We start from the raw sequence: 114513 nt of genomic DNA on the forward strand, positions 1-114513 counted from the left end.
CGTGGGACCCGGCCAACACCACGATCGGCGACATGGTGCACGGCGGGGCCATCGCGGCGCTGGCCGACGTCACCGTGATGGCCGCGGCGTGGGTGGGCGCCGACGTGCCCGACGATCTGCGCGGGGTGACCACGTCGATGACCGTGCACTATCTCGCGCCGGCGCGGGCCACCGATCTGGTCGGCGTCGGTCGGGTGCTGCGGCGCGGTAAAACCCTCGTCAACTGCGACGTCGACGTGATCACCCCCGACGGCATCGCGGTGGCCAAGGCGATCGCCACCTACAAGGTGGGCTGACGCAGGCTAGGCCGTGACCTCGTTCAGCTTGCCGGTGGCGACGTCGAACACGAAGCCGCGCAACGACTCGTGCTTGGTGACGAAGGGGCTGGCCTCGATGCGGCGGATCGACTGACGCACATCCTCCTCGAGATTCGGGAAGGCCTCGGCGGCCCACTGCGGCTTGATGCCCGTGTCTTCCTGGATCGACCGCTTGAAGTCGTCGTCGGTGAACGTCAGCATGCCGCAGTCGGTGTGGTGGATCAGGATGATCTCGGTGGTGCCGAGCAGGCGCTGGCTGATCGCCAACGAGCGGATCTCGTCGTCGGTGACCACACCGCCGGCGTTGCGGATGACGTGCGCCTCCCCCTCGGCCAGGCCGAGGATCCGGTACACGTCCAGCCTGGCGTCCATGCACGCCACCACGGCGACATGCCGGCTCGGCGGCAGTGGCAGCGGCCCGCTGAAGTCCCTGGCGTAGTCCTCGTTGTTCTTCAGGTACTCGTCGGTCGCGGACATGGGTCCTCCTGCGGTCGCGGTAGCCAAACGCCCAGAAGATAACAACACACCCATGCGCATGACTGCATTGGGAATCAGCACGATTCTGTCTCGCGGAGAAGCGGCGGCCGCCCCGCCCCGGGGGAGGCGAGACGGCCGCCGCGGTCCGCCGGTCAGCGGGTGCGCAGGTCGTAGACCGTCGTCCCGCCGACGTCGCCGGCCGGGAAGTTCTGCTCGACCCACGCCGTGATCTCGGCGGCGCTGCCACCGCGGTGCCGGGGCGGTCCGCCGTGCTCGTCGCTCGCGAGGAAGTAGCCCACCTGACCGTCGGCGACGTACTGCTGAAACTGGGTGAGCGTCGGCGAGTCGTCGGATCCGGAGAACCCGCCGATCGCCATGATCGACGTGCCCGTTTCGAGTTCCAGCCCGCTCACGCTCATCGACCCGATTCCCGCTGCGGCCCAACGGCGGTCGACCGACGTCAGCAGCGACTCGAGCGCTTCGTTGTCGCTCGCCGCACCGGGCGGTGCGCCGCCGGGACCGCGTCCGCCCGGACCGCCGAACCCGCCGTCACGCGCCGGTCCGGACATGGTGCCCGGACCGCTGGACGGATGGGCGACGTTGTAGACCGCGAACGCCGCCGGTGCGGCGAGCGCCGACAACGCCGCCGCCAGCACCACCACCGCGGTGCCGCGCCGCAATCGGTGCACGCGCAGCGCGAGCACCACGGCCGCGGCGACAGCGACGGCGAGCACAGCCCAGCGCAGCGCAGGCACGAAGTCCGGTGTGCGGTCGAGCAGGAAGAACGCCCACACCCCGGTGACAGCCACCATCGCAGCCAGCACGATCCGCGGCAGCAGGTGCGCGCGGTCCCGCCACAGTTCGGCGGCCGAGTGGCCGACCAGCGCGGCGACGGCCGGCGCCAGCGCCACCGTGTAATAGGGGTGGATGGTGCCGTCCATGAAGCTGAACACCGCACCCGTCACCACCAGCCAGCCGCCCCACAGCAGCAGCGCCGCGCGCACTCCGTCGGTGCGCGTTGCGCGGCGGGTGAACCAGATGCCCGCCGCCAGGCCGATCAACGCGGCGGGCAGCAGCCACGACGCCTCGACACCCATGGACGCGCCGAACAACCGGCCGATTCCCGCCTGGCCGCCGAAAAACAGATTGCCGCCTGGACCGCCCGGACCGCCGCCGCCGCCGGGTCCACCGGCGCCCGGCCCCTCGCCGCCGGCGATGCGCTCGATCCCGTTGTAGCCCAATGTCAACTGCAGCAGGCTGTTGTCCGTGGAGCCGCCGATGTAGGGCCGCAAGCCCGTCGGCCACAACTCGACCAGTGCGATGTACCAGCCTGCCGACACGACCATCGACACGGCGCCGACGCACAGCAGGCGGACGCGGTGCCACCACCCCACCGGTGCGGCGAACAGGAAGGCCAGCGCGAGGCCAGGGATGACCAGGAACGCCTGCAGCATCTTGGTCAGAAACGCGAAACCCAGCGCGCACCCGACGAGTACCAGCCAGCGGGTACCAGCGGTCTCGATCGCGCGCACCATGGCATAGGCCGCCGCGACGAGCAGCAGCACCAGCAGTGCGTCGGGATTGTTGAAGCGGAACATCAGCGCGGCGACGGGTGTCACGGCCATCACCGCTGCGGTGATCAGGCCTGCGGCGGGTCCGCTGGTGCGCTTCACGGCGGCGTAGAGCAACGCGACGGTCGCCACGCCCATCAGCGCCTGGGGCAGCAGCATGGTGAATGGGCTGAACCCGAAGAGCCGACCGAACAGCGACATCACCCACAGCGCGGCGGGCGGCTTGTCGACGGTGATGGCGTTGCCCGCGTCCAGCGAGCCGAACAGCCAGGCCGTCCAACTCTGGGTGCCGGCCTGCGCGGCGGCCGCGTAGTAGTGGTTGGCCCAGCCGGACCGGCCCAGGCCCCACAGGTAGAGCACGGCCGTGGCCACCAGAAGTACCGGCAGGGCCGGCCGCTGCCAGCGCGGCTTCTCGGCGGCGGTGATGGAGCCGGTGACCGGCTGGGGTGCGGTGAGTGTCATCGGAAGTCCTCGATCGTGTTCGGAGTCAGCGGGTTCGGCGGGGATGGAAGACCCAGCCGCGCAGCAGCAGGAAGCGCATGACGGTGGCGACCAGGTTGGCCGCGACCAGCACCGCGAGTTCGAGAGCGCGATGCGGCTGCGGAATCAGCCCATGTAGCAGGGCAAGCGATCCACTCGTCACGCCCAACGCGACGGCGAAGACGAGCAGGCCTTGGACGTGGTGGCGGACCATCGAGGCGCGTCCGGCCACCGCGAAGGTGAACCGCCGGTTGGCCGCGGTGTTGCCGATCGCCGTGACCAGCAACGCCACCAGATTGGCCGCCTGCGCGCCGAACACCCCTCGGGTCAGCATGAACAGCGCTAGATAGGCGACGGTCGAGACGACGCCGACCGCACCGAACCTGACCACCTGCCGCAGCAGCGACGTCCGCGGCGCGCACATCCGTGACGAGCCCAGCTGCGCGGCGAGTAGATGTACCGGGATCGAGCCGTCGGCGAAGCCGCGCAACAGCCGGCCGATCCCCCTGAGATCGGCCGCGGCGGTCGCCACGATGTCCACTCGGCTGTCCTCGTCGTCGATCCAGTCGACCGGCACCTCGTGGATGCGTAGACCGCTGCGCTCGGCCAGCACCAGCAGTTCGGTGTCGAAGAACCAGCCGGTGTCGGTGACGTAGGGCAGCAGCTCGTGCGCGACGTCGGCGCGGATCGCCTTGAAACCGCACTGCGCGTCGGAGAATCGCGCCGACAGTGTCGACCTGAGCAGGAAGTTGTAGCAGCGCGAGATGATCTCGCGCTTGGCGCCGCGCACCACCCGGGCACCGCGATTCAGCCGAGTGCCGATCGCGAGATCGGAATGGCCGGAGATGAGCGACGCCGTCAGCGGAGCCAGTGCCGCCAGATCGGTGGACAGGTCAACGTCCATGTACGCCAGCACCTGCGCATCCGACGCCGACCACACCGCGTGCAGAGCCCGCCCGCGGCCCTTCTCCTCGAGGCGCACGACGCGGACATCGCCGAGTTCGGCGGCGAGTTCTGCAGCGATACGCGGCGTTTCGTCGGTGCTCGCGTTGTCGGCGATCGTGATGCGAGCAGGGAACGGGAAGTCCTCCGACAGGTGGCGGTGCAGGCGTCGGATCGAATCCGCCAGTGCCGCTTGCTCATTGAACACCGGAACGACGACGTCGAGCACCGGCACGCCTGCGGCTCGGGCGGCCAGCGCGGCGTTCGGCCTGCAGGCGAAGCGCGTGCTGCGCTCCGCGGCGGGCGTTGCGGCGCGGGTGGCGCCGGGTTCCAGGGCGGTGTCTGTCATGGCTCCATCGTCGGGTCGTGGGGTGTGTTCGATGTGGGCACAACCTGTGCGGCGGCTATGAGTCGGGGGCCGGTGCGTCGAGGTCGTAGACCACGACACCGTCGAGGACCGTCGGGCGGAAATGCGCCGCGACCCACTCGGCGATCAGAGCCGCGTCGCGGCTGCCGCCGTCGCCTCCGGCCTTGGCGCCCGGCATCAGCCGGCCCTCCACGAAGTAGTGGATCCGGTGTTCGGCCACCAACTGCTGAAATTCCGCCACGGTCGGCGCCGGGTCCGTGCCGTTGAACCCACCGACGGCCATCACCGGTGCGCCCGTGGCCAACTGGTACCCGGCGGCGTTGTTCGATCCGGCCACCGCGGCGGCCCAGGTGTAGTGCTGCGCATCGGCGGAAAGCGCGGCGGTCAGCCCCGGTCCCGGCGTCGGGGCGGACAGCAGACCCACCGGCCCGGTGAAACCGTGGCCAGGGCCGACCGGCCCGGCGAATCCGTGCCCACGGCCACCGGGCCCGGCGAATCCGCGGTCGGGGCCGACGGTCGGTATCGCGCCGCGGTGCGGTGTGGCGGCGGTGGCGATCGACCACACCGCGGGCGCGGTCAGGCAGACGGCCACGGCGATGGCCGCCGCCGCCCGCGCGATCCGCTCCGGCAGTCGCCGGTTGACCAGCAGCAAAACCGCGGCCACCACTCCCGCGCCCATCACCACCGTGCGCAGCCACGGCAGGAAGGTGTCCTGGCGGCCGAGGAGCACCGCCGCCACCACCGCCGTGACGAGTACCGTCGCCGACATCACCGCCGCCACTCGCGGATCGGAGCGATTGCGCCACAACAGTATCGAGCCGATGCCGATCGCCGCGCCGATCGCCGGTGCGAGCGCCACGGTGTAGTAGGAGTGCACGATGCCGTGCATGAAGCTGAACACCACCGCCGTCACCACCAGCCAGCCGCCCCAGAGCAGCAGCGCGGCGCGCACATCGCGTCGACGGCTGAGCAGAGCGGCCGCCACCAGGCAGACGATCGCGGCGGGCAGCAGCCAGGCGATGTCGGCACCCATGCCCGCACCGAACAGCCGCCCCCAGCCGACGTCGTGGTTCAGGTTTCCCAGCCCGCCCGTCTCGGCGCCGGTGAGCCTGCCGAAACCGTTGTAGCCCAGTGCCAGTTCGACAATGCTGTTGTGCTGCGAGCCACCGATGTAAGGCCGCTCCGACGCAGGCCACAGCTCGACCAGCAGCAGATACCAGCCGGCGGCGATCACCATCGCCACTCCGGCGCCGAGCAGGTCTGCCGTCCGCCGGCCCAGCGACCGGTGACGCGTGTACAGGTAGGCCGCGGCGAAACCGGGCAGCACCAGCAGCGCCTGCAGCATCTTGGCCAGGAACCCGAAGCCGACGGCGACGCCCGCGGCGATCAGCCACCACCGGCTGCTCTCGGGCTCACACGCGCGCTGCACGCAGTAGGCCGCCGCGACCAGCAGCAGGACGAGCAGGGCGTCGGGGTTGTTGAAGCGAAAGATCAGCGCCGCCACCGGCGTCAGCGCAAGCACGGTGCCGGCGATGAGGGCGGCGCCCGGCCCGCTCACCCGCCGCACCGCCGCGTACAGCAGTGCCACCGCGGCCACCCCCTCGATCGCCTGCGGAGCCAGCACGCTCCACGGATGCAGCCCGAACAGCCGCACCGACAGATCCATCACCCACAGGGCAGCCGGTGTCTTGTCGACGGTGATGGCGTTGGCGGCGTCACTCGAACCGAACAGCATCGCCGTCGCGTCGGAGCCGCCGGCCTGTGCGGCGGCCGAGTAGAAGGCGTTGGCCCATCCGCTGGCGGACAGGTTCCACAGGTAGAGCGCGGCGGTGCCGAGCAGCAGGACCGCGTGCGCGATCCGGTGCGCTGCGGCCCGAGGCGTCCGAGGATCCCGGCTCGGCATGGCTGTCTGGGTCTGCTCGTGGGGAGGTGCCAGGGTCACCCGTCAATCCTGGTGACCCGGACTAGGTGTGCGATGAGGCCGCGCTGTGGGTCGGCTGTGTGGACCCGGGCAGCCGGACGACGAAGCTGGTGCGGCCCGGTTCGCTGTCCATGGCAATGGTGCCGCCGTGCGCGCGGACGACGGCGGCCACGATCGCCAGCCCCAGGCCGGTGCTGCCGCCGCGTCGCGAGCGGGACGAATCGCCGCGCGCAAACCGCTCGAACACCTCGGGCTGCAGCCACTGCGGGATGCCGGGCCCGTCGTCGAGGACGGTGAGCACCGCGTCACCCGCATCGACGGCCAGCGACGCGGTCACCGACGTACCCGGGGGTGTGTGGGTGCGCGCATTCGCCAGCAGGTTCGCCAGCACCTGCTGCAGGCGTGCCTCGTCGCCGGTGACCAGCACCGGCTCGTCGGGCAGGTCGAGTGACCACCGGTGCTCGGGGCCTGCGACATGAGCGTCGCTGACCGCGTCGACGGTCAGCCGCGACAAGTCCACCGGCTCGCGCTCCAGCGGGCGGCCGTCGTCGAGGCGCGCCAGCAGCAGCATGTCCTCGACGAGGCGGGTCATCCGCTGCGTCTCGGACTCGACCCGGTTCATCGCGTGCGCGACGTCGTCGGGTAGTTCGCCGGACTTCCGTTGCGCCAGTTCGGTGTAACCCCGGATGGCGGCCAGCGGGGTACGGAGCTCGTGGCTGGCGTCGGCGACGAACTGGCGCACCCTGGTCTCACTGGCGTGCCGCGCCGACAGCGCATCGAAGATCCGATCGAGCATCCGGTTCAGCGAGGTGCCGAGCTGGCCCACCTCGGTGTGCGCGCTCGCGGGGTCGACTTGGACGATCGGTGTGGGCAGCCGCACCTCGCCGCGGTCGAGTTCCAGATCGGCCACCTCGCGGGCGGCCGTCGACACCCGCGACAGCGGGGCGAGCTGGCGGCGGATGACGACGATGCCCACCACGGTGCCCGCGCCGAGCGCCACCGCGCCGACGACGCCGAAGATCAGCAGCACCGACAGCACGGTGTCGTCGACCGCCGATGTCGGCAGCCCGGCGACGATGACCCCACGCGGGCCGTGGGCGTGGCTGGCGATGACGCGGTAGCTGCCCAGCCCGTCGAGCTCGACGGTGGTCGGGGTCTCATTCGCCGGCACGTCGGCGAGCTGGGCGGCCGCAGCGGGACTGATCTGCGCCGGGGTGCCGTCGGCGGTGATCACCCCGGCGTCGAGCCGGTTGCGGCCGATCACGGCGCCGACCGTCCCGGCGGCCTGCCCTGGTGCGTTCAGGAAGGCCGGGCCGGGGCCGGCTTCGTCTCGGATCATGATGCGCCGCGGGAACGGCGGAGGTGGAGGGAACCCCGGCGGTGGTCGCATGCCCGGCGGAGGGAACCCCGGCGGCGGCGGACCGAACAGGCCGACCGACCGCCGGCCCGCCTCGACCACCTGCGCGTCGAGTTGATTGGACAGGAAGCGCTGCAACACGACGACCGTGCCGATGCCGACAACGGCGCAGACGAGCGCCAGCAGCACCACCTGGGTGACCAGCAGCCGGACGCGAAGCGACCAGGTGCGCGGAGACCAGATGCGGGTGCGGCCGTCGACGCCCGGGTCAGCGAGCGGGCTTGAGGACATAACCTGCGCCGCGCAGCGTGTGGATCATCGGCTCCCGGCCGCTGTCGATCTTCTTGCGCAGGTAGGACACATACAGCTCGACGATGTTGGACCGGCCGCCGAAGTCGTAGCTCCACACGCGGTCGAGGATCTGCGCCTTGGACAGCACCCGCCGGGCGTTGCGCATCATGAAGCGCAGCAGCTCGAACTCCGTCGCGGTGAGTGAGATGACGTCGCCGCCGCGGGTCACCTCATGGCTGTCCTCGTCGAGCACCAGGTCGCCGACGACGATCTGCGCGTCCCCCGACTCGCTGGCCACCCCGGTGCGCCGCAGCAGCGCCCGCAGCCGCAGCACCACCTCCTCGAGGCTGAACGGTTTGGTGACGTAGTCGTCGCCGCCGGCGGTCAGTCCGGCGATGCGGTCCTCGACGGAATCCTTGGCGGTGAGCAGCAGCAGCGGCAGCCCGGGGATCTGTTCGCGCAGACGTTGCAGCACGTCGAGCCCACTCATGTCGGGCAGCATCACGTCGAGCACCACCACGTCGGGCGGATTCTCGCGCGCCAGCCGGATCGCGGTCGCGCCGTCCCCGGCGGTGGCGATGTCCCAGCCCTCGTACCGCAGCGCCATCGTCACCAGCTCGGCGAGGACCGGTTCGTCGTCGACGACCAGCACGCGGATCGGTGCGCCGTCGGCACGGCGCATGACGACCCGCTCGGCGTCGCTCTTGTTCACCACGGACACCAGTATCGACGGTCCCCGTAGGCGAAGGCTGTGTGCTTTCTATGCGCGGGCTGTGAAACCGGGCGCTAGTTCTTGCCCACTGCGGGAGGCGCGCTGCTCGGCGTCACGGCGGGGGCCTCCTCGCTGGCCTGCGTCGTGGTCGTCGACCCTGAGTCCACCGGCCCCGGGGGCTGAGCCGCACTCGTCGTGCTGAAGGCGACGGTCAGACCACCCATGGCGAGCAGCGCACTGGTGCCCACGGCAGCGGACGCGAGTCTGATTCGATTCGACGGCATCGCTCGGTTACTCCGTTCGGTCTGTCGGCCAGTTCGCAGGAGGTCCGATGACCCCTCCGGCAGCGGGGGTAACCGATCGCGCCGGAGCCGAAACGCCGCCCCATCCGGCCTGCTCGGCGCCGCGCGTGGACGCGCCGGGGGCACGGTCATGACGACCTCACCGGCGTGGCTCTTCTACCCTGTGCCCATGCAGCCGAAGGCCGTGGAGGGCATGCGCCGATGACGCGCTTCCTGGCGCGCCGGCTGCTCAACTACCTGATCCTGCTGGCCCTGGCGTCGTTCCTGACGTTCACGCTGACCTCGCTGACCTTCCAGCCGCTGGACAGCCTGCTGGAACGCAGCCCGCGCCCGCCGCAGTCCGCGATCGACGCCAAGGCCGCCGAACTGAACCTCGACGCGCCGATACCGGTCCGCTACGCCGACTGGGTGACCGGCGCGGTGACGGGCGACTTCGGCACCACGGTCACCGGCCAGCCCGTCGGCGAGGAACTGTGGCGCCGCGTCGGGGTGAGTCTGCGGCTGCTGATCGTCGGGTCGGTGCTCGGCGCGCTCATCGGGGTGGTGCTCGGCGCGTGGAGCGCGGTACGCCAGTACCGGCTGTCCGACCGGGTGATCACCGTGGCGTCGCTGCTGCTGCTCAGCGCGCCGACGTTCGTGGTCGCCAACGTGCTGATCCTCGGTGCGCTGCAGGTCAACTCGGTACTCGGCGTGCAGCTGTTCGAGTACACCGGCGAGACGTCCGCCGACGCGGTCGGCGGGGCGTGGAACCAGTTCGTCGACCGGGTGCAGCACCTGGTGCTGCCGACGTTCACCCTCGCGCTCGGATTCGCCGCCAGCTACAGCCGCTATCAGCGCAACGCCATGCTCGACGTGCTCGGCCAGGACTTCATCCGCACCGCACGGGCCAAGGGCCTCACCCGCAGGCAGGCGCTGTTCCGGCACGGCCTGCGCACCGCGCTGATCCCGATGGCGACGCTCTTCGCGTACGGGATGAGCGGCGTCGTCACCGGCGCGGTGTTCATCGAGAAGATCTTCGGCTGGCACGGCATGGGCGAATGGGCGGTGCAGGGCATCGCCACCCAGGACACCAACATCATCGCCGCGGTGTCGGTGTTCACCGGCGCGGTGGTGCTGCTGGCCGGACTGCTCTCCGACGTCATCTACGCCGCACTCGATCCGAGGGTGAGGGTGACATGACGCAACCAGGATTCTCCTCCACCCAGTCCGGCGTCGACGCCGCCTCGTTCGCGTCCCGCCGCACCCTGGTGACCCGGCGGTTCCTGCGCAACCGGCTCGCGGTCCTCTCGCTGGTGCTGCTCGCCGCGCTGTTCGTCGCCTGCTACGCGCTGCCACCGCTGCTGCCCTATGACTACACCGAACTGGACTACTACGCGCTGCAGCAACCGCCCAGTCCCGAGCACTGGTTCGGCACCAACGCGCTCGGCCAGGACCTGCTGGCGCTCACGCTGCGCGGCATGCAGAAGTCGATGCTGATCGGGGTGTGCGTGGCGTTCATCTCCACGTTGATCGCCGCGACGGTCGGCTCCATCGCCGGCTACTTCGGCGGGTTCCGCGACTCGGCGCTGATGTGGATCGTCGACCTGCTGCTCGTGGTGCCCAGCTTCGTCATCATCATGATCGTCACGCCGCGGCTCGACCCCGACGCCCGGGTGTTCTGGCTGATCGTGCTGTTCTCGGTGTTCAGCTGGATGATCAGCTCGCGCATCGTGCGCAGCCTGACGATGAGCCTGCGGACGCGCGAATTCGTCGTCGCCGCCCGCTACATGGGGGTCCGGACCCCACGGATCATCGTCCGCCACGTCCTGCCCAACGTGGCCTCCATCCTGATCATCGACACCGCACTCAACGTCGGCGTCGCGATCCTCGCCGAGACCGGCCTGAGCTTCCTCGGCTTCGGCGTGCAGCCGCCCGACGTGTCGCTGGGCACGCTGATCGCCGACGGCACGAAGTCCGCGATCACGTTCCCCTGGGTGTTCCTGTTCCCGGCCGCCGTGCTGGTGCTGATCGTGTTGTGCGCCAATGCCACCGGCGACGGCCTGCGCGACGCGCTGGACCCCGGCAGCCGTGCGTTGCGACGTGCGCGGCGCACCAGGGGCGGTGCCCGGTGAGCCCGCTGCTGGAGGTCACCGACCTGCACGTGTCCTTTCCCACCGAGCAGGCGTCGGTGCACGCCGTGCGCGGGCTGACCTACCGCGTCGAACCCGGCGAGGTGCTGGCGGTCGTCGGCGAGTCCGGATCCGGCAAGTCGGCCGCGGCGATGGCCGTCGTCGGTCTGCTGCCCGAGTATGCCGAGGTCACCGGGTCGGTGCGACTGCACGGCGAGGAACTCCTCGACCGCGACGACCGGGCCATGTCGGCCGTCCGGGGCGCCCGCATCGGCACGGTGTTCCAGGACCCGATGTCGGCGCTGACGCCGGTCTACACCGTCGGCGACCAGATCGCCGAGGCGCTGCGGATCCATCAGCGCGACCTCGGCCGGGCCGCGGCGCGGCGACGGGCGGTCGAGCTCCTCGAGCTGGTCGGCATCCACCAGCCGGATCGGCGGGCGCGGTCCTTCCCGCACGAGCTGTCCGGCGGTGAACGGCAACGGGTCGTCATCGCCATCGCAATCGCGAACGATCCCGACCTGCTGATCTGTGACGAGCCGACCACCGCGCTCGACGTGACCGTGCAGGCACAGATCCTCGACGTGCTGCGCACCGCCCGCGACGTCACCGGCGCCGGCGTCATCATCATCACCCATGACCTCGGGGTGGTCGCGGAGTTCGCGAACCGGGCGCTGGTCATGTACGCCGGCCGTGCCGTCGAGGTGGCCGACGTCGGGACGCTGTACGCCGACCGCCGGATGCCCTACACCGCAGGGCTGCTCGGCTCGGTCCCGCGCCTCGATGTCGGCCAGGGCACCCGCCTGGTGCCGATCCCGGGTGCGCCGCCGGCACTCGACGCGCTGCCGCCGGGCTGTCCGTTCACGCCACGCTGTCCGCTGGCCATCGACGACTGCAGCGCCGCCGAACCCGACCTGCTGCCCGTCGCGCCGGGCCACACCGCGGCCTGCATTCGCACCGAGGACGTCGCCGGACGTAGCGCCGCCGATCTCTACGGGGTGAGCACCCAACCCGTCCGCGTCGACGATGCGGAACCCGGAGAGGCTGTGGCGCTGCGTGTCCGGGATCTGACGCGCACCTACTCGCTCACCAAGGGCGTCGTGCTTCGCCGCAAGGTGGGCGAAGTGCGCGCCGTCGACGGCATCAGCTTCGACCTGCCCGCCGGGCGCACCCTCGGCATCGTCGGCGAGTCCGGCTCCGGCAAGTCCACGACGCTGCACGAGATCCTCGAACTCGCAGGGCCGCAAGGCGGATCGATCGAGGTACTGGGTCACGACGTGGCCGCGGCGGACAAGGCGACGCGGCGCTCGCTGCGGCGTGAGCTGCAGGTGGTGTTCCAGGATCCCGTCGCCTCCCTCGACCCGAGACTGCCGGTGTACGAGGTGCTGGCCGAACCGTTGTCGGCCAACGGTTTCGGCAAGGCTGACATCGAGGACCGGGTCGCCGACCTGCTGACCACCGTCGGGATGCACCGCTCGGATGCCGCCCGCTTCCCCGCGGAATTCTCCGGCGGCCAGAAGCAACGCGTCGGCATCGCCCGCGCGCTGGCACTGCAGCCGAAGATCCTCGCGCTCGACGAACCGGTGTCGGCCCTCGACGTGTCGATCCAGGCCGGCATCATCAACCTGCTGCTCGACCTGCAGGACCGGTTCGGGCTGTCCTACCTCTTCGTCTCGCACGACCTGTCGGTGGTGAAGCACCTGGCCCACCGGGTGGCCGTGATGCACCGGGGCGCGATCGTGGAGCAAGGCGACGCGGACGCGGTGCTCGGCGAACCGCAGCACGAGTACACCCGCGCGTTGCTGGCGGCGGTGCCCCGACCGCCCGCCGAACTGCACGGCAACCGCTGATCGGTGCGGCGCGCCGCTAGCATCGGTGCGATGACGCACACGTTCGGCGCCCGACGAGCCATCGCCGCCGCGGCCGTACTGGTCCTCACCCTGGCCGGTTGTTCCAGCCGCGACGATTCTGCGCCGTCGCCCGGCGGCAACGCCGAACTCGGCACCACCAGCGACATCAATGCCCAGGACCCGGCGGCACTGCGCGACGGCGGCAACCTCCGTCTCGCGCTCACCGGTTTCCCGCCGAACTTCAACACCCTGCACATTGACGGCAACCTCGGCGAGCTCGGCGGGTTGCTGCGGCCCACCATGCCGCGGTCGTTCATCATCGCCCCCGACGGGCAGACCACCGTCAACACCGACTACTTCACCAATGTCGAACTGACGAAAACCGACCCGCAACAGGTCACCTACACGATCAATCCCAAGGCGACCTGGTCCGACGGCACGCCGATCACGTGGGAGGACATCGCCTCCCAGATCAACGCGACCAGCGGCAAGGACAAGCGCTACCTGATCGCCTCCCCGAACGGCACCGAGCGCGTCGAGTCGGTGACCAAGGGGGTCGACGACCGGCAGGCCGTCGTCACCTTCAAGGCGCACTACGCCGACTGGAAGGGATTCTTCGCAGGCAACACGATGCTCTACCCCAAGAGCACGACCGCCGACCCGGAGGCGTTCAACCGCGGCCAGCTCAACGGTCCGGGTCCGTCGGCAGGCCCGTTCATCGTCTCCACCGTGGACAAGGCCGCGCAGCGAATCATCCTGACCCGCAACCCGAACTGGTGGGGCGCCAAGCCCAGGCTGGACTCGATCACGTTCACGGTGCTCGACGACGCCGCCCGGATTCCCGCCCTGCAGAACAACGCGCTCGACGCGATGGGGCTGGCGACCCGCGACGAGCTGAACATCGCCCGCGGCACGGCGGGCATCTCGATCCGGCGCGCCCCCGCCGCGAGCTGGTACCACTTCACCGTCAACGGCGCACCGGGCTCGATCCTGTCCGACCCGAAGCTGCGGCTCGCCGTCGCCAAGGGCATCGACCGGCAGGCCATCGCGACGGTGTCGCAGAACGGCCTGGTGAACGAGCCGCGTCCGCTGAACAACCACATCTACCTCGCCGGCCAGGATGGCTATCAGGACAACAGCGGGGTGGTGGCCTTCGATCCGGAGAAGGCCAAGGAGGAACTCGACGCGCTGGGCTGGCGGCAGAGCGGCCCGTTCCGGGAGAAGGACGGCAGGCAACTGCGCATCCGCGACGTCTTCTACGACGCGTTGAGCACCCGGCAGATCGCCCAGGTGGCGCAGAACAACCTGGCGCAGATCGGCGTCAACCTGGAGCTGGTGCCCGCCGCGGGCGGCCGGCTGTTCACCGAATTCGTCACGCCCGGCAACTTCGACCTCGTCCAGTTCGCCTACGGCGGCGACGCCTTCCCGCTGTCGAGCCTGACCCAGATCTACGCGTCCACCGGTGAGGGCAACGTCGGCAAGATCGGCAGCCCGCAGATCGATGCGCAGATCGAGAAGACGTTGTCCGAGCTGGATCCCGCGAAGGCTCGAGACAACGCCAACGAGCTCGACAAGATGATCTTCGAGACGGTGCACAGCCTGCCGCTGTTCCAGTCGGCGGGCAACGTCGCGGTGCGCAGCAACCTGGCCAACTACGGCCCGGCGGGCATCGGGGACCTCAACTACACCGCGATCGGCTTCACGCAGTAGCGCGTTCGGTTCCGACTGATCCAAAGCAGTGCCCCCGACCGGCGCCGTCGGTAGAACTACGCCATGACCACAGTTGAGCGCGTCAACCCGCTGCTGCCCGACTCGCCGGAGTTCGCGATCCTGCTGGCACAGATCGCCGCGGGCGCGAAGGACCGCGACCTCGAGGACCAGAATCCCTTCGACCAGGTCGCTGCGCTCAAACGCGCCGGATTCGGTGCGCTGCGCCTGCCTGTCGAACTCGGCGGCGCCGGACTCACGGTGCCGCAACTGTTCTCGGCGGTGATCGACCTGGCGCGCGCCGACCCGATCGTCGCCCACATCTTCCGTACTCACTTCTGGTTCGTCGAGGAGCGGCTGCGCGTGCTGCGCGCCGACCCGGCCGACACGGTGTCGCGGCGGTGGCTCGACGAGGTCGCCGCGGGCAAGGTGTTCGGCAACGCGTTCAGCGAGAAGGGCTCGCTCGCGGTCGGCAGCCTGGTGTTCAAGACACGCCTGACACCCGACGGCGACGGGTACCGGCTCGACGGCGAGAAGTACTACAGCACAGGCACGTTGTTCTCCGATCACCTCACGGTCGCGACCACCACCGACCACGACTCGGTGGCCACCGTCGTGGTGCCCGCTGACCGCGACGGGGTGGGGCTGGTCGACGACTGGGACGGCTTCGGCCAGCGTCGCACCGGCACCGGGACAACGACGTTCACAGCCGTCGCGGTGTCCGCCGACGAGGTGCTCAGCGACACTCCCTATGACGCAGAGCCGACGCCGACGGTGCAGTACGCGGCGCTGCAGCTCTACATCCACGCGGTCGTCGCGGGCGTGCTGGCCAACGTCGTCGACGACGGTGTGGCGCTTCTCGAGTCGCGGGACCGCAACTTCAACCATGCGCTCGCCGAACGGCCGTCCGACGATCCCCTGCTGCAGCGTCAACTCGGCGAACTCGCCAGCACGGCATCCGTCGCGCGAGCCGCCGTGCTCGACGCCGCCGCGGCGATCGATGCGGCCGACGCGTCGGAGATCGACGGCGTGCCCGACGCCCGGCTGGCGACCGAGGCGCAGCTGCGAGCCGCCAAGGTCAAGGTGCACCTGGATCAGGTGGCGCCCGAGGCCGCGACCCGGCTGCTCGAACTCGGCGGGGCCAGCGCCGCGAGCCGGCAGCGCAACCTGGACCGGCACTGGCGCAACATCCGCACCATCACCCTGCACAACCCGGTGGCGTACAAGGCCCGGGTGATCGGCCAGAACCTGTTGCACGGCACGCCCATTCCGGCCAACGCCTACTTCTGACCACGTCACCCCGATGTGATTTCGGCGCGCTCGCGTTCGGTGAGCGATCGTGAGCGCGCCGAAATCACTGGAGAAAGGAGCACTCGTGACTCGTCAACTGCACCTCGGCGGCTTCCAGATCGCGTCGCAGGTCACCCACTCGCACGCCGCGTGGCGACATCCCGCCAGCGACACCCGGTTCACCACGCCGGAGTACTACCACCGCCTCGGCCGGATCCTGGAGCGCGGCAAGTTCGACTTCGTGTTCTTCGCCGACCTGCTGGCCGCGCCGGTGCGGTACGGCGACGGGATCGCCGAGCCGTTACGCCGCGGCACGCAGGCCACCGCGACGCTCGACCCGTCGATCGTGGCGGCCAGTATCGCCGCGGTCACCACGAAGCTCGGAGTCGCGATCACGAAGTCGGCCACGTACTTTCATCCCTACGAGCTGGCCCGGATCTTCGCCAGCCTCGATCACATCACAGGCGGCCGGGTGGCGTGGAACATCGTCACGTCGCTCACCCAGGGCGAGGCGCAGAACTTCGGCCGCGACGAGCACCTCGGCCACGAGTTCCGCTACGAGCGCGCCGACGAGTTCGTCCGCACGGCGCTGGAGTTGTGGGCGAGCTGGGAGCCCGACGCGCTGGTGCTCGACAAGGCCACCGGTGTCTTCGCCGACCCGTCGCGGATCCGGCACGTCGACCACGACGGCGAGTTCTTCCGCACCCGCGGACCGCTCAACGTGCCGCACTCCCCGCAGGGCAGGCCGGTGCTGATCCAGGCGGGCTCGTCGAACACCGGCAGGGACTTCGCCGCCCGCTGGGCCGAGGCGATCTTCGAAATCGACCCGACACCTGAGGGCCGGCGTGCCTACTACGACGACATCAAGTCGCGGGCATCGAATTACGGCCGGAACCCGGATCAGGTGCTCATCTTCCCGGCCTTCATCCCCTTCATCGGCGAGACCGAGTCGATCGCCCGCGAGAAGCAGGCGTTCCACAACGAGCTGGCCGACCCGGTGTCCGGCCTGATCACGCTGTCGGTGCACACCGACCACGACTTCTCGGTGTACGACCTCGACGCGCCGGTGGAGGACGTGCAGGTGTCCGGCACGCAGGGACTGTTCGACACCGCCCGGCGGGTGGCCGACCGCGACAACCTCACGCTGCGCGACATCGGCAGGTGGTACGCCCAGGGTGTGCTGCTGCCCCAGTTCGTGGGAACCGCCGAGCAGGTGGCCGACCAGATCGAGGAGTCGTTCCACGCCGGTGAGGCCGACGGCTTCATGGTGTCGGCGGCGCAGACGCCGGGCACGTTCAACGACTTCGTCGACGCGGTGGTGCCGGAGTTACAGCGGCGCGGGCTGTTCCGCACCGAGTACACGGGCACCACGCTGCGCGACCACCTGGGCCTCGATCCCGCGACGTTCACCGCGGCGCAGCGGCTGAAGTCGGTCAGCTGAGCTTTGCGCGGCTAGGCGTGCGCGGCCAGCACCAGGTCGGCGGCCTTCTCGCCGATCACCACCGACGGCGCGTGGGTGTGGCCGCGGATGATCGCGGGCATCACCGAGGCGTCGGCGACCCGTAGTCCCTCGACACCACGCACCCGCAGGTCCGGGTCGACGACGCTGCCCTCGTCGGTACCCATCCGGCAGGTGCCGACGGGGTGGTACAGCGTCTGGGAGGTCAAGCGCAGCGCCTCCTCGAGCGTCTCCTCGCGGGTGTCCTCGACGTGGAGCGGCCGTGCGACCCTGCCGAGCACGTCGCGCATCGCGGGCGCCTTGGCGATGTCGGCGGTCATCCGCAGGCCGGCCATCATCGCGGCGCGGTCGCGGCCCGCCGGGTCGGACAGGTATCGCGGGTCGATGACCGGTTTGGCGAACGGGTCGGCCGAGGCGAGGGTGACGGTGCCGCGGCTCTCCGGGCGCACGAGGATCGGCCCCATCACGATCGCGTGCCCGTCGTAGGCGTCGCCGAGGCCCTCGTCGAAGAACGGCGCCGGGGCGAACAACAGCTCGAGGTCGGGCAGTTCGAGGTCGGGGCGGCTGCGCACGAAGCCGTACGCCTCGCCGACGTTCGACGTCAGCATGCCGCGCCGGCGCACCAGGTAACGGACGAGTTCCAGCGGCTTCTCAGCGGTGAAGAGGCTGTCATGGCGGACCTCGAAGCCCATCGGCGTGCACAGGTGGTCGGAGAGATTGCGGCCCACCTCGGGCGCATGCGCCACGACGTCGATGCCGTGCTCGGACAACTGGTCGCGGTCGCCGATGCCGGACAGCATCAGCAGCTGCGGGCTGTTGACCGCGCCCGCGCACAGCACCACCTCACGCCGCGCACGGACCTCCTGGCGACCGGAACCCGACTGGTACTCGACGCCGACGGCCCGGCCGCCGTCCACGACCACCCGCGTGGCGTGCGCACCGGTGACCACGGTGAGGTTCTTGCGGCGGGCCGCCGGTTTCAGGTATCCGTCGGCCGTGCTCCACCGGGCGCCGCGGCGCTGGGTGACCAGCGTTTCGCAGAACCCCTCGGGCTGTGGCGCGTTGGGCTTCGCCAGCTTGTGCCCGCACTCCTGCACGGCCGTGAGGTAGGCCGCGGTGGAGCTGCGCGGGCTGCGCTGCCGGCAGACATGCAGCGGCCCGTCGTCGCCGCTGCAACCGCCCTCGACCGCCTGCGCCGCGTCGCTGGTGTTCTCGATGCGACGGAAGTACTCGACCACGTGCGCGTAGTCCCACTGCGAGCCGGCGAGCTCGCCCCACTCGTCGTAGTCGGCGGCGAATCCGCGCACCCACATCATCGCGTTCATCGACGACGACCCGCCCAGCACCTTGCCGCGCGGCCAGTAGATGCGGCGGCCGCCCAGCTCGGGTTGCGGCTCGGTGGAGTAGTCCCAGTCCATCTCGCTGCGGAACAACTTGGAGAACGCCGCCGGGATGTGGACGAATTTGTCCTTGTCCGGCGGGCCGGCCTCGAGTACCACCACCTCGACGCCGGGATCAGCGCTGAGGCGGTTGGCCACGACGGCGCCGGCCGAGCCGGTTCCGATGACGACATAGTCGGCTTCCATCGGCCGAAGTCTAGATTTCCCCTGCGCGAGCAGACGCATAATGCCCCGACACGCCGGGAAAGACTCAGCCGACCAGCTCGATGTGGTGGGCACCGCCGATGGCGGCGTACCGCTGCGGGTCGCAGGTCAGCACGATGACCTGACCGTCGCCGCCCACCACGTCGAACACCGCCCCCATCTTGGCCAGCCGGTCGCGGTCGGTGAAGCCCAGCGCATCGTCGATGAGCAGCGGGACGCCGTCCTCCTTGGCGACCAACACCGCACCGGCCAGCCTCGCCACGATGCCCAGCTGTTCTCGGGCGCCGCCGGACAGCGACTCGTAGGGCACCGTTCGGCCCGCGAGCGTGCGACTGCAGATGCGCAGGTCGGTGTCCACCTCGACCTCGAAGGTGTCGCCGAACACGATGCGGCCCAGCCGTTCCACCTGATTGCGGAACGGGTCGACGTAGCGCGACCGGGTGGCGTCGCGGTGGCGCGCCATCACCGTCCTCAGGAGTTGCGCCGCCCGTGCCCGCCGGTGCACCCGCAGGTACTCCCCCTCGGCGTGCTGGCGCTCGGCCTCCGCGGCGTCCAGGCTGCCCCTGCGGCCCTCGGTGCCGTACACCTTCAGCTGCGTGGTCACCTCACGCAGTTCCTCGGCCAGCTCGTCGTGCCGCCGGCCGAGCGCCTCGGCGCCGCGGGTGGCGTCTGCCAGCGCGGCCGCGACGGCGTCCGGCGCGCTGCGCTCCAGTTCGGCTCGGACGTCGGCGGCGCGCGCGGCGGCGGCCCGGGCCGCGTCACCGTCCGCCTCGGCCGCGACGGCAAGGGTGTCGTCGGCCGCCTGCGCCCGCTGCGCCTCCAGACGCGTGGTCGCCGCCGCGTGTTCGGCCTGGGCGGCGGCCAGCTTCTCTTTCAGCACGGACGCCTGGGTCGCCCTGTCCCCCAGCCGCTTCGACGCCACGATCGCCACCTTGCGGTGCGTCTCGCAGTCCACCACGGCCTGCTGGTGGGCGGCCGCCGCCGCGGCGAGTTCGGCGCGGGCGGCCACCGGGTCGGTGGCATTATCGCCGGTGACGTCGAACAGCCCGTCCTCCGCCGGCTGCGTCGCCAGCAGTTCCGTCAGCCGCGCCCGCAGGTGCTCGACGGTGTCGTCACCGAGCACCGCCTCCAGCGTTGCGGTCAGCCGGTCGTGGGCCGTCGTCAGGTCGCGGCGACGCAGTTCGAGGGCGCGCGCCGCGTCCACATCCTCGGCGCCTGCGGCCGACAGCGCCTCGGCGAGCGCCCGCTGCGCCGCGCCGAGGGTGGCCTGCGTCTGCGCGGCCGGCGTGCCGGGCACCACGCGCAGCGTCAGCACACCCGGCAGTTCGACCGCGGTGTCGGCGGTGGTGTTCACCGCCCATGTCTCGCCGGCCCCCAGCGTCACCGGCTCCCCCGCCACGGACACTGTCACGTCGCCCAGTGCTGCGAGTTCGATTCTGGCCGAAGCCAACTCGGCCTGACCGACGGCCCGTTCAACGGCAAGCACGGCCTGCTCGACCACCCGCATCGTCGCATCGGTGACCGCGATGCCGGCCAGTTCCGCAGCGGTCCGGTCGAGCTCGCGTCGTGCGGCGTCGATCTTCGCCACCCGGCCCGCCAGCCGGTCGGCCTCGTCGCGCTGTGCCAGCCGGTCGACGACCCCGCGGGCCGACTCGACGCGTGCCTGAGTGGCCGTCACCGCCCCCCGGGCTTTCTCGGCGGCGACCTCGGCCGCTTCGTGCACCTCGCGGGCGGTGGACTCGTCTTCGGCGGCCTCGACGACAGAAGCGTGCAGCGCGGTGACCGCCGTCCCGCGCTCCTCGACGTCGGCCCGCAGTCGGCGTCGTTCCGTCAGCGCCGCAAGGGAAGCCGCGTGCGTCTTGCTCGCGGCGTCGGCGATGACGTCGGCCTCGGCGAGCTGCCTGCGCAGCAGCGCCACCGCGTCGGCCGCCGCGCGGGACGCGGTGAGTCGCGCGTGTGCCTGCGCCCGCTGCGCGGCGACCTCGCCGAGTTCAGCGGTGAGCGCGCTGTGCCGGGTGACCGCGTCGTCGACCTCGGCGACCCGCGCCGCGCAACGGGCCACCTCGGCGTCGGCCGCGTTGAGCTGCTTGGTGGCCGTGGCCCACTCCCCGGTGGGCCGTCCGGTGGCGGTGAAGTAGCGGGCGTACTCCTCGTCGATGCGGTCGACCAGCAGGGGTTCGGCGCCCGACAACGTGGCGGCCTCGCCAGCGGCGACGTCCAGCGCGCGGGCCAGCGCGTCCGAGCCGGACAGGTCGACCGCCGCCGTGGACGCCGACTGCAGCACCCGCTGCGCCTGCCACAGCTCGAGGTCGACGGTCTCGGCCAGCATCGACCGGACCCGGTCGTGCGCCTCGTCGCCGGAGAGCTGCTCGCGGCGCGGCGCCAGAACGGTCAACTGGGTCTCGGCCCGCTTGTGAAAGCGCTTGCGGTACACGAAACGGTAAGCGCCGGCGGAGATCTCGGCGGTGATCTCCGCACCGACGTCGGCGTGGGTCGGCTTGACCTGCTTGACCTCTTTCTTGGCGGACCGGTCCTTGGCCTCCAAGAGCAGGTCGAGCGCCTCGATCATCGACGACTTGCCGACCTCGTTCGCGCCGCTGACCACCACCACCCCGTGGTCGGGGAAGTCGATCTCGCGATGGGCGATCCCGCGGTAGTTGGTCAGCACCAACCGATGGAGTTTCACGCCACTCCCCGGTCGGTCAGGCGCAACAGCAGGGCCAGCGCGGCGCGGGCGTCCTCGGCATCCTCGCCGTCGGAGCGCGCCGTGGCCACCAGGTCGTCGACGGCGGCGGCGGCGAATCCGCCGATGCCGAGGTCGGCGAACTCTCCGTCGGCGGGCATCACGGCGATGTCGGTGTTGCGTTCCCACTCCGTCAGCGCCGCGAACCGCCGGCTGTACCGGTCGAGGCACGCGTCGAGCGCGGCCTTGTCGGTGACGGTCAGCGACCCGGTGACGCCCAGCCGCACCACGGTGCGCTCCTTGTCCGGCAACAGGTCGAGGTTGATGTCGAGGTCGGCGATGTCGCGGGTGTCGTCGACCGACCGGTTCAGCGACACGAACCGCCACCGGCCGACCCGGCGGGCGTCGATCCGCACCGGCCGTGCGGGATCCGCCTCGTCGACCTCGACGACGAGCACGTGGCCGGGATCGGGTTCGACGTCGTCGTAGTTGGTGACCTCCGGCGAGCCGGAGTACCAGACCCGCCCGGTGGCGCCGACATCGGTGCGGGAGTGCTTGTCGCCCAACGCCACATAGTGGACGGCGCCGCGGGCCAGGGCGGCCTCCACGGCGGCGAGCCGGATCAGCGACGGCTTGTCGTGCCCGGGGTCGAGGATGTCGACCGCACCGTGGCCCACCACGATGCGGGTGACGCCGTCGGCGGGCAGACCGTCGAGCACGTCGCCGATCAGGTCGGTGGTGGGCCGCTTCGACCGCCACGGCGCGGCGACGATCTCGAGCCCCTGCCGCACCTGGTGCACCCCGGCCCGGTCGAGAACCACGACGTTGTCCGGGCATTCGGCGCGGAACAGGGCGCTGGTGTACACCGACGACGCGTCGAGAGGATCGTGGTTGCCCGGCAGCAGGTACACCGGGATCCCGATGGCGCGCATCGCCTCCAGCGACTGGCTCACCACCTGGGGGGCCAGCTGGTTGTCCTCGAACACGTCACCGGCGACGACCACGAACTCCGCGCCCGCATCGGCGGCGAGCGGGCCGATGGCGGCCACCACGTCGCGGCGCGCGGCCGAATACCGGGGCTGCGCCTCGCCGTTGAGGAAGTGCCGGGTCATCCCGAGCTGCCAGTCGGCGCTGTGCACGAATCGCATGTCGGCCCGTCCTTTCCGGCTCGTGATGGGTCCCCGTTTTCGAAGGCATGGCGAGTGTATGACCGCGCTCCGACAAGTCGGCGGACCTCGACCGGCACGTTGCCCGGTGGCCTACCGTGGGGCGGGTGAGCACCCGCTACCGCACCCTGCTGCTGCTGCGGCACGCCAAGTCGGACTACCCGGCCGGCGTGGCCGACCACGGCCGGCCGCTGGCGCCGCGGGGACGGCGGGAGGCCGGGCTGGCCGGCGACTGGCTGCGCGCACACGCGCCCGCCGTCGACGCGGTGCTGTGCTCGACGGCCACCCGCACCCGCGAGACGTTGCGGCGCACGCTCGTCACCGCACCCGTGCAGTTCTCCGACCGCCTCTACGACGCCACACCCGGCACCGTCATCGACGAGATCAACGGCGTCGGGTCACACTTCGACGTGGACGTCGAGACCCTGCTGGTGATCGGCCACGAACCCGCGATGTCCGCGGTGACGCTCGGACTGTCCAGCACCGAGGGCAGCAACAGCGTTGCCGCGCAGCATGTCTCGGAGAAGTTCCCGACCTCGGCGATCGCCGTCCTGCGCACCGCGCACAGCTGGGATCGACTGGCGCTGCAGGGCGCCACGCTGATCACCTTCCACAAAGCCCGGTAGCGATGGCTACGAGCTGGTGGCCAGTGTCAGCTCCATCAGCTTGATCGCCATCCCGCACGCGTCGATACCGGGTGACTGCGGGTTGACCCACCAGCCCACCGCACCGCCGGCATCGCTGGCCACGCCGCACGCGCCGTTCGGGTCGTTGGGTTTCATCACGATCGACGGCACCCCGGCCACCGAGCGCTCCTCGATGCCGTACTGGAGTTCCTGTGCCGTGCGCCGCTCGTTGTCGAGGTTGCCCTGCTCGAACCAGAACCGGGTGATGTCGACCAGGCCCGCGGGATTGGCGGCCTGCCAGCGGCACACCGCACCGACGAAGGTGCTCTGGATGTCCAGCGGGTCGGCGCCCACCGTCTCGGCGAGGATGTCCTCGGTGAGCACGTCGCACTCCTTGAGCAGGTTGGGGTACTGCCGTTCGGAGTTGTTGTTGCTGGGCCCGCCGCCGGTGCCCTCTTTGGCGGCGGTGCCGTCGACGGTGCGGCTGCAGCCGGTCAGGATCGTCAGCGTGGCCAGCACGGCGCCGGTGCCGGCGAGCACGCGCCTGCCGTGGGGGAAGCGCCTCATTTGGAATTCACAATCGACTGACGGGTGAGCTCGCGGGCCACCTGACACGGATCGGGGAACGGCTTCTGGTCGTAGCTGACCGACCACTCGATGAAGTCGTCGTCGAACTGGATGCCGATCTCGCAGAGATTGATCCCGCCCTCGATCAGGTCCTGACTGCTGGCGATGAAGCCGTCGTGGCCCTCGATGTTGACGTCCTCGACCGTGTCGCGCGAGAGTTCCTCGGTCTTGCGCTCGCGCCCGATCGGGCTGCCGCGGAACCAGGTGAACGAGAAGTGCGGGCCGAGGATGCTTCCGCCGGCCAGCCACTGGCACCCCACCGACGTCTTGGCGGTGTTGACCAGGGTGGGCCGCTCGGTCAGCTGGTTCATCACCTGATCGCTGATCCCGCCGCACTCCGGGAAGAACGGCCCGTGCGAGACGTCCTCCTGCGTCTGGGTGGGCCCGGACTGCTCGGGCGAGGACGGCTCCGGGTCGCTGCATGCCGCGAACAGCGGAATCGTCGCCGCGGCCAATGCGGCCAGCGCCCTGGCAGGGCGGGCGCGTCCCGTCGCGCTCGTGCTGGGGGTCACGCCATGCACTGTAGCGGCAGCGTTCCGCCACAACCACCGACATGCCGGTTGACCTGCAGCTATCACACCGTGTGCGACAGTATCGAAATGCTCTGGGCGCTGCTGCGACGGTTCGTGCGGCCGTACCGGGGGTTGCTCGGGGTGGTCGCGGCCCTGCAGGTGGTCAGCACGCTGGCCTCGCTCTACCTGCCCACCATCAACGCGGCGATCATCGACGACGGCGTGGCGAAGGGCGACACCGCGACCATCGTCGACCTCGGCATGATCATGCTGGCGGTCTGCGCGCTGCAGGTGGCGTGCGCCGTCGGAGCGGTGTACTTCGGTTCGAGGGCCGGGATGGGGTTCGGCCACGACCTGCGCGGCGCGATCTTCCGCCACGTCATCGGGTTCTCCGCCGAGGAGACCGCCCGGTTCGGCGCGCCGTCGCTGCTCACCCGGACCACCAACGACGTCCAGCAGATCCAGGTGCTGGTCCAGGTGACGGCGACGATGCTGATCACCGCGCCGATCATGTCGGTCGGCGGCATCTTCATGGCCGTGCACCAGGACGCCGGCCTCTCGTGGCTGCTGCTGATCAGCGTGCCGGTGCTGGCCGCGGCGAACTACTGGATCGTCACGCGGCTGATGCCGATCTTCCGCAGCATGCAGCGGCTGATCGACAACATCAACCGGGTGATGCGGGACCAGCTGTCGGGCATCCGGGTGATCCGCGCCTTCGCCAGCGAGCCGTTCGAGCGCGAACGCTTCGCCGTGGCGAGCGCGGCGCTGTCGGACACCGCGCTGGCGGCGGGCCGCTGGCAGGCGCTGATGCTGCCGGTCACCACGCTGGTCATCAACATCTCCAGCGTGGCGCTCATCTGGTTCGGCGGACTGCGCATCGACGCCGGGCAGATGCAGGTCGGCTCGCTGATCGCGTTCCTGTCCTACTTCATGCAGATCCTGATGGCCGTGCTGATGGCGACCTTCCTGCTGATCATGTTTCCCCGGGCGTCGGCCTGCGCGGAGCGGATCACCGAGGTGCTGTCCACCACGCCCGGCATCGCCAGCCCTGACGATCCGGCCGGACCCGACACCGTCGCCGGCGAGATCCATTTCGACGCCGCGACATTCACCTACCCCGGTGCCGACCGCCCGGTGCTCCAGGACGTCTCGCTGACCGTGCGGCCGGGCAGCACCACCGCCGTCGTCGGCTCCACCGGCTCCGGCAAGACCACGCTGATCGCGCTGATCTGCCGGCTCTACGACGCCACGGCCGGATCGGTCAGCGTCGACGGCGTCGACGTGCGCGACTGGGATGTCGAACGGCTGTGGTCGGCGATCGGGCTGGTGCCCCAGCGCGGATACCTGTTCTCGGGCACCGTCGCGGACAACCTGCGCTACGGCAAGGCCGATGCCACGGACGCGGAGATGTGGGCGGCGCTGGAGGTGGCGGCCGCCGACGACTTCGTCCGCGCCCACCCCGACGGGCTCGGGATGCGCGTCGCCCAGGCGGGTGTCAACTTCTCCGGCGGCCAGCGGCAACGGCTGGCGATCGCCCGCGCCGTCATCCGCCGGCCCGCGGTGTACCTGTTCGACGACGCGTTCTCGGCGCTCGACGTGCACACCGACGCCCGGGTCCGGACGGCCCTGCGCGAGGTGTCGGCGGGCGCGACGGTGCTGATCGTGTCGCAGCGCATCTCGACGGTCGCCGAGGCCGACCAGGTGATCGTCGTCGAGGACGGCCGGGTGATCGGCGTCGGCACCCATGAATCGCTGCTCGCGGACTGCCCCACCTACGCGGAGTTCGCCGACTCCCAGTCGATCGGTGTGGGGGGCACGCCATGACCGGCCCGCTCGGCCGCCCGTTCCGCGGCGCCATGGCCGCGCCGGCCGAACGCACCCGCGACTTCCGCGGTTCGGCGGTGCGACTCGTCAAACGGCTGACGCCGCAACGCGGGCTGGCCGCGCTGGTGATCGGCCTCGGTGTCGGCGGCATCGCCATCGGGGTCATCGGCCCACGCATCCTCGGCCACGCCACCGACCTGTTGTTCAACGGCGTCATCGGCAGGCAGCTGCCGGCCGGGCTGACCAAGGAGCAGGCCGTCGCGGCGGCCAGAGCGCGCGGCGACGCGACGTTCGCCGACCTGCTCTCCGGGATGGACGTGATCCCCGGCCGCGGTGTCGACTTCGACGCGGTGGCGCGCACCCTGCTCCTCGCGCTCGGGCTGTATCTCGTTGCCGCGCTGATGGTCTGGATGCAGGCCCGCCTGCTCAACGTCACCGTGCAGCGCACCATGGTGGCGCTGCGCTCCGACGTCGAGGACAAGGTGCACCGGCTGCCGCTGTCGTACTTCGACGCCCGCCAGCGCGGCGAGGTGCTCAGCCGGGTCACCAACGACATCGACAACATCTCCACGTCGCTGTCGATGACGATCAGCCAACTGCTCACCTCGGTGCTGACCGTGGTGGCGGTGCTGGTGATGATGCTGACGATCTCGCCGCTGCTCACCCTGCTCACCGTGGTCACGGTGCCGCTGTCGCTGCTGACGATCCGCTGGATCACCCGTCGCTCGCAGCGGATGTTCGTCGCGCAGTGGCGCAACATCGGCCGGCTCAACGCCCACATCGAGGAGACCTACAGCGGTTTCACCGTCGTGAAGACCTTCGGCCATCGCGCCGCCGCGCAGGACCGGTTCGACGAGCTCAACGCCGATGCGTACCACAGCGGGTTCGGCGCGCAGTTCTTCTCCGGCCTGGTGTCACCGGCGACGGTGTTCATCGGCAACATCAGCTATGTCGCGGTCGCGGTGGTCGGCGGCCTGCAGGTCGCCACCGGCCAGATCACCCTCGGCAGCATCCAGGCGTTCATCCAGTACGTCCGTCAGTTCAACCAGCCGCTGACCCAGGTCGCCGGCATGTACAACACGCTGCAGTCCGGCGTGGCCAGCGCGGAGCGGGTCTTCGAACTGCTCGACGCCGACGAGCAGTCCCCCGACGCCGCAGCCGGCCTGCCGGGCCCGGCCGACCGGCCCGGCCGGGTGGAGTTCGAGCACGTCACCTTCGGCTACCGGCCCGACACCCCGGTGATCGAGGACCTGTCGCTGGTCGCCGAACCGGGCAGCACGGTCGCCATCGTCGGGCCCACCGGCGCGGGCAAGACCACACTGGTCAACCTGCTGATGCGGTTCTACGAGGTGCACTCCGGCCGCATCCTGGTCGACGGCGTGGACATCTCGACCGTCAGCAGGCAGTCGCTGCGGTCGCGGGTCGGCATGGTGCTGCAGGACACCTGGCTGTTCGCCGGCACCATCTACGACAACATCGCCTACGGCAGGCCGGGCGCCGGCGAGGACGAGGTGGTCGCCGCGGCGAAGGCCGCGTTCGTCGACCGGTTCGTGCACAGCCTGCCCGACGGGTACCAGACCGTGGTCAGCGACGACGGCGGCTCGATCAGCGCGGGCGAGAAGCAGCTCATCACCATTGCGCGGGCCGTGCTGGCGCGCCCGCAGTTGCTGATCCTGGACGAGGCGACCAGCGCGGTGGACACCCGTACCGAGCAGCAGATCCAGCACGCGATGGCCGAACTCCGGCGCGACCGAACCAGTTTCATCATCGCCCACCGGCTGTCGACGATCCGCGACGCCGACCTGATCCTGGTGATGGAGGCCGGCCGGATCGTCGAACGCGGCACACACGCCGAACTGCTCGCCCGCCACGGCGAGTACTGGGCGATGACCAGGGCCTGAGACTAGGCGTTCCGCTTAACGGTGCCCCAGCCGCGTTACAAACCGTAGGCTCGTCGTAATGAACACGAACACCGTCCACACCTTCTGCAGGTACTGCATGGCGTCCTGCGGGTTGGAGGTGACGGTCGAGGACAACCGCATCCAAAAGATCTCCGCCGACAAGCAGAACCCGCACAGCTGGCACGACTTCTGCGCCAAGGGCCGCACCGCCAACCAACTGGTCGAGCACCCTCGCCGCATCCTGCGGCCGATGCGCCGGGTGGGTGACTCCTACGTCGAGGAGAGCTGGGACGTGGCGATCCGCGACATCGCCGCGCGGATGAACGCACTGATCGACCAGGACGGCCCGGACGCCATCGGCGCGTACTACGGCAACCCGTCGGGACATTCGTCGTCGAACGTGATGTTCATGAACGCCTGGATGGACGCGGTCGGCACCCGCAGCCGCTACGCCGTCGGCTCGGTCGACCAGAACGCCCTGCACGTGGTCGCCGAAGCGATGTACGGATCGTCGCTGATGGTGCCCGTGTCCGACGTCGACAACTGCGACTACTTCCTGCTGATCGGGACCAATCCCGCTGTGAGCGCCTGGAATTGGCTCGAGACGGTGCCGGGCGGCTGGCGCCGGGCGCTGGCCCGCCAGCAGGGCGGCGCGACCATCGTCGTGGTCGACCCGGTGCGTACCGAGACCGCGGAGAAGGCCGATGTGCACCTGGCCGTGCAGCCCGGCCAGGACTGGGCGCTGCTGCTCGCGCTGGTCAAGGTGATCCTCGACGAGGGCCTCGAGCACCGTCGCGACTGCGCCGATCTCGCCACCGGTGTGGACGAGCTGCGCCGCCTGGTGGCCGACGCCGACCTCGATGACCTCGCCATCCGCTGCGGCATCGAACGGTCCCGGATCGTCGGCACGGCACGGGACTTCGCCGCAGCCCGGGGCGCGATGGTGGTCACCCGCACCGGGATATCGCTGCACGCTGCGGGCACCGTGGGCGAATGGCTGGGTCAGGTGCTCAACGTCATCACCGGCCGGATGGACCGACCGGGCGGGCGGCGGTTCGAGCCGGGCTACTTCGACGCGCTGAAACTGGCCGAGTTGGCCAAGACGAAACCCCACACGAGTCGGGTGGCGGGACGGGAGATGGTGGCGGGTGCGCACGGGCTCGCCGAACTGCCTGACGAGATCACCACCCCCGGCCCCGGTCAGATCAAGGCGATGCTGATCAACTGCGGCAACCCGGTGGTGTCGGGCCCCGACGGGGGCAAGCTCGACGAGGCGCTGGCACAACTCGACCTGCTGGTCGTGATCGACCTTGTACAACGCGAAAGCCACCGGCACGCCCACTGGCTGCTCCCGGCCGTGCACTGGCTCGAACGCGACGACCTGCTGGCGTTCACCAGCAACATGCACGACGAACCGTTCGTCCAGTACGGCCGCAAGGTCGTCGAACCGCCGCCGGACACCCGGCAGGAATGGGAGATCTTCGTCGACCTCGCTCTGGCGATGCACCGGCCGTTGTTCGGCGCCAAGGGCCTCAACGGGTTCGTCAAGGCGACCCGCCGGGCGGCGGCGCTGACCCGTCGCCCCGCGGTGGCCTTCGGCCCGCACTGGCTCGACCGTCTCATCGTCCGGATGTCGCGAAAGTTCAACGGCCGCAGGCTGACCTGGCGCGACCTGATGGCCCACCCGCACGGGATGGTGTTGGGACCGCGCGAGTTCGGCCATTTCAGGAGCGCACTGCGCACCGACGACAAGAAGGTGCACGCGGCGCCGCCCCAGTTCACCGCCCGCGCCAGGGAACTACTGGCGGAGCCGATCCGCGTCGCGCCGCAGGAGTTTCCCTTCCAGCTGGGCAACCGGCGCAACCGGCACTCGATGAACTCCTGGCTCAACGAGTTGCCGGGACTGCACCGCTCCGGCAAGGGCAACGACGTGATGATCAACGCCAAGGACGCCGCGACGCTCGGCATCGGCGAAGGCGACCGGGTGCGGGTGTACTCCCCGATCGGCGCCGTGGAACTGGCCGCGACGCTGTCGGACCGGCCGCGGCGCGGGATGGTGATCATCGATCACGGCTGGGGTTCGCGCATCTTCGACCCGCGCGGCGGCGCAGCGCCGGACTCGTTCGGCGTCAACCGCAATCTGCTGGTCGACGGCTCGACCGTGGACCCGCTGTCGCAGACCGCGACGCTGAGTTCCTGCTACGTCGGAGTGGAGCGGCTCTAGACCCCGGGGCCCTCGGCGCGCACGTCGTCGACGGCGGTCATCGCCGCGCGCAACTTGGCCAGCCACTCGTCGGTGTGTTCGCCGACCAGACGCACCGACCAGGCAAGCGCGTCGGACCGCGAGCGCGCCACGCCGGCGTCGACCAGTGTGTCGAGCACCTGGCGTTCGGACTGCCGCAGCCGGGTCATCACTGGAACTGCGATGTGGGTGAACAGGATCCGCTCGGGATCGGCCGGATCCCCCACCTCGACACCCCAGGACACCTTGCGGCCGTACCGGGCCTCGGCCTCGTCGGCGATCCGCATCCGGTCCTGCCGGGTCTCCTCACGGAACCGTGCCGCCCGGCCCGAGGCGTGGGCGTCACTCTCTCCGCCGTCGGGTTCGGGCAGCCGCCCGATGACGGTGATCTCCTCGCGGTCGACGACCACGGTGGGTTCGCCGGCGAACCAGCCTTCCGGCATGCGCCCGGCGAACCAGTCGGAGGCGTCGCCGGCATCGGGTTGTTGTGACTGCTGCCAGCCGCCGGATCGTCCCCGTCGGCCGTGGGTGTGTTGATGTCGCATGATTACATGCTTACACCGTTACAACGGCCCTGCGGCCGCGTTTCTCCGCGGGCGAACACCACCCGGTTCGAACCTGCTTCTACCTGCGCTTGGACACCAGCGAGTACACCGCCGCGCCGCCCGCGAGCACCAGCGCCACCAGCAGCAGCGCGGCCCAGCCTGCGCCCGCCAGCCACCACACCAGACCCAGTGCGACGACGGCCGGGGACACCACGAACAGCACCATGCCCGGGTGCTGCTTGAAAACGGCCATCGCGCCCCTGGCCCGGTCCCGGTCTATTTCCTTGCCCGCCATGGCACAAGGATGCCCTAATGTCGTCACGGTGACTGCGCAATGGCTACCGGACCCCGAAGGCCGCTACCAGTACCGCTGGTTCGACGGACAGAACTGGACCGATCAGGTCTCCCACCAGGGCCAGGTGGGCCGGGCGCCACTCGGCGGCGGCTCCGGCGCGCCACCCGACCAAGGCCAGCAGCCCCAAGCCACCACCCAGGGCGGCCAGCAGTACGGCGGCGCTGCGCAGCAGGCCGGTGACGGCTTCGCGGGTATCACCGGCGATCTGGTCGACGGCCGCTTCAGCGAGAAGGAAGCCAAGCCGATCGGCAACCAGAACGCCAAGCTGCTGAGGGTGCGCCTCGGCGAGCCGTTCATGGCCAGGCAGGGCTCGATGGTCGCCTATCAGGGCAACGTCGACTTCGCGTTTGAGGGCGGCGGCGCGTCGAAGTTCATCAAGAAGGCGTTGACCGGTGAGGGCCTGCCGTTGATGCGCTGCCAGGGCCAGGGCGACGTGTTCCTCGCCGAACGGGCCTACGACGTACACCTGTTGAACCTGAACAACTCCGGGCTGTCGATCAGCGGCAAGAACGTGCTGGCCTTCTCGTCCAGTCTGGACTGGAACATCGAGCGCGTCCGCGGCGGCAGCATCGCCACCGGAGGCCTGTTCAACACCACGCTGCGCGGCACCGGCTGGGTGGCGCTCACCACCGACGGCCCCCCGGTGGTGCTCAACGCCGCCGAGGCGCCGACCTTCGCCGACACCAACGCCGTGGTGGCTTGGTCAGCCAATCTGCAGACGCAGTTGAAGACCAGCTTCAAGGCGGCGGCGCTGATCGGCCGCGGCTCGGGCGAAGCGGTGCAGGTGTCGTTCTACGGCCAAGGCTTCGTGATCGTCCAGCCGTCGGAGGGAATCCAGATCCCGACCCAGGCATGACCGTGCCGTGGGACAGCGACGTGGCGGCCGGCCGCTACGGCGGCCATGACGGATTGATCTACCGCCGGTCACCGTCGACGTTCGGCGAACTCGTCGACGCGACGACGCGCTGGATCGACCGCACCTTCCTGGTGCAGGGTGACCGTCGGATCTCCTTCGAGCAATTCCGCGCCGCCGTGTCCGCATGCCGAGAGACGCTGCGGGACAGCGGGATCAAGCCCGGCGACCGGGTGATGGTCTTCGGTTACAACAGTCCGGAATGGGTGCTGGCGCTGTGGTCGCTGTGGCTGGCGGGTGCGGTGCCGGTGCTGGCCAACCGCTGGTGGAGCGACGGCGAGATCGACCACGCCGTCGGGCTGGTCCGGCCGCGGCACGTCTTCTCGGACACGCCGCTGACGACCGACGTCCCCGGCAGTGCCCTGGCGGAACTCGGTGCGGCGTTCGACGCCACGCCGGTCGCCGAACCCGCGCCCCTCCCCGGAACCGACGAGGACGAGCCCGCCGCGGTGCTGTTCACCTCGGGAAGCTCAGGATTGCCGAAAGCCGTTGAGCTCTCCCGCCGTTCGGTGATCGTGAACCAGCACAACATCCTGGGCCGCACGAATCGTTTCCCGCACCTGCTCGACGCCGACTCACCGCAGGCCGTCAGCCTGGCGTGCACGCCGATGTTCCACATCGGCGGGATGTCCAGCCTGCTCACCCATTTCCTGACCGGCGGCCGGATCATCCTCACCGAGGGCCGCTTCGACCCGAAACAGGTGATGGAGCTCATCGAGCGCGAGCGTGTGCAGATCTGGGGCGCGGTGCCGACCATGGCGGTGAGGGTGCTCGAGCATCCCGACTTCGGCCGTCACGACCTGTCGAGCCTGCGGTCATGGCCCCTCGGCGGCGCGCCGGTCACCACCGAACTCCTCGACCGGATCAGGGAAAGGCTGCCGAATCTGCGGTCGCGGGGGCTGAGCAACACCTGGGGCATGACCGAGGCGGGCGGATTCCTCACCGTCGCCGATGGCCGCGACCTGCTCGACCATCCCGGCACCGTCGGGCGGCCCTACCCGGTGGTCGAGTTGAAGATCGCCGATCCGGACCCCGACGGCACCGGTGAAGTGCTGACCCGCTCTCCCACCGTGATGCGCGGATACCTGCGCGGCGGCTCCGCCGACGCGGGGGGCGACGTGGACGCCGACGGCTGGCTGCACACCGGCGACCTCGGCCACCTGAACCCCGACGGATATCTGTTCATCGACGGCCGCAGCAAGGACGTCGTCATCCGCGGCGGTGAGAACATCGCGTGCCCGCACGTCGAAGCGGCTCTGGCGACGCACCCCGACGTGATCGAGGTCGCCGCGCTCGGAGTGCCCCACCACGAACTGGGCGAGGAGCTGGCCGCGGTGGTGGTGTGCCGGACCGAGGTGCCGCCGCCCACCGAAGAGGAGATGCGTCGCCACCTCGACGGGGTGGTCTCCTACTTCGCGATCCCGACGCGGTGGCGCATCCGCACCGAACCGCTGCCGACCCTCGCCGGCGAGAAGGTCGACAAGAAGACGCTGCTGCAGGAGTTCCTCGCAGGGACGTAGCCCGCTACCCATACCCCCCATGGGTATATACTCGGGTCATGGGTATGACGCTGAACGTCCGCGGGATGAGCTGTGGCCACTGCGTGGCGGCGATCACCTCGGCGGTGTCGTCGCTTCCGGGCGTCACCGACGTCGCGGTCGACCTCGAACGCGGGCTGGTCACGGTGGACGGGACTGCCGACATGGCGTCGGTGGTGGCCGCCATCGAGGACACCGGCTACGACGTGGACCGCGCGGCATGACCGCTGTCACCCTCGCCGTCGGCGGGATGACCTGCGCGTCGTGCGCCGCGCGGGTCGAGAAGCGGCTCAACCGGATCGACGGTGTGTCCGCGACCGTGAACTTCGCCACCGAGCAGGCCACCGTCGAGTATCCGGACACCGTGAGCGCGGACGACCTCGTCGCCGCCGTCGAGGCCACCGGCTACACGGCGAGCCTGCCCCACACCGCCACCGACGACCCGGCGCGCGACGACGAGGCGACCGGGTGGCGCAGGCGCCTGGTCGCGTCCGCCGTGCTGACCGTTCCGGTGGTGCTGCTGTCGATGGTGCCCGCGTGGCAGTTCGACTACTGGCAGTGGCTGGCCCTGGGACTCGCCACCCCGGTCGCGGTATGGGGGGCGTGGCCGTTCCACCGCGCGGCGTTGGCGAATCTCCGGCACCGTGCGGCGACCATGGACACCCTGATCTCGGTCGGGGTGTCCGCGGCCTACGGGTGGTCGGTGTGGGCGCTGCTATTCACCCACGCAGGCACGCCGGGGATGCGGATGTCGTTCGACCTACTGCCGTCGGGCGCCTTCGAACCGCACCTCTATCTCGAGGTCGCGGCGGCGGTGACGACGTTCATCCTGGCAGGCCGCTACGTCGAGGCGCGCGCGAAGAAGCAGTCCGGCGCGGCGTTGCGGGCGCTGCTCGACATGGGCGCCAAGGACGTCGCCGTGCTGCGCGACGGGCAGGAGGTGCGGCTGCCGGTCGACCGTCTGACGGTCGGCGACGAGTTCGTGGTGCGCCCCGGCGAGAAGATCGCCACCGACGGCGTGGTCGTGTCGGGTTCCTCGGCCGTCGACGCCTCGATGCTGACCGGAGAGCCGGTGCCAGTGGAGGTGGCGCCCGGTGACGCGGTGGTCGGGGCGACGGTCAATGCGGGCGGTCGCCTGCAGGTGCGCGCCACCCGGGTCGGCGCGGACACCCAACTGGCGCAGATGGCACGGCTGGTCGCCGAGGCGCAGGGCGGCAAGGCCGACGTACAGCGGCTGGCCGACCGGGTGTCGGCGGTGTTCGTCCCGGTGGTCCTGGCCGTCGCAGCGCTCACGCTGGCCGGCTGGCTGCTCGCCGGCGCCGCCGCGGGAGCGGCGTTCACCGCCGCCGTGGCGGTGCTGATCATCGCCTGCCCGTGCGCGCTCGGCCTGGCGACACCGACCGCGCTGCTGGTCGGAACGGGCCGCGGCGCCCAGCTGGGCATCCTGATCAAGGGCCCGCAGATCCTCGAGTCGACGCGGCGGGTCGACACGGTGGTGCTGGACAAGACCGGCACCGTGACGACCGGCCGGATGGCGGTGGCCGCCGTGCATCCCGCCGACGGTTCGACAGTGTCCGAGCTGATGCGACTCGTCGGCGCGGTGGAGGACGCATCGGAGCATCCGATCGCCCGGGCGGTGGCGGCGACCGCCGCCGAGGCCGGCCCGCTCCCGGCGGTGACGGAGTTCGCGAACCACGGCGGCAGCGGTGTCACCGGTGTCGTCGAAGGCCGGACGGTGGCCGTCGGGCGGCTCGGCTGGTTGGCCGCCGACGCGCCGCCGGCACTCCTCGACGCCGCGGGTGCAGCGGAGGCCGAGGGCCGCACGCCGGTGTGGGCCACGGTCGACGGCCGCGTCGCCGGGGTGGTGGTGGTGTCCGACAGCGTCAAGGACTCAGCGGCGCAGGCGATCTCGCAACTCAAAGACCTGGGTCTGACGCCGGTGCTGCTGACCGGTGACAACAGCCGCGCCGCCGAGGCGGTGGCCGCTCAGGTCGGCATCGACGAGGTGATCGCCGACGTGCTGCCCGCGGACAAGGTGGACGTCGTCAAGCGCCTGCAGGCCGAGGACAGAACGGTGGCCATGGTGGGCGACGGCGTCAACGACGCCGCGGCCCTGGCTCAGGCCGACCTCGGACTGGCCATGGGCACCGGCACCGACGTCGCGATCGAGGCGTCTGACCTCACCCTCGTCACCGGCGACCTGCGTGCCGCAGCCGATGCGATCCGGTTGGCCCGCAGCACCTTACGCACCATCAAGGGCAACCTGTTCTGGGCGTTCGCCTACAACGTGGCCGCGTTGCCGTTGGCCGCGCTCGGCCTGCTCAACCCGCTGATCGCCGGCGCAGCGATGGCGTTCAGCTCGGTGTTCGTGGTGACCAACAGCCTGCGACTGCGGGGCTTCACGCCGCTGCGGTGAGTCCCCGTCACGAGGCATCGCCCGCCGCGCGGCGGGCGCGGAAGAGCTTGACCTCGTCCTTGATGCCCTTGAGATGCCGGCCGCCGGCGAAAGACCAGGCGAACGGCCCGTCGTCGCCGATCGCATCGCGGGTCGACTCCGCGGCCAGCACCGCGCCCGGGCGGGCGGTGCTCGTCACCCGGCTCGCGAGGTTCACCGAACTGCCGAACCAGTCCCCCGCACGGCTGACCGCCGGACCGGTCGCCAGACCGACCCGCAGGGACGGCAGGTCGTCGTCGGATTCGGTGGCGTCGACCAGATCAAGCACCGCATTCAGCAGCGCCGCCGCCGACGTGCTGACCAGCATCACCTCGTCACCGATCGTCTTGATGAACCGCACCGGCGGCACCGCGACGTCGCGGGCGAGGTCGGCCAGCCGGTTCGCCAGCCGCTCGAGGTCCTCGGGTGGCACCGCCTCACCGAGGCGGGTGAAACCGACGAGGTCGGCGAACGCGATCGTGACCACCCGGGCACCGGGCAACGGACGCCCCTCGGCCCGTTCGCTCGCGCTCACACCCTCGGTCTCCATCGTGTGCCGCAGCTGCAGCATCAGCATGTCCTGGATCATCGGCCCGAGCAGCGGTGCCATCTCGCGGGTGAGCGCCTCGGATCCCTTGGCGATGTCCAGTTCCGTCGCACCGGGTTTGAGCACCGCGGCCAGCGCGACCGCCCGCATCACCTCGGCGGCCCGCGACAGTCCCTCTGACAGCTGGCGCACGGTGATGACGATCTGCTCAGGCGTGAGGCCGAGGTCGATGAACTGCTGGGCATGCGCGGCGGCCTCGGCGTCGGCGCGCATGTGCACTGCGGCATCCGGATCGTCGACCCGCGGCAGACTCATCGCGCGCTGCACCTGCTGCAACAGCTCGAGGTCGATCCCGAACTTCTCGCTGGTCTCCCGCGCCGAGACGTACGTGCCGTCGTCGCCGATGAACCGGCGGGACGCCAGCACCGTCGGCGCGGAGGCGTCGGCGATCTCGGCCACCGTGATGCCCCGTTCGAGCAGCCACTCGATCAGTTCCGCGCGTTCGGCCCGGGCCCTGCCCTCCAGGCCGTCGAGCAGCCCCGAGGCTTCGATGTCCACCTCGTCGGTCACCCGGCCAAGGTATACCGCCGGCCCTGGTTGCTATACAGCACACATGACCACACCGGTGTCACACGGCTTCCCGCCGCTGGTCGGAGCGCGCCCGCGGCTACTGGTGCTCGGCAACATGCCGAGCGTGCTGTCGCTCGGCGCGCGGCAGTACTACGCGAATCCGCGCAACGCCTTCTGGCGCATCGCCGGGGACCTCTTCGGATTCGACGCCGACGCCGGATACCACGATCGGGTGGCCGCCCTGCTGGGTCATGGCGTCGCCGTGTGGGACGTGCTGCGCTCCTGCCGCCGGGCGGGCAGCCTGGACTCCGCCGTCGAACGGACGAGCATGGTGGCCAACGACTTCCCGGCGTTCTTCGCTGGGCAGCCGTCGATCGCGCGGGTGGTGTTCAACGGCGCCGCGGCCGAACAGAACTTCCAGCGGCTGGTGTCGGCACCGCCCGACCTGTCCTACGTGCGGGCACCGTCGACCAGTCCTGCGCAGACGATGCGCTACGCCGACAAGCTGGCGGCGTGGCGGCGGGCGGTCGGCTGAGCGGTCATCCGCCGTGCCGTGACGCGTACTCGCCCGGGGTGCAGCCGAGCATCGAGCGGAAGTCGTTGATGAAGTGTGCCTGGTCGTACCACCCGAGCCGGACGGCGAGGTCGGCGAAGTCGACGCCACGCCGGGTCTCGATCTCCAGTGCCGCCTGCTGCAACCGGTACCGGCACAACACCCACTTCACCGGGACCCCGACGTAACGGCGGAACACCCGCTGCGTGGTCCTGGCGCTCCACGGCGACACCGCCATCACCTGCTCGACGCGATGCAGCGCGGCGTCGTCACGGATCCTGTCCACCAGGTCGCACAGCGCGACGAACGTCGGATCCACCGGGCCGGGATCGGCGGCGATCACCTCGTCGAGCAGCCGGCCCGACTCCGCCACGTCGTCCACGAGATCGAGTGCGGCACCCGATAACTCGCGCACCGGCCGAACGCGGCCGGTGAGTGCCGCGGCGTCGCCGCCGAACCGGGCGACGAAGCCACCCGGGCGGAACCGCGCCCCCACCACCGCACCCGACTCGGCGATCGTCACCTGGAACACGCGGTCCACCACGCCGTGCAGAAGCACGGCAGGCAGCGGGTGCCCGTGCCGGGCGCCGTCGGTGCCCCACTCGCGGGTGAGGTGCATCGACGGGAAGGTGATCACCGTGCTGTCGAAGGACGGGCGACCGCGCAGGTCCCAGGTGACCGACCAGAAGTGCTCGACGAACCGGGCGGCGCCGTCTGACGGGGCCCAGCGGTGCAGGTCGAACGCCGCCGCGGACGCGGCCCGCCCGACCAACCCGCGGATCGGGGTCGCTGGCGTGTTTTTCCAAGCGCCCATGCCCACCAACCTACGAAACTCGAAGCCATGAGCGTCCAACCCATTCCGGAGGGCTACACCAGCCTGACCCCGTTCCTGGTGATCGACGGCGCCGCGAAGGCGATCGACTTCTACGTCGAGGTGTTCGGCGCCGCGATCGTCGAGAAGATGGACGGCCCCGACGGCACCGTCCCGCACGCCGAGCTGGACTTCGGCAACGGCCGGCTGCAGCTGGGCGACCCGAACACCGATTACCAGCTCCAGGCGCCGCCGCGTTCGGAGTCCGTCACCCATTCACTGGTGCTGTACTGCCCCGACGCCGACGCGGTCGTCGCGCGGGCCGAGGCCGCAGGCGCGACGATCCGCGAACCGATCCAGACCTTCGTGACCGGGGACCGCTTCGCGTCCATCCTCGATCCGTTCGGTCAGCGGTGGGCGGTGATGACCCGCGTCGAGGACGTCTCGGCCGAAGAGCGCGACCGGCGGCTGGCCGAGTGGGCGAAGGGCAACATCTGACGGTCCCCCGCTAGCGTGGCGGGATGTCCTGTGTGTTCTGCGCCATCGTGGCCGGCGAGGCCCCCGCCATCCGCATCTACGAGGACGACGACTACCTGGCGATCCTCGACATCCGCCCGTTCACCCGCGGTCACACCCTGGTGTTTCCGAAGCGCCACCTGGTGGACCTGACCGACACGCCGCCGCAGACCGTCGCCGACATGGCGACCATCGGTCAGCGCATCGCCAGGGCGGCGCGCGCCTCCGGACTGCACGCCGACGGCAACAACATCGCCATCAACGACGGCAAGGCCGCCTTCCAGAGCGTGTTCCACATCCACCTGCACGTGCTGCCCCGCCGCGACGGCGACAAGCTGTCGTTCGCCAAGGGCATGCTGCTGCGCCGCGACCCGGACCGGGAAGAGAGCGGCCGTCTTCTGCGCGAAGCGCTGGAACAACTCGACTCGGCGGGGCAGGATTGAGCCATGGGCATGCCGTGGTGGGAAAAGAACATCGGATACCGCCTACTGCTGCTGCACGACAAGCTCTACAAGGCCACCAACGGCCGCGTCGGGCACACCATCCCGGGTGGCCCGTCGAACCTGCTGTTGCACACCATCGGCGCGAAGACCGGCCAGCAGCGGGCCAACACCCTGAGCTACGCACGCGACGGTGACGACTACCTGGTGGTCGCGTCGATGGGTGGCGAACCACGGGCGCCGGGCTGGTACCACAACCTCAAGGCGAACCCCGACGTCGAGATCAACGTCGGACCCAAGCGAATTCCGGCGACCGCCCGCGCCGTCTTCCCCGACGATCCCGAGTTCACCCGGCTGTGGCCGATCGTCAACAACATGAAGGGCAACAAGGACCGCTACATCGGCTACCAGAAGCGGACCACCCGGCCGATCCCGGTGGTCGTGCTGACGCCGCGCGGCTAGAAGAGTTCCTTCGCGAGCAGTTCGAGCGTCGTGTCCCGGCCCGGCGCGCTCGCGGGGTCGGTGCCGCGACGAGCCGAGGCCACCGGGTTGACCATCACCTCGTCGACGCCGAACTCCTCGGCCAGCGCGCGGACCTGATCGGCCGCTTCGGTGGGTGACCCCACCACCGCGCGGGCCAGTCCGTGATCCACCACGGCCTGCTCGCGGGGGCCGAACCGGATCTGCTCGGCGTCCTCGACCAGTTCCAGCGGACCCAGCGGTTGCCCGGTGCGCAGCCGCGCCATCATGTGCAGGTTCGGCAGCAGCAGCGCCATCGCCTCGTCGCGGGTCTCGGCGACCGAGGCGTTGACGGTCAGGAACGTCACCGGTTCGGCCGCCAGCTCGCTGGGCCGGAACTCTGAACGGTAGGCGGCCAGCGCCTCCCTGGTCCCCTGGCCGGAGAAATGGTGGGCGAACACGTAGGGCAGGCCCTTGGCCGCCGCCAGGTGCGCCGAGTACATCGACGAGCCGAGCAGCCACAGCCGCGGCTCGCTGGCAGCTGCAGGCGTCGCCTTGAGCACGTAGTTCTCCCGCATCAGGTCACGCGGCAGCGGAACCCGCACGCCGCGCGCACCCATCAGCGCGACGACGTCGTCGAGGTACTGCGGGAACGCCTCGATGTCGCGGTCGTCCCGCCCGGCGGCGCCGCGCAGCGCCATCGACGTCACCGGATCGGATCCCGGCGCCCGCCCGATGCCCAGGTCGATGCGGCCGGGGTGGGCCGCTTCGAGGAGCGCGAACTGCTCGGCCACCGCCAGTGGCGCATGGTTGGGCAGCATCACCCCGCCCGAGCCCAGCCGGACCCGCTGGGTCAGGGCGGCGAGGTGCGCGATCACCACCGGCGGGCTGGTGGCCGCGACGGCGGGCATGTTGTGGTGCTCGGCGATCCAGTAGCGGGTGTATCCGAGCTGGTCGGCGGTCTGCGCGAGGTGGGTGGTGGCCGCGAGCGCGTCCGACGTGGTCTGGTCGGTGCGCACCGGTACGAGGTCGAGTACGGAGAGCTGCACACGAAGTTCAACGCGCCGCGACACCGGGATAGTCCTTCGGTGTGAACGAATTGATGACCGGATAGAACCGCTCCCACCACGTGGCGTCGTCGCTGCTGTCCTCGAACGCCAGTGCCTGGGTGTCCAGCACGTGCCTGCGCAGCGTCGACTCGTAGCCGGCGAAGGCGCGCTCGTGATCGCCGTCGGCCACCGACAGTTCCCCGGCCAGCACGTACGCCCCGAGCAGCGCCAGGCTGGTGCCCTGGCCGGACAGCGGCGACGCGCAGTGCGCGGCGTCGCCGACGAGCGTGACCCGCCCGCGCGACCAGGTGTCCATGACGATCTGCGCCGACTCGTCGCAATAGAAGTCGGCGGCGCCGCGGGTTTCGTCGAGCAGGCGGTCGGCGAAGGCGCCGCTGCCGGCGAACCGCCGTTCGATCTCGGCGCGCTGCGCGGCGGCGTCGCGGTAGTCCAGTTCGAGGTCGTGGTCGAGGAAGCCGAACATCACCCGGGCCTCGGTGTCGTCGCGCACGCTGTAGAGGCCGCAGAACAGCACCGGTTCCCGCATCGAGTACCAGGTCTGCCAGCGGGACAGTCCGAGGAAGTTGCCGGTGGTGCAGATGGCGAGGTACGCCCCCATCCGCCTGAGGAACCCCGCCTCCGGCCCGAAGACGAGCCTGCGAACACCCGAGTGCAGCCCGTCGGCGCCGACGACGAGGTCGAACGTGCGTGGTGGGCCGTCGGCGAACTCGACGGCGACCGCATCGCCGTGGTCGTCGACGGCGGTGATGCTGTCACCGAAGACGTACTCGACGTCCGGCGTCGCGGCATGGATCAGCTCGACCAGGTCGTCGCGCAGCATCTCGATGTCGGCGTTGCCGATCACCCCGCCGGTGGCCGTCTTCTCGGTGTCCCGGGAGATCTCCGCTCCGGCGGCGTCGACGGCCGACATGCCGCGGAAGTCGGTGGCGCGCGACCGTGCATCGGCCAGCAAGCCCATCCGGTCGAGCACCGTGAGGGCGGGACCGCGGACGTCGATCGCCTGCCCACCAGGTCGCAGCGCCGGGTGCCGCTCGACGACGGTGACCGCATGGCCGTTGTGGTGCAGCCAGTACGCGACCGCGGTGCCGGCCACGCTCGCCCCGGACACCAGCACGTGCGCCATCTACAGTCCCGCCTCCCGTTTCGCCAGAATGAAAACGTCGTCCATCATGGCCGGAGTGAGCCTGCCGGTAAACGTATTTTGCTGGCTGGGGTGATAGCAGCCGATGAGCGCGAGCGGGCCGTGCGGGGTAGTCAGCCGGGCGGTGACGGCGTGCCCGAACACCGGCGCGGGGGTGGCGACGGTGCCGCCGCCGGTGCGCACCATCTGCAGCGCCGCCCGCCACGCGAACCCGCCGAGCGCGACGACGACGCGGACGTCGGCGCTCACCAGCCGCCACTCGGCGTCCAGCCACGGCGCACACGCCGACCGTTCCGCGGGAGTCGGCGCGTTGCCGGGCGGGGCGCAGCGCACCGCGGCCGCCATCCGGGTGTGCAGGAGCGTCAGCCCGTCGGCGGCGTCCACCGACGTCGCCTGGTTGGCCAGGCCGGTGCGGTGCAGCGAGGCGAACAGGAAGTCACCGGACCGGTCCCCGGTGAACACCCGGCCGGTGCGGTTGCCGCCCTGTGCGGCGGGGGCCAGGCCGACGACCATGATCGCAGGCCGCGCCGCACCCCAGCCGGTGATCGGCCTGCCCCAGTACGGCTCGCCGGCGAACGACTTGCGCTTGGTGACGGCCACCTCCTCGCGCCATTCGACGAGCCGCGGGCAGGCCCGGCACACCGACACGACGGCGTCGAGCTCGTCGAGCGTCCCGGTCGCCGCGGCCATCGACACCACCTGCGCCGGGGACGACGCCACCGCGGTGTGCGTGGTCGCCGGGTCACCGGGCCAACCCGAGCCGGGTGGCACCGGGGAGTCGAAGAGCGCTCCGGTACGTGGATGGGGCAGTGGCACGACTCCACTGTGCCCGAGCCGGAAAACCCGTCGCCGCGGCGGTGCCCGCGCTGCTAGATTCGGCCGCGATACCCCATGATCACCACTTCGCGCGGTCCGCTCCACCTCATCCTGTTCGCGGCGCTGACCGCCGGTGCGGGCAACGGCATCTCGATGGTCGCCTTCCCGTGGCTGGTGTTGCAGCGCAACGGTTCTGCCGTGGACGCCTCGATCGTCGCGATGGCGGGGACGCTGCCGTTGCTGGTGGCCACGCTGCTCGCGGGCGCCGCGGTGGACTACCTCGGCCGGCGCAGGGTGTCGATGATCTCCGATGCGCTGTCGGCGATCTCGGTCGCCGCCGTGCCGGTACTCGCCCTGTCGTTCGGCGTCGAGGTGATCAACGTCGGCGTGCTGGCGGGCCTTGCCGCCCTCGGGGCGTTCTTCGACCCCGCAGGCATGACCGCCCGCGAGACGATGCTGCCCGAGGCCGCACACCGGGCGGGCTGGACGCTGGACCGCGCCAACAGTGTCTACGAAGCGGCGTTCAACCTTGCCTACATCGTCGGCCCGGGCATCGGCGGACTGTTGATCGCCACACTCGGCGGGGTCAACACCATGTGGGTGACGGCGGGGGCGTTCCTGCTGTCGATCGCCGCGATCACGGTGTTGCGGCTCGAAGGTGCGGGCACGCCCGACCGGGCAGAGCTGCCCGAGGGGGTGTGGGCGGGAATCGTCGAGGGACTCAGATTCGTATGGCACACACCGGTGCTGCGCACGCTGGCGTTCGTCGACCTCGCCGCGACCGGGCTGTACATGCCGATGGAGAGCGTGCTGTTCCCCAAGTACTTCACCGATCGCGATGAGCCGGCCCAGCTGGGCTGGGTGCTGATGGCGTTGAGCATCGGCGGGCTGATCGGCGCGCTGGGCTACGCGGTGCTGTCCCGGCACATGTCCCGGCGCGCGGTGATGCTCACCGCGCTGCTCACGCTCGGCGTGGCGATGACGGTGATCGCCTTCCTGCCGCCGTTGCCGATCATCCTGGTGCTGTCGGCGATCGTCGGTTTCGTCTACGGGCCGATCGCCCCGATCTACAACTACGTCATGCAGACCAAGGCGCCGCAGCACCTGCGCGGCCGGGTGGTCGGCGTGATGGGCTCGCTGGCCTATGCCGCAGGACCGCTCGGACTGATCCTGGCCGGACCGCTCGCCGACTCGGCGGGCCTGCACGTCACGTTCCTGGCGCTGTCGGTGCCGATGCTGCTGCTGGGCGTCGTGACCGTGTTCCTGCCCGCACTACGCGAGCTGGACCGGGCGCCGGTTGCCGAACGCGGCTAGACCCGCTGCGGCAGCAGCAGTTTGGCGAACCGGCGGACCGCGGCGGGCTCTCCGCCGACGTGCAGGCGGCCCGCCGACATCAGCCCGGGCACCTGGTCTGGGTCCAGTGCGGCGCCCAGCACCTCGATGTCTCCGGTCAGCATGACGTCGGCGACGGTGTCGTCGGGTTCCTCCTCGACCGTCTCGGCGGTGATGCGCATCGTGGTGCCGCCCTGGGGCGTGGCGAGACGCACGACGAGGTCGGGGCCGCCGCGGTCCGGCCGCAGGTAGGCGCGCAGCGCGCGGGCCAGCCACTGCGGGCGCACCACCGCTCTCGGTTCGCGGGTGGCGAGCAGCGGGCGGCCCCACCGCGCCAGCGCGTCGATCACGTCTTCGAGTGCCCGCCCGTGGTCGGTGAGTTCGTACACGCTGCCCGACGCCGGCTTCGGCAGTTCCCGCTTGAACACCAGCCCGTGCCGTTCGAGATCGCGCAGCCGCCCGGCCAGCATGTCGGTGGCGATCGGCGCCAGCCCGCTGAGCAGATCGCCGTAACGCTGTGGGCGGTCGAGGAGTTCGCGCACGATCAGTAGCGTCCAGCGGTCGCCGACGACGTCGAGGCTTTTTGCCACGGCGCAGTGCTGGCCGTAGGAGCGATTGGGCACCCGGCCATCCTAGCCGCAACTTGACTTGTCCAAGCGCATACTTGTTATTTCCAAGCAAAGTGGTTACGTTGCAGAAATGCCCTCATTGCTCCCCCTCGCCGACGCCGTCACCGCAGAGGCGCTCGCCTTCGCCGACCGGTTGGACACCGTGCATCCCGACGGACGAGGCGCACCCACGCCGTGCGCCGACTGGACGATCGACGACCTCGCCACCCATGTCGCGGTCGGTATCGTTCGTGACGCCGAGGCGTTCCACCGGGCCCGCTTCGGCGTCCCGTCACCGCCGGGCGACGTCGACCTCGACGGCACCGATCGCGCCGGCGTCGTCCGCACCGCCGTCGAGCACCTCGTCGGCGCGATCACCCGGGGCCCGCAGACGTGGCCGACCATCCCGCTGCCCTTCGGTCCCTATCCCGTCACCGCCGCGCTGAAGAGCCTGATCGTCGAATTCGGGGTGCACCGCAACGATCTCGAGGTCGCGACAGGGCGGGGCATCGTGCCGTTCTCCGACGCCACGCGCACTGCGCTGTTCGGCTTCGGCGAGCACTACCTGCTGCGACAGGCGGAACCGCTCGAGGCGTCGGCGTGTGCCTTCACGCTGGCCGCACCGTCGGCGACGCTGTCCGTCACCTGGACCGGCGACCGCTGGATCCGCGGGGCCGACGCCGCAAGGGAGTGCCGCATCGCCGGGTCCGACGACGCCGTCGCCCGCTTGATGCTGCGCCGTCTCGACATCACCGATCCGCGCATCGACTTCCTCGACCCGCACCACCTGGCACCGCTGTTCCCCTCCGCCATCCGACCCCTGTGACGAAAGGCCCGCCATGACAACCGCTCTCACCGACATCGGCATCGCCCCGACGCTGGAACACCTGCTGGACATCCGGATCGAATTCGATCCCGTCCAGATCTTCGACACACCGGTCGGCACCCGCTTCACCTACGTGGTCCGGCACGGCCGCTGCGAAGGCCCACGCATCGCCGGCGACATCCTGCCCGGTGGCGGCGACTGGATCCTCTTCGGCAGCGACCGTGTCGCCCGCCTCGACGTGCGCGCGACCATGCGCACCGACGACGGTGCGCTCATCCACCTCACCTGCACCGGACGGGTGCAGATGCCGCCCGAGGCCGCGACGAGATTCGCCGCGGGCGAACTGATCCGGCACGACGAGATGGTGGCGCACTCGACCCCGCTGTTCGACACCGACGACGAGCGCTACCGGTGGATCAACGCCGTCCACACGGTCGCGATCAACCAGGCCTCTCTCAGCGAGGTGCACTACCGGGTGTTCGAGGTCCGATGAGCGCGCCACAGTCACTCGCCGAGCTGTACGACCGGTACGTCGCCGCATGGGCCGGCCGCGACCCAGACGCCATCGTGGCGCTGCACGCCGAGCAGACCCGGTTCTGGCTGCACCACGGCAGGCCCGCGGTCGACGGACGCCCCGCGGTGCGGGACGCGTTCGCGGACATGTTCGCCGCGCTGCCCGACTTCGGCTTCGTCGTGCACCGCACCGAATTCGGCCCGCGGCATTGGATGCTGGACTGGACGTTGACGTGTACGGGACCTGACGGCCGCCCGGCCCGCTGGGACTGCATGGACCTCGTCACCGTCACCGACGACTGGCGGGTCGCCCGCAAGGACACCTTCGTCGACGGCGTGCAGTTCGCCGCGGCCCTGGCCGGCTGAATTGCGTTTACCGTGACCGCCGAAGCGGGTAGCCACCCGGGGTTGTGACCCACACCACACCCCGAGGTGAGCCGTGTATCAGCAGGTTCTCGATCCAGTCGCCGGTTCCCTTGCGTGGAGCGCCGTCGTGGCGGCGATACCTCTGCTGCTGTTGTTCGTCCTGCTCGGCGCCTTGAAGATGACCGCGTGGAAGGCGTCGCTGATCTCGCTGGCGGTCAGCATCGCGATCGCGGTCTTCGTCTACGGCATGCCGGTCGGCCAGACCCTGCTCGCCGGTAGCGAGGGCGCGGCATTCGGCTTCTTCCCCATCCTGTGGATCGTCATCAATGCGATCTGGGTGTATCAGATGACGGTCGAGACAGGGCATTTCGACGTGCTGCGGCGGTCGTTCAGCTCGGTCAGCGACGACCAGCGGATCCAGGCCATCATCATCGCGTTCTCGTTCGGCGCGTTGATCGAGGCGCTCGCCGGCTTCGGCACCCCGGTCGCGGTGACGTCGGTGATGCTGATGGCGCTCGGCTTCCGGCCCCTGAAGGCGGCCGTGCTGGCGCTGGTCGCCAACACCGCGCCCGTGGCATTCGGCGCCATGGCCACGCCGATCATCACACTGGGCAAGGTCACCGAGCTGGACGTCGACACGCTCGGCGCGATGGTCGGCAGACAGACGCCGCTCCTGGCGCTGTTCGTGCCGCTCGCCCTGGTGGCAATCGTGGACGGCAGGCGCGGCATGCGCGAGACATGGCCTGCCGCAGTGGTGTGCGGCCTGGTGTTCGCCGTCGCGCAGTATGCGACGTCGAACTTCGTCTCGGTGCCGCTGGCCGACGTCGTGGCCGCGCTGCTCTCGGCGGCCGCGGTGGTCGTGCTGGTACGGGTGTGGCGGCCGCGGCACGCCTACACCGAGCCCGCGGAGACTCCGGTGACCGCAGGCGCGACCGGCCCCGGTGAGCCGCCCCCCGCGGCGGGCATCGGCGATGACGCCGACCATGACGTGAACGACTCCCGCGCCGACGTCGTCAAGGCCTACGCGCCGTACGGGATCATCATCGGGGTCTTCGTGATCTGCCAGATCCCCGCGGTGAAGAGCCTGCTCGACTCGGCGACCTTCGCCTTCACCTGGCCCGGCCTCAACGTGGTCGACGCCGACGGCGACCCGTCCAGCCTGACGAAGTTCAACCTCAACCTGCTCACCACCCCGGGCACGCAGATGCTGATCGCGGGCGTGCTCACCATGGTGGCGCTGAAGCTCTCGGCGGCACGGGCGCTGAAGGCCTACGGGGTGACGCTGCATCAACTCCGCTGGGCCATCGTCACCGTGATGACGGTGCTCGCCCTGGCGTTCGTGATGAACCTGTCCGGACAGACCATCACCCTCGGCACCTTGCTGGCCGGCACGGGTGGCGCGTTCGCGCTGCTGTCGCCGATCCTGGGCTGGCTCGGTGTCGCGGTCACCGGATCGGACACTTCGGCCAACTCGCTGTTCGGCGCGCTGCAGGTGACGGCCGCGAACCAAGCCGGCTTGTCCGACGTGCTGATGGCCGCATCGAACAGTTCCGGCGGCGTGCTCGGCAAGATGATCTCCCCGCAGAACCTGGCGATCGCCGCGGCGGCGGTGGGCCTCGACGGCAAGGAGGGCGACATCTTCCGGCGGGTCGTCCTGTGGAGCCTGGGCTTCCTGGTGCTGCTGTGTGCGCTGTCGGCGCTGCAGGCCTCGCCGGTGTTGTCCTGGATGGTGCCCTCATGACGACTCGTAGCATCTCTCCCATGACCGATCAGCGGGTTGCCGAACTGGTCGACGAACTGCCCGACGGCGTCGTCGTCACCGATCCCGACGTCGTCGCCGCCTACCGTCACGACCGCGCCGCCGACCCCGCAGCGGGCACCGCGCTGGCGGTGGTCCGGCCGCGCCGCACCGAGGAGGTGCAGGCGGTGTTGCGGTGGGCCAGCACGCACGGCGTGCCGGTGGTGCCGCGCGGCATGGGCACCGGACTGTCGGGCGGGGCGACCGCGCTCGACGGCGGCATCGTGCTGTCCACCGAGAAGATGCGCGACATCACCGTCGACCCCGTCACCCGCACCGCCGTCGTGCAACCCGGCCTGCTCAACGCCGAGGTGAAGAAGACGGTGGCCGAGTACGACCTCTGGTACCCGCCGGACCCGTCGTCCTACGAGATCTGCAGCATCGGTGGGAACATCGCGACCAACGCGGGCGGGCTGTGCTGCGTGAAGTACGGCGTCACCACCGACTACGTGCTCGGCCTGCAGGTGGTGCTGGCCGACGGCACCGCGGTGCGGCTCGGCGGTCCGCGGCTCAAGGACGTCGCCGGCCTCAGCCTGACGAAGCTGTTCGTCGGCAGCGAGGGCACGCTCGGCGTGATCACCGAGGTCACCCTGAAGTTGCTGCCGCCTCAGAAGGTGGCCAGCACGGTGGTCGCCTCGTTCAACTCCGTGGCGGCCGCTGCCGACGCGGTCGTCGAGATCACCGGGAAGATCCGACCGTCGATGCTCGAGTTCATGGATGCCGTCGCCGTCAATGCCGTCGAGGACAAGCTCAAGATGGGCCTTGACCGCAACGCCGCGGCGATGATGGTCGCGGCGTCCGACGACCGCGGCGCGGCAGGCACCGAGGACGCCGAGTACATGGCCCGGGTGTTCACCGAACACGGTGCGACGGAGGTGTTCTCGACCGCCGACCCGGACGAGGGTGAGGCCTTCGTCGCGGCGCGGCGCTTCGCCATCCCGGCCGTCGAGGCCAAGGGGTCGCTGCTGCTGGAGGATGTCGGGGTGCCGCTGCCCGCGCTGGCCGACCTGGTCGCCGGAGTCGAGAAGCTCGCCGCCCAGCACGACGTGATGATCTCGGTGATCGCGCACGCCGGCGACGGCAACACCCACCCGCTGATCGTGTTCGACCCCGCCGACGCCGACATGGCGCAGCGGGCCCAGACCGCCTTCGGCGAGATCATGGACCTGGCGATCAGCCTGGGCGGCACGATCACCGGCGAGCATGGCGTCGGCAGGCTCAAGCGGCCGTGGCTGGCGGGTCAGGTGGGGCCCGACGTGATGGCGCTCAATCAGCGCATCAAGGCGGCGCTCGATCCGGCCAACATCCTCAACCCCGGCGCAGCCTTCTAGCTCTCTCGTTTCGGCGACGGTCGTGGCCAAGAATGGGTCAGGCGTCGGCGCGTCCCAGTCCGGCGAGGCGGACAAGCGCGGCGAACCCGTCCTCGCTGCCGGGCCAGTGCGCCCGGACGGCATCGATCCCGGCGCGGCGCACGACGCTGCGCAGCACCGCGGCGACGATGATCGCGTCGTCGGCATATCCGAGTACCGGGATGAAGTCAGGGATCAGGTCGAACGGCAGCGCGAGGTAGATCAGCAGCAGCGCCAGCCGCACCCGTACGCCGCGAGGCAGTGTTTCGTCTGCGGCGAGGCGGCGGATGAGCCGCAGCGCGTCGGGCAGTATGCGCAGCGCCTCGCGCAGCAGCCCGCCGCGGGGCCGCACGACCATCAGGGCGATGACGAGTGCGAGCCACGCCAGCACCAGTGCCCCGGCGAGACCGATCGCCAGGTCCCACCACAGCGAGCCGGTCATGACTACTGACTACTCTCCGCAGCGAATACCTCATCGAGCAGGTCCAGTACCGCCTGCCACGCTCGCCTCGACGACGGAGCGTGGTGTCCTACGCCGGGCACCGTGGGAGCAGATGAGTCGACAAGTTGGTGGGGGTCGGCCCAGAAAGCGTGCTCGGCTCCGCCGTAGATGTTCACGCGCCAGTCAACCCCGGCGTTCTGAAGTCCACTCGCGAACTCCATGAGTTGAGCGGGCGTGCACAGTGGGTCTTCAGAACCTGTGCAGAGCAGGAAGGCGCCGCCCACGTCGGGCCACACCTCGGCACGGGCAGCGGGCAAGCCTGGATGGATCGCGGCCAATGCCTTGAAAGAAACCCCGGCCTTGGCGAGCTCCAGCACGATGGAGCCGCCCGCGCCGTAGCCGAGCGCGGCGAGCCGGTCGTGGTCGACGCCGGGTACATCGAGGAGGACGTCGAGCGCGGCACGGCCGATCGCGTGCATACGGGTCGGGTCGGCCAGCAATGGCATGACACGAGCCAGCATCCCTTGCGGGTCGCCGAAGTACGTCTGGCCGGCGTGGTAGTCCATCGCGAGGGCGATGAAACCGTGCTCGGCGAGAATGTCGGCGCGGCTGCGTTGATAGTCCTCGAGTCCGATCCCGTCATGTCCGATGAGCACAGCCGGCGAGGGGCCCGTGCCAGACGGCTGCGCCAAGTGCGCGATCATCGTCAATCCGTCGGCCTCATAGGTGATTTCGCGTGTGACGATCATTCGATGACAGTACCGAAGCACGGTGCGAGCTCAGCCCGTGTTCGCCCGTAGCTGACCGGCCGGGCCGAAGTGCGCGGGAACGGTAGTACAGCACCGCGGTGGCGGCGATGACCTCGACCGCCGCGAGTGCGGTAGCCAGGGTCATGACCGTCGAATGGTGCACTGAAGCAACCGCGTTGACACCGCCCCCGTGGTGATGCGTCGCTGACACAGGGGCGTGGCCGGCGATCATGGCGAGGTTCATCAGCGCAACCAGGACCCAGGCCCGCAGCGTGCCGCGCGTCCACAGGTCACGCGCGCAGAGCAAGCACGCAACGAGCATCACCACGATCAGCGCGGTCGCAGAGACGCTCGTCGCGTGCCTGAGCGCAACGCCGTGCAGTACAGCCGAACACGCTGCCAGTACTGCACACGCTCTGCGCCCGAAGGCGGCGGCGCTGTCGATCACGTGGCGACGGCCTTCGGATCTGTGCGCAGCATGGCCTGTGCTGCAGCCGACCGTTGCTTCCATTCCTCGGACGACGAGGCGGGGTCACCGTATTCGTCGTGCCAGTTCCACCACTCATAGGGCGGGGTCTGCGGGTAGCCGTCGGGTGAGTCTTCCCAATTCTCCTGGCGCCCGAGGGCGGTGATGTCGAGGTAGCTCCACGTGCTGCCCAAGGACTCGTCGCCGCGGTTGTTGACGAAGTAGGTGCGGAACACGGTGTCGCCATCGCGGACGAACGCGTTGGTTCCGTGCCATTGGTCCACCCCGAAGTCGACGTCGAAGTCGTCGGTGAGCGTGTACCACGGCATCCGCCAGCCCATCCTCGCCTTCACCCGCTCGATGTCGGCCTGCGGTGCGCGTGAAACCAGCACGAGCGTGGTGTTGCGGGCGTTCAGGTGGGCGACGTGACCGATGTTGTCGGCGACCATGGAGCAGCCGCGGCAGGCATGGTCGGGCCATCCGTGCACGCCGGGTTCGAAGAAGGCGCGGTAGACGATGAGTTGACGGCGTCCGTCGAACAGGTCGTGCAGAGTGGCCCGGCCGTTGGGCCCGTCGAATTCGTAGTGCTTGTCCACGGGCAGCCATGGCATCCGTCGACGCGAGGCGGCCAGCGCGTCTCGGGCGCGCAGGATCTCCTTCTCCTTGACGAGCAGCTGCTGGTGTGCAGCCTCCCACTCCTGCGCCGACACGATCGGTGGTGTGTTCATTGCGTTTTCTGCCTTTCGAGTCTCATGAATTCGCCTATCTGTATTGACTGCGGCCGAGCCGAGAACTGGGCGCTGGAGGTAGGGCCGACTTTCGCAGTCTGGCCTCTGATCACGACGTGACTGGCTGTGCGTTGTGGAGTGCCGCGAATTGACGCTCGAGCGCTTTGGCCGCGCTGCTGCGCCAGCTCTCGGCCATTGACTGCGACATCGGATCGGGGAAGATGTCTTCCTCCCCGATATGCAGGCCATCCAAGATGGCGCGTGCAACGGACTCCGGGGAAGCCTTCGGTATGTCGAGGTCTCGGGACATGTCCGTGTCCACCGGGCCGGCCAGAACGGCGTGGACGCTCACGCCCTGTCCGGCCAAGAGAGCGCGCAGCGATTGCGTCAGGTTGAAGACGGCTGCTTTGGAGATCGAGTAGGCCGGTATGACCGGCAGCGCGGCCAGCGCCGTCACCGATCCCACGTTGACGATCGCTCCGCGGGAACGAGTGAGCATCGGCAGAAAGGCCCGGGTCACGCCGTACGTGCCGAAGAGATTGACGGCGAGTTGCTGTTCGAGCGCGGTGGGATCGCTCAGGTCGTCGTACAGCGCCAGGCCGGCGTTGTTGATGAGGACGTCGAGAGATTCGACGTCATCGACAGCCCTCCGAATCTGCGCGGCGTTGGTCACGTCGAGGGTCAGGGTGTGACGCGTCGATCAGGGTGCGTCATCGGCGCACGCGCGGCGGCGTACACCCGTTTCACGTCTCTCGCCAGGGCTTCCTCGATGAGTGCCCGTCCGATTCCGCGATTGGCCCCGGTCACCAGAACCGCCTTGTCTGAGATGGTCATGCGTCCTCCTACTGAGCGATTTCGAACTGTCGAAGATGTAGGCGCAGCGACACTGAGAAACTGGGCGCGGATTGTGCGCCCAGTTGGCGGCCAGGCCGGCGTCGATGCTTGTGTAGGTGCAATCAGAGGGAGTGCCGTGACGCGAGGGCGAAGTGGTGACGCGGGGTGACGACCGAGCTGATCACCAGGGCGCGGGCCGGAGACGGCGATGCGTTTCAGACGCTGACCGAGCCGTACCGCCGAGAGTTGCTGGTGCACTGCTACCGGATGCTCGGTTCTTTCCAGGACGCCGAGGATGCCCTGCAGGACACGTTGCTGTCCGCCTGGCAGGGAATCGAACGGTTCGAGGGACGCGCCTCGATCCGCACCTGGCTCTACCGAATCGCCACCAACCGGTGTCTTGACGCGCTTCGCTCGGCCAAACGCCGGCCGGCAAAGGAGTGGAACATCTCCGAGATCCAACTGCCAGAGCCGAGTCGGCTCGGCGAAATCGTCTGGCTGGAGCCCTTTCCCGACGCTCTCCTCGAGGGTGCGGCCGACACGCAGCCGGGTCCGGAGGCTCGCTACGAGCAGACCGAAGCCATTTCTCTTGCCTACGTGACCGCGCTGCAAGTCCTGCCGGCCCGCCAGCGGGCGGTGCTCGTCCTGCGCGAGGTGCTCGGATACCACGCCGACGAGGTAGCCGACATGCTGGGCGCGACCGTCGACTCGGTCAACAGCGCGCTCAAACGAGCCCGTAGCACGCTGCAGCGGCGCCTACCGCCGAGAGGCGAGGACACCCCGCCACCCGCTCCCGACTCCCCCGCCGAGCGGGAGCTGGTGGCGAAGTTCGTGCGCGCGTACGAGTCTGGTGACGTCAATGAGCTGGTCGCCATGCTCACCGCCGACGTCTCCGTGTCCATGCCACCGATTCCGCTCGAGTACCACGGCCGCGACGTCGTGGCACGCTTCTACGCCAGCATCTTCGGCCGTGGGCCGAGATATGACCTCATGCCGACGCGGGCCAATGGCCAGTTGGCATTCGGGGCCTACCTCCGCACCCCCGTCGGCGGCATCCGCCACGGGGCGGGCCTGCTCGTCCTCACTGTCTCGGGCGACCGGATCTGCGCGTTGACCCGCTTCGACAACGACGTGCTGCCATCGTTCGGGCTGCCACGATCGCTCCCCGGCTGAGGGATCGCGGCAGAGCACATCCAGCGACGCGACCCTTGACATCGCCGCTCAACTGTCGTAGGCATGAGACATGACAGCGACTTTGTCTCATGAGTCGTCGGCGCAGTTCCAGCTCGCCGATGCCGAGACCTGGCCGGACCCGTGGTCGATGTACCGCGCGCTGCGGGACCACGACCCGGTGCATCACGTGGTCCCCCGCAGCCAGCCCGACCACGACTATTACGTGCTCTCCCGGCATGCCGACATCTTCACCGCGGCCCGCGATCACGAGACCTTCTCGTCCGCCCAGGGCCTGACCGTGAATTACGGCGAGCTCGAAATGATCGGCCTGCAGGACAATCCGCCGATGGTCATGCAGGACCCGCCCGTGCACACCGAGTTCCGCAGACTGGTGTCACGTGGCTTCACCCCGCGGCAGGTCGAGGCCGTCGAGCCGAAGGTCCGCGAGTTCGTCGTGGAGCGCATCGAGGGGTTGCGCTCCAACGGCGGCGGGGACATCGTCGCCGAACTCTTCAAACCGTTGCCGTCGATGGTCGTCGCGCACTACCTCGGGGTGCCCGACGCCGACCGCCACCAGTTTGATGGATGGACCGACGCGATCGTCGCCGCCAACACCGCCGAGGGCGGGCTCGGCGGCGCGCTGGAGACCCTCGGCGACTCCCTCGGCGCGATGATGGCCTACTTCACGGCGCTGATCGAACGCAGGCGCGTCGAGCCGGAGGACGACACCGTGTCCCATCTCGTCGCCGCTGGCGTCGGCGCCGACGGTGACATCGCCGGGGTGCTGTCCGTCCTCGCCTTCACCTTCACGATGGTCACCGGCGGCAACGACACCACTACCGGAATGCTCGGCGGCGCAGTGCAACTCCTGCACCAGCGGCCCGACCAGCGCAGGCTGCTCGCCGAGAACCCCGAATTGATCCCGGAGTCCGTCGACGAGTTCCTGCGGCTCACCTCACCCGTACAGATGCTGGGCCGCACTGTGACCCGCGACGTGACGATCGGTGACACCACCATTCCCGAGGGCCGCCGGGCGATGTTGCTCTACGGGTCCGGCAACCGCGACGAACGCCAGTACGGCGACGACGCAGGCGAACTGGACGTGACGCGCCGGCCGCGCAACATCCTGACCTTCAGCCACGGCGCACATCACTGCCTCGGCGCCGCGGCCGCCCGCATGCAGTCGCGGGTGACACTCGAGGAATTGCTCACCCGCACCCCCGAATTCGAGGTGGACGAGGCAGGCGTCGTGTGGGCCGGCGGCAGCTACGTCCGGCGGCCGCTGTCCGTGCCGTTCACCGTCACCGCCTGATGCCGGGCGACTGGCTGGCCGACCGGCGCACCGAGGTCGCCGCCGACCGCATCCTCGACGCCGCGGAGCAGCTGTTCATCGAACGCGACGCCGCCACCGTCGGCATGCACGACATCGCCAAAGCCGCGGGATGTTCGAGGGCCACGCTGTACCGGTATTTCGAGAACCGCGACGCGCTGCACGCCGCCTATGTGCACCGCGAGGCCCAGCGGCTCTACCAGGAGTTGGCGCGCCGGGTGGCCGGACTGACCGACCCGGCGGAGCGGTTGGTCGAAGGGGTGCTGACCGCGGTCGCCAGCGTCCGGGACAGCCCGGCGATGTCGTCGTGGTTCGCCTCGACGGAGCGGCCGATCGGCGGCCAGATGGCCGAGCAGTCGGACGTGATCAAGGCACTCGTCGAGTCGTTCGTCAGGGCGCTGGGCGTCGACGACGATGACGACGTCGAGCGGCGGGCACGCTGGCTGGTGCGTGTGCTGACGTCACTGCTGATGTTCCCCGGCCGCGACGAAGCCGACGAACGGGCGATGCTGACCCAGTTCGTGGTCCCGACGGTGGTGCCGGTGAACGAAGCGACGCGCTGACTACTGCCGTGCCATTGCCACCCGGAACCGCTCCTCCGGGTCGATGTAGTGGTCCGCGTCCTTCGAGTCATCCCCGAGATCGATGCGCACCCAGCCGATCGTGCCGCTGAACGCGCTGGTGTGGGCGGTGTACTCCGGGCTGACCGTGGTGCCGGACTCGTAGCCGACATCGGTGGTCTCGTCGGCGGAGAAGATGAAGCCCTGCGTCTGGTCGACGCGTCCACTGCCCACCTCGTTGCCGTCGTAGTAGAGCGTGACGTCGCCGCCCTTGCCCATCCCGCCACCGTCGTAGGCGAACTCCATCCGGACCTGGGTGGTACCGGACGGAACAGGTTCGGACGCTTCGACGTCGAATGATCTGATGCCGAGCACGTTGTAATGGAACTTGGCGCGGCCGTCCACGGCGTAGACGCTCCAGCCACCGAATCGTCCGCCCTGGGCGATGATCACACCACTGGCGCCGCCGTCGGGGACCTCCACTTCGGAGGTGACGGCGAACGACTTGTTCTTGATGTCGACGACACTGTTCTCCGACAACCGGCCCATGCCCGGAAAGAGCATCTGACTGTTGCCTTTGATCAGGGAGGGTCTACCGGCCGATGTGGGGTTGATGCGTTCGATCTGGCGATCGTCGAGCGGCAGCACGTTGTACTTGACCGCCTCGATCAACCAGAGACGTTGCAGCTCGTGCAGTTTCGCCGGGTTCTGCTCCGACAGGTCGTTTGCCTGTGTCCAGTCGACGTTGCCGTCGTAGAGCTCCCACACGTCGTCATCGAAGGCGGGCATGACGGCCCCGCCCATCGCCCACGGCGTGCGATGTTTGGTCACCGCGCTCCAGCCCTTGTGATAGATGCCGCGGTTGCAGAACATCTCGAAGTACTGCGTCTGATGTCGCTCGGGCGCATCGGCCTCGTTGAAGCTGTACACCATGCTGGTGCCCTCGTACGGACTCTGCAGGACACCGTTGACCATCGTCGGCGCCGGGATCCCCGCCGCTTCGAGCACTGTGGGCGCGAAGTCGATGACGTGGCTGAACTGGTTGCGGTGTCCACCCTTGTCCTCGATCCCCTTCGGCCAGTGCACGATGGTGCCGTTGCGGGTGCCGCCCCAGTGCGACGCCACCTGCTTGGTCCACTGATACGGCGTGTCCATCGCCCACGCCCAGCCGACGGCGTAATGCCCGTAGGAGCCCTCGCCGCCGAACTCGTCGATCTTCGACATCAGGAACTCGGGGGTCTCGATCGCCGCCATGCCGTTGAAGTTGGCCATCTCGTTGAACGAGCCCTGCAGCGTGCCTTCGGCCGACGCGCCGTTGTCGCCGATGATCAGGTAGACCAGTGTGTCCTCGAGGACTGGACCCAGCGAGTCGAGCAGCCGGCCGACGTGGTGATCGGTGTGCTCCAGGAAGGCGGCGTACACCTCCATCTCCCGCTCGAGAGCGGGTTTGAGCGCCGGATCCATCTCGTCCCATGCCGGGATCTCTGGATCGCGTGGGGTGAGCACGGCTTCCGGCGGGATGACCCCGAGTTCCTTCTGCCGGTCGAAGGTGATCTCCCGCTGGCGATCCCAGCCGTGGGCGAACTTGCCCCGGTACCGTTCTATCCACTCGGCAGGCACATGGTGTGGGGCATGGGTGGCGCCCGGTGCGAAGTACATGAAGAACGGCTTGTCCGGAAGCAGGGCCTTCTGCTGACGCGCCCAGTTGATGGCCTTGTCGGTCAGGTCTTCGGTGAGGTGATAGCCCTCGGCCGCGGTCTTCGGCGGCTCGATCGGCGTGGTGCCCTGGTACAGCGCGGGATCCCACTGATTGTTCTCGCCACCGATGAAGCCGTAGAAATACTCGAATCCGCCACCGCCCGTCGGCCATGCGGTGAACGGACCGGCGGGACTGGTCTGCCAGACCGGAACCTCGTGACACTTGCCGAACTGGGCGGTCGAGTACCCATTGAGCTTGAGGGTCAACGGCAGCGGCGCCTTGGTGTTGGGCAGCACCGAGGTGTAACCCGGGGCGGCAGTGGCCGTCTCGGTGATGTTGCCCATGCCGACCGAATGGTGGTTGCGTCCGGTCAGCAGCGCCTGGCGGGTCGGCGAGCACAGTGCGGTGGTGTGAAACCTGTTGTATCGCAGACCGGCCGAGGCGAGCTTCTCGAAATTCGGTGTTTGGCAGGGCCCGCCGAACGCGCTGCTGGCGCCGAAGCCGACGTCATCGATCAGGATGACCAGCACGTTGGGCGCACCTTCGGGCGGCCGCACATCGGTGATCGGCGGGTAGCTGGTGTCAGGGTCCTTGGCGTCGTAGGTGGTGAGACCGACGTGGGCGACGTCAGGGATCGGCAGGATGTCGCGCCGAAGGTCAGGGTTCATGAGTGTCCGATCGACGCAGGCACCACCGCGGGGTGGCACGGACCACGTGGCTGTAGCCCGAGGTGACCCAGCCTATGTCCGGATGAATGCCACCGCGCCGTCTTGGCCCGACCGGATAACTGCTCGCCGTCAGGCCACCCAGTAGGCCTGGGCCTTGATCGACTTGCGCGGAATCCGGTACTCCTCGCGCAGCACCTTGGCCACCGCGCGGGTGGTCCGGTTGTCGCTGGCGACCCAGCCGAAGTGGTCGGTGGCGTCGAACGCCGAGGAGGTCACCGCATCGACCAGTCCGGCGCCGGCGTTCTTCCGGTCCACCCAGGTGATGTCGACGTCGCGCGCCACCGGCAGTTCTTTGTCGTCGGCGTGGCCGGCCTCGAGGAACACCCGCGCCGGCGCGTCGCCGATGGCGTCGAGCAGCGAGTTGATCGCCGGCAGCGACGCGGTGTCACCGACGATGACGTAGCCGGCGGGTCGTGGTTCGGGCAGGGCGAAATTGCTGCCCAGCACCGTCACCTCGAGGGTGTCGCCCGGCTCGGCGTCTTCGGCCCACTGCGACGCGATGCCCTCGTGCAACGCGAATTCGACGTCGACGGTGTCGGCTTCCGGGTCGGGTTCGACAAGCGTGTAGCCGCGCTGATGCAGCTTGTCGCCGTCGGCGAACCACATCCGCACCCACTGCGTCGGATGTGTCGGCCGCCCGGCCAGCATGCCGCCGGCGGTGAAGCTGACACGCAGATAGTGCGGGCCGACCTGCCGCTTGCCGGTCACGGTGAACTCGTAGTCACCCGCGCGGAACAGCTTCAGCACCGTGCCCTGCCAGCCGCGCGTCGCCTTCTGATCGCCCATACAAGTAAGGGTACCCTTACTCGGCATGAGATTGGCTCGTCCGTCAGCGCGCGGGGCGCACGCGGGTGCAGCGGTGCAGCAGCCACGCCAGTGGGATGGTCACCACCAGCGTGCCGACGGACAGCGCCGCCATCGACCCGGTGTATATCGGGAAGCCCAAGATCTCGACCATCACCAATTCCATGGTGACGAGATGGATCAGGAAGATCTCATAGGAGATCTCGCCGAGGAACACCATCGGTCTGCTGGCGAGGAATCGCGAGTACAGCCCGCGGTCGCCGAGTGCCACCGGCGCCACGATGAGCGTCGCGATCGCGGCGTAGAAGGCCGCCTTCCACATCGCCGGCGCCAAGGCGTAGGGCGACGTCGTCGGTTCTCCCGCAAGCGGTGTCGAGGCGATGAAGTAACTCACCACCGCGATGGGCAGCACTGCGAAGGCGTAGCAGCGGACACCCATCACGGCGAGGACCGCGAGCAGCATGCCACCGACGAACCAGACCAGATAGGTCGGCAACCACAGACGCGCCCCGTCGGGCAACCCGTCGACGGTGTGCACGAAGATCAACCATCCGGGCGTCACAGCGGCCAACAGCACCAGGCCGCCGAGGAGCAGCCACGGCCGCCACCGGCGGCGGCACAGCACCGCCAACAACAGCCACGCCAGCAGCGGCAACACCACGTAGAACGCGGCTTCCACGGCCAGGCTCCACATCTGGGTGAGGCCTTGGTGCAGAAAGGAATACATGTACTGGTCGGTGTAGATCTGCGTCAGGGTGAGGTTGCGGAAGAGCCCCTCCCAGGTGTGCCCGGGATTCGGCCCGGCCGAGCGCCAGTGGTAGAGGAGGTACGCCGCGATCACCGTCACCGCGTAGGCCGGCATGATCCGTCGGACGCGGTGCCACGCGTACCGGCGCACCGACGGCCAATCCGTCTCCGTTGCCGTCGCCTTCACCCACGGCCGGAAGAGCAAGAACCCCGACAGCACGAAGAAGACCGGGACGCCGATCTCCATGCGGGCGTAGACGAGCCCCTCGTACCCGTGGGTGTACTTGCCGGTGGTGTAGGCGGCATGGGTGAGCACGACCAGCACGGCGGCGACGGCCCGCACACCGGTCAGCGCGGCGACCCGCTCGGCGGCGCTGACGGACTCGAGCCCGCCTTGGGCGTCGTTCTGCTGCCCGGTGTCCTGAACGCCTCGCGGTGCGGTCACTTGCCCTTGCGGTGCGCCTTGGGCCCGCTGTCGGGTTCGAGGTGGATGAGCTGACCCTGAATGCGGGTCTTCTCCAGGGCCTTCAACGTCTGTGCCGACAGGTTCGCCGGCAGCTCGACCAACGAGTGGTCCGGTTTGATGGTGATGTGGCCGAAGTCGCTGCGGTTCAGCCCACCCTCGTTGGCGATGGCGCCGACGATCGCACCGGGCATCACCTTGTGCCGCTTGCCCACTGCGATGCGGTACAGCGCGAGATCGCTGCGCCGTTCGCGCGGCCTGCCCTCACCGCGTTCCTTGCGGGGACGCTCGTCGCGGTCCCGCTTCTTCTCCGGCGGCGGCTCGACCATCAGGAACTCCGCACCGTCGCGGGCCTGCACCGCGAGCGCCGCCGCGATGTCGGCCAGCGGGACGTTGTTGTCCCGCTCATAGTCCTCGATGAGGCGGCGGAACAGGCTGAGCTCGGGAGCATTGAGCGATTCGCTGATGGAGTCCCGGAACTTCTCCACGCGTTGGGCATTGACGTCGTCGACCGACGGCAGCGGGGACTCGACGAGCTTCTGCCGCGTGACGCGTTCGATCGAGCTGAGCAGGTGGCGCTCGCGCGGGGTGACGAACAACAGCGCTGTGCCCGAGCGGCCCGCCCGGCCGGTGCGGCCGATGCGGTGCACATAGGACTCGGGGTCGTGCGGGATGTCGTAGTTCAACACATGTGAGATGCGTTCGACGTCGAGGCCGCGGGCGGCGACGTCGGTGGCGATGAGGATGTCGAGCTTGCCGTCCTTGAGCGAGGCGATGGTGCGCTCGCGCTGGGCCTGCGCGATGTCGCCGTTGATGGCCATCGCGGAGAACCCGCGGGCGCGCAGTTTCTCCGCGACCTCCTCGGTGGCCTGCTTGGTCCGGACGAAAACGATCATCGCCTCGAACGGTTCGACCTCGAGCAACCGGGTGAGCGCGTCCATCTTGCGATGTCCGGAGACCTGGATGTAGCGCTGGGTGATGTTGTCGGCGGTCGCGGTCTTGGATTCGACCTTCACCTGAACCGGGTCGTGCAGGTACTTGTTGGTGATCTTGCGGATGGCAGGCGGCATGGTGGCCGAGAACAGCGCCACCTGCTTGTACTCCGGGGTGTCGGAGAGGATCCGTTCGACGTCCTCGGCGAAGCCCATCTGCAGCATCTCGTCGGCCTCGTCGAGGACCAGGTAGTCGAGGTGTGAGAGGTCAAGACTGCGCTTCTCGAGGTGGTCGATGACCCGGCCCGGCGTTCCGACGACGACCTGGGCGCCGCGTTTGAGCCCGGCCATCTGGGGACCGTAGGGCGAGCCGCCGTAGATCGGCAGAACGTTGACCTTCAGGTGAGCGCCGTACCGGCTGAACGCCTCGGCGACCTGCAGTGCGAGCTCTCGCGTCGGCGCCAGCACCAGCGCCTGCGTGATCCGGCTCGAGGTGTCGATCTTCGACAGGATCGGAATGGCGAACGCCGCCGTCTTGCCGGTGCCCGTCTGCGCCAGGCCGACGACGTCGGACCCCGCCAGCATGGCCGGGATCGTGGCGGCTTGGATGGGCGACGGCGTCTCATAGCCGACGTCAGCGACTGCCCGCAGCACCTCAGGGTGAATGTGCAGGTCAGCGAAGGAAGGTTCGGCTCCGGATTCTTCCGGCTCAGGCGGCGTCATAGCGAGGCAAGTCTAGTGCGCCGAAGCACGCCGGTCGCCCAGCGCGCCTGATCAATGCCCGCGCGCGACGACGGTACGGTGCGGACCTGTGAAAGGGGACGCGAAAGCGGTCGTGAAACGGTTCGCCGGCGCCTCGGCTGGTTGCCTGGCTCTCGTGATGCTCGTCGGGTGCGGATCGGGCGATTCGACGGCGTCCAAGACACCCGAGGCCGCAACAGCGGCACCGAGTGCAGCACCGCCGCCGGCCGTCCGGCCCACCGTCGGCCCGTCGACCGCCGCCACAGCGGGCCCCGTCGACCCGTGCGCGGTCAACCTCGCAGCGCCCGAGATCGCCAAGGCGGTGTCCGAACTGCCCCGCGACCCGCGCAGCAATCAGGCCTGGAGTCCGGAGCCGGTGGCCGGGAACTACAACGAGTGCGCCCAGCTGTCCGCGGTGATCGTGCGGGCCAACACCAACGCCGAAGGTCCGAACACCCGCGCGGTGATGTTCCACCAGGGCAAGTTCATCCCGACCGGGGTGCCCGACACCTACGGGTTCAACGGGATCGAGGACTCCGCGTCGACCGGGGACACCGTCGCGCTGCGGTACTCCGGCGGCATCGAGGGCCTCGACAGCGTGGTGCGCTTCCGCTGGAACGGCAACGGGGTCGAGCTGATCGGCAACACCGGCTGACCAGCCATAACACGTGTGTGGTTTACATCACACCCGCTCGGGTATGACGCCGGTGTCAATAGTTCGGGGACTCCGGTGAAGGGATAGGTCCAATGGAGGACGCACTCCGAGACATGTGGCGGTCGGTGGCCACATTCGCGCCCAAACTGCTGGCGTTCATCGTCATCCTCATCGTCGGCTGGCTGGTGGCGAAGCTCATCGCCAAGGCCATCGACAAAGTGCTCGAGCGGGTCGGATTCGACCGGGCCGTCGAGCGCGGCGGCATCAGGAAGGCGCTGCAGCAGAGCAACTACGACGCCTCGACCATCGTCAGCAAGATCGTCTACTACGCACTGCTGCTGTTCGTCCTGCAGCTGGCCTTCGGCGTGTTCGGCTCCAACCCGATCAGCGACCTGCTGGCGGGCGTCATCGCCTTCCTGCCGAAGCTGCTGGTCGCGCTCATCATCGTCGTCGTGGCCGCCGCGATCGCCGCGGCCGTGCGCGACATCGTGTCCAACGCGCTCGGCGGCCTGTCCTACGGGCGGATGCTCGCCAACATCGCCAGCGTCTTCATCCTCGGGCTCGGGATCATCGCGGCGCTGAACCAGGTCGGCATCGCGCTCACCGTGACGCTGCCCGTGCTCGTCGCGATCCTCGGCACCATCGGCGGGATCCTGGTGGTCGGCGTCGGAGGTGGCCTGATCAAGCCCATGCAGCAGCGCTGGGAGGACTACCTCGACAAGGCCGAGCGCGAGGGCCGCAACATGCGCGAGCACCTGGACCGGCGCTCGTCGGGCGGTTCGGCAGGCGTCCAGCAGCCGACCCAGCAGCTGCCCGCCTACAGCGCTGCGCCTTCGGGCCCGGCGCCCACCGGTCCCACGCCGACGGCCCCGGGGCAGCAGTCCTACCCGCAGGGTCAGGGCGGCGCGTCCTATCCCCCGCCGCCGCAGCACCAGGCGCCGCCCCAGGGCTACGGCGACTACCCGCAGCAGGGCTACGGCCGCGGCCCGCAGAGGTAACCCCGGAATATCCCCGGCCGCGACACTGCGGTGAGATCGCCGATCCGATGCGTGACGCGATCTCACCGCAGTCCCGGCGTGAGGTGGGCTGTCGGCCCGCTCCCCTAGCATTGCCCTCGTGTTCGTCATCGACGACGGCCCGGGCCACACGTCCGACCCCCTGGTCGTCTACAGCGCCTCCGATCTCGCCGCGGCCGCCCGCTGTGAGTACGCGCTGCTGCGCTCGTTCGACGCCCGGTTGGGCCGCGGGCCCGCCGTCGCCGCCGAAGACGAATTGCTGGCGCGCACAGCGCAACTCGGTGACGACCACGAACAGCGGCACCTCGATGCCATCCGCGCGACCGCCGACGCGACGGTCACCGTCATCGGCCGTCCGCGGTACACCCTGGCCGGGCTGACGGCCGCGGCCGAGGCCACCCGCAGCGCGGTCGAGCGGCGGGCGCCGGTCATCTACCAGGCCGCCATGTTCGACGGCCGCTTCGCGGGGTTCGCCGACTTCCTGCTCCTCGACGACGACGGCCGCTACCGGCTGCGGGACACGAAGCTGGCCCGCTCGGTGAAGGTCGAGGCCTTGCTGCAGTTGGCCGCCTACGCCGAGACGCTCACCGCCGCGGGCATCGAGGTGGCGCCCGAGGTCGAACTGGTGCTCGGCGACGGTGCCGTGGCCCGGTACGCGGTCGACGAACTGCTGCCGGTGTACCGGCCGCGACGCGCCGCGCTGCAGCGCCTGCTCGACCGCCATCTCGCCGGTGACGCCGCCGTGTCGTGGGAGGACACCGAGGTGCGGGCCTGCTTCCGCTGCCCCGAGTGCACCGCCCAGGTGCGGGCGCACGACGACCTGCTGCTGGTCGCCGGGATGCGGGTCAGCCAGCGCGCCCGCCTGATCGACGCAGGCATCACCACCGTCGCCGAGCTGGCCGGCCATCACGGTCCGGTGCCGGAGCTCCCGGCCCGCGCCGTCACCGCGCTGAGTGCGCAGGCGCGGTTGCAGACCACCGCCCGGATCGACGGCAAGCCGCCCTACGAGATCGCCGATCCGCAGCCGCTGATGGCGCTGCCCGAACCCGACCGCGGCGACCTGTTCTTCGACTTCGAGGGCGATCCGCTCTGGACGGCCGACGGCCGCGAATGGGGTATCGAGTACCTCTTCGGCGTCCTCGACACCGCCGACACGTTCACCCCGCTGTGGGCGCACGACCGCGGGCAGGAGCGCCGGGCGCTGCTGGACTTCCTCGCGATGGTGCGCAAGCGCCGCAAGCGCCACCCCGGGATGCACGTCTACCACTACGCCGCCTACGAGAAGACGGCGCTGCTGCGGCTGGCCGGCCGCTACGGCGTCGGCGAGGACGAGGTGGACGACCTGTTGCGCAGCGGCGTGCTCGTCGACCTCTACCCATTGGTGCGCAAGAGCATCCGGGTGGGCACCGAGAACTACAGCCTCAAGTCGCTGGAGCCGCTGTACATGGGCGCCCAGCTGCGCAGCGGTGACGTCACCACCGCGACCGACTCCATCACGCAGTACGCCCGCTACTGCGAGCTGGGCGCCGAAGGGCGCGACGACGAGGCCGCGGTGGTGCTCAAGGAGATCGAGGAATACAACCGCTACGACTGCACGTCCACCCGCAAGCTGCGGGACTGGCTGATCTGCCGTGCCATCGACTGTGCGGTACCGCCGCGCGGGCCCCAGCCCGTCACCGACGGCGCGACGGTGGACCCCGATGACCACCTGGCCCGCCGACTGGCCCGATTCGTCGGCGACGACGCCGCTCTGCGCACCCCCGAGCAGTCCGCGGTCGCGATGGTCGCCGCCGCCCGCGGATACCACCGCCGGGAGGACAAGCCGTACTGGTGGGCGCATTTCGACCGGCTCAACAACCCGGTCGACGAGTGGGCCGACACCACCGACGTCTTCCTCGCCGAGCACGCCGAGGTGCACACCGACTGGCACACCCCGCCGCGGGCGCGAAAGCCGCAGCGCTGGGTGACGCTGACCGGGTCGGTCGCCGCAGGCGGGCTCGGCCGCGAGATGTACGCCCTCTACGAACCGCCCGCGCCCGCCGGCCTGTCCGACGATCCCGACCGGCGGGCGTTCGCCCCGGTGCGGGTGGAGGCGTGCGACGACCCCGAGGCGCCGACCGAGGTGCTGGTCATCGAGCGGGAACCCAAGGGCGGCGGCACGTTCGACGCACTGCCCTTCGCGTTGACCCCCGGCCCGCCCATCCGCAAGACAGCGCTGCAGGATTCGATCGAGACCACGGCGACGGCACTGGCCGCCGGGCTGCCGCGGCTGCCGGTCAACGCCGTCGTCGACATCCTGCTACGCAGGCCGCCGCGCACCCGCTCCGGAGATCCGCTGCCCGGCACCGACGCCGGCGCCGCCGAGGCGATCACCGCCGCGCTGCTCGACCTGGACTCGTCGTATCTGGCCGTGCACGGTCCGCCGGGTACCGGCAAGACGTTCACCGCGGCCGCGATCGTCTCGCGGCTGGTCAACGACCACCGCTGGCGCGTCGGTGTGGTGGCGCAGTCGCACGCCGTGGTGGAGAACCTGTTCCGCGACGTGCTGGCCGCGGGTGTGGATGCCGCCCACGTCGCCAAGAAGAAGGGCGGCGCCGACCCCGGCTGGACGGTGCTCGACGAAGCCAAGTTCCCCGCATTCCTCGCCGAGCACGCCGCCGCCCGCACCGGTTGCGTGATCGGCGGCACCGCGTGGGATTTCGCCAACGACTCCCGGGTTCCCCGCGGCTGCCTCGACCTGCTGGTGATCGAGGAGGCCGGCCAGTTCTGCCTGGCCAACACCATCGCGGTGGCGCCTGCCGCCGCGAATCTGCTGCTGCTGGGCGATCCGCAGCAGCTGCCGCAGGTCAGTGCCGGCACCCACCCCGAGCCCGTCGACTGCTCGGCCCTGGGCTGGCTGGTCGCCGACGCGCACACGCTGCCCGCCGAGCTCGGCTACTTCCTCGACCGGTCGTACCGCATGCATCCCGACGTGTGCACGGCGGTGTCGCGGCTTTCCTACGACGGGCGGCTGCGTTCGTTCGAGTCCGTGACCGCCGCCCGTCGGCTCGAAGGCCTGGCACCGGGCGTGCGGGTGCTGCCCGTGCGCCACGACGGCAACGCGACCGAGAGTCCGGAGGAAGCCGCGGCGATCCTCACGGAGATCCGGCGACTGATCGGCTCAGCGTGGTCCGACGAGGACGGCACCCGCCCGCTGAACCAGCACGACGTGCTGATCGTCACGCCCTACAACGCGCAGGTGACGCTGCTGCGCAGGCACCTCGACGCCGCGGGCCTCGACGGCGTGCGGGCAGGCACCGTCGACAAGTTCCAGGGCCAGCAGGCGCCGGTGGTGTTCGTGTCGATGGTGGCCTCATCCATCGACGACGTTCCGCGCGGGATCTCGTTCCTGCTCAACAGGAACCGGCTCAACGTGGCGATCAGCCGGGCCAAGTACGCGGCGTTCGTCGTGCGGGCGGAGACCCTCACCGAGTACCTGCCCGCCACCCCCGACCGGCTCGTCGAGCTGGGCGCGTTCCTCACCGTGGCATCGCAGTGACCGGCTCGCTGCCTCGCACGCTGTCCGGGGTCGTCGGCGCGGCGTACGTCAGCACCGACGCCGACCTGCTGGCCGGGCGCAGCGTCGACTACACGGGCAGATACCGCGGCCGGGCGGCGGCGCTGGTCCGCCCAGGCGACGCGGCGCAGGTGGCACAGGTGCTGCGGGAGTGCCGCGACGCCGGCGCCCACGTCACCGTGCAGGGCGGCCGGACGTCACTGGTCGCGGGCACCGTGCCCGAACACGACGACGTGCTGCTGTCCACCGAACGGCTCACGCAGACAAGCGAACTCGATGTCGCGGACCGACGGCTCCGGGTGGGTGCGGGCGTGACGCTGGGCGCCGTGCAGCAGGCCGCCGTGTCCGCGGGTCTGGTGTTCGGGGTCGATCTGGCGGCCCGCGATTCGGCGACCGTCGGCGGGATGGCCTCGACGAACGCCGGCGGGCTGCGCACGGTGCGCTACGGCAACATGGGCGAGCAGGTGCTCGGGCTGGAGGTCGCGCTGCCCGACGGCACGCTGCTGCGCCGGTTCAGCCGGGTCCGCAGCGACAACACCGGATACGACCTGGCGTCGCTCTTCGTCGGAGCGGAGGGCACCCTGGGTGTGCTCACCGAACTGGAGCTGCGGCTGTATCCGACACCAGCACAACGCATCACCGCCGTCTGCGGGTTCGCCGACTTGACGTCGCTCGTCGCCGCAGGCCGCCTGTTCCGCGACCTCGACGGGATCGCGGCGCTCGAGATGATCGACGGGCGCGCCTGCGCGGTGACCGCCGAGCAGATGGGCGTCGCCGCGCCGGTGGAAGCGCCGTGGCTGCTGCTGGTCGAACTCGCAGGCACCGACGATCCTGGCGAGCGGCTCGCCGCAGCGTTCGACGACATCGACGTCAGCGGGGAACCCGCCGTCGGTGTGGACGTCGCTGCGCAGCAACGGCTCTGGCGGGTCCGCGAGGCAGTGCTGGAGATACTCGGCGTGTACGGCCCGCCGCTGAAGTTCGACGTCTCACTGCCGCTCGAATCGGTCGCCGGGTTCGCCGCGGCCTCGGCCGACCTGGTGAGCACGCACGCTCCCGACGCGATACCGGTGTTGTTCGGCCACATCGGCGAGGGCAATCTGCACCTCAATGTGCTGCGGGTGGACACCGCCGCCGAGCAGCACCTGTACGCGGCGATGATGACGCTGATCGCCGACCACGGCGGCAACGTCAGCTCCGAACACGGCGTGGGCTCACGCAAGCGCGACTACCTGACGATGTCGCGCACCGAGGACGACGTCTCCACGATGCGGGCGCTGAAGACGGCGCTCGATCCGACCGGCTACCTGAACGCGGCGGTGCTGTTCCGCTGAGGCGCCCGGTGCCGCATCACGGCCGGGAGTGACGGCCGCGTGGGGCCGCGTCGTGGTCGTCGTGCTCGGCGCGGTAGTGCCGCCCGTTGCCGGCGGACCCGTTCGATCGCGGCGCCTCGACGTGTCGGTCGCGAGGGTGACCGTTGGTCTGGAACGGGTCGCGCGGCGGCGCAGGCGGCTCGACGGGCGGCGGCTCGACCTGCGGCAGCAGTTGCAGCCGCTGCTCCTCGTCGACATGGAATCCGTTGTGCGCGCGCCCGTTGGCCTCGCCCGACGGCTTCGACGGAGCGTCGGCCATCAACGCCTCCAGGATGTTGCGCCAGGGGTCGGGCTCTGATTCGGCTCGCATCGGGATGGAAGCGGGCTCCGGAACGGGATCCGTGTCGGCGGGCGCGTCGGCCGGTTCGTCGGCCGGTTCGTCGGCGGCGAGCAGGCTGTGCCACGACTCGACCGGATCGCTGTGCCACACCTCGGCGGGGGCGGGCAGCGGATGCTCGACGCGCGACGCCAGCGGCTCGGTCACCGCATCGTCGGCGTCCGCGACGGGTGCGGGCCGCGCGGGCGCGGGCGGCGGGTCGTCCCACTCGACGGTGTACTCGAGGTAATCGTCGTCGTCGAAGTCGTAGGCGTCGTACATGTCGTCGGCGTGCGCGGCCGCGTGCATCACGTCGGTGCGCGCCTCGGGATCCACCTCGCCTGCCGCGCCGGACGTCCGCCCCGACCGCTCGCCGAAGCCCAGCAGGAACAGCGCGGCCACCACCCCGAAGAGCGCCACGAACGCGGGCAGCAGGATCGACTGGGACATCGCCGCGGCGAACGGCTCGTGCAGGAACGCCGGCAGCGCCGTGACGGCCCCCTCCCCGACCGGCGCCGACCCGCCTCCCGGCATCTCCGCGCCGATCCGCGACGTCATGAACGCCGCCATCCCCGCGCTGCCCAGCACCGAGCCGACCTGGCGGGTGGCGTTGTAGACCCCCGACCCCGCACCGGCGAGCGTCGGCGGCAGGTTGCGGGTGGCGGTGGCGGCCAGCGGTGACCAGATGAAGGCCATGCCGATGCCCATCAGCATGATCGGCAGAACCAGCCGCCAGATCGGCGTCGACGGCGTCATGTCGATCGACAGCCAGGTCAGCGCAATGGCCAGGGCGGAGAACCCGAACCCGACCACTGGCCGGGGGTGCGAACGGTCCACGATGCGCCCGACGATCGGCGCCAGCACCCCGGTCGCGATCGCCATCGGGGCGGTGAGCAGTGCCGCCCGGGTGGGTGACAGCCCGCAGACGGCCTGCGCGTAGAACATCAGCGGCAGGATCATCCCGGTGACGACGAAGCCGATCGTGGCGATGCCGAGGTTGGACAGGCTGAAGTCGCGGTCCCGGAAGATTTGCAGCGGGATCAGCGGCTCGTGCGGGGTCACCGACTGCCAGTAGACGAACCCGGCCATCGCGCCGATTCCGAGCGCGACGCAACCCCAGATCCACGCCGCCCAGCTGTGCGACTGGCCCTCCTGCAGGGCGAAGACGATGAGGAACATGCCCAGCCCGGAGAGCAGCACACCGGGGATGTCGAAGCCGTTCTTTCGGGTGGGCAGCGCAGGCACGAACCGGGCGGCCAGCAGCAGGCCGGCCACGCCGACGGGCACGTTGACGATGAAGATCCACTGCCAGCCGAGGGTGTCCACCAGCACGCCGCCTGCCAGCGGACCCACCAGCGTCGCGACGCCGGCGGTGGCTCCCCACACGCTCATCGCCACACCGCGCCGCTCGGGCGGAAAGATGCGGGTGATCGTCGAGAGGGTCTGCGGGGTCAGCAGCGCCGCGCCGACACCCTGGACCACCCGTGCGGCGATCAGCATCTCGATGTTGCCCGCCAGGCCGCACCCCAACGAGGCGACGGTGAACACCGCCAATCCGGCCAGGTAGATGTTTCGCGGACCGAACCGGTCGCCCAGCCGGCCCGCGAGCAGCAGGGGCACGGCGTAGGCCAGCAGGTAGGCACTGGTCACCCAGATCACCGCGTCGTAGTCGGTGCGCAGGCTCTGCATGATCGACGGATTGGCGACGGCCACGATGGTGGCGTCGACGAGGATCATGAAGAAGCCGATCATCATCGCCCACAGGGCATGCCACGGGTTGGCCGCCGGCTCGTCCGGGGTCACGGCATCGCCCGGTCGCGGCTTGGCCGCACCGTCACGTCCCGGCCTCCGGGCAGCAGGTGAAGAGAACATATGGCGTCGACTCGCTAACCAACGATCCACCGACGCTACGTACCCGCTGCAGGCACGACAAGTCGGGGTCGGCGCCGCGCCGCCGGTCACACGGCTTCGGCGACCGCCTCACGCTCGGCGTCGGCCTCGTCGTCGGAAGCCGGTGCGCCCACTGCGAGCAGGGCGAACAGGGCGATCACCATGCCCGCCGTCATCACCACGGCCAGCGCGAACTCGCCGTTGCCGAGCACACCGACCAGCGGTGCGACGGCGGCGCCGAGCCCGAACTGGGCGGCGCCCAGCAACGCGGCGGCGGTGCCCGCGGCCTCGGAGTGCCGCGACAGCGCCACGGCGGGCGCGTTCGGGATCACCAGTCCCATGGCGGCGAGGATCGCCCACACCGGCACCAGGAAGCCGAACAGTCCGCCGACCTGGGCGACGGTGATACCGACGAACACCGCTCCGGCCAGGGACGCCGCGGACAGCGCCCACACGACGATGGTCTGCGGCGTGAACCGGCGCAGCAGCACGACGTTGAACTGTGTCGCCCCGATCAGCGCGACCGCGCCCGCGGCGAACAGCAGCGCGAAGTCCTGCTGGTCCACGCCGTAGCGGCCCTGCAGCACGAACGGAGCGGCGGCGATGTAGGCGAACAGCCCCGACATCCCGAGCGCGGCGACGAGCACCAGGATCACGAACCGGGCGTCCCGCAGCAGGCCCGCGTAGGTGGCGGCGATGCCGCGCACCCGCAGCGGCCGCCGGTGTGCGACCGGCAGCGTCTCGGGCAGCGCCAGCGCGGCGAGAAGCAGCAGCAGACCGGCCAGCAGGACCAGCGCAAGGAACACCCAGTGCCAGGAGGCGTGCAGCAGCACGGCGGCGCCCAATGAGGGCGCCAGCACCGGCGCCACGCCGAGCACGAGCATCAGCCGCGACATCACGGTGGCGGCTGCCGAACCGGAGAACAGGTCACCCACGACGGCGATCGCCACCACCGCGGCGGCCGCGGCGCCCATCCCCTGCAGGCCGCGGGCCACCCCGAGGACGGCGATGTTCGGCGCCAGCACGCACAGCACCGACGCCAGCATGTGCAGCACGATGCCGACCATCAGCGGTCGGCGGCGGCCCAGCGAGTCCGACAGCGGGCCGACGATGAGCTGGCCCAGCGCCAGGCCGGCGAGCGTGCCGGTCAGGGTCAGCTGGGCGACCGACGACGACACCCCGAGCTCGTCGCCGATGCTGGGCAGGGCGGGCAGGTACATGTCGATGGTGAGCGGACCGAGCGCGACCAGCGCGCCGAGCACGAGGATCATCTTCACCCGCCGCGGCGAAGGGGCGTCACGCCGCGAGGCGCGGGTTGCTGGCACAGGCGGGCTCACGCGTGGGGATGATGCCATGCAATTGGTTAGCACCGCATATCAATATTTTCTTCCCGGCCGTGACCGCGATCACCGCCGGGCACCCGCGCCGGTCGCCGCTCGTTGTCGACCCGATAGCCTGAACGATTACGGCTCACGCACTGTTCGCACACGGGGAGGCCCGGAATGAGCGCTCGGTCCCGCAAGACCAAGCTGCCTGCGACCACGGACGGCTCGGCCGAGAGTCCCGGCACCGCCGCGCGGGTGCTGTCGCAGATCATCGAGGGCAGTACGCGGGTGCAGGCGCCTGCGGTGCGCGCCTACGTCGACCGGTTGCGCAAGGCCCGTCCGGACGCCGGACCGGCCGAGATCATCACCTCGCTGGAGAAGCACTACGTGGGCGCGGTGATGGCCAGCGGCGCAGCCGTCGGATCCGCCGCGGCGTTCCCCGGCATCGGCACGCTCACCGCGATGTCGGCGGTGGCAGGCGAGACCGTGCTGTTCCTCGAGGCGACGTCGGTGTTCGTGCTCGCGGTGGCCGAGGTGCACGGCATCCCCGCCGAGCACCGCGAGCGCCGCCGCGCGCTGGTGCTCTCGGTCCTCGTCGGCGAGGACAGCAAGCACGCCCTCGCCGACCTGATCGGACCCGGCCGCACCAGCGGCGGATGGATCAGCGACGGCGCGGCGACGCTCCCGCTGCCCGCCGTGACACAACTCAACTCGCGGCTGCTCAAGTACTTCGTCAAGCGCTACACCCTCAAGCGCGGTGCGCTCGCGTTCGGCAAGATTTTGCCGGTCGGCATCGGCGCGGTCGTCGGTGGTGTGGGCAACCGCATGATGGGCCGCAAGATCATCGACAACGCCCGCAAGGCGTTCGGTGCGCCGCCGCCGCGGTGGCCGTCGACGCTGCACGTACTGCCGTCCGCGCAGCCCTGAATCGGCGCTGATCGATGCGCCCCGCGAGACCACTAAGACCATAAGTGCATCGACGTGGTCCGGCCGATGCCGGAGCGCTAGCCTTTAGGCGGCGGACGAGCGGGTAACCGCAACGTAGGCCGCGAACACGAGGACGCTAAACCAGGACACGAAAGCGGCGAGCACCTTGCCAATGCTTGCCCGAGGCGACGGAATCGAGGCGAGTAGCTGCCGTGAGCAGTTCACCTTCACCATTCGGACAGAACGAGTGGTTGGTCGAGGAGATGTACCGCAAGTTCCGCGAGGATCCCTCGTCGGTCGACCCCAGCTGGCACGAATTCCTGGTCGACTACAACCCCGAGCCGACCGGGGACTCGTCGACGGCCAGGGCCGGTAACGGCCAACCGGCCCGCAGCGGTGCGCCGAAGTCGCCACCGGAACCCGCCCCCGCGCCGCCGCCGCAGGCGAAGTCGGCTGACACATCAGCTGACAAGGCCGCCGCCAACGGCACGGCGAAATCGGGATCGGCACCCGCCAAGGATGACAAGCCGGCACCGGCCAAGCCCGCCGAGAAGTCCTCGGAGAAGCCTGCGGACAAGTCCTCCGAGAAGCCTGCCGAGAAGTCCTCCCAGAAGCCTGCCGCCAAGAACGACAAGCCCGCCGAGAAGAGCGACAAGAACGACGACAAGAACGACAAGGCGCCGGCCGCCAAGCCGAAGGCCGCCTCGGGTGACGCCGACTCCGACGAGAACCAGGTGCTGCGCGGCGCCGCCGCGGCCGTCGCCAAGAACATGTCCGCCTCGCTGGAGGTGCCGACCGCCACCAGCGTGCGCGCCATCCCCGCGAAGCTGATGATCGACAACCGCGTCGTCATCAACAACCACCTCAAGCGCACCCGCGGCGGCAAGATCTCGTTCACCCACCTGATCGGGTACGCGATCGTGCAGGCCGTCAACAAGTTCCCGAGCATGAACCGGCACTTCGCCGAGGTCGACGGCAAGCCCAACGCGGTCACGCCCGCCCACACCAACCTCGGTCTGGCGATCGACCTGCCCGGCAAGGACGGCAACCGTCAGCTCGTGGTCGCGGCGATCAAGAAGGCCGAGTCGCTGGCGTTCGGCCAGTTCATCGCCGCCTACGAGGACATCGTGCGGCGCGCCCGCGACGGCAAGCTGACCGCCGAGGACTTCTCCGGCGTCACGATCTCGCTGACCAATCCGGGCACCATCGGCACCGTGCACTCGGTGCCGCGGCTGATGCGCAACCAGGGCGCCATCATCGGCGTCGGCGCGATGGAGTACCCCGCCGAGTTCCAGGGCGCCAGCGAGGAACGCATCAACGACATGGGCGTCGGCAAGCTCATCACGCTGACGTCCACCTACGACCACCGCATCATCCAGGGCGCGGAGTCCGGCGACTTCCTGCGTACGGTGCACCAGCTGCTGCTGTCCGACGAGTTCTTCGACGAGATCTTCCGCGAGCTCGGCATCCCGTACGAGCCGGTGCGCTGGCGCATCGACAACCCCGACCCGATCGAGGACAAGAACGCCAGGGTCATCGAGCTGATCGCGGCGTACCGCAACCGCGGTCACCTGATGGCCGACATCGACCCGCTGCGGCTGGACAAGAACCGGTTCCGCAGCCATCCGGACCTCGACGTCAACAGCCACGGCCTGACGCTGTGGGACCTCGACCGCGAGTTCAAGGTCGGCGGCTTCGCCGGCGCCGAGCGCAAGAAGCTGCGCGACGTGCTCGGCCTGCTGCGGGACTCCTACTGCCGCCACGTCGGCGTCGAGTACACCCACATCCTCGAGCCCGAGCAGCAGACGTGGATCCAGGAGCGCGTCGAGGTCAAGCACGAGAAGCCGACCGTCGCCGAGCAGAAGTACATCCTGAGCAAGCTCAACGCGGCCGAGGCCTTCGAGACCTTCCTGCAGACCAAGTACGTCGGGCAGAAGCGGTTCTCACTGGAGGGCGCCGAGACCGTCATCCCGATGATGGACGCCGCCATCGACCAGTGCGCCGAGCACGGCCTCGACGAGGTCGTCATCGGCATGCCGCACCGCGGCAGGCTCAACGTGCTGGCCAACATCGTCGGCAAGCCCTACTCGCAGATCTTCAGCGAGTTCGAGGGCAACCTGAACCCGTCACAGGCGCACGGCTCCGGCGACGTCAAGTACCACCTCGGCTCGACCGGGATCTACCTGCAGATGTTCGGCGACAACGACATCGCGGTGTCGCTGACGGCGAACCCGTCACACCTGGAGGCCGTCGACCCGGTGCTCGAGGGCCTGGTGCGCGCCAAGCAGGACCTGCTCGACAAGGGTGACGGCGACGACGCGTTCACCGTCGTGCCGATGATGCTGCACGGCGACGCGGCATTCGCCGGCCAGGGTGTGGTCGCGGAGACGCTGAACCTGGCGCTGCTGCGCGGCTACCGCACCGGCGGCACGATCCACATCATCGTCAACAACCAGATCGGGTTCACCACCTCACCGCACGACTCGAAGTCGTCGGAGTACTGCACCGACGTGGCGAAGATGATCGGCGCGCCCATCTTCCACGTCAACGGCGACGATCCCGAGGCCGCCGCGTGGGTGGCCAAGCTCGCCGTCGACTTCCGGCAGAAGTTCAAGAAGGACGTCGTGATCGACATGCTGTGCTACCGCCGCCGCGGGCACAACGAGGGCGACGACCCATCGATGACGCAGCCCGGCATGTACGACGTGATCGACACCAAGCGCGGGGTCCGCAAGACCTACACCGAGGCGCTGATCGGCCGCGGCGACATCTCGATGAAGGAAGCCGAGGACGCCCTGCGCGATTACCAGGGCCAGCTCGAGCGGGTGTTCAACGAGGTCCGCGAACTCGAGAAGCACGACATCGCGCCCAGTGAGTCCGTCGAGGCCGACCAGGTGCTGCCCGCGAAGCTGGCGACCGCGGTCGACAAGGCGGAGCTGGCCCGCATCGGCGACGCGTTCCTCAACGTCCCCGACGGCTTCACCGTGCACCCACGGGTCAAGCCGGTGCTGGAGAAGCGCCGCGAGATGGCCTACGAGGGCAAGGTCGACTGGGCCTTCGCCGAACTGCTCGCGCTCGGCTCGATGATCGCCGAGGGCAAGCTGGTGCGGCTGTCCGGTCAGGACACCCGGCGGGGCACGTTCACCCAGCGCCACTCGGTGATCATCGACCGCAAGACCGGGCAGGAGTACACGCCGCTGCAGATGCTGGCGACCAACCCGGACGGCACGCCCACCGGCGGCAAGTTCCTGGTGTACGACTCGGCGCTGTCGGAGTTCGCGGCGGTCGGCTTCGAGTACGGCTACTCGGTCGGCAACCCCGACGCGATGGTGCTGTGGGAGGCGCAGTTCGGCGACTTCGTCAACGGCGCGCAGTCGATCATCGACGAGTTCATCAGCTCCGGTGAGGCCAAGTGGGGCCAGCTCTCCGATGTGGTGCTGCTGCTGCCGCACGGCCACGAGGGGCAGGGTCCCGACCACACGTCGGGCCGCATCGAGCGGTTCCTGCAGCTGTGGGCGGAGGGCTCGATGACCATCGCCGTGCCGTCGACCCCGGCGAGCTACTTCCACCTGCTGCGCAGGCACGGCATGGACGGCATCCAGCGGCCGCTGATCGTCTTCACGCCGAAGTCGATGCTGCGCAACAAGGCCGCGGTCAGCGATCTGCGCGAGTTCACCGAGGGCAAGTTCCGCTCGGTGTTGGAGGAGCCGACCTACACCGACGGTGACGGCGACCGGTCGAAGGTCAAGCGGGTGCTGCTGACCAGCGGCAAGATCTACTACGAGCTGGCGGCCCGCAAGGCCAAGGAGAACCGCGACGACGTCGCGATCGTGCGCGTCGAGCAGTTGGCGCCGCTGCCGCGGCGGCGACTCGCCGAGACGCTCGACATGTACCCGAACGTCGAGGAGAAGTTCTGGGTGCAGGAGGAGCCGGCCAACCAGGGCGCGTGGCCGTCGTTCGGGCTGATCCTGCCCGAGTTGCTGCCGGACCACTTCACCGGCATCAAGCGGGTGTCACGGCGGGCCATGTCGGCGCCGTCGTCCGGGTCGTCGAAGGTGCACGCGGTCGAGCAGCAGGAGATCCTCGACGAGGCCTTCGCCCCGTAGCCGTCCGTCCACCAGACAGCAGTCAGGGTCGTGATCCGTAGCGGATCACGACCCTGACTTCGCTTTCGAGACTTCAGAAGCCCATCATCGGCAGCGGGAACGGCGTCTGGCCGTTGGCCAGCGACGCCATCGCGCCCGGGCAGAACGCCGAGATCGCCAGGCCGGTGAACATCGTGGCAGGGCCGAGCGGGCGGCCGAGCGCGTCGGACACCTCGCCGGCGACGTTGGCCGCATTCTGGCCGGGCTCGACGAGCATCGGGCAGATCTGCTGGCCTACCTGAGTCGCGGTCGCCGGGTCGATCCCCGAGAGCCCCGGACCGCCGAGGCTGTCGAGGAACACATCGGTGGCGGGATCGGCCTGGGCGGGAGCCGCCCCGACCGACAGGGCGGCGCCGAAGACGCCTGCCGTCACGGCGAGCGCGGCGGCTGCCACGCGGTGGTTGCGCTTGTTTCGCTGCATGACTTGGCATCGCGGCCGGCGGCGGCGCCGTTACGCCTCGCCCCCGCGGGAGTGGTACCGCGGGTACCGACTAACCTCGTCCCGAGGCAACGACAAGAGGAGTGCACACATGGACGGCTTCGCCGGAAAGGTCGCCGTGGTGACCGGAGCTGGATCGGGCATCGGCCAGGCGTTGGCCATCGAACTGGCCCGCTCGGGAGCCAAGCTGGCGATCAGCGACGTCGACACCGAGGGGCTGGCCGCCACCGAGGAGCGGCTGAAGGCCATCGGGGCACCGGTGAAGGCCGACCGCCTCAACGTCACCGAGCGCGAGGCGTTCCACCTCTACGCCGACGAGGTCAAGAACCACTTCGGCAAGGTCAACCAGATCTACAACAACGCCGGGATCGCCTTCACCGGCGACGTCTTGGTCAGCCAGTACAAGGACATCGAGCGGGTGATGGACGTCGATTTCTGGGGCGTCGTGAACGGCACCAAGGCGTTCCTGCCGCATCTCATCGAATCCGGTGACGGCCACGTGGTGAACGTCTCGAGCGTGTTCGGGCTGTTCTCGGTGCCCGGCCAGGCCGCTTACAACGCCGCCAAGTTCGCGGTGCGCGGGTTCACCGAGGCGCTGCGGCAGGAGATGATCCTGGCCCAGCATCCGGTCAAGGTGACGACCGTGCATCCCGGCGGCATCAAGACCGCGATCGCGCGCAATGCCACCGCGGCCGAAGGACTCGACGCCGAGCAGTTGGCGAACGTGTTCGACAAGAAGCTGGCGTCGATGTCGCCGCGCCGTGCTGCCGTGGTCATCCTCGACGGCGTGCGCAAGAACAAGGCCCGCGTCCTGATCGGCAACGACGCCAAGGTGCTCGACGCGATCGTCCGCATCACCGGGCCGCATTACCAGCGGCTGTTCGCGTCCTTCACGTCGCGGATGATGCCACCGCCGAAGTAGTCGCACGCCCGGCAGGCACGGGCGCGCGGACGTCAGTCGCGCAGCGGGTGGGCGGACAGCCAGTCGTCGGCCACCCGCCCCGGGTCGGCCCCGTCGTCCACCGCCTGCTGCATCTCCGCCAGCGCCGCGGTGTCGAGCACCCCGGCGACCTCGTTGAGCCCGAGCACCTGCGACTCGTCGAGTTCGTTGCGCCGGTACAGCGGCACCACGTTCTCGGCCCGGATCAGCGCGGAGCGGTCGGCCAGCACCACGATGTCGTCCGGGATCGCGGCTGCGGCGGTGGTGGTCCACGCGGCGTTCACCCGGCCACCCCGCAGCGCCGTCCACAGCGCGGCCTCGTCGGGGAACTGGCGCGGCGCAGGCAGCCGGCAGGTGCCCACCACCGACGGTGTCTGCACCCCGGCCACCTTCCCCGGGCGGACCTCGGCGCAGCGGCCGGTGAGCGCGGACAGCCGCTCCCCCTGCGCCTCGGCGGTCGCCTCGGTGACCGCGAGCGCGGGCCGGTCCTGCGCCGACATCGCGTAGTCGCCTGCGGCCACCCCCTCGGGCAGCGCCCCCAGCAGCTGCCGGTACACCTGCTCGCCCGCGCGGGCGGTGGCGCCGGGTTCGAAGCGCTGCAGCAGCCGGCCGGTCAGCCCGGGTACCACCTTGACCTCACCGGCGTCCAGCGCGGTCAGCGGATCGTCCGACGGCAGCACCACGGTGGCCGTGCCGTAGTTGCGCAGCGCCGCCGCGTAGAGGTGCGCGATCACCACCGACTCGGTGTCGGGGTAGGAGCCGATCGTGATCAGGGGCGGCGCGGGCGGACCGCCGCAGCCGCTGAGCACGAGTGCGACGAGCGCCAACGCCAGCCGGCGCATCGTCGGCTCAGGCCTGCGACGCCGCGGCCACCGCTTCGGCCACCGCGGGCCCGACCCGCGGGTCGAGCGCGCTCGGGACGATGTGGTCGACGGCCAGGTCGTCGCCCACCACGGAGAAGATGGCCTCGGCCGCGGCGACCTTCATCTTCTCGGTGATGCGGCGGGCGCCGGCGTCGAGCGCACCGCGGAACACACCGGGGAACGCCAGCACGTTGTTGATCTGGTTCGGGAAGTCGCTGCGCCCCGTCGCCACCACCGCGGCGTGCCTGCGGGCGGCGTCGGGGTGGATCTCCGGATCCGGGTTCGACAGGGCGAACACGATGCCCTTGGGCGCCATCGTGGCGATGATCTCCTCGGGCACCACCCCGGCCGACAGGCCGAGGAACATGTCGGCCCCGTTGACGGCCTCGGCGATGCCGCCGGTCAGATTCCGCGGGTTGGTGCTCGCGGCGAGTTCGGCCTTGAAGGTGTTGAGGTCGTCGCGCCCACTGTGCACGATGCCCTTGGAGTCCAGCACGACGATGTCGCGGATGCCCGCGGCGATCAGGATGTTCGCGCAGGCCACCCCCGCGGCGCCGGCTCCGGAGATGACCACCTTGAGGGCGTGCATGTCGCGGCCGAGCACCTGGACCGCGCCGAAGAGCGCGCCCAGCACCACGATGGCGGTGCCGTGCTGGTCGTCGTGCATGACCGGGCAGTCCAGCGCCTCGATCACCCGGCGCTCGATCTCGAAGCAGCGCGGGGCGGAGATGTCCTCGAGGTTGACCGCGCCGAATGTCGGGCGCAGCCGGATCAGGGTCTCGACGATCTCGTCGGGATCCTTGGTGGCCAGCACGATCGGGATCGAGTCGAGCCCGCCGAACGTCTTGAACAGTGCGCTCTTGCCTTCCATCACCGGCAGCGACGCGGCGGGGCCGATGTCGCCGAGGCCGAGCACCGCGCTGCCGTCGCTGACGACGGCGACCAGCCTGCTGGCCCACGTGTACTTCGCGGCGAGGGTGTGGTCGGCGGCGATCGCGCGGCTGACCTGAGCCACCCCCGGCGTGTAGGCGATCGACAGCGCGCGCTGGGTGTCGAGCGGCGAATTCATGCCGACCGAGAGTTTTCCGCCCTCGTGCGCCGCGAAGATCTCGGCGTCGTCGATGACGACCTGTGGGGTGCGCGCCTGCGACTCACGGTCAGGCGAGGAGGCGACGATGCTTTCCGACACTGCGCAAGGGTATCGGACCGCGAAATCTCACAGTGCCCCATTCCCCCCGCGTGAGTACCGCGGCGCGCAGGTGGGCCCCAGCTTCGGCGCGTAGCATCTGTACGGCCCGAACAGGGGTTTCGACCGTGTCGCAGGAGGTGGGCCCATGCCGTCGTTCCGCGCCCTGCCGCCGTCGATGGTGCGAACCTCCACCCGCAACAGGTCCATGCATCCCGACGCGTCGACCATCCACGTCCCCGTCGCGCGGGCGATGGTGGACTGCGGGGTGTACTGCGAGGGCAGGCGGCTGCCGGGCAAGTTCACCCACGCCGCGGCGCTCGCCCGGGTGCGCGAACTGGAGGCCGACGGCCGCCCCGCGTTCGTGTGGATCGGGCTGCACGAGCCGGACGAGCACCAGATGCAGGCTGTCGCAGAGGTTTTCGGTCTGCACGAACTGGCCGTCGAGGACGCGGTGCACGCCCACCAGCGACCGAAGCTGGAGCGTTACGACGACACCCTGTTCCTGGTGCTCAAGACCATCAACTACGTCGAGCACTCGTCGATCGACAACGCGCGGGAGATCGTCGAGACCGGCGAGATCATGGTGTTCGTCGGCGCGGACTTCGTGGTGACGGTCCGCCACGGCGACTTCAGCGGGCTGGCCGGGGTGCGAAAGCGGATGGACGCCAACCCCACCAACTGCGCGTTGGGTCCGTACGCGGTGATGCACGCGATCGCCGACCACGTCGTGGACGGCTACCTCGACGTCACCGACCTCGTCGAGACCGACATCGACGCGATGGAGGAGAACATCTTCTCCCCCGCCAGCACCACCGACATCGAACACATCTACCTCCTCAAGCGTGAAGTGGTGGAGATGCGCCGCGCGGTCACCCCGCTGACGCTGGCGTTGCAGCGGATCGGCACCGACCACAACGACCTCATCTCCAAGGAGGTCCGGCGCTACATGCGCGACGTGCTCGACCACAACACCCAGGCCGCCGACCGGATCGCCAGCTACGACGAGGTGCTCAGCTCACTGGTGCAGGCGGCGGTGGGCAAGGTGTCGATGCAGCAGAACACCGACATGCGCAAGATCTCGGCGTACGTGGCGATCGCGGCGGTGCCGACCGCGATGGCGGGCATCTACGGGATGAACTTCGACAACATGCCCGAACTGCACTGGACGTACGGCTACCCGGCGGTGCTGGTGGTGATGGTGACGGTGTGCTTCCTGCTGTACCGCACGTTCCGCCGCAACCACTGGCTCTAAACGGGGCGCGCCGCAGGCCTGTCCGGGTCCAGGATGTCGACCCCGTCGGCGGTCCAGGCGTCCCGCATCGCGTCGGCGCCCTTGAGTCGCACCCACGCCGCCTCGGTGGGAGTGATGGGTGTCGCCGTCAGCACGGCCACCGGGGCGATCGGCCCGGGCAGCGCGATCTCGCCGATCTCGCTGTCGCTCAGCAGGAATGCGGTGAACGGCGCCCGGTCGAACAGCGGCTCGCCGAGGTCGACGAGTGCGCCGGGTTCGAGCACCAGCCCTTCGACGGCGGGTGCGGCGGCCAGTACCGCCACCGAACGGGCGAGGCCCTTCGGGGTGGCGCCGCGCAGGGCGACGGTCACCTCGGCGCGGGGGCCGTGGATGGCGTCGGTCACGAGTTCGGTCGGATCGAACATCGGGTGTCGCGAACAGCCAAGGGAGACGAAGTGATTGACGTCCTCCATGCCCGGCCGTCCGTCCGGCCCGAAGCGCAGCACGTCGATGCGCTCGGTGCCCAGGAACGTGATGCTGGCCGCGGCGGGGTCCGCGACGATCCCGGCCCGAGCGAAGTGCTCGCCCAGCCGGGCGCGGACCACGGCCAGGACGTCGGTCACTCGGCAGGTGGTTTGGTCGGCTGGTCGGCGTCGCGCTCCTCGGCAGCGTCGGCAGGCGCCTTGTCGTGCTTGTCGTGCGCCCTTTCGGCGGATGTCTCGGCGGGCGCTTCGGCGGGCTTCTCGGCAGCGGGCTTCTCGGCGGTCGAGACCTCCGCAGCGGGCTTCTCGGCGGCGGCCGCGGGTTCCGTGCGCTCCCCCGCAGGCGGGATGGACAGGTTCGCACCGGTGTCCGCGTCGAAGATCACCAGCTTCGACGTGTCGAAGGCCAGCTGCAGCTTCTGGCCCGGTGCGACCTTGGACTCCGTGGAAACCCTTGCCACGAACTCGTTCTCACCGGCTCCAGACTCGGCCGCGAGCTCGGCCAGCTGAGCGGACTGCGCGCCCGCTCCTTCGGACCTGAAGTGCACGTACTTGTCGGCGCCAAGCGACTCCACGATGTCGACCTCGACGTCGAAGGTCAACGCGCGGATGCGGGCGTAGCCGTCGAGCAGGGCCGCGTCCTCGAGGTGTTCGGGACGGATCCCGACGATGATGTTGGCCGGCCTGGGGTGGCGGGCGAGCATGTCGTGCACGTGCTGGGTGAGGGTGATGTCGCCGAACGGCAACCGCACCCCGACGTCGGTCATCGTCGCCGGGAAGAAGTTCATCGCCGGGGAGCCGATGAAGCCCGCGACGAACAGGTTGGCCGGCCGGTTGTAGAGCTCCTCGGGAGTGCCGATCTGCTGGGCCACACCCGCGAGCATCACCACCACCCGGTCACCCAGGGTCATCGCCTCGGTCTGGTCGTGCGTGACGTAGACCGTGGTGGTGCCCAACCGGCTCTGCAGACGCGAGATCTCCGAACGCATCTGGACCCGCAGCTTGGCGTCGAGGTTGCTCAGCGGCTCGTCCATCAGGAAGGCCTTGGGGTCGCGCACGATCGCGCGTCCCATCGCGACCCGCTGCCGCTGCCCGCCCGACAGCTGACCCGGCTTGCGGTCGAGGAGTTCGGTGAGGTCGAGGATCTTGGCGGTCTCGGCCACCTTCGAGGCGATCTCGTCCTTCTTGACCTTCGCCAGGCTCAGCGGGAAGGCGATGTTCTGCCGCACCGTCATGTGCGGGTACAGCGCATAGGACTGGAACACCATCGCGATGTCGCGGTCCTTGGGTGCCTTCTCGTTGACGCGCTCGCCGCCGATGCGGAGTTCACCCGACGAGATCTCCTCCAGCCCGGCGATCATGTTGAGCGTGGTGGACTTTCCGCACCCGGACGGGCCGACCAGGATGATGAACTCGCCGTCGGCGATGGAGATCGACAGGTCCTTGACCGCCGTCGCGCCGTTCGGGTAACTCTTCGTCACCCCGTCCAACACTATTTCGGCCATCGACTACCCCTTCACCGCACCGGACGTCAGGCCAGCGACGATCCGTCGCTGGAAGATGAGAACAAAGATAATGATCGGGATGGTGATCACCATCGCCCCCGCCGCGATCGACCCGGTGGGCTCCTCGAACTGCGAGCTGCCGGTGAAGTTCGCGATCGCCACGGGCGCGGTGATGGCCCGCTGAGTGGCGGTCAGCGACAACGCGAGCAGCAGGTCGTTCCAGGCGAAGATGAACACCAGGATCGCGGCGGTGACGATGCCCGGCGCCGCCAGCGGCGCGATCACCTTGCGGAACGCCTGGGCAGGTGTGGCGCCGTCCATCTTCGCCGCCTTCTCCAGGTCCCAGGGGATCTCCCGGAAGAACGCCGACAGCGTGTAGATCGCCAGCGGCAGCGCGAAGGTGATGTAGGGGATGATCAGGCCGGGCCAGGTGTCGAACAAGCCGATGCGGCGCTCGATGTTGAACAGCGGGGTCACCAGCGAGATCTGCGGGAACATCGCGATCAGCAGCGCGACGCCGACGAGCAACTTCTTGCCCGGGAACACCAGCCGCGCAACCGCGTAGGCCGCCATGCCGCCGACGAGCACGGCGATCGCCGTGGTGATCAGGCCGATGCCGATCGAGTTGATCAGGGCCGAGGAGAAGGCGTCGCCGGAGAAGATGCCCTTGTAGTTCTCGAAGGTGATCTCGGACGGAATCAGCTTGCCGTCCTTGACCGTTGACGTCGGCTTCAGGGACAGGCTCAAGATCCACAACACCGGCACCAGGGCGTAGATCACCACGAGGACGTTCGCGACGGCCCACCCGGCGCCGCGTCCGGGACCAATCCGCTCGGCCACGTCAGCGCCTCTCCTCGTCGGATCCGGGCGCGGACGCCCCGAAGAGCTTGATGTAGATGAACGCGATCAGCGCCACGCACAGGAAGATCAGCACACTGATCGCCGAACCGAGCCCGATGTTGAAGGCCTTGAACAGGTTGTCGTAGCCGAGAATCGACACCGAACCGGTGTTGTTGGCGCCCTGGGTCAGTACGTAGATGTTGTCGAAGATCCGGAACGCGTCGAGCGTGCGGAACAGCAGGGCCACCAGGATCGCCGGTTTGATCAGCGGCAGAATGACTTTGATCAACCGCTTCCAGGCGCCCGCTCCGTCCATCTGCGCGGCGCTGAGCAGATCCTGGGGCACCAGCGCGAGCCCGGCGAGCAGCAGCAGCGCCATGAACGGGGTGGTCTTCCACACCTCGGCCAGCACGACGATCGCCAGCGACGGCAGTTGTTCGGTCAGCGGTGCGCTGCCCTCGGGCAACAGGTTCGCCAGATAGCCGGTGCCCGGCGTCCACGCGTAGTACCAGCTGTAGGACGCCGCGACGGTGACGATGCCGTACGGGACGAGGACAGCGGTGCGCACCACGCCCTTGCCGAAGATGGTGCGATGCATGACCAGGGCGAGCGCCATGCCGAGCGCGAACTCGATCGCGACCGACACCACGGTGATCGCCAGGGTCACCAGCAGTGCCGTCCACCAGTAGCCGTCGGTGAGGACCGTGACGTAGTTCGACAATCCGACGAACTCGGTGTCGTCGGGGGTGGCGAGGTTGTAGCGCTGCAGGCTCAGCCACACCGCGTACCCGATCGGGTAGGCGGTGACGGCGAGCATCAGGAGCACGGCCGGGGCGATCAGCAGGAACGCGAGCCGACGCTCCGATCTGGTGTCGTCGGTACCGGCTGTCGCCACGGAGTCCACTCCGGCCGTCACGGGATGAGTCCCTTCCCGTCGATCGCCTTCTGAACCTGTTCGGCGAGTTCGTCGGCGGTGCGTTCAGGATCGATCGCGGTGATCGGCGCGAGGGTGACCGAGATCCGGGTGGACACCGCTTGATACTGCGGGCTGGCTGGTCGGACCGCGGCGTCGGTGAGTTGTTGACGAATGATCTCGTACTGCGGGTAGCGGGCCTGGAAGGCCGGGTCGTCGTAGAGCGAGGCCCGGACCGCGGGCAGGCCGCCCTCGACCGACGTGTACCGCTGGTTCTCCGGGCTGCGTAGGCAGCGGACCACCTCGAACGCCTCCGCCTTGTGCCGGCTGGTCTTGGCAACGGCGAGGTTGAGCCCACCGAGGGTGACCTTCGCGGGTCGGCTCGGGTCGACTCTCGGGAAGGGCGCGAACCCGAACACCTCGCGGCTGGCGTCATAGGCGGTGCGGAACTGATCGTCGCTGGGCGAGAAGGTTCCCTCCTCGTTGATGGCGCCCGTCAGGTCCGGTCGCTTGTCCAGCGGGAGGAAACCAACGCCGCCCTTGACCGCGTTCTCCAGCATCGACGGCAGCACGAAGGGCCAGTTCACCTCCAGTGCGGCTTTGCCTTGCTCGAGCGCCAGGCGGGCGGTGCTCTCGTCGGTCTGGGTGATCGACGGATCGGCACCCGGTGCGGTGGCAACCGACTTGATGGTCTGCAACGCCTTGACGGTCGCAGCCCTGTGCTCCGGCGTGTCGGTGAGCGTGACCGTCTTGCCGTCGTCGGAAAGCACCTGTCCGCCCGCGCTTTCCAGGAGCGTGTTGAACCACACGACCAGACCTTCGTACTGCTTGCCCTGCACGGCAATCCAGCTCGGCTGACCGGCCGCCTTCAGCCGGCCCGCCTCCGCGACCATCGCGTCCCACGTCGGGGGTGGCTCGGGCATGAGATCGGCGCGATACCAGAGCACCTGGGTGTTCGTGGTGACCGGCGCCGCGTACAGCTCGTCGTCCCACGTCGCCGTCTCCAGGGGCCCGGGCAGCGTGTCGGTGGTGGCATCGGTTTTCGCCAGCCCGGCGGGGTCATCGGAGAGTGGGACGATCCAGCCGGCTTCGGCGAACTCGGGAGTCCACACCACGTCCATCGCCATCATGTCGAGCGTCTTGTCGTTACCGGTCAATCGGCGGGCGAGTTGCAACCGCTGCTCGTCGGCGCTCTTGGGCAAACTGATCTGCCGGATGGAGAAGCCGTTGTCCAGCTGCTCCTCGCACCGCTTGGCCAGCGCGGAGAACGTCGCGAGTTCGTTAGCCGAGGTGTACAGATTGATGACGTTGCCGCCGCCATCCGATCCGCACGCCGACACCACCGACGCCGTCGACAACACGGCGACTGCTGCAGCACATAGCCGCCGAGCGCGCACCACCGGTCTCCCGTCCACATCCGATGTCACCGCCGAGGCGGCTCCGCTGCGGGAACCTCCCGCGCGCAAACCGTAGAGCGATTCGCGCGTGATGTGCAACACTTTCGGCGCGTGCCGGGATATCGACGGGCAATCGTGACCTGCGGACGCCTCCGCGCCCGGCCGTTTCCTGGGCGGGCCCACGGGTCCCCCGGGGGCGGGCCACGGGTCCCCCGGGGGCGGGCCACGGGTCCCCCGGGGACGTCAGATGGTCAAGCGGGCCAACAAATCCCGGCCCCGCTCGGCGCCCTGCGGATCGCACAGCACGTCGTAGCGTCCGGCGACGAGCTGCATGGTCGAGCTGAAATCTCTTGTGCCGCGCGCCATCGCGTAGGGAATGGCCGAGGTGATCAGCCCGAAGAACACGCCGGCGATCAGGCCGGTCAGCAGCGCTCCCCAGGGGCTGGGGCTGAAGAAGCCCAGGATCAGACCGATGAACAGGCCGAGCCAGGCACCGGAGAGCACCCCGCCGCCGAGCACCTTGGGCCAGCTGAGTCGGCCGGTGACCCGCTCCACCTGCATCAGGTCGACCCCGACGATGGTCACCTGCTGCACCGGGAACTCCTGGTCGGACAGGTAGTCCACGGCGCGCTGCGCCTCGGCGTAGGTGGGGTACGAGCCGATCGGCCACCCCTTCGGCGGGGTGGGCAGCGCGGCCGGCCCGCCGCGCACCGGCGATGGGTTGGCGGGCGTCGCGCCGGGCGTCTGGCCGGCGGAAAAGGGGCTCGTCATCGGTGGTCATTCTCCTCTATGAAGGCCTCCGTCGCAGCCTTCTCACACCTGTTCAACGCCCCTGCGGCCGACTTGGTGCCCGCCGCGCACATGATCACGGGCGATGGGCGTGTTGCGCTAGGTTGAAACCCATGACCAATCCGGACGGGAACGCAGGCGAGACGTCATCATCCGAGTCCTCCTCCGGGTCCGCCGAGCCGGCCTCGGGCGGCTACGAGGCGCCCGGGACCAGCGGGTACGAGGCGCCGCCGATCGAGCAGTCCGCCCAGGCCGACGTGGCTCCCTCGTCGGCCGGGCCCACCGATCTGCCGCCCGCGTACGCCGCTCCCCCGAGCTATCCGCCGCCGGGCTTCTCGCCGCCGGACTACTCGCCGCCGCCGGCCTACCCGGGTTCTTCCTACCCGCCGCCGTCCTACCCGGATCCGTCGTACCAGGGTCAGGGCGGCGGCTACCCGCCCCCGCAGTACGGCGCCGGCGGCTACACCGCGCCCGGTGGCGGCTACGGCACCCCGGGCAACTATCCGCCGCCTGCGGGCTATCCGCCGCCCGCCGGCTACCCGCCGCCCTCGGGGTACCCGTCGCAGCAGGGCTACCCGGCGCAGCCCGGATATCCGCCACCGGCCGGCTTCGGCTCGCCCGCCGGCTACCCCCCGCCCGACTACTACGGCGCCTATGGCACGCCGGGCAAGACGAACGGTCTGGCGATCGGCTCACTGGTGGCATCGGCCGTCGGGTTGCTGTGCTTCATCGGTTCGATCATCGGCATCGTGCTCGGCATCGTCGCGCTGAACCAGATCAAGCAGAACCAGGAGGGCGGTAAGGGCCTCGCCATCGCGGGCATCGCGGTCGGCGGAGTCACGCTGTTCCTGAGTCTGATCGTCTGGGGCGCGATGATGAGTTCGGCGTGACCGGCGACCCGGAACCGCACTCGCGCGGCGTCGAGTACCCGTCGCTGGAGAACTCGCCGCGTCCACCCGAAGCGCCATGGCCCGGCCAGTGGGCCGCGACTCCGAATCATCTGTCGGGCTACCCCGGTCATGCCGGGTATGCGCCGCCGCCCGGTGGGTACGGCCGTCCGCCGGGCACCAACACCAATGCGATCATCGCGCTGGTCGCCTCGGCGGTGGGCCTCGTGCTGTGCGGCGCACCGGCGATCGTCGGGGTGGTCCTCGGCGTCATCGCGATGCGCGACACCCGCCGCACCGGCCAGGAGGGTCACGGGCTGGCACTGACGGCGGTGATCCTCGGCGCCGTGGTGCTGGCGTTCTACGCGATCTACCTGATCGTCATCGCGGGCCTGGTGTTCATGAGCCCGCAGTGGGCGCCGTAGCGCTTCCTGCCTGAGCGGGCGGCTCGAACCGCTCGCCGGTGCGGCTCATCCCGGCGGCACGGCCCTTGGCGGCGATCACCAGCGCCATCTTCCGGCTCGCCTCGTCGAGCATCTCCTCGCCGAGCATCACCGCGCCGCGCGCACCGCCCGCGCGCGACGTGTGCCACTCGTAGGCCTCGAGGATCAGCTCGGCGTGGTCGTAGTCGTCCTGCCGCGGGCTGAAGATCTCGTTGCCCGCCGCGATCTGCTCGGGGTGCAGCACCCACTTGCCGTCGTAGCCCAGCGCTGCCGACCGGCCGGCGACCCGGCGGAACGCGTCGACGTCGCGCACCTTGAGGAACGGTCCGTCGATCGCCGCCACCCCGTGTGTGCGCGCGGCGATCAGGATGCGCATCAGCACATGGTGATACGCGTCGCCCACGTCGTAACCCTCGGGCTGTTCACCGACCACCAGCGTGCGCATGTTGAGACTGGCCATCATGTCGGCCGGGCCGAGTACCAGCGCCTGCACCCGCGGGCCGGCGGCGATCGCGTCGATGTTGGTCAGTCCCTGGGCATTCTCGATCTGCGGCTCGATGCCGATTCCGCCGATCTCGAGGCCGTGCATCGTCTCCAGCTGCGTCAGCAGCAGATCGAGCGCCTGAACGTGCGACACGTCGGTGACCTTGGGCAGCACGATGAGATCCAGCGTCCCGCCGGCTTCGGCGACGGAGGTGACCACCTCGATCACGTCGGCGTGGGTCCACGGCGTGGTCCAGTCGTTGACCCGGACACCGCGCAGCTGACCCGACCACTCCGGGCCGGCCAGGGCGGCCGCCACCTGCCGCCGGGCGTCGGCCTTGGCGTCGGCGGCCACCGCGTCCTCGAGGTCGAGGAACACCTCGTCGGCGGGCAGGCCCTTGGCTTTCTCGATCATCTTGGCGCTGCTACCGGGAACGGACAGGCAGGTTCGGCGGGGTCGATATGCGTTGTGCACGGGTCCACTCTTTACCCTTTGAGGCATGGCGTCGGTGAACAGGGTCTATGCGGCACGGCTGGCGGGCATGGCCGTGCTCGGTCCCGACGGCGAATCGATCGGCCGGGTGCGCGACGTCGTGATCAGCATCAGCATCGTCAGGCATCAGCCTCGCGTTCTGGGTTTCGTGGTCGAACTGCTCACCCGCAGAAGGATTTTCGTGCCGATCCTGCGGGTGACGGCGATCGAGCCGAGCGCGGCGACGCTCAACACCGCGAACGTGTCGCTGCGCAAGTTCTCGCAGCGGCCCGGTGAGGTGCTGGTGCTCGGGCAGGTGCTCGAGACCCGGGTCAGAGTCGACGATCCCGATCTGCCGCAGCTCGCCGGAATCGACGTCGTGGTGGTCGATCTCGGCATCGAGCAGACCAGGACGAGGGACTGGAAGGTCACCCGCGTCGCGGTGCGCCCGCAGCGAAGACTCGGCAGGCGCAGCAATATCCACATCGTCGACTGGCAGAACGTGCACGGCTTGACGCCGTCCGGATTGGCCATGCCCGACCAGGGAGTGGCCTCGCTGCTCGAGCAGTTCGAGGGCCAGCGGCCCATCGAGGTTGCCGATGCGATCCGCGAGCTGCCCGCCAAGCGGCGCTACGAACTCGTCGCCGCCCTCGACGACGAACGCCTCGCCGACGTGTTGCAGGAGTTGCCCGAGGACGACCAGGCCGACGTGCTGAATCATCTGAAGACCGACCGCGCCGCCGACGTGCTCGAGGCGATGGACCCCGACGACGCCGCCGACCTGCTGGGCACCATGACGCCGGCCGACGCCGAGGCGCTGCTGCGGCGGATGGATCCCGAGGATTCGGAGGACGTCCGACGCCTGCTCAGCCATTCACCCGACACGGCGGGCGGTCTGATGACCTCCGAACCGGTGGTGCTGGCCCCCGACAACACCGTCGCCGAGGCACTCGCGCGGGTGCGCGACCCCGACCTGACGCCGGCGGTGGCGTCGCTGGCGTTCGTCGCCCGGCCACCCACCGCCACCCCGACCGGCCAGTACCTCGGCTGCGTGCACCTGCAGCGGCTGCTGCGGGAGCCGCCGGCCGCGCTCGTCAGCGGCATCCTCGACTCCGACCTGCCGAGCCTGGCGCCCGAGGACTCCCTGGCCGCCGTCACCCGCTACTTCGCCGCCTACAACCTGGTCTGCGGTCCGGTGGTCGACGAGGAGAACCATCTGGTCGGCGCGGTGTCGGTCGACGACGTGCTCGACCACCTGCTGCCCGACGACTGGCGCGAGCGTGCCGACGAACCGGAGCTCTCCGGCACCGAGGGATCGGCATGAGCGACTCGTCGGCGCGCAGCCGGCTCGACACCCCGCGGTCGTCGCGGCGGCGCTTCTCCGTCAACTTCGACCGCGAGGTCGTCGGGCAGTACGGCGAGAAGCTCGCGCGCTTCCTCGGCACCGGCCGATACCTGGCGGTGCAGACGATGATCGTGATCGTCTGGATCGCGCTGAACCTGTTCGCGGTCGGCCTGCGGTGGGACCCCTACCCGTTCATCCTGCTGAACCTGGCGTTCTCCACCCAGGCGGCCTACGCCGCGCCGCTGATCCTGCTGGCCCAGAACCGGCAGGAGAACCGCGACCGGGTGTCGCTCGAAGAGGACCGGCGCCGCGCCACCCAGACCAAGGCGGACACCGAGTACCTGGCCCGTGAGCTGGCGGCGTTGCGACTGGCCGTCGGCGAAGTGGTCACCCGCGACTACATGAGGCGCGAGCTCGAGGAGATCCGCGAAATGATCGCCGCGCTCGAACCGGCCGGGGATGCAGCGACAAGGGACGCGAGGCCCGACGGGAGCGAACGGCGGGGCAAGCGGTCCAGTTAACGCATCAGTGGACCAATGCGATAACACGCGTAACAAGAGATGGGTATGGTGACTTGGTTCACACGTCACCGCGGACCGAGGACGGTTGAGTGCGCATAGGGGGAGGGGCGGCCGTCGCGGCCGCACGACGTCACGCAGGGCGGGCCTTGGGCTCGCCCGCGTTCGGTATCGCCGTGCTGATACCCGTCATTCTCGTCGGCGCCGTCGGCGCCTCCGCACCCGATGCGAGCATCACCACGCGGGACTCGGCGGTGACTCCGCTGGCCGCCGTCGAGCCTTCTCCCCGGGACCGGTTGGGCCCCAACGTGATCGCGGTCAAGATGGCGCCGAGGGATTACCGGATCGCCGCCTCGTCGGCGTCCGCCCCGCCGCCGGCCGCGGTCGTCAACGCGCCGGGCAGCCTCGGCATCCCGGCCATGGCCCTGAGCGCGTACCGCAATGCCGAACGGATGATGGCGAAGTCGTACCCCGGGTGCGGTGTGAGTTGGAACCTGCTGGCGGGAATCGGACGCATCGAGTCCATGCACGCCAACGGCGGCGCCACCGACGCCCGCGGCACCGCACGGCAGCCGATCCTGGGTCCGGCACTGGACGGCACCCTTGCGGGCAACGAGGTCATCGTCCAGAGCCGCACGGCCGACCGGGTGACGTACGCCAGGGCGCAGGGTCCGATGCAGTTCCTGCCCGGCACGTGGGCCCGCTACAAGTCCGACGGCGACGGCGACGGCAAGGCCGAGGTGCAGAACCTGTTCGACGCGACGCTGGGCGCCGCACGCTACCTCTGCAGCGGCGGGCTCAACCTGCGCGACCAGTCCCAGGTGATGACGGCGATCCTGCGCTACAACAACTCCGTCGCCTATGCCCGCAACGTACTGAGCTGGGCCGCCGGGTACGCGACCGGCGTCATGCCGGTGAACCTGCCGCCGATCACCGGGAGCGCGCCGGTACTCGGCCCGCTGGATGCCGGTCACCTCGCCGCCTACCAGGGGCTGGGCCCGGGGATGCCGCGCGACGCGTCAGGCCTGCCCGCCGACGACCCGCTCGCTCTGATGCCGCTCATGGGCCGCGCCGGCGCCCCTCCCGGAGACGTCCCCGGCTTCGCGCCCGGCCAGTCACTCGGCCCGCTGCCCGGACCGGCACCGGCACCCGTCGCTTCCGCACCCCCTGCGCCGGTTCCGCCGCCGTGGACACCGCCGTGGATGCAGCCACCGCCGGCACCGCGTTGCGTGGTGTTCTGCCTCGACGGGAACGCCACTCCCGCATCGGCTCCCGCTCCCGGTCCCGGCGCCCCGGCATCGGGTCCGGCGCCCGGCCCCGGTGTTCCGGCATCGGCTCCCGCGCCCGGCCCCGTCGCTCCCCCGGTTGCGGCCCCCGGACCGGCGGCCGGCGCGGCAGCTCCGCCGGCGCCCGGCCCGGCACCGGGTCCGGCGCCCGGCCCTCCCGCCTGACCGGCCGCGGTCACGACGGACCGCAGCAGCGGCCTACACTCGCGGGTGATGTCTTCTTCTTCCTCTGAGCTCGAGAGTGCGGTGCGCGCCGCGCTGACCAAGGTCGTCGACCCCGAGTTGCGGCGGCCGATCACCGAGGTCGGCATGGTCAAGAACGTGACGATCGAGGCCGACTCGAGCGTCCACGTCGAGATCTACCTGACCACCTCCGCGTGTCCGAAGAAGACCGAGATCTCCGAACGCGTGCAGCAGGCGGTCGCCGACGTGCCCGGCACCGGCGCCGTCAAGGTCAGCCTCGACGTGATGAACGACGAGCAGCGGGCCGAACTGCGCGTACTGCTGCGCGGCGACTCCCGCGAACCGGTGATCCCGTTCGCCCAACCCAATTCGCTGACCCGCGTGTACGCGGTGGCCTCCGGCAAAGGCGGAGTCGGTAAGTCCAGCGTCACGGTGAACCTGGCCGCCGCTATGGCCGCGCGCGGACTCGCCGTCGGCGTGCTCGATGCCGACATCTACGGCCATTCGGTGCCCAGGATGATGGGCACGACCGACCGGCCCACCCAGGTCGACTCGATGATCCTGCCGCCGATCGCCCACGAGGTGAAGGTCATCTCGATCTCGATGTTCACCCAGGGCAACACCCCGGTCGTGTGGCGCGGGCCGATGCTGCACCGCGCGTTGCAGCAGTTCCTCGCCGACGTGTACTGGGGCGATCTCGACGTGCTGCTGCTCGACCTGCCGCCCGGCACCGGCGACATCGCGATCTCGGTGGCACAGCTGATCCCGGGCGCGGAGATCCTGGTGGTGACGACGCCGCAGGCGGCCGCCGCCGAGGTAGCCGAGCGGGCCGGCGCGATCGCCCTGCAGACCCGTCAGCGAATCGTCGGCGTGGTGGAGAACATGTCGGGACTGCTGCTGCCCGACGGGTCGACCCTGCAGCTGTTCGGCGAGGGCGGTGGCCGCCAGGTGGCCGAGAGTCTGTCCCGTTCCGTGGGCGCCGACGTGCCGCTGCTCGGTCAGGTGCCGATCGACAAGGCGCTCGTCGACGCGGGCGACTCGGGCGTTCCGCTGGTGCTCAGCGCCCCGGATTCGCCGGCGGGCAAGGAGCTTCGCGGCGTCGCCGACGCTCTGTCGGCACGCAAGCGCGGGCTGGCAGGCATGTCGCTCGGCCTCGATCCCGCCGGCCGCTGAGGGTCGATTTTCTTACCATCAACACCAACAGCCCCACACCACGCGACCCGCGACACTAGAGTGCTGACTCGTGACTAGCGCACCTTCCGCCAACGGCCGCGGCCGGTTGCTGGCGCTGGTGGGTTCCGTTGTCATCTCGGCAGCGCTGCTCTACGTGCAGGCCGCCAAGCCGCCGACCGCCGAGTCACCCCCAGAGACGGCCAACCAGCAGGCCATCGTGCCCCCCGGGCCGCCGCCTGCCGGCAATCCCGCGCCGGTCGCCGAGTTGCTGGCGGCACAGGCGCCGGTCGCCACCACCCCCACCTTGTTCGAGCTGCCGCGCGGCATCGCCCCGGAATCCGGTCTGCAGGTGAACACCATCCGCGCCGCGCGTGCCATCAGTGCGCTGTTCCCGGAGATCAAGACCATCGGCGGATACCGGCAGGACGCGCTGAAATGGCACCCCAACGGTCTGGCGATCGACGTGATGATCCCGAACCACGGCAGCGAGGAAGGCATCGCGCTCGGCAACCAGATCGCCGGCTATGCCCTCGCGAACGCCAAGCGCTGGGGCGTCATCCACGTCATCTGGCGGCAGGGCTTCTATCCGGGCGTCGGTGCCCCCAGCTGGACCGCGGACTACGGCAACGAGACGCTCAACCACTTCGACCACGTCCACATCGCCACCAACGGCGGCGGCTACCCGAGCGGGGACGAGAAGTACTTCGTCTGATGCCGCGGCTGTGCCGGCCCGGATCGACGGGCGCTGATCAGGTGGCGTCGGTGTCGAACCGCGTTGTCGCCGGCGTACTCGGGCTCGGCGGCTCGGCCGCGGCCTGCGGCGGGACCGGCGGAGTCGGTGCGCTCACCGGTTTCTCGGTCGGCTTGTCGAACGCGGTGAAGATCGAGTCGTCGCCGTCGAGCAGGTGTTTGGTCAGCGCGGCCCGCGGCGTCATCCCGCGCAGCTTCTGCAGCTCGCTGAGCGGCTCGCGCAGGTCGTCGAACTCCGGTCCGAGATCCTGGCGCAACTGGGTGGTGGCGCCGCTGACGTAGTCGCGGGCCTGGCGCAGTGCCCCCGACGTCCACCGGATGGCGCCGGGCAGCCGCTCCGGGCCGAGGATCACCAGACCCGCGATCACCAGGAGCAGCATCTCGCCCCAGCCGATGTTGGCGAACATGGTCAGACGGTGTTGTCGGGCGTCGGGGTCACCGTCAGCGTCACCGGACGGCCTTCGCGCATCACCTCGATCGGCGCGGGCTCGCCGATCTTGAGCTGCCGCACCGCGACGACGAACTCGTCGGCGTCGGCCACTTCCCGCGACCCGACCTTGACGACGACGTCGTTCTCCAGGATGCCGGCCTGCTCCGCGGCACTGCCGGCCTTCACGTTGGCGACCTGGGCGCCGGACGCGACGTCGTTGCTGACCGACCGCGCGGTGAGGCCGAGTGTCGGATGGGAGATCCGGCCGTCCTTGATCAACGCGTCCATCACCATCTTGACCTCGTTGACCGGGATCGCGAAGCCGAGGCCGCTGGCGCTGTCGGAGAGTGACTTGCCCGCGGTGTTGATGCCGATGACGTTGGCGTTCATGTCGATCAGCGGTCCGCCGGAGTTGCCGTGGTTGATCGACGCGTCGGTCTGGACACCGTCGATCACGGTGTCGGTGTCTGAGCCGTCACCCGACAGCGGCACCGGCCGGTGCAGCGCGCTGATGATGCCCTGGGTGACCGTGCTACGCAGGCCGAGTGGCGCGCCCGCGGCGATCACCTCTTCGCCCACCCGCAGCTTGTCGGAGTCCCCGAGCTTCGCGACGCTCAGGTCGTCGACGTTGTCGACCTTCAGCACGGCGAGGTCGGTCTTGGGGTCGCGGCCCACCAGGTTGGCCGGAACCTCCTTGCCGTCGTTGAACACGACCTTGATCTTCGAATCGGCCGGTTTGGTGGCCGCCTCGGAGATGACGTGATTGTTGGTCACGACGTAGCCGCGGGGGTCGACCACCACCCCGGAACCCTGGGAGCCCTCCTTGCCGACGGTCGCCTCGATGGTGACCACCGCGTCGGCGACCTCGGCGGCCACCTTCATGAACCGGCCCTCGGGCGGGTCGTCGGCGTCGGCGGTGTCGAGCGTCGCCTCGGAGGTGGTGAATGCCGACACCGGATCGGCCGTCAGGTAGCCGATCCAACCGCCGAGCACGCCGACGACGAGGGCGATCACGCCCACGATCGCGAGTGCCACGAACGACACCCGCCGACCGAAGACCACGTCGCGGACGCCGAGCCGGCCGACAGGGGCGGCAGCGTGCGTCGCCGTGGACTGCGGCATGGCGGGAGTGCCCAACGACGCAGCGGATGCGGGATTGCGCCAGGGGTCGTCGGTCTCGTCGGCGAGTCCGGCGTCGCGTTCGGCATCCAGTGCGCCGGCATCCGCAGGGTGGCGCTGCAGGGAATCGCCGCCTGCCCGCGGCCGCCCGAACGCCTCGGCCAGCACGGGGTCGGCGGCCTTGTCCCTCGGCGTGTACTCGCCGCGGTCGCGGAATTCGGCCTCGGCGACGAAGGAGCCGCGGAACCCGTCGGGGCGGCCGAACGCGCGCTGGGCGGCGGGGTCGACTGCGGGGCGGTCGACAGGGCGCGGGTCCAGACGCTGGCTGTCGCCGGACGGGTCCTGATTGCTCACGCGTCATTCACCTTCTGCTGGGAGCGCCCGCCGTCGCCGGCGCAGGTCGAGCTGACTCGCATCTAGCCTACCGGCGCTTGCGACGGGCCCGGGTCGGGTCATCAGCAAACTGCGGCTGTGCCGGCTCTTCGGCCGGCTGAGGCGGGGTGCAGTGCGGGATCTGCGACAACATCCCGAGCAGTGAGGTCGGCACGGCGATCGGACGCGAATCCCGCAACGCCGAGCGGGCCTGGCCCTGCGCCTCCACCTCGGCCGCGCACTGTGCGCACAGCGAGAGATGCGACGCGGCGCGCAGGTGGGCGTTCATGCCGAGTTCGCCGTCGACGAACGCCGCCACCGCCTCGATCGAGAGGTGCTCGGTGGAGCCGAACTGCCGCGGCGCTCCGACCGGCGCGTCGTTCTGCGACGCGAAGGGGGTGGGTAACCAGGAGAAAGCGCGACGGAACACATGTCCCGGGTCGACCATCACCCAGCTCCTCTCCACTCATTCGGCGCGCGGTGCTCACTTCGAATGTAGCGCGAGACGTCCCGCCGGACACCTGTGACGGTCAGGCGGATCTGGCCGTTTCCGACGAGTGGCGGGCCAAGTGGTCACGCAGCGCCTGCCTGCCGCGGTGGATGCGGCTGCGCACGGTGCCCAGCTTCACTCCGAGCGTGGCGCCGATCTCCTCGTACGACAGACCCTCGATGTCACACAGCACGACCGCGGCGCGGAACTCCGGCGGCAGCGAGTCGAGGGCGGCCTGCAGGTCGGGGCCGAGACGCGAGTCGTGGTAGATCTGCTCTGGGTTGGGGTCGTCGGCCGGGACGCGGTCATAGTCCTCGGGCAGCGCCTCCATGCGGATGCGGCCGCGCCGCCGGACCATGTCCAGGAACAGGTTGGTGGTGATGCGGTGCAGCCAGCCCTCGAAGGTGCCGGGCTGGTAGTTCTGCACCGACCGGAACACGCGGATGAACGTCTCCTGCGTGAGGTCCTCTGCGTCGTGCTGGTTGCCCGACAGGCGGTAGGCCAACCGATACACCCGATCTGCATGCTGACGGACGAGCTCGTCCCAGGACGGCATCGACGACTTGTCGCCGGTGGCGTCGAAGACCGCGGTGCCGGTCAGCTCGTCGGTCGTCTCCACCCAGTCCGAGTCGGCGTACTGCTCGAGGTGCGCCATCGTGACGGGAGCCGGTTGTGCAGCGGTGGTGGTCGTCAGATCCTCCAGGTCAGGGCCGTCGTCAGACGACGACTGCTCGATGTTCGCGGCAACGCGACCGTCCAGGTCGTTATTCCCGAAGCGCCAGCGTCCGCCGTTCTCCATGCCGATACCGTTCCTCATCGCAGTGTGCAGCGCGTATGAGCACACTGAAGTTTCCCTGAGAAACGTGTCTACCCCTAGTCCAACCAGGGAAAACCCGGCATTTACGACGCAAATCACACGTTGCCGCGCGGGCGTGTCGACGCTTTCGCCGCGGGACGCGCGATCTACGCTGCGGGCATGGCCAGCACCGACGACCCGACCGCGCAGCCGTCCAGCCGGGCCGCGGCGATCGTCAACCATGCCGAGCAGTCCATCTCGGAGGACTCCATCGTCGCTGCCGCCCGTGAGCGCGCGGTCGACATCGGCGCCGGCGCGGTCACGCCTGCGGTGGGCGCGCTGCTCAGCGTGCTCGCCCGCCTGACGGGCGCGCGAGCGGTCGTCGAGGTCGGCACCGGCGCCGGGGTGAGCGGCCTGTGGCTGCTGTCGGGCATGCGCGAGGACGGCGTGCTCACCACCATCGACGTCGAGCCCGAGCACCAGCGGATCGCCAAGCAGGCATTCGGCGAAGCCGGAATCGGGCCGGGCCGCAGCCGGCTGATCAGCGGCCGCGCCCAGGATGTGCTGACCCGCCTCGCCGACGAGTCCTACGACCTGGTGTTCATCGACGCCGACCCGATCGACCAGCCGCAGTTCGTCGTCGAAGGCGTCCGGCTGCTGCGCTCCGGCGGCGCGATCGTGGTGCACCGGGCCGCACTCGGCGGCCGTGCCGGCGATGCGTCGGCGCACGACGCCGAGGTCAGCGCAGTGCGTGAGGCGGCCCGGCTGATCGCCGAGGACGAACGGTTCACCCCCGTTCTGGTGCCGCTGGGTGACGGCCTGTTGGCCGCCGCCCGCGACTGACACCTCCGCACACCCCTGATCTCTGCGAGCAGTCAGCTCTTGACCGCGGGCTGAACGCGCGTTTAGTCTACTGAACATGCGTTCAGCACCGGAGGACAGGACGGCCATCGCGCGCATCCGCGACGCGGCGATCGACCAGTTCGGCCAGAACGGCTTCACGGTGGGACTGCGCGCGATCGCCGACGCCGCGGGGGTGAGCGCCGCGCTGGTGATCCACCACTTCGGCTCCAAGGACGGGTTGCGCAAAGTCTGCGACGAGTACATCGCCGAACAGATCCGCAGCACCAAGTCCGCATCGATCCAGAGCAACGACCCCTCGACGTGGTTCGCCCAGATGGCCGAGATCGAGTCCTACGCGCCGATGATGGCCTACCTGGTGCGCAGCATGCAGTCCGGCGGTGAGCTGGCGAAAGCGTTCTGGCACAACATGATCGACAATGTCGAGCAGTACATGGAGGAAGGTGTGCGCGCCGGCACGATCAAGCCCAGCCGGGATCCCAAGGCGCGGGCCAAATATCTTGCGATGACCAACGGCGGCAGCTTCCTGCTGTACCTGCAGATGCACTCCGACCCGACCGATCTGCGCGCCGTGCTGCGCGATTACGCCCAGGACATGGTCATCCCCGCGCTCGAGGTGTACTCCCACGGCCTGATGGCCGACTCGACGATGTACGACGCTTTCGTCGCCCAACAGGCGACGGGTGAGCCCATCCCCACGTCGAAGGAGAAGTGATGGCCACGACACCCGGCACCCAACCCATCGAGATCCACGGCCTGGTCAAGAGATTCGGCGCAGCGCACGCGCTCGACGGACTCGAGTTGTCCGTCGCCGAAGGCGAGGTGCACGGCTTCCTCGGCCCCAACGGCGCGGGCAAGTCGACGACCATCCGCATCCTGCTCGGCCTGGTGCGCGCCGACGGCGGCACCGTGCGACTGCTCGGTGGCGACCCGTGGACCCACGCGGTCGACCTGCACCGGCAGATCGCCTACGTGCCCGGCGACGTGACGCTGTGGCCGTCGCTGACGGGCGGCGAGACCATCGACCTGCTGGCCCGGATGCGCGGCGGTCTCGACGAGACGCGCCGCCGGGAGCTCGTCGAGCGGTTCGACCTCGACCCGTCGAAAAAGGCCAGAACGTACTCGAAGGGCAACCGGCAGAAGGTCTCGCTCATCTCCGCGTTCTCCTCACGCGCCCGCCTGCTGCTCCTCGACGAGCCGAGCACAGGACTCGATCCGTTGATGGAGAACGTCTTCCAGCAGTGCGTCGCCGAGGCGCGCGACCGTGGCGCCACAGTGCTGCTGTCGAGCCACATCCTCGCCGAGACCGAGGCGCTCTGTGAGCGGGTGACCATCATCCGCGCGGGCCGCACTGTCGAATCCGGCACGCTGGAGTCGATGCGGCACCTCTCCAGGACGTCGATCAAGGCCGAGATGGTCGGCGACGCAGGTCAGCTCGAGCGCCTCCTGGGCATGGACGGCGTGGCCGACGTCTCGGTCGACGGGCACACGCTGCGCGCGCAGGTCGACGCCGAACGGCTCGGTGAGGTGATCAAGGCGATCGGCGACGCAGGGGTGCGCAGCCTGGTCAGCCAGCCGCCGACGCTGGAGGACCTGTTCCTGCGGCACTACGACACCAGCGACACCTCCGACGACGAGCCCGAGAAGGTGACGGCGTGAGCACCACCCTGGACCGCCCGCACCACCAGCCCGCCCATCAGGCCCCGCCACGGGGCTCCCATTTCTCGGGAACCGCTGGGCTGCTTCGTCTCTACCTCCGTCGCGACCGCATCGTGGTGCCGCTGTGGGTGCTGCTGCTGTCGGTCCCGCTGGCCACCGTGTACGTCGGCAGCACCGAGGCCGTCTACCCGACGCAGGCCGACCGCGCGTCGCTGGCCGCGACCATCATGGCCAGCCCGGCCCAACGGGCGCTCTACGGCCAGGTCTACAACGACAGCCTCGGTGCCGTCGGCATCTGGAAGGCCGGCATGTTCCACGTGCTCATCGCCGTGGCGGTGATCCTGACCGTCATCCGGCACACCCGCGCCGACGAGGAGACCGGCCGCACCGAACTCCTCGACTCGACCGCTGTCGGACGGTACGCGAGCCTCACCGCGGCGCTGCTGCTGTCGGCCGGTGCGTCGGTGCTCACCGGGGTCATCGGCTTCGCGGGCCTGGCCACCCTCGACATCCCCGTCACCGGCTCACTCGCCTTCGCACTGGCGCTGGCGTGTTCGGGCCTGGTCTTCACCGCCGTCGCGGCCGTGGCGGCCCAGCTCTCGCCGAGCGCCCGCTTCGCCCGTGGCGCCGCATTCGGTGTGCTGGGTGCGGCGTTCACCCTGCGCGCCGTCGGCGACGCCGGACCTCGCGCGGAATTCCTCACGTGGCTGTCTCCGCTGGGCTGGTCGCTGCAGGTGCGCCCGTTCGCAGGCGACCGGTTCGCGGTGCTGGCGCTGCACGTGCTGCTCACCGCGATCCTGGCGGTCGTCGCCTACCGGCTGCTGTCCGGTCGCGACGTCGGCGCCGGACTGATCGCCGAGCGGCCCGGCGCACCTCGCGCGGGTGGCGGCCTGCGCGGCGCGACGTCGCTGGCATGGCGCCTCAACCGCGGGTCGATGCTGGTCTGGACGGTCGGCCTCTGTCTGTACGGACTGCTGATCGGCAGCATCGTCAACGGCATCGGCGAGGAGATCGGCAACAGCGAGATCTCCCGTGACATCGTGAGCCGTCTCGGCGGCAGCGACGTCATGGAACAGGCGTTCATCGCGGTGGCATTCAACATGCTCGGCATGGTGACCGCGGCGTTCGCGATCTCGCTGACCCTGCGGCTGCACCAGGAGGAGAGCAGCGCGCGGGCGGAGACTATGCTCGCCGGCGCCGTTGCCCGAACCCGTTGGCTGGCAAGTCATCTCGTGTTCCCCATCGTGGGATCGGCAGTCGCACTGCTGCTGTCGGGCGCGGTCACCGGCCTGGCCTACGGCGCGAGTGCGGGAGACGTCTCCGGCACGCTGCCCACGGTGCTGGGCACCGCCGCGGTGCAGCTGCCCGCCGTGTGGCTGCTGGCGGCGGTGACCATGGCGATCTTCGGGATCGCGCCGCGGTTCACGCCGGTCGCGTGGGGTGTCCTGGTCGTCTTCATCGCGGTGTTCCTGCTGGGATCGCTGGGCAATTCACCGCAGTGGCTGATCGATCTCGAACCGTTCGTGCACATCCCGCATGTCGGCACCGGTGGGTTCACCGCGACGCCGCTACTGTGGTTGCTGACGATCGACGCCGCATTGATCGCTGCGGGCGTCCTCGCCTTCCGCCGCCGCGACGTGCGCTGAGGAGCACCGTGAAGATCGCACTGCAGACTTTCGGATCGGCACTGTTCTCCTTCGTCTTCTTCGGGCTGGCACTGTTCGTGCCCGCCGGAACCGTTGACTACTGGCAGGCGTGGGTGTTCATCGCCGTGTTCGTGGTGTCGACGATCGGGCCGAGTCTGTACCTGGCGATCCGCGATCCCGCCGCCATGCAGCGCCGGATGAACGCAGGCCCGACCGCCGAAGCGCGTCCGGTGCAGCGATTCGTCGTCGCCGGCGTCGTGCTGCTGGTCGTCGCGATGCTCGTGGTCAGCGCCCTCGATCACCGGTTCGGCTGGTCTTCGGTGCCGGGGCCCGTCGTCGTCATCGGCTACGTGCTGGTCGCGGTGGGCCTGTTGGTCGCCCAGCTGGTGGTGATTCAGAACCGCTACGCCGCAGCGACGGTGACCGTCGAGGCGGACCAGCCGCTGGCGTCCACCGGCCTGTACGGCATCGTGCGGCACCCGATGTACACCGGCGCGGTCGTCATGCTCCTCGGCACCCCGCCGGCCCTGGACTCCTACTGGGGTCTCGTCGCGATCGTGCCGGGACTGGCGCTTCTCGCCCTGCGGATCATCGACGAGGAGAAGCTGCTGGTCGAACAACTCGCCGGGTACCGCGAATACACCGGCCAGGTGCGCTTCAGGTTGCTGCCCTTCGTGTGGTGACGCGCTCATAATGGCTCAGTGGAGCTGCTGACCGGCCTCGGCCTGGCGACCGCCGCGGGACTGAACGCCTACATCCCGCTGCTCGCTCTCGGGCTGCTGGCCCGGTTCACCGACCTGGTGTCGCTGCCACACACCTGGTCCTGGCTGGAGAACGGCTGGGTGATGGCGATCGTCGCGGTGCTGCTCGCCGTCGAGGTGGTGGCGGACAAGATCCCGGCGCTCGACACCGTCAACGACATGATCCAGACGTTCGTGCGGCCCACCGCAGGCGGCATCGTCTTCGGCTCCGGCACCGCGGCGCAGACCGGTGCGGTCACCGACCCCGGCGCATTCGCCGAGTCCGGTCAGTGGGTGCCGGTCGCGATCGGCGTCGTCACCGCGCTCGCCGTGTCGCTGACCAAGTCGGCTGTGCGGCCGGCGGCCAACGTCGCCACCGCCGGTGTCGCCGCGCCGGTGCTCTCCACACTCGAGGACGTCACCAGCATCGGCCTGGTGTTCGTGGCGGTGTTGCTGCCCGTGCTGGTGCTGGTCGCACTGGTGCTGCTGGCGTGGATCGCGGTCGCGCTGCTGCGTCGCCGGCGACGGCGCCGCAGAACCGAGACGGCAGGCACGGCGCTCGAGCCGCCCACCTGAGCGCCGGGAACGCCGTTCCGCGGCGGGTGACGAGCTAGATCCAGACGCCCTTACCGACGGCGACCACTCCGCCGGCGCTGATCGCGAAGCGTTCGCGGTCCTTCTCCAGGTCGACGCCGACCATCTCCCCCGGCCCGACGACGACGTTCTTGTCCAGGATCGCGTGGCGCACCACCGCTCCGCGGCCGACGCGGGCGCCCGGCATGATGACGCTGCCCTCGACGATCGCGCCGTCGTCGATGACGACGTTGCTGGACAGCACCGAGTTGCGCACCGACGCAGCGGAGATGATGCTTCCGGCGCCGACCACCGACTCCTGCGCGGAACCGCCGTTGACGAACTTCGCAGGCGCCAGGTTCCCGGACTCCCCGCGGATCGGCCAGCGCTTGTTGTAGAGGTTGAACACCGGGTGCACCGACACCAGGTCCATGTGTGCGTCGTAGAACGCGTCGAGGGTTCCCACGTCGCGCCAGTACCCGTGGTCGCGTTCGGTGGCGCCGGGCACCTCGTTGTTGGAGAAGTCGTAGACGGCGGCCATGCCGTCGGACACCAGCCGCGGGATGATGTCGCCGCCCATGTCGTGGTCGGAATGGTCTTCGTCGGCATCGGCGCGGATGGCGTCGATGAGCACCTTGGTGGTGAAGATGTAGTTGCCCATCGAGACGAACGCCTCGTCGGGATTGTCCGGCGTACCCGGCGGATCGGCGGGCTTCTCGATGAAGCTGCGGATCCGTCCGGACTCGTCGGCGTCGATGACCCCGAACGCACTCGCTTCGGCACGGGGCACCCGGATACCGGCCACGGTCGCCCCGGCACCGCTCTCGATGTGGAACTGGACCATCTGCTCGGGGTCCATCCGGTACACGTGGTCGGCGCCGAACACGACGATGTAGTCGGGATCCTCGTCGTAGATCAGGTTCATCGACTGGTAGATCGCGTCGGCCGACCCGGTGTACCAGCGCGGCCCGAGCCGCTGCTGGGCGGGCACCGGGGTGATGTACTCGCCGGCCAGGCCGCTCAGCCGCCAGTTTTGCGAGATGTGCCGGTCCAGTGAATGCGACTTGTATTGCGTGAGAACGCAGATCCGCAGATACCGGGCGTTGACCAGGTTCGACAGCACGAAGTCGATGAGCCGGTAGGCGCCGCCGAAGGGAACCGCGGGCTTCGCCCGGTCGGCCGTCAGCGGGTAGAGCCGCTTGCCTTCCCCGCCGGCCAGGACGATGCCCAGCACATGTGGCAATTCCCTCATGATCCAAACCTATCCGCCGGTACCCACCAGGGCCAGCCATTGACCGTTTTGAAGGCCGGTCTGTCAAGGCGTTTGGCACCGCAACGCCATATGCGTACCCGGCCCACGGCAGCTTCAAAACAAGCCTGCGGCGGCGCGTCGCGACAACTACCGTCGTAGGCATGCGGGTGGCGATGATGACGCGGGAGTACCCACCCGAGGTGTACGGCGGGGCCGGCGTGCACGTGACCGAACTCGTCGCGCAGCTACGCAAGCTGTGCGACGTCGACGTGCACTGCATGGGCGCCGATCGCCCAGGCGCGTTCGTCGCGCAGCCCGATCCCGCGCTCAAGGGCGCCAATCCCGCGTTGTCCACCCTGTCGGCCGATCTCAACATGGTCAACGGCGCCGGCCAGGCCGACGTGGTGCATTCACACACCTGGTACGCCGGGCTGGCCGGTCACCTCGCGGCGCTGCTCTACGGCGTTCCGCACGTGCTGACGGCGCACTCGCTGGAGCCGATGCGGCCCTGGAAGGCCGAGCAGCTCGGCGGCGGCTACCGGGTCTCGTCCTGGGTGGAGCGCACCGCGGTCGAGGCCGCCGACGCCGTGATCGCGGTCAGCGCCGGGATGCGCGCCGATGTGCTGCGCACCTACCCGGCGTTGAGTCCCGCTCGGGTGCACGTCGTGCGCAACGGGATCGACACCGAGGTGTGGTACCCCGCCGAGCCGCAGCGCGGTGAATCGGTGCTGGCCGAACTGGGCGTCGACCCGAGCCGGCCGATCGTGGCGTTCGTCGGTCGGATCACCCGCCAGAAGGGCGTGGCCCATCTGGTCGCCGCCGCCCACGGGTTCGCCCCCGAGGTCCAGCTGGTGCTGTGCGCAGGCGCCCCGGACACACCGGAGATCGCCGCCGAGGTGACCGCCGCCGTGCAGGAGCTGGCGCGGGCGCGCACGGGCGTGTTCTGGGTGCGCGAGATGCTGCCGATCGGCAAGATCCGCGAGATTCTCTCTGCCGCGACGGTTTTCGTGTGTCCCTCGGTGTACGAACCGCTCGGCATCGTCAACCTCGAGGCGATGGCGTGCTCGACGCCGGTGGTGGCCTCCGACGTCGGAGGCATCCCCGAGGTGGTGGCCGACCACCAGACCGGGCTACTGGTGCACTACGACCCCACCGACACGGCGTTCTTCGAGACCAGGCTGGCCGACGCGGTCAACTCCCTGGTCGCCGAGCCGGCCAAGGCCCGCGAATACGGTCAGGCCGGCAGGCAGCGCTGCATCGAGGAGTTCTCGTGGGCACACATCGCCGAGCAGACCCTGCAGATCTACCGCGACGTCTGCCCGTAGCGGCCGAAGTCGCTGACCGACTAGCTGGTGACGCCCTTGAGTTCGTCGCCCAAGGCGGCCGCCTCATCGGGTGTGAGTTCGACGACGAGTCGACCACCGCCTTCAAGTGGTACCCGCATCACGATGCCGCGCCCCTCCTTGGTTGCTTCCAGAGGACCGTCGCCGGTCCGGGGCTTCATCGCCGCCATCGAGTGCTCCCTCCACCATGAACCATCCCGCCGGGTGCGGCTGCGCCACACCTGGTCGGCCGGGCTGCCCACTCGTCGGCAGCACCCGGAGCTGAACTGCTACGACCTCTATTGTTCCCTATCCACCGGGGTGGATGTGCAAGACCCGTCGATGACGCGCCCGGGACGCCGCCAAGATCAGTCCGACGCGGCGCCCGCGCGACGCCCGGCGGCGACCGGAACCCAGCAGTCCGCGACGTGGTCGTCGACCATCCCGGTGGCCTGCATCAACGCATACGCCGTTGTGGGACCGACGAACCGGAACCCGCGCCGCTTGAGGTCCTTGGCCATCGCGGTGGACTCGGGCGTGACGGCAGGCACCTGCGAAAGGTCGGCGGGGCGCGGCCGGGCCGCGGGCGCGAACGACCACAACAGTTCGCCGAGGTCCACTCCCGCGTCGGTGAGGTCGGCGACCGCGCGGGCGTTGGCGATGGTGGCGTCGATCTTCGCGCGGTTGCGCACGATGCCGGTGTCGGCAAGCAGGCGTCCGACGTCGCGGTCGGTGAAGCGGGCGACCTTCTCGGCGTCGAACCCGGCGAAGGCGCGCCGGAAGTTGTCCCGCTTGCGCAGGATGATCAGCCAGGACAGCCCGCTCTGGAACGCCTCGAGGCTGATGCGCTCGAATAGTGCGCCGGCATCGTGCAGCGGCCTGCCCCACTCGGTGTCGTGATAGTCGCGGTAGAGCACGAAATCCGGCGGCGCCAGCCGGCCCTGGTCGATCCAGCCGCACCGCGTCCGGCCGTCGACCGCGGTGGGGACGGTCACGGCTGTTCCGGCTCGCCCGAAGGTGCGGCGTGCGCGCCGGCCTCGGCGGGATCCCGTCGGGCGCCGGTGACCGCGTCGAGGCCGTGCGCACCGCGGACCGCGGCGAGTTCACCGCGAAGCTGGTCGAGTTCCTGGCCGAGCCGGTCGAGCACCCAGTCGACCTCGCCGGCCTTGTAACCACGCAGGGTCTGGGTGAACTTGAGCGCGTCGACGTCGGCGCCGGTGACGCCTGAGGCCGGCAGCACCGTGGCCGTGGTGTCGCGGGGCAGGGGTGGCAGCGACTCCCCGCGGCCGAACAGCGCGCTGCCCACGGCGAACAGCACGATGGCCACCAGTACCAGCACCACCAGGTACAGCAGGATCAGGGTCACGTCCTCGATACTGCCTGACCGGTGTGACAGCCCGCAGGAGGGTCAGCGGGGGCGCAGTGTCACCATCGGTGGCCGGTCCTCCAGCGACACGCCGGACGAGCGCGGGGTGTAACCGTCGCCGTCGGCGAAGAACTGGGTGAGCCCGACCCCGGAGTCGGTGATGCCGCACCGGGTCAGCAGGGTGGCGATCACCTGACGGCTCATCGACGCCAGTTCGGTGAGCGGGCGGTTCCGGTGCACCCGAACGCCGAGGTTCACCTGGGCCAGCGCGTCGAGGCCGAGCCGGTCGTAGGCGTCGACCAGCAGGCCGATCTCCACCCCGTAGCCCGGGGCGAACGGCACCGCGGTGAGGAGTTCGCGGGTGCCCGCGTACTCGCCGCCCAGTGGCTGCAGCACACAGGTCAGTTCGGGGCGCAGCGCGGCCAGAAGGGGACGCGCCACCAATTCGGTGACCCGGCCGCCGCCGTTGGCGTCCTCGCTGCCGCTGACCTTCAGCGGACGCCGGTAGAAGCCCTTGACCAGGTGCACGCCGTCGCAGGTCAGCAGCGGCCCGAGCAGCTTCGGCACGAACATCGGATCGGGGTCGATCAGGTCGGAGTCGACGAAGGCGATCACGTCACCGGTGGTGGCCGCCAGGGACCGCCACAGCACCTCGCCCTTGCCCGGTTGCGGCGCCACCTCGGGCAGCGCCGCCTCGCGGCTGATCACCCGGGCGCCTGCGGCCATCGCGCGGATGGCGGTGTCGTCGGTGGATCCCGAGTCCAGCACGATCAGTTCGTCGACCAGCCCGCCGAGCAGTGGCGTGATGGTCTCCACCACGCTCGCCACGGTGGCCTCTTCGTTCAGTGCCGGCAGCACCACCGAGACGGTGCGGCCGGCCTTGGCGGCCTCGAGTTCGGCGACGGTCCACGACGGTCGGTTCCAGCTGTGGTCGGCGAGCCACCGGTGTCGTGCGATCGCCTCGGCGGCTGTCAGATCGGATATCGCAGTCATGCCAGTCCCCTCACCGTGCGCGTCGGTGGACGCACGCCCTGTATCGACGCGACCATCTCCAGTACACGTCGAGTGGGTCCGACCTCGTGCACTCGGAACATCGCCGCTCCTGCCGCCGCCGCGAGTGCGGTGGCGGCGAGCGTGCCCTCCAGGCGTTCGGTCAGACCCACACCGAGAGTCTCCCCGACGAAGTCCTTGTTGCTCAGGGCCATCAGGACCGGCCATCCAGTTTTTACAAGGTCTTCCACGTGACGCAACAAAGTAAGACCGTGGTAAGTGTTCTTGCCGAAATCGTGCGTCGGGTCGATCAGGACGCGGTCTTTCGGCACTCCGGCGGCGACGGCCCGCTCGGCGGACTGCGTCACCTCGGCGATGACGTCGTCGACCACGCCGCGCTCGGAGATGCCGTAGCGCACCCGGAACGGCCGGGTCCGCGGGACGGCGCCGCCGGTGTGCGAGCACACCAGCCCCGCGCCGAACTCGGCGGCCACCTCGGGCAGATCCCGGTCGTGGCCGCCCCAGGTGTCGTTGATCAGGTCGGCGCCCGCCGCGCACGCCGCCTTGGCCACCTCGGCGCGCCAGGTGTCGACACTGATCACCACGTCGGGGTACGTGCCCCGCAGCCACTCGATGAACGGGACGACGCGGGCGATCTCCTCGGCCGCGTCGACCACCGTTCCCGGCCCTGCCTTGACCCCGCCGATGTCCACCACGTCGGCGCCGTCGGCGACCACGCGGTGCGCGGCTGCCTTGGCGGCGTCGTCGCTGAACGTGGCGCCGCGGTCGTAGAACGAGTCCGGCGTGCGGTTCACGATCGCCATGATCAGCGCCCGGTCACCGGTGACCGGGCGGCCGAGGAATGTCGCCGCCACCCGTCCAGGCTATCGACGCCGGCGATGTCGGCGCGGTTACGTTCGCTCAGCGAACGAAACCGCGCCCAAATCACCCCCGGTTACTTCGGCTTCTTGCCGTCCTTCACCTCACCGAGGTACTCGTCGTAGTACTCGACGTATCCCTCGTCCTTGCCGGACAGCACGTAGATCGGGTCCTCGATGTCGTTCGCCTCTTCGTCGCCTTCGCCGGAGTTGCCGCCGTAGCCCTCCTTGCGCAGGTCGACCTTCTGACTCTTGAAGGTCGACGTGTGCGCGAGTTCCTCGACCACCCGGACGAACAGCGGCACCGCGTAGATCGGCAGCTTGTCGAAGGCCGCCTTCGCCAGCGCCTTCCCGTCGAACTCCTTGCCGTCCTTGAGCTGGATGGCGACCATGCCCGCCTTGCCGCCGGTGTCGGGCACCTCGACGCCGAACACCGTGCACTCCTCGACCTGGGGGTCGCTGGAGACCGCGGCCTCGACCTCGGTGGTGGCGACGTTCTCGCCCTTCCAGCGGAACGTGTCGCCGAGGCGGTCGGTGAACGCGGCGTGCCCGAAGCCCTGCGAGCGCATCAGGTCGCCGGTGTTGAACCACACGTCGCCCTTCTTGAACGCGTCGCGGACGAGCTTCTTCTCCGACTCTTTCTCGTCGGTGTAGCCGTCGAACGGCTGGAAGTTGCTCACCTTGGACAGCAGCAGGCCGGGCTCGCCGTTCTTGACCTTCTTCACCCGGCCCTTGTCGTCGCGCACCGGGTCGCCGGATTCCTCGTCGTACTCGACGAACGCCACCGGCGTCGGGCAGATGCCGGTGGTCTTGTCGACGTTGAAGAAGTTGACGAAGGCGGTGTTGCCCTCGCTGGCCGCGTAGAACTCACACACCCGGTCGATACCGAAGCGCTCGGTGAAGTCGTCCCAGATGGCCGGCCGCAACCCGTTGCCGCCGATCACCCGCACCCGGTGCTTCCGGTCGGTGTCCTTCTCGGGCTGGTTGAGCAGGTAGGTGCAGATCTCGCCGATGTAGACGAACGCGGTCGCGTCGTACCGGATGACGTCGTCCCAGAACTTCGACGCGGAGAACGACTTGCCGAGCGCCAGGGTCGCGCCGGAGTTCAGCACCGACGACAGCGCCACCGTCAGCGCGTTGTTGTGGTAGAGCGGCAGGCAGCAGTACAGGATGTCGTCGCTGTTGAGCCGCATGCCGAGGCCGCCGAACCCGGCCAGCGCGCGCAGCCAGCGGTAGTGGGTCATCACGCTCGCCTTGGGCATCCCGGTGGTGCCGGAGGTGAAGATGTAGAACGCCTTGTCCTTGGCCAGCACCGCGGAGGCGGTCGCGGGATTCTCCGTCGGCGCCTCCTCGGCGAGACGCTTGAGCTCGTCGAGCGTGAGCAGCGCGTCGGTGTCCGCGCCGCTCTCCTTGATCGGGTCGACGAAGTCCGGGTCGGCGACGACGACGGTCGCCGAGAGCAGGCCCAGGCTGTGCTCGAGCACGTCGCCGCGCTGGTTGTAGTTCAGCATTCCCGAGATGGCGCCGCACTTGACCGCGGCCAGCATGATGAGCACCGGTTCCGGCGAGTTCTTCAGCATGATGCCGACGACGTCGCCGTGGCCGACGCCACGGGCCGCGAGCACCGCCGCGTACCGGTTGACGGTCTCGTTCGCCTCGCGGTAGGTCAGCTCCTGATCCTCGAACTTCAGGAACACGTTGTCGCCGTAGCGGGCCGCCCGGTCCTGGAAGACCTTTCCGATCGACGTCTTGGCCGACGGGCGGGCACCGAATCCGGTAACCACGCCTCGCACGATGGTCGGCACGTCCATGATCAGGCCCGGCACGCGGCTGGCGATGTCGAGCAGCCCCACGCTGCTGCGGGTGCCGGATTTCTCGTCGGTCATGCGGTGCGTCCCCTCCGATGGTCGTATGTGCGCAACACCCTATCCCCGCGTGTGACCGCCATCACCCGACCGGTGCGCATACCGCCATGGCGGCGTCGACGTCGTCGACGACAACCAGCCGGTCGAGCGCCCCGGGAGAGACATAGCCGCTGTCGACCAGGCCGTGCAACCACACCATCAGGCCGGCGTAGTGCCCGAACGGGTCGAGCATGACCAGGGGTTTGCTATGCATACCCAAATAACCGGCGGTCCAGGCTTCGAAGAATTCCTCGAGCGTCCCGATCCCGCCGGGCAGCGCGATGAAGGCGTCGGCGCGGTCCTCCATGACCTGCTTGCGCTCCCGCATGGTGTCGGTGACGACGAGTTCGTCGGCCTCGACGTCGGCCAGCTCGCGGTGCACCAGCGCCTTGGGGATGACGCCGATGGTCCGGCCGCCGCGTGAGCGCGCGCCGTCGGCGACCGCTCCCATCGCCGAGACGTTGCCGCCGCCGGACACCAGCGTCCAGCCGCGGTCAGCGATCGCCGCCCCCACCCGGGTGGCGAGATCCAACAGTTCGGGGTGCGTCGGACCCGACGCGCAGTAGACGCACACCGCCCGTTGGCGGTCGGCGACGGGATCGGCTGGGGAGGACATTCCGCCAACCTAGACGAGCCGCACCGACCCGGACGCACGGCCGGCATCGGGAATCCGCGGTCGCTGTTGAGCTGCTGGCCATAGGATCCGGCGGTGCCTGTCGACTGGGTTACCGCTGACCACGAACCGGCGCTGCGAGCACTCGAGGCGGGGGTGCGAGACCGCGGCGGGGCGGTGCTGGTCGGTCCGGCCGGGGTCGGCAAGACCACGCTGGCGCGGCAGACCGTCGAGCACCTCGGGCCCGCCGACTGGGTGATCGCGACGGCGCCGGCGAGGGCGGTGCCGTTCGGGGCGTTCCGCGACGTCGTCGACATCCCGGCGCACGGCAAGACGGCGGCGGTGTTGCGGGCCGCCGAGGCGGCGCTCGCCGGGCGGCTGATCGTGGTCGACGACGCGCATCTGCTCGACCGGCTGTCGGCGACGCTGCTGTACCGGCTCGCCCTGCGTGGGACGACCCGGCTGGTCGTCACCGTCGGCGGCCCGGCGCCCGACGAGGTGTCCGCGCTGTGGAAAGACGACCTGCTGGCCCGGGTGGACGTCGATCCCGCGGCTCACGACGACGCCCGGCTGGAGACCCAGGTGGCCGAGTTCCTCGCCGACCTGCCTGCCGCCACCCGCAGGGCGGTGCACTACCTGGTGGTCACCGACCCGGTGCCGCTGCCGGTTCTGCGGGCGCTCGTCGGCGACGACGCGGTCGCCGACGCGCAGCGCCACGGCCTGATCGCCGTCGACGACGAACTGGTGCGAGCCGGACACCCGCTCTTCGTCGACGCGGCCCGTGACGAACTCGGCGGACCCGACCTGCGCCGGATGCGCACCGAGCTCGTGGAGAAGCTGGCCGCGGCGGGGCCGGGTGGGGTGGTCGACCGGTTGTGGCTGGCCGTCATCGCCGCCGAGAGCGATTACGCACTCCCGGCGGATGTGATGGCCGATGCGGCCGCCGAGGCACTGCGGCTGGGCGACCTGCACCTCAGCGAGCAGTTGGGCCGTGCGGCCGTCACCCCGGCGAGTGGATTGGCCACCCGGCTCCCGCTGGCCTACGCGCTGGCGTGGCAGGGGCGCGGCCGCGACGCCGACGCCGTGCTCGCCGCGGTCGACCCCACCGATCTCAGCGAGGACGACCTGATGGAGTGGGCGCTGCCGCGGGCGGCGAACCAGTTCTGGATGTTGTCGGAGCCGGAGCGCGCGACGGCATTCCTGCGGACGGTGCGGGCCCGGGTGTCCGCACCGGGCGCCCGCGCGACGGTCGACGCGCTGTCGGCGACGTTCGCGATGAACGCCGGGACGCCGGCACGGGCGGTCGAGATCGCCACCGAGGTGCTGGCCACTCCCGAGGCCGACGGTACGGCGGTGGGCTGGGCCGCCTCGGCCGCCGCACTCAGCTGTGCCCGGCTCGGCCGGTTCGACGAGGTGAACGCGTTGGCCGAGCGGGCGCAGGCCGCTGACCACCCGGGGTTGCTGCGATTCACCAGTGGCTTCGGCCAGACCACCGCGCTGCTGATGGCCGGTGAGCTGCAGCGGGCGTTGGAGCTGGCCCGGCAACTGGCCGACGTCACGCAGCTGCAGCAGCCGGGCCAGGCGATCGGCGAGGTGGTGGTCGCCGACGTGCTGATCGCCCGGGGTGAACTGGCGGCTGCCACCGAACTGCTACGCCGGGCGACGGCGGAGTTGACGCCGACCGGCTACTCCTGGGCGTCGCTGGCGTGGATGTTGTTGACGCAGGCGCTCGGTCAGCAGGGCGCCACGGTGGAGGCGGGAAAGGCGTTGGCGCGCGCGGAGTCCCGGCACGGCCTCAAGTCGATGCTGTTCGCTCCGGAGCTTGGCCTGGCCAGGGCGTGGACGCATCACGCGCGCCGGGACGTGCACGCCGCGGTGGCGGCCGCGAGAGATGCCGCCAAGACGGCCGAGCGGGGCGGGCAGACGGCGCTGGCGCTGCGGG

Annotated in this window: 105 protein-coding genes (2 of these 105 only partly in view); 51 read left to right on the forward strand and 54 right to left on the reverse strand. The window is 69.8% G+C overall.

Going from position 1 to position 114513, the window contains the following annotated elements; all coding sequences use genetic code 11:
- Positions 1-296, forward strand: partial view of a PaaI family thioesterase gene (locus AB0K11_RS06905; RefSeq protein ID WP_364976627.1) — the 3' portion only. It extends 94 nt beyond the left edge of the window; the window shows 296 of its 390 coding nt (coding positions 95-390); its start codon lies off the left edge, out of view; the stop codon is at positions 294-296.
- Between the two features lie 6 nt (positions 297-302).
- Here AB0K11_RS06905 and AB0K11_RS06910 read toward each other — a convergent pair whose 3' ends face one another.
- From AB0K11_RS06910 to AB0K11_RS06940, 7 genes are all read right to left on the reverse strand, one after another.
- Positions 303-794, reverse strand: coding sequence for a carbonic anhydrase (locus AB0K11_RS06910; protein WP_364973978.1), 492 nt, complete (start codon positions 792-794; stop codon positions 303-305).
- A gap of 152 nt (positions 795-946) precedes the next feature.
- Positions 947-2827: a glycosyltransferase family 39 protein gene (locus AB0K11_RS06915; RefSeq protein WP_364973979.1), complete on the reverse strand. Its 1881-nt coding sequence runs from the start codon at positions 2825-2827 to the stop codon at positions 947-949.
- A 25-nt stretch (positions 2828-2852) separates the two neighbouring features.
- Positions 2853-4136, reverse strand: coding sequence for a bifunctional glycosyltransferase family 2/GtrA family protein (locus AB0K11_RS06920; RefSeq protein ID WP_364973980.1), 1284 nt, complete (start codon positions 4134-4136; stop codon positions 2853-2855).
- Positions 4137-4191: 55 nt separating this feature from the next.
- Complete coding sequence (locus AB0K11_RS06925; RefSeq protein ID WP_364976631.1) at positions 4192-6057, reverse strand: glycosyltransferase family 39 protein; 1866 nt, start codon at positions 6055-6057, stop codon at positions 4192-4194.
- A 61-nt stretch (positions 6058-6118) separates the two neighbouring features.
- Positions 6119-7723 carry a HAMP domain-containing sensor histidine kinase gene (locus tag AB0K11_RS06930; protein ID WP_364973982.1) on the reverse strand — a complete coding sequence of 535 codons (1605 nt, stop codon included), beginning with the start codon at positions 7721-7723 and terminating at the stop codon, positions 6119-6121.
- Complete coding sequence (locus AB0K11_RS06935; protein WP_364976634.1) at positions 7701-8405, reverse strand: response regulator transcription factor; 705 nt, start codon at positions 8403-8405, stop codon at positions 7701-7703. The genes AB0K11_RS06930 and AB0K11_RS06935 overlap by 23 nt, the downstream gene beginning before the upstream one ends.
- A gap of 104 nt (positions 8406-8509) precedes the next feature.
- The gene (locus AB0K11_RS06940; RefSeq protein WP_364973985.1) at positions 8510-8683 is read right to left on the reverse strand and encodes a hypothetical protein; all 174 of its coding nucleotides are present in this window, start codon (positions 8681-8683) and stop codon (positions 8510-8512) included.
- Between the two features lie 255 nt (positions 8684-8938).
- On the opposite strand from AB0K11_RS06940, the gene AB0K11_RS06945 reads away from it, so the two are divergent.
- The 6 genes from AB0K11_RS06945 to AB0K11_RS06970 all read left to right on the forward strand — a co-directional run bounded on the left by AB0K11_RS06945 (position 8939) and on the right by AB0K11_RS06970 (position 17133).
- Complete coding sequence (locus tag AB0K11_RS06945; protein WP_364973987.1) at positions 8939-9916, forward strand: ABC transporter permease; 978 nt, start codon at positions 8939-8941, stop codon at positions 9914-9916.
- Positions 9913-10848, forward strand: a complete 936-nt coding sequence (locus tag AB0K11_RS06950; RefSeq protein ID WP_364973989.1) for an ABC transporter permease — start codon at positions 9913-9915, stop codon at positions 10846-10848. Before AB0K11_RS06945 ends, AB0K11_RS06950 begins: the two co-directional genes overlap by 4 nt.
- Positions 10845-12695, forward strand: a complete 1851-nt coding sequence (locus AB0K11_RS06955; RefSeq protein WP_364973991.1) for an ABC transporter ATP-binding protein — start codon at positions 10845-10847, stop codon at positions 12693-12695. Before AB0K11_RS06950 ends, AB0K11_RS06955 begins: the two co-directional genes overlap by 4 nt.
- Positions 12696-12725: 30 nt before the next feature.
- On the forward strand, positions 12726-14405 hold the full coding sequence (locus AB0K11_RS06960) for an ABC transporter family substrate-binding protein (protein ID WP_364973993.1): 1680 nt from the start codon (positions 12726-12728) through the stop codon (positions 14403-14405).
- Positions 14406-14468: 63 nt separating this feature from the next.
- The gene (locus AB0K11_RS06965) at positions 14469-15692 is read left to right on the forward strand and encodes an acyl-CoA dehydrogenase family protein (protein WP_364973995.1); all 1224 of its coding nucleotides are present in this window, start codon (positions 14469-14471) and stop codon (positions 15690-15692) included.
- An 85-nt stretch (positions 15693-15777) separates the two neighbouring features.
- Entirely contained in the window at positions 15778-17133 is a 1356-nt protein-coding gene (locus AB0K11_RS06970) for an LLM class flavin-dependent oxidoreductase (protein WP_364973997.1), read from the forward strand.
- An 11-nt stretch (positions 17134-17144) separates the two neighbouring features.
- Here AB0K11_RS06970 and AB0K11_RS06975 read toward each other — a convergent pair whose 3' ends face one another.
- The 3 genes from AB0K11_RS06975 to AB0K11_RS06985 form a co-directional block, all read right to left on the reverse strand.
- Positions 17145-18737: a GMC family oxidoreductase N-terminal domain-containing protein gene (locus AB0K11_RS06975; protein ID WP_364974000.1), complete on the reverse strand. Its 1593-nt coding sequence runs from the start codon at positions 18735-18737 to the stop codon at positions 17145-17147.
- A gap of 64 nt (positions 18738-18801) precedes the next feature.
- Positions 18802-21441, reverse strand: a complete 2640-nt coding sequence (locus AB0K11_RS06980) for an AAA family ATPase (RefSeq protein ID WP_364974002.1) — start codon at positions 21439-21441, stop codon at positions 18802-18804.
- The gene (locus AB0K11_RS06985) at positions 21438-22586 is read right to left on the reverse strand and encodes an exonuclease SbcCD subunit D (RefSeq protein WP_364974005.1); all 1149 of its coding nucleotides are present in this window, start codon (positions 22584-22586) and stop codon (positions 21438-21440) included. The genes AB0K11_RS06980 and AB0K11_RS06985 overlap by 4 nt, the downstream gene beginning before the upstream one ends.
- Positions 22587-22711: 125 nt before the next feature.
- On the opposite strand from AB0K11_RS06985, the gene AB0K11_RS06990 reads away from it, so the two are divergent.
- Positions 22712-23230 carry a histidine phosphatase family protein gene (locus AB0K11_RS06990; protein WP_364974007.1) on the forward strand — a complete coding sequence of 173 codons (519 nt, stop codon included), beginning with the start codon at positions 22712-22714 and terminating at the stop codon, positions 23228-23230.
- Between the two features lie 6 nt (positions 23231-23236).
- Here AB0K11_RS06990 and AB0K11_RS06995 read toward each other — a convergent pair whose 3' ends face one another.
- Positions 23237-23797 (reverse strand): DUF3558 domain-containing protein, encoded by a 561-nt coding sequence (locus tag AB0K11_RS06995; protein WP_364974009.1) that lies wholly within the window; start codon positions 23795-23797, stop codon positions 23237-23239.
- Positions 23794-24378, reverse strand: a complete 585-nt coding sequence (locus AB0K11_RS07000) for a DUF3558 domain-containing protein (protein ID WP_364974012.1) — start codon at positions 24376-24378, stop codon at positions 23794-23796. Before AB0K11_RS07000 ends, AB0K11_RS06995 begins: the two co-directional genes overlap by 4 nt.
- A gap of 78 nt (positions 24379-24456) precedes the next feature.
- Between AB0K11_RS07000 and AB0K11_RS07005 the strand changes: the two genes are divergently transcribed.
- The 3 genes from AB0K11_RS07005 to AB0K11_RS07015 are packed head-to-tail and all read left to right on the forward strand — an operon-like array spanning position 24457 to position 30318.
- Positions 24457-26193 carry an ABC transporter ATP-binding protein gene (locus tag AB0K11_RS07005; protein ID WP_364974014.1) on the forward strand — a complete coding sequence of 579 codons (1737 nt, stop codon included), beginning with the start codon at positions 24457-24459 and terminating at the stop codon, positions 26191-26193.
- A complete protein-coding gene (locus AB0K11_RS07010) occupies positions 26190-28094 on the forward strand; it encodes an ABC transporter ATP-binding protein (RefSeq protein ID WP_364974016.1) in 1905 nt (634 codons plus the stop codon). The genes AB0K11_RS07005 and AB0K11_RS07010 overlap by 4 nt, the downstream gene beginning before the upstream one ends.
- Positions 28095-28152: 58 nt before the next feature.
- A complete protein-coding gene (locus AB0K11_RS07015; protein ID WP_364974018.1) occupies positions 28153-30318 on the forward strand; it encodes a molybdopterin-dependent oxidoreductase in 2166 nt (721 codons plus the stop codon).
- Here the strand turns inward: AB0K11_RS07015 and AB0K11_RS07020 are convergent.
- The gene (locus AB0K11_RS07020) at positions 30315-30881 is read right to left on the reverse strand and encodes a hypothetical protein (RefSeq protein ID WP_364974020.1); all 567 of its coding nucleotides are present in this window, start codon (positions 30879-30881) and stop codon (positions 30315-30317) included. The two genes, AB0K11_RS07015 and AB0K11_RS07020, sit on opposite strands and share 4 nt — an antisense overlap.
- Positions 30882-30960: 79 nt before the next feature.
- On the reverse strand, positions 30961-31176 hold the full coding sequence (locus AB0K11_RS07025) for a hypothetical protein (protein ID WP_364974022.1): 216 nt from the start codon (positions 31174-31176) through the stop codon (positions 30961-30963).
- Between the two features lie 28 nt (positions 31177-31204).
- On the opposite strand from AB0K11_RS07025, the gene AB0K11_RS07030 reads away from it, so the two are divergent.
- From AB0K11_RS07030 to AB0K11_RS07045, 4 genes are read left to right on the forward strand one after another with little or no spacing between them, the layout of a single operon-like run.
- A complete protein-coding gene (locus AB0K11_RS07030) occupies positions 31205-32092 on the forward strand; it encodes an AIM24 family protein (protein WP_364974025.1) in 888 nt (295 codons plus the stop codon).
- On the forward strand, positions 32089-33669 hold the full coding sequence (locus AB0K11_RS07035) for a class I adenylate-forming enzyme family protein (protein WP_364974028.1): 1581 nt from the start codon (positions 32089-32091) through the stop codon (positions 33667-33669). Before AB0K11_RS07030 ends, AB0K11_RS07035 begins: the two co-directional genes overlap by 4 nt.
- A 38-nt stretch (positions 33670-33707) precedes the next feature.
- On the forward strand, positions 33708-33911 hold the full coding sequence (locus AB0K11_RS07040) for a cation transporter (RefSeq protein ID WP_364974030.1): 204 nt from the start codon (positions 33708-33710) through the stop codon (positions 33909-33911).
- Positions 33908-36103, forward strand: a complete 2196-nt coding sequence (locus AB0K11_RS07045; protein WP_364974032.1) for a heavy metal translocating P-type ATPase — start codon at positions 33908-33910, stop codon at positions 36101-36103. Before AB0K11_RS07040 ends, AB0K11_RS07045 begins: the two co-directional genes overlap by 4 nt.
- A 7-nt stretch (positions 36104-36110) precedes the next feature.
- Here the strand turns inward: AB0K11_RS07045 and AB0K11_RS07050 are convergent, their stop codons facing one another.
- On the reverse strand, positions 36111-37238 hold the full coding sequence (locus tag AB0K11_RS07050) for an adenylate/guanylate cyclase domain-containing protein (RefSeq protein WP_364974034.1): 1128 nt from the start codon (positions 37236-37238) through the stop codon (positions 36111-36113).
- Between the two features lie 43 nt (positions 37239-37281).
- Between AB0K11_RS07050 and AB0K11_RS07055 the strand changes: the two genes are divergently transcribed.
- Positions 37282-37773, forward strand: a complete 492-nt coding sequence (locus AB0K11_RS07055) for a DNA-deoxyinosine glycosylase (RefSeq protein ID WP_364974036.1) — start codon at positions 37282-37284, stop codon at positions 37771-37773.
- 4 nt (positions 37774-37777) lie between these two features.
- Here the strand turns inward: AB0K11_RS07055 and AB0K11_RS07060 are convergent, their stop codons facing one another.
- Entirely contained in the window at positions 37778-38605 is an 828-nt protein-coding gene (locus AB0K11_RS07060) for a helix-turn-helix domain-containing protein (RefSeq protein ID WP_364974038.1), read from the reverse strand.
- Positions 38606-38632: 27 nt separating this feature from the next.
- On the opposite strand from AB0K11_RS07060, the gene AB0K11_RS07065 reads away from it, so the two are divergent.
- Genes AB0K11_RS07065 through AB0K11_RS07075 form a run of 3 tightly spaced genes read left to right on the forward strand, consistent with a single transcriptional unit; the run spans position 38633 to position 40020 of the window.
- Positions 38633-39100: a VOC family protein gene (locus AB0K11_RS07065; RefSeq protein WP_364974040.1), complete on the forward strand. Its 468-nt coding sequence runs from the start codon at positions 38633-38635 to the stop codon at positions 39098-39100.
- 23 nt (positions 39101-39123) lie between these two features.
- Positions 39124-39561, forward strand: a complete 438-nt coding sequence (locus tag AB0K11_RS07070) for an HIT family protein (protein ID WP_364974042.1) — start codon at positions 39124-39126, stop codon at positions 39559-39561.
- 3 nt (positions 39562-39564) lie between these two features.
- The gene (locus tag AB0K11_RS07075) at positions 39565-40020 is read left to right on the forward strand and encodes a nitroreductase family deazaflavin-dependent oxidoreductase (RefSeq protein WP_364974044.1); all 456 of its coding nucleotides are present in this window, start codon (positions 39565-39567) and stop codon (positions 40018-40020) included.
- On the opposite strand, the gene AB0K11_RS07080 is transcribed toward AB0K11_RS07075, so the two are convergent.
- From AB0K11_RS07080 to AB0K11_RS07090, 3 genes are read right to left on the reverse strand one after another with little or no spacing between them, the layout of a single operon-like run.
- Positions 40017-41066, reverse strand: a complete 1050-nt coding sequence (locus AB0K11_RS07080) for an LLM class flavin-dependent oxidoreductase (RefSeq protein ID WP_364976637.1) — start codon at positions 41064-41066, stop codon at positions 40017-40019. The genes AB0K11_RS07075 and AB0K11_RS07080 overlap by 4 nt on opposite strands.
- 7 nt (positions 41067-41073) lie before the next feature.
- On the reverse strand, positions 41074-42210 hold the full coding sequence (locus AB0K11_RS07085; protein ID WP_364974047.1) for an FAD-dependent monooxygenase: 1137 nt from the start codon (positions 42208-42210) through the stop codon (positions 41074-41076).
- Positions 42211-43044, reverse strand: a complete 834-nt coding sequence (locus tag AB0K11_RS07090; protein WP_364974049.1) for a uracil-DNA glycosylase — start codon at positions 43042-43044, stop codon at positions 42211-42213. It abuts the gene before it with no gap.
- A 75-nt stretch (positions 43045-43119) separates the two neighbouring features.
- Between AB0K11_RS07090 and AB0K11_RS07095 the strand changes: the two genes are divergently transcribed.
- Complete coding sequence (locus AB0K11_RS07095; protein ID WP_364974052.1) at positions 43120-44358, forward strand: MFS transporter; 1239 nt, start codon at positions 43120-43122, stop codon at positions 44356-44358.
- Here the strand turns inward: AB0K11_RS07095 and AB0K11_RS07100 are convergent.
- Positions 44355-44999, reverse strand: a complete 645-nt coding sequence (locus tag AB0K11_RS07100; protein ID WP_364974055.1) for a helix-turn-helix domain-containing protein — start codon at positions 44997-44999, stop codon at positions 44355-44357. The genes AB0K11_RS07095 and AB0K11_RS07100 overlap by 4 nt on opposite strands.
- 76 nt (positions 45000-45075) lie before the next feature.
- On the opposite strand from AB0K11_RS07100, the gene AB0K11_RS07105 reads away from it, so the two are divergent.
- The 5 genes from AB0K11_RS07105 to AB0K11_RS07125 all read left to right on the forward strand — a co-directional run bounded on the left by AB0K11_RS07105 (position 45076) and on the right by AB0K11_RS07125 (position 49818).
- Entirely contained in the window at positions 45076-45810 is a 735-nt protein-coding gene (locus AB0K11_RS07105) for a maleylpyruvate isomerase family mycothiol-dependent enzyme (protein WP_364974058.1), read from the forward strand.
- Between the two features lie 13 nt (positions 45811-45823).
- Positions 45824-46303, forward strand: coding sequence for a DUF3237 domain-containing protein (locus AB0K11_RS07110; RefSeq protein ID WP_364974061.1), 480 nt, complete (start codon positions 45824-45826; stop codon positions 46301-46303).
- Positions 46300-46689 (forward strand): nuclear transport factor 2 family protein, encoded by a 390-nt coding sequence (locus AB0K11_RS07115; protein ID WP_364974063.1) that lies wholly within the window; start codon positions 46300-46302, stop codon positions 46687-46689. Before AB0K11_RS07110 ends, AB0K11_RS07115 begins: the two co-directional genes overlap by 4 nt.
- 73 nt (positions 46690-46762) lie before the next feature.
- Positions 46763-48430, forward strand: a complete 1668-nt coding sequence (locus AB0K11_RS07120; RefSeq protein ID WP_364974066.1) for an L-lactate permease — start codon at positions 46763-46765, stop codon at positions 48428-48430.
- A 20-nt stretch (positions 48431-48450) separates the two neighbouring features.
- A complete protein-coding gene (locus tag AB0K11_RS07125; RefSeq protein ID WP_364974069.1) occupies positions 48451-49818 on the forward strand; it encodes an FAD-linked oxidase C-terminal domain-containing protein in 1368 nt (455 codons plus the stop codon).
- A gap of 37 nt (positions 49819-49855) precedes the next feature.
- Here AB0K11_RS07125 and AB0K11_RS07130 read toward each other — a convergent pair whose 3' ends face one another.
- From AB0K11_RS07130 to AB0K11_RS07155, 6 genes are all read right to left on the reverse strand, one after another.
- Entirely contained in the window at positions 49856-50278 is a 423-nt protein-coding gene (locus AB0K11_RS07130) for a YkvA family protein (RefSeq protein WP_364974071.1), read from the reverse strand.
- Positions 50279-50280: 2 nt separating this feature from the next.
- Entirely contained in the window at positions 50281-51027 is a 747-nt protein-coding gene (locus AB0K11_RS07135) for a dienelactone hydrolase family protein (RefSeq protein ID WP_364974074.1), read from the reverse strand.
- The gene (locus AB0K11_RS07140; RefSeq protein ID WP_364974076.1) at positions 50999-51475 is read right to left on the reverse strand and encodes a hypothetical protein; all 477 of its coding nucleotides are present in this window, start codon (positions 51473-51475) and stop codon (positions 50999-51001) included. The genes AB0K11_RS07135 and AB0K11_RS07140 overlap by 29 nt, the downstream gene beginning before the upstream one ends.
- A complete protein-coding gene (locus tag AB0K11_RS07145; protein ID WP_364974079.1) occupies positions 51472-52221 on the reverse strand; it encodes a DUF899 domain-containing protein in 750 nt (249 codons plus the stop codon). The genes AB0K11_RS07140 and AB0K11_RS07145 overlap by 4 nt, the downstream gene beginning before the upstream one ends.
- Before the next feature lie 109 nt (positions 52222-52330).
- Positions 52331-52894 (reverse strand): SDR family NAD(P)-dependent oxidoreductase, encoded by a 564-nt coding sequence (locus AB0K11_RS07150; protein ID WP_364974082.1) that lies wholly within the window; start codon positions 52892-52894, stop codon positions 52331-52333.
- 8 nt (positions 52895-52902) lie between these two features.
- On the reverse strand, positions 52903-53055 hold the full coding sequence (locus AB0K11_RS07155; RefSeq protein WP_364974084.1) for a hypothetical protein: 153 nt from the start codon (positions 53053-53055) through the stop codon (positions 52903-52905).
- Between the two features lie 165 nt (positions 53056-53220).
- Here AB0K11_RS07155 and AB0K11_RS07160 point away from each other — a divergent pair, with 165 nt between their 5' ends.
- From AB0K11_RS07160 to AB0K11_RS07170, 3 genes are all read left to right on the forward strand, one after another.
- Positions 53221-54228: a sigma-70 family RNA polymerase sigma factor gene (locus AB0K11_RS07160; RefSeq protein ID WP_364974087.1), complete on the forward strand. Its 1008-nt coding sequence runs from the start codon at positions 53221-53223 to the stop codon at positions 54226-54228.
- A gap of 70 nt (positions 54229-54298) precedes the next feature.
- Positions 54299-55540, forward strand: coding sequence for a cytochrome P450 (locus AB0K11_RS07165; protein ID WP_364974090.1), 1242 nt, complete (start codon positions 54299-54301; stop codon positions 55538-55540).
- Positions 55540-56121 carry a helix-turn-helix domain-containing protein gene (locus tag AB0K11_RS07170; RefSeq protein ID WP_364974093.1) on the forward strand — a complete coding sequence of 194 codons (582 nt, stop codon included), beginning with the start codon at positions 55540-55542 and terminating at the stop codon, positions 56119-56121. The genes AB0K11_RS07165 and AB0K11_RS07170 overlap by 1 nt, the downstream gene beginning before the upstream one ends.
- Here the strand turns inward: AB0K11_RS07170 and AB0K11_RS07175 are convergent, their stop codons facing one another.
- The 4 genes from AB0K11_RS07175 to AB0K11_RS07190 form a co-directional block, all read right to left on the reverse strand.
- Positions 56122-58485, reverse strand: coding sequence for an arylsulfatase (locus AB0K11_RS07175; RefSeq protein ID WP_364974095.1), 2364 nt, complete (start codon positions 58483-58485; stop codon positions 56122-56124). It abuts the gene before it with no gap.
- 129 nt (positions 58486-58614) lie between these two features.
- The gene (locus AB0K11_RS07180) at positions 58615-59331 is read right to left on the reverse strand and encodes a siderophore-interacting protein (protein WP_364974098.1); all 717 of its coding nucleotides are present in this window, start codon (positions 59329-59331) and stop codon (positions 58615-58617) included.
- A 43-nt stretch (positions 59332-59374) separates the two neighbouring features.
- Entirely contained in the window at positions 59375-60541 is a 1167-nt protein-coding gene (locus AB0K11_RS07185) for an acyltransferase (RefSeq protein ID WP_364974101.1), read from the reverse strand.
- The gene (locus AB0K11_RS07190; protein WP_364974104.1) at positions 60538-62214 is read right to left on the reverse strand and encodes a DEAD/DEAH box helicase; all 1677 of its coding nucleotides are present in this window, start codon (positions 62212-62214) and stop codon (positions 60538-60540) included. The genes AB0K11_RS07185 and AB0K11_RS07190 overlap by 4 nt, the downstream gene beginning before the upstream one ends.
- 157 nt (positions 62215-62371) lie before the next feature.
- Between AB0K11_RS07190 and AB0K11_RS07195 the strand changes: the two genes are divergently transcribed.
- The 4 genes from AB0K11_RS07195 (at position 62372) to AB0K11_RS07210 (ending at position 68790) form a co-directional block, all read left to right on the forward strand.
- Positions 62372-62887 carry an LppP/LprE family lipoprotein gene (locus AB0K11_RS07195; RefSeq protein ID WP_364976640.1) on the forward strand — a complete coding sequence of 172 codons (516 nt, stop codon included), beginning with the start codon at positions 62372-62374 and terminating at the stop codon, positions 62885-62887.
- A gap of 92 nt (positions 62888-62979) precedes the next feature.
- Positions 62980-63885, forward strand: coding sequence for a hypothetical protein (locus AB0K11_RS07200; RefSeq protein WP_364974106.1), 906 nt, complete (start codon positions 62980-62982; stop codon positions 63883-63885).
- Positions 63886-64003: 118 nt separating this feature from the next.
- Positions 64004-67441: a TM0106 family RecB-like putative nuclease gene (locus AB0K11_RS07205; RefSeq protein WP_364974109.1), complete on the forward strand. Its 3438-nt coding sequence runs from the start codon at positions 64004-64006 to the stop codon at positions 67439-67441.
- An 8-nt stretch (positions 67442-67449) separates the two neighbouring features.
- Positions 67450-68790: an FAD-binding oxidoreductase gene (locus AB0K11_RS07210; protein WP_364976643.1), complete on the forward strand. Its 1341-nt coding sequence runs from the start codon at positions 67450-67452 to the stop codon at positions 68788-68790.
- 16 nt (positions 68791-68806) lie between these two features.
- On the opposite strand, the gene AB0K11_RS07215 is transcribed toward AB0K11_RS07210, so the two are convergent.
- On the reverse strand, positions 68807-70900 hold the full coding sequence (locus tag AB0K11_RS07215) for an MFS transporter (protein ID WP_364976646.1): 2094 nt from the start codon (positions 70898-70900) through the stop codon (positions 68807-68809).
- 203 nt (positions 70901-71103) lie between these two features.
- Positions 71104-72306 carry a multidrug effflux MFS transporter gene (locus tag AB0K11_RS07220; protein WP_364976649.1) on the reverse strand — a complete coding sequence of 401 codons (1203 nt, stop codon included), beginning with the start codon at positions 72304-72306 and terminating at the stop codon, positions 71104-71106.
- Positions 72307-72537: 231 nt separating this feature from the next.
- Between AB0K11_RS07220 and AB0K11_RS07225 the strand changes: the two genes are divergently transcribed.
- Together AB0K11_RS07225 and AB0K11_RS07230 are read left to right on the forward strand one after the other, a co-directional pair.
- Positions 72538-73287, forward strand: a complete 750-nt coding sequence (locus AB0K11_RS07225) for a hypothetical protein (RefSeq protein WP_364974112.1) — start codon at positions 72538-72540, stop codon at positions 73285-73287.
- Positions 73288-73499: 212 nt separating this feature from the next.
- Complete coding sequence (locus tag AB0K11_RS07230) at positions 73500-77393, forward strand: multifunctional oxoglutarate decarboxylase/oxoglutarate dehydrogenase thiamine pyrophosphate-binding subunit/dihydrolipoyllysine-residue succinyltransferase subunit (RefSeq protein WP_364974114.1); 3894 nt, start codon at positions 73500-73502, stop codon at positions 77391-77393.
- 73 nt (positions 77394-77466) lie between these two features.
- Here the strand turns inward: AB0K11_RS07230 and AB0K11_RS07235 are convergent, their stop codons facing one another.
- The gene (locus AB0K11_RS07235; RefSeq protein WP_364974116.1) at positions 77467-77853 is read right to left on the reverse strand and encodes a DUF732 domain-containing protein; all 387 of its coding nucleotides are present in this window, start codon (positions 77851-77853) and stop codon (positions 77467-77469) included.
- Between the two features lie 109 nt (positions 77854-77962).
- Here AB0K11_RS07235 and AB0K11_RS07240 point away from each other — a divergent pair, with 109 nt between their 5' ends.
- Entirely contained in the window at positions 77963-78793 is an 831-nt protein-coding gene (locus AB0K11_RS07240) for an SDR family oxidoreductase (protein ID WP_364974118.1), read from the forward strand.
- Positions 78794-78825: 32 nt separating this feature from the next.
- Here the strand turns inward: AB0K11_RS07240 and AB0K11_RS07245 are convergent, their stop codons facing one another.
- Together AB0K11_RS07245 and AB0K11_RS07250 are read right to left on the reverse strand one after the other, a co-directional pair.
- Positions 78826-79653 (reverse strand): glycine betaine ABC transporter substrate-binding protein, encoded by an 828-nt coding sequence (locus AB0K11_RS07245; RefSeq protein ID WP_364974120.1) that lies wholly within the window; start codon positions 79651-79653, stop codon positions 78826-78828.
- A 7-nt stretch (positions 79654-79660) separates the two neighbouring features.
- A complete protein-coding gene (locus AB0K11_RS07250; protein ID WP_364974122.1) occupies positions 79661-80863 on the reverse strand; it encodes an NADP-dependent malic enzyme in 1203 nt (400 codons plus the stop codon).
- A 145-nt stretch (positions 80864-81008) separates the two neighbouring features.
- On the opposite strand from AB0K11_RS07250, the gene corA reads away from it, so the two are divergent.
- Entirely contained in the window at positions 81009-82115 is a 1107-nt protein-coding gene (gene corA, locus AB0K11_RS07255; protein WP_364974125.1) for a magnesium/cobalt transporter CorA, read from the forward strand.
- Here corA and AB0K11_RS07260 read toward each other — a convergent pair.
- The 6 genes from AB0K11_RS07260 to AB0K11_RS07285 form a co-directional block, all read right to left on the reverse strand.
- Entirely contained in the window at positions 82112-82717 is a 606-nt protein-coding gene (locus tag AB0K11_RS07260) for a suppressor of fused domain protein (protein ID WP_364974128.1), read from the reverse strand. The two genes, corA and AB0K11_RS07260, sit on opposite strands and share 4 nt — an antisense overlap.
- On the reverse strand, positions 82714-84081 hold the full coding sequence (gene ugpC, locus AB0K11_RS07265) for a sn-glycerol-3-phosphate ABC transporter ATP-binding protein UgpC (protein WP_364974130.1): 1368 nt from the start codon (positions 84079-84081) through the stop codon (positions 82714-82716). The genes AB0K11_RS07260 and ugpC overlap by 4 nt, the downstream gene beginning before the upstream one ends.
- A 3-nt stretch (positions 84082-84084) precedes the next feature.
- A complete protein-coding gene (locus tag AB0K11_RS07270; RefSeq protein ID WP_364976652.1) occupies positions 84085-84909 on the reverse strand; it encodes a carbohydrate ABC transporter permease in 825 nt (274 codons plus the stop codon).
- 13 nt (positions 84910-84922) lie between these two features.
- Entirely contained in the window at positions 84923-85837 is a 915-nt protein-coding gene (locus tag AB0K11_RS07275; RefSeq protein WP_364974132.1) for a sugar ABC transporter permease, read from the reverse strand.
- Positions 85834-87231, reverse strand: coding sequence for an ABC transporter substrate-binding protein (locus AB0K11_RS07280; RefSeq protein WP_364974135.1), 1398 nt, complete (start codon positions 87229-87231; stop codon positions 85834-85836). The genes AB0K11_RS07275 and AB0K11_RS07280 overlap by 4 nt, the downstream gene beginning before the upstream one ends.
- Positions 87232-87474: 243 nt before the next feature.
- Complete coding sequence (locus AB0K11_RS07285) at positions 87475-88002, reverse strand: general stress protein (protein WP_364974138.1); 528 nt, start codon at positions 88000-88002, stop codon at positions 87475-87477.
- A gap of 131 nt (positions 88003-88133) precedes the next feature.
- On the opposite strand from AB0K11_RS07285, the gene AB0K11_RS07290 reads away from it, so the two are divergent.
- Together AB0K11_RS07290 and AB0K11_RS07295 are read left to right on the forward strand one after the other, a co-directional pair.
- Entirely contained in the window at positions 88134-88910 is a 777-nt protein-coding gene (locus AB0K11_RS07290) for a DUF4190 domain-containing protein (RefSeq protein WP_364974141.1), read from the forward strand.
- A complete protein-coding gene (locus AB0K11_RS07295) occupies positions 88907-89332 on the forward strand; it encodes a DUF4190 domain-containing protein (protein WP_364974144.1) in 426 nt (141 codons plus the stop codon). The genes AB0K11_RS07290 and AB0K11_RS07295 overlap by 4 nt, the downstream gene beginning before the upstream one ends.
- On the opposite strand, the gene AB0K11_RS07300 is transcribed toward AB0K11_RS07295, so the two are convergent.
- Positions 89307-90308, reverse strand: coding sequence for a CoA ester lyase (locus tag AB0K11_RS07300; protein ID WP_364974147.1), 1002 nt, complete (start codon positions 90306-90308; stop codon positions 89307-89309). The genes AB0K11_RS07295 and AB0K11_RS07300 overlap by 26 nt on opposite strands.
- A 25-nt stretch (positions 90309-90333) precedes the next feature.
- Here AB0K11_RS07300 and AB0K11_RS07305 point away from each other — a divergent pair, with 25 nt between their 5' ends.
- The 5 genes from AB0K11_RS07305 to AB0K11_RS07325 all read left to right on the forward strand — a co-directional run bounded on the left by AB0K11_RS07305 (position 90334) and on the right by AB0K11_RS07325 (position 95522).
- Entirely contained in the window at positions 90334-91629 is a 1296-nt protein-coding gene (locus tag AB0K11_RS07305) for a CBS domain-containing protein (RefSeq protein WP_364974149.1), read from the forward strand.
- A complete protein-coding gene (locus tag AB0K11_RS07310; protein ID WP_364974152.1) occupies positions 91626-92171 on the forward strand; it encodes a DUF1003 domain-containing protein in 546 nt (181 codons plus the stop codon). Before AB0K11_RS07305 ends, AB0K11_RS07310 begins: the two co-directional genes overlap by 4 nt.
- Positions 92172-92260: 89 nt before the next feature.
- Positions 92261-93619, forward strand: a complete 1359-nt coding sequence (locus AB0K11_RS07315; RefSeq protein WP_364974154.1) for a lytic murein transglycosylase — start codon at positions 92261-92263, stop codon at positions 93617-93619.
- Between the two features lie 48 nt (positions 93620-93667).
- Positions 93668-94810 (forward strand): Mrp/NBP35 family ATP-binding protein, encoded by a 1143-nt coding sequence (locus tag AB0K11_RS07320; protein ID WP_364974156.1) that lies wholly within the window; start codon positions 93668-93670, stop codon positions 94808-94810.
- A gap of 70 nt (positions 94811-94880) precedes the next feature.
- On the forward strand, positions 94881-95522 hold the full coding sequence (locus AB0K11_RS07325; protein ID WP_364974158.1) for a glycoside hydrolase: 642 nt from the start codon (positions 94881-94883) through the stop codon (positions 95520-95522).
- A gap of 37 nt (positions 95523-95559) precedes the next feature.
- Here AB0K11_RS07325 and tatB read toward each other — a convergent pair whose 3' ends face one another.
- The 4 genes from tatB to sigE form a co-directional block, all read right to left on the reverse strand.
- Positions 95560-95967 carry a Sec-independent protein translocase protein TatB gene (gene tatB / locus AB0K11_RS07330; RefSeq protein WP_364974161.1) on the reverse strand — a complete coding sequence of 136 codons (408 nt, stop codon included), beginning with the start codon at positions 95965-95967 and terminating at the stop codon, positions 95560-95562.
- Positions 95968-95969: 2 nt separating this feature from the next.
- Positions 95970-97463 carry a trypsin-like peptidase domain-containing protein gene (locus AB0K11_RS07335; protein ID WP_364974164.1) on the reverse strand — a complete coding sequence of 498 codons (1494 nt, stop codon included), beginning with the start codon at positions 97461-97463 and terminating at the stop codon, positions 95970-95972.
- Positions 97464-97530: 67 nt separating this feature from the next.
- Positions 97531-97929 carry an anti-sigma E factor RseA gene (rseA, locus tag AB0K11_RS07340; protein ID WP_364974167.1) on the reverse strand — a complete coding sequence of 133 codons (399 nt, stop codon included), beginning with the start codon at positions 97927-97929 and terminating at the stop codon, positions 97531-97533.
- Positions 97930-98011: 82 nt separating this feature from the next.
- On the reverse strand, positions 98012-98770 hold the full coding sequence (gene sigE, locus AB0K11_RS07345; protein WP_364976654.1) for an RNA polymerase sigma factor SigE: 759 nt from the start codon (positions 98768-98770) through the stop codon (positions 98012-98014).
- 177 nt (positions 98771-98947) lie between these two features.
- On the opposite strand from sigE, the gene AB0K11_RS07350 reads away from it, so the two are divergent.
- The 6 genes from AB0K11_RS07350 to AB0K11_RS07375 all read left to right on the forward strand — a co-directional run bounded on the left by AB0K11_RS07350 (position 98948) and on the right by AB0K11_RS07375 (position 104249).
- A complete protein-coding gene (locus AB0K11_RS07350; RefSeq protein WP_364974169.1) occupies positions 98948-99610 on the forward strand; it encodes an O-methyltransferase in 663 nt (220 codons plus the stop codon).
- Between the two features lie 76 nt (positions 99611-99686).
- Positions 99687-100343, forward strand: a complete 657-nt coding sequence (locus AB0K11_RS07355; RefSeq protein ID WP_364974172.1) for a TetR family transcriptional regulator — start codon at positions 99687-99689, stop codon at positions 100341-100343.
- Positions 100343-101287 (forward strand): ABC transporter ATP-binding protein, encoded by a 945-nt coding sequence (locus AB0K11_RS07360; protein WP_364974175.1) that lies wholly within the window; start codon positions 100343-100345, stop codon positions 101285-101287. The genes AB0K11_RS07355 and AB0K11_RS07360 overlap by 1 nt, the downstream gene beginning before the upstream one ends.
- Positions 101284-102933 (forward strand): ABC transporter permease, encoded by a 1650-nt coding sequence (locus AB0K11_RS07365; protein WP_364974178.1) that lies wholly within the window; start codon positions 101284-101286, stop codon positions 102931-102933. Before AB0K11_RS07360 ends, AB0K11_RS07365 begins: the two co-directional genes overlap by 4 nt.
- A gap of 14 nt (positions 102934-102947) precedes the next feature.
- The gene (locus tag AB0K11_RS07370; RefSeq protein ID WP_364976657.1) at positions 102948-103616 is read left to right on the forward strand and encodes an isoprenylcysteine carboxylmethyltransferase family protein; all 669 of its coding nucleotides are present in this window, start codon (positions 102948-102950) and stop codon (positions 103614-103616) included.
- A gap of 18 nt (positions 103617-103634) precedes the next feature.
- Positions 103635-104249, forward strand: a complete 615-nt coding sequence (locus AB0K11_RS07375) for a DUF4126 domain-containing protein (RefSeq protein ID WP_364974181.1) — start codon at positions 103635-103637, stop codon at positions 104247-104249.
- A 34-nt stretch (positions 104250-104283) separates the two neighbouring features.
- Here AB0K11_RS07375 and glgC read toward each other — a convergent pair whose 3' ends face one another.
- Positions 104284-105498 (reverse strand): glucose-1-phosphate adenylyltransferase, encoded by a 1215-nt coding sequence (gene glgC, locus AB0K11_RS07380; protein WP_364974183.1) that lies wholly within the window; start codon positions 105496-105498, stop codon positions 104284-104286.
- 161 nt (positions 105499-105659) lie between these two features.
- Here glgC and glgA point away from each other — a divergent pair, with 161 nt between their 5' ends.
- Entirely contained in the window at positions 105660-106823 is a 1164-nt protein-coding gene (gene glgA, locus AB0K11_RS07385; protein ID WP_364974185.1) for a glycogen synthase, read from the forward strand.
- Positions 106824-106843: 20 nt separating this feature from the next.
- On the opposite strand, the gene AB0K11_RS07390 is transcribed toward glgA, so the two are convergent.
- The 7 genes from AB0K11_RS07390 to AB0K11_RS07420 all read right to left on the reverse strand — a co-directional run bounded on the left by AB0K11_RS07390 (position 106844) and on the right by AB0K11_RS07420 (position 112574).
- Positions 106844-107011 carry a DUF3117 domain-containing protein gene (locus AB0K11_RS07390; RefSeq protein WP_003406247.1) on the reverse strand — a complete coding sequence of 56 codons (168 nt, stop codon included), beginning with the start codon at positions 107009-107011 and terminating at the stop codon, positions 106844-106846.
- 177 nt (positions 107012-107188) lie between these two features.
- A complete protein-coding gene (locus AB0K11_RS07395; RefSeq protein ID WP_364974189.1) occupies positions 107189-107815 on the reverse strand; it encodes a DNA-3-methyladenine glycosylase I in 627 nt (208 codons plus the stop codon).
- Positions 107812-108186, reverse strand: a complete 375-nt coding sequence (locus AB0K11_RS07400) for a DivIVA domain-containing protein (RefSeq protein ID WP_364974192.1) — start codon at positions 108184-108186, stop codon at positions 107812-107814. The genes AB0K11_RS07395 and AB0K11_RS07400 overlap by 4 nt, the downstream gene beginning before the upstream one ends.
- Before the next feature lie 42 nt (positions 108187-108228).
- Positions 108229-109179, reverse strand: a complete 951-nt coding sequence (locus tag AB0K11_RS07405) for a glucosyl-3-phosphoglycerate synthase (RefSeq protein WP_364974194.1) — start codon at positions 109177-109179, stop codon at positions 108229-108231.
- Positions 109176-110000 carry a dihydropteroate synthase gene (folP, locus tag AB0K11_RS07410; protein WP_364976659.1) on the reverse strand — a complete coding sequence of 275 codons (825 nt, stop codon included), beginning with the start codon at positions 109998-110000 and terminating at the stop codon, positions 109176-109178. Before folP ends, AB0K11_RS07405 begins: the two co-directional genes overlap by 4 nt.
- Before the next feature lie 131 nt (positions 110001-110131).
- Positions 110132-111940, reverse strand: a complete 1809-nt coding sequence (fadD6, locus tag AB0K11_RS07415) for a long-chain-acyl-CoA synthetase FadD6 (RefSeq protein WP_364974196.1) — start codon at positions 111938-111940, stop codon at positions 110132-110134.
- Positions 111941-112001: 61 nt separating this feature from the next.
- Positions 112002-112574: a TIGR00730 family Rossman fold protein gene (locus AB0K11_RS07420; RefSeq protein ID WP_364974198.1), complete on the reverse strand. Its 573-nt coding sequence runs from the start codon at positions 112572-112574 to the stop codon at positions 112002-112004.
- 93 nt (positions 112575-112667) lie between these two features.
- Between AB0K11_RS07420 and AB0K11_RS07425 the strand changes: the two genes are divergently transcribed.
- On the forward strand, positions 112668-114513 hold the 5' portion of the coding sequence (locus tag AB0K11_RS07425) for an AAA family ATPase (protein ID WP_364974201.1). 224 nt of this gene lie beyond the right edge of the window; 1846 of the gene's 2070 nt are visible here — the first part of the coding sequence; its start codon is at positions 112668-112670; its stop codon lies off the right edge, out of view.

The sequence above is a fragment of the Mycobacterium sp. NPDC050551 genome, from assembly GCF_040674075.1.
GTDB lineage: Bacteria > Actinomycetota > Actinomycetes > Mycobacteriales > Mycobacteriaceae > Mycobacterium.

Excerpts from the sequence above, each read along its gene's own strand:
- AB0K11_RS07085 (WP_364974047.1), bottom strand. The coding sequence starts at position 42,210 with ATGGCGCACGTGCTGGTGTCCGGGGCGAGCGTGGCCGGCACCGCGGTC.
- tatB (WP_364974161.1), bottom strand. The coding sequence starts at position 95,967 with ATGTTCGCCAACATCGGCTGGGGCGAGATGCTGCTCCTGGTGATCGCG.
- AB0K11_RS07040 (WP_364974030.1), top strand. The coding sequence starts at position 33,708 with ATGGGTATGACGCTGAACGTCCGCGGGATGAGCTGTGGCCACTGCGTG.
- AB0K11_RS07070 (WP_364974042.1), top strand. The coding sequence starts at position 39,124 with ATGTCCTGTGTGTTCTGCGCCATCGTGGCCGGCGAGGCCCCCGCCATC.
- AB0K11_RS07155 (WP_364974084.1), bottom strand. The coding sequence starts at position 53,055 with ATGACCATCTCAGACAAGGCGGTTCTGGTGACCGGGGCCAATCGCGGA.
- AB0K11_RS07055 (WP_364974036.1), top strand. The coding sequence starts at position 37,282 with ATGACCACACCGGTGTCACACGGCTTCCCGCCGCTGGTCGGAGCGCGC.
- glgC (WP_364974183.1), bottom strand. The coding sequence starts at position 105,498 with ATGAGGGAATTGCCACATGTGCTGGGCATCGTCCTGGCCGGCGGGGAA.
- AB0K11_RS07130 (WP_364974071.1), bottom strand. The coding sequence starts at position 50,278 with ATGACCGGCTCGCTGTGGTGGGACCTGGCGATCGGTCTCGCCGGGGCA.
- AB0K11_RS07075 (WP_364974044.1), top strand. The coding sequence starts at position 39,565 with ATGGGCATGCCGTGGTGGGAAAAGAACATCGGATACCGCCTACTGCTG.
- AB0K11_RS07190 (WP_364974104.1), bottom strand. The coding sequence starts at position 62,214 with ATGACGCCGCCTGAGCCGGAAGAATCCGGAGCCGAACCTTCCTTCGCT.
- glgA (WP_364974185.1), top strand. The coding sequence starts at position 105,660 with ATGCGGGTGGCGATGATGACGCGGGAGTACCCACCCGAGGTGTACGGC.
- AB0K11_RS07390 (WP_003406247.1), bottom strand. The coding sequence starts at position 107,011 with ATGGCGGCGATGAAGCCCCGGACCGGCGACGGTCCTCTGGAAGCAACC.
- fadD6 (WP_364974196.1), bottom strand. The coding sequence starts at position 111,940 with ATGACCGACGAGAAATCCGGCACCCGCAGCAGCGTGGGGCTGCTCGAC.
- AB0K11_RS06930 (WP_364973982.1), bottom strand. The coding sequence starts at position 7,723 with ATGTCCTCAAGCCCGCTCGCTGACCCGGGCGTCGACGGCCGCACCCGC.
- AB0K11_RS07225 (WP_364974112.1), top strand. The coding sequence starts at position 72,538 with ATGAGCGCTCGGTCCCGCAAGACCAAGCTGCCTGCGACCACGGACGGC.
- AB0K11_RS07105 (WP_364974058.1), top strand. The coding sequence starts at position 45,076 with ATGCCCTCATTGCTCCCCCTCGCCGACGCCGTCACCGCAGAGGCGCTC.
- ugpC (WP_364974130.1), bottom strand. The coding sequence starts at position 84,081 with ATGGCCGAAATAGTGTTGGACGGGGTGACGAAGAGTTACCCGAACGGC.
- AB0K11_RS07360 (WP_364974175.1), top strand. The coding sequence starts at position 100,343 with ATGGCCACGACACCCGGCACCCAACCCATCGAGATCCACGGCCTGGTC.
- sigE (WP_364976654.1), bottom strand. The coding sequence starts at position 98,770 with ATGGAGAACGGCGGACGCTGGCGCTTCGGGAATAACGACCTGGACGGT.
- AB0K11_RS07025 (WP_364974022.1), bottom strand. The coding sequence starts at position 31,176 with ATGGCGGGCAAGGAAATAGACCGGGACCGGGCCAGGGGCGCGATGGCC.
- AB0K11_RS07005 (WP_364974014.1), top strand. The coding sequence starts at position 24,457 with ATGCTCTGGGCGCTGCTGCGACGGTTCGTGCGGCCGTACCGGGGGTTG.
- AB0K11_RS06965 (WP_364973995.1), top strand. The coding sequence starts at position 14,469 with ATGACCACAGTTGAGCGCGTCAACCCGCTGCTGCCCGACTCGCCGGAG.
- AB0K11_RS07065 (WP_364974040.1), top strand. The coding sequence starts at position 38,633 with ATGAGCGTCCAACCCATTCCGGAGGGCTACACCAGCCTGACCCCGTTC.
- AB0K11_RS07305 (WP_364974149.1), top strand. The coding sequence starts at position 90,334 with ATGGCGTCGGTGAACAGGGTCTATGCGGCACGGCTGGCGGGCATGGCC.
- AB0K11_RS07135 (WP_364974074.1), bottom strand. The coding sequence starts at position 51,027 with ATGATCGTCACACGCGAAATCACCTATGAGGCCGACGGATTGACGATG.
- AB0K11_RS07310 (WP_364974152.1), top strand. The coding sequence starts at position 91,626 with ATGAGCGACTCGTCGGCGCGCAGCCGGCTCGACACCCCGCGGTCGTCG.
- AB0K11_RS07010 (WP_364974016.1), top strand. The coding sequence starts at position 26,190 with ATGACCGGCCCGCTCGGCCGCCCGTTCCGCGGCGCCATGGCCGCGCCG.
- AB0K11_RS07420 (WP_364974198.1), bottom strand. The coding sequence starts at position 112,574 with ATGTCCTCCCCAGCCGATCCCGTCGCCGACCGCCAACGGGCGGTGTGC.
- AB0K11_RS07180 (WP_364974098.1), bottom strand. The coding sequence starts at position 59,331 with ATGGGCGATCAGAAGGCGACGCGCGGCTGGCAGGGCACGGTGCTGAAG.
- AB0K11_RS07125 (WP_364974069.1), top strand. The coding sequence starts at position 48,451 with ATGACCGATCAGCGGGTTGCCGAACTGGTCGACGAACTGCCCGACGGC.
- AB0K11_RS07235 (WP_364974116.1), bottom strand. The coding sequence starts at position 77,853 with ATGCAGCGAAACAAGCGCAACCACCGCGTGGCAGCCGCCGCGCTCGCC.
- AB0K11_RS07220 (WP_364976649.1), bottom strand. The coding sequence starts at position 72,306 with ATGATCCTCGTGCTCGGCGCGCTGGTCGCGCTCGGTCCGCTCACCATC.
- AB0K11_RS06920 (WP_364973980.1), bottom strand. The coding sequence starts at position 4,136 with ATGACAGACACCGCCCTGGAACCCGGCGCCACCCGCGCCGCAACGCCC.
- AB0K11_RS07200 (WP_364974106.1), top strand. The coding sequence starts at position 62,980 with ATGGAGGACGCACTCCGAGACATGTGGCGGTCGGTGGCCACATTCGCG.
- AB0K11_RS07060 (WP_364974038.1), bottom strand. The coding sequence starts at position 38,605 with ATGGGCGCTTGGAAAAACACGCCAGCGACCCCGATCCGCGGGTTGGTC.
- AB0K11_RS07215 (WP_364976646.1), bottom strand. The coding sequence starts at position 70,900 with ATGATGATCGGCTTCTTCATGATCCTCGTCGACGCCACCATCGTGGCC.
- AB0K11_RS07355 (WP_364974172.1), top strand. The coding sequence starts at position 99,687 with ATGCGTTCAGCACCGGAGGACAGGACGGCCATCGCGCGCATCCGCGAC.
- AB0K11_RS07020 (WP_364974020.1), bottom strand. The coding sequence starts at position 30,881 with ATGCGACATCAACACACCCACGGCCGACGGGGACGATCCGGCGGCTGG.
- AB0K11_RS07405 (WP_364974194.1), bottom strand. The coding sequence starts at position 109,179 with ATGACTGCGATATCCGATCTGACAGCCGCCGAGGCGATCGCACGACAC.
- AB0K11_RS06915 (WP_364973979.1), bottom strand. The coding sequence starts at position 2,827 with ATGACACTCACCGCACCCCAGCCGGTCACCGGCTCCATCACCGCCGCC.
- AB0K11_RS06995 (WP_364974009.1), bottom strand. The coding sequence starts at position 23,797 with ATGAGGCGCTTCCCCCACGGCAGGCGCGTGCTCGCCGGCACCGGCGCC.
- AB0K11_RS06910 (WP_364973978.1), bottom strand. The coding sequence starts at position 794 with ATGTCCGCGACCGACGAGTACCTGAAGAACAACGAGGACTACGCCAGG.
- AB0K11_RS07145 (WP_364974079.1), bottom strand. The coding sequence starts at position 52,221 with ATGAACACACCACCGATCGTGTCGGCGCAGGAGTGGGAGGCTGCACAC.
- AB0K11_RS07245 (WP_364974120.1), bottom strand. The coding sequence starts at position 79,653 with ATGCGCCGGCTGGCGTTGGCGCTCGTCGCACTCGTGCTCAGCGGCTGC.
- AB0K11_RS07195 (WP_364976640.1), top strand. The coding sequence starts at position 62,372 with ATGCTCGTCGGGTGCGGATCGGGCGATTCGACGGCGTCCAAGACACCC.
- AB0K11_RS07170 (WP_364974093.1), top strand. The coding sequence starts at position 55,540 with ATGCCGGGCGACTGGCTGGCCGACCGGCGCACCGAGGTCGCCGCCGAC.
- AB0K11_RS06925 (WP_364976631.1), bottom strand. The coding sequence starts at position 6,057 with ATGCCGAGCCGGGATCCTCGGACGCCTCGGGCCGCAGCGCACCGGATC.
- AB0K11_RS07240 (WP_364974118.1), top strand. The coding sequence starts at position 77,963 with ATGGACGGCTTCGCCGGAAAGGTCGCCGTGGTGACCGGAGCTGGATCG.
- rseA (WP_364974167.1), bottom strand. The coding sequence starts at position 97,929 with ATGGTCGACCCGGGACATGTGTTCCGTCGCGCTTTCTCCTGGTTACCC.
- AB0K11_RS07095 (WP_364974052.1), top strand. The coding sequence starts at position 43,120 with ATGATCACCACTTCGCGCGGTCCGCTCCACCTCATCCTGTTCGCGGCG.
- AB0K11_RS07350 (WP_364974169.1), top strand. The coding sequence starts at position 98,948 with ATGGCCAGCACCGACGACCCGACCGCGCAGCCGTCCAGCCGGGCCGCG.
- AB0K11_RS06975 (WP_364974000.1), bottom strand. The coding sequence starts at position 18,737 with ATGGAAGCCGACTATGTCGTCATCGGAACCGGCTCGGCCGGCGCCGTC.
- AB0K11_RS07165 (WP_364974090.1), top strand. The coding sequence starts at position 54,299 with ATGACAGCGACTTTGTCTCATGAGTCGTCGGCGCAGTTCCAGCTCGCC.
- AB0K11_RS07175 (WP_364974095.1), bottom strand. The coding sequence starts at position 58,485 with ATGAACCCTGACCTTCGGCGCGACATCCTGCCGATCCCTGACGTCGCC.
- AB0K11_RS07015 (WP_364974018.1), top strand. The coding sequence starts at position 28,153 with ATGAACACGAACACCGTCCACACCTTCTGCAGGTACTGCATGGCGTCC.
- folP (WP_364976659.1), bottom strand. The coding sequence starts at position 110,000 with ATGGCGATCGTGAACCGCACGCCGGACTCGTTCTACGACCGCGGCGCC.
- AB0K11_RS07035 (WP_364974028.1), top strand. The coding sequence starts at position 32,089 with ATGACCGTGCCGTGGGACAGCGACGTGGCGGCCGGCCGCTACGGCGGC.
- AB0K11_RS06985 (WP_364974005.1), bottom strand. The coding sequence starts at position 22,586 with ATGCGATTCGTGCACAGCGCCGACTGGCAGCTCGGGATGACCCGGCAC.
- AB0K11_RS07290 (WP_364974141.1), top strand. The coding sequence starts at position 88,134 with ATGACCAATCCGGACGGGAACGCAGGCGAGACGTCATCATCCGAGTCC.
- AB0K11_RS06960 (WP_364973993.1), top strand. The coding sequence starts at position 12,726 with ATGACGCACACGTTCGGCGCCCGACGAGCCATCGCCGCCGCGGCCGTA.
- corA (WP_364974125.1), top strand. The coding sequence starts at position 81,009 with ATGCCGTCGTTCCGCGCCCTGCCGCCGTCGATGGTGCGAACCTCCACC.
- AB0K11_RS07115 (WP_364974063.1), top strand. The coding sequence starts at position 46,300 with ATGAGCGCGCCACAGTCACTCGCCGAGCTGTACGACCGGTACGTCGCC.
- AB0K11_RS06945 (WP_364973987.1), top strand. The coding sequence starts at position 8,939 with ATGACGCGCTTCCTGGCGCGCCGGCTGCTCAACTACCTGATCCTGCTG.
- AB0K11_RS07110 (WP_364974061.1), top strand. The coding sequence starts at position 45,824 with ATGACAACCGCTCTCACCGACATCGGCATCGCCCCGACGCTGGAACAC.
- AB0K11_RS07045 (WP_364974032.1), top strand. The coding sequence starts at position 33,908 with ATGACCGCTGTCACCCTCGCCGTCGGCGGGATGACCTGCGCGTCGTGC.
- AB0K11_RS07285 (WP_364974138.1), bottom strand. The coding sequence starts at position 88,002 with ATGACGAGCCCCTTTTCCGCCGGCCAGACGCCCGGCGCGACGCCCGCC.
- AB0K11_RS06935 (WP_364976634.1), bottom strand. The coding sequence starts at position 8,405 with ATGCGCCGTGCCGACGGCGCACCGATCCGCGTGCTGGTCGTCGACGAC.
- AB0K11_RS07320 (WP_364974156.1), top strand. The coding sequence starts at position 93,668 with ATGTCTTCTTCTTCCTCTGAGCTCGAGAGTGCGGTGCGCGCCGCGCTG.
- AB0K11_RS06950 (WP_364973989.1), top strand. The coding sequence starts at position 9,913 with ATGACGCAACCAGGATTCTCCTCCACCCAGTCCGGCGTCGACGCCGCC.